The sequence below is a fragment of the Citrobacter sp. CK198 genome, assembly GCF_030333295.1.
Lineage (GTDB): Bacteria > Pseudomonadota > Gammaproteobacteria > Enterobacterales > Enterobacteriaceae > Citrobacter_B > Citrobacter_B koseri.
Genome location: NZ_JAOWGE010000030.1, coordinates 57672 through 173014, shown reverse-complemented (window position 1 = coordinate 173014; position 115343 = coordinate 57672). Strand labels below are relative to the sequence as shown.

The window sequence follows — 115343 nt, the reverse complement described above, 5'->3', positions numbered from 1 at the left end:
CGCCATAAATAGAAGAACAGCCGGTCGCATTGGCAATTAACATGCGGTCGCCATACAGCTGGGTCAGCAGCTTGATATACGGCGTTTCACCACAACCGGAGCAGGCGCCGGAGTATTCGAACAGCGGCGTGATCAGTTGAGAGGTGCGAATATCAATACGCTCCAGCTTGCTCTTGTCGATTTCCGGCAGATTGAGGAAGAAGTCATAATTCACTTTTTCTTCTTCGACATGTTCAAGGCGGGACATCATGTTGATGGCCTTGATTTCAGGGTTCTGGCGGTCTTTCGCCGGGCAAACTTCAACACACAGGTTACAACCCGTGCAGTCTTCCGGCGCCACCTGCAACACGTATTTCTGACCACGCATATCGCGTGATTTCACATCCAGCGAGTGCAGACTGGCCGGGGCGTTCTCCATTGCTTCCGGCGAAACCACTTTAGCGCGGATCGCCGAGTGCGGGCAGGCGGCGACACAGTGGTTACACTGGGTACACAGCTCTTCTTTCCAGATAGGGATCTCTTCGGCGATGTTGCGTTTTTCCCAACGGGTCGTCCCCATCGGCCAGGTGCCGTCTGGCGGCAACGCTGAAACGGGCAGGGCGTCACCAAGCCCGGCGAGCATGGCGGCTGTAACCGTTTTAACGAAATCGGGCGCTGCGTCAGACACCACCGGAGGACGATTTGCGCTGTGCGGGTCCACCGCCTGCAACGGAACTTCTGTTACCGATTCGCGCGCCAGCGCCAGCGCCTGCCAGTTACGCTCAACCAGCTCCTGGCCTTTACTGCTGTAGCTTTTCGCTATCGCTCCCTGTAATTCCGCCAGCGCGCTATCACCAGGCAGAATCTGCGTCAGGTGGAAGAAGGCCATCTGCATCACGGTATTAATACGTGCCGCCAGTCCGCATTCGCGGGCGATTTTAGCCGCGTTAATCACAAAGAACCGCGCTTTTTTCTGGTTCAGCACCGCCTGAACTTCCTGCGGCAGACGTGCCCAGACTTCATCTGCGTTGTACGGCGTATTGAGCAGGAAAATACCGCCTGGTTTCAGACGTTCCGCCATCTGATACTTATCAATAAACTGCAACTGGTGGCAGCCGACAAAATCAGCCTGCGCTACCAGGTAAGCGGAACGAATCGGCTGCTCGCTGACGCGCAGGTGAGAGACCGTCAGGCCGCCAGCTTTCTTCGAGTCATAGACGAAGTAACCCTGTGCATACCACGGCGTGGAGTTACCAATAATCTTGATGTTGTTTTTGGTTGCAGAAACGCTGCCGTCGCTGCCCAGACCGTAAAATAGTGCTTCCAGTTTCGCTGTACCGGGCAGGGTGTTTTCCGGCAGGGGCAGAGACAGATTAGTGACATCATCATAGATGCCAACCGTGAAGCGGGATTTGGGTCTGGCGCTCGCCAGTTCGTTGAAAACAGCCAGCACGCAATCGGGGCCAAACTCTTTTGAGGAGAGACCATAGCGCCCGCCGATCACCCGCGGTAAGGTTTCTCTCTCGCCGCTGTTGAATGCCTCCGCCAGCGCGGTCATCACATCCAGATACAGCGGTTCGGCCTGTGCGCCAGGCTCTTTGGTGCGATCCAGTACGGCGACGGTACGTACGGTTTCCGGCAGCGCCTGTAATAAATGTTTTGCTGAGAACGGACGGAACAGACGGACTTTCAGTACGCCCACTTTTTCGCCGCGCGCCAGCAGCTCGTCCACCACTTCCTCACAGGTGCCGATTGCGGAACCCATCAGAATAATGACGCGTTCCGCCTGCGGATGGCCATAGTATTCAAATGGCTTGTACTGGCGACCGGTGGCCCCGGCGAAATCATTCATTGCCTGTTCAACGTGGTCATAAACCGCGTTGTACCACGGGTTCGTGGCTTCACGGGACTGGAAGTAGGTATCCGGGTTGGCCGACGTGCCGCGAATCACCGGATGTTCAGGATTGAGCGCGCGGGAGCGGTGCGCGTCAATTTCAGCCTGCGGCATCAGTTTCAGAATGGTGTCATCCGCCAGCGGCACAATTTTATTGATTTCATGCGAGGTGCGGAAACCATCAAAGAAATGAATAAATGGCACGCGGCTTTTCAGCGTGGCAATCTGCGAAATGAGCGCGAAATCCTGCGCTTCCTGAACGCTACCGGCGCTCAGCATGGCGCAGCCTGTCTGGCGAACCGCCATCACATCAGAGTGATCGCCAAAAATAGACAAGGCATGAGTAGCAATGGTGCGTGCGGCGACGTGGAGTACAAACGGCGTGAGCTGTCCCGCCAGTTTGTACAACGTTGGGATCATCAGCAGCAGGCCCTGAGATGAGGTAAATGAGGTCGAGAGCGCCCCGGTCTGTAATGCCCCGTGAACGGTGGCGATGGCGCCGCCTTCCGACTGCATTTCTACGACGCGAGGGGTATCGCCCCAGACGTTCTTAAGCCCGTTTCCGGCCCAGGCATCCGCCTGCTCAGCCATTGTCGAACTGGGCGTAATTGGGTAGATGGCGATAACTTCGCTGGTACGGAATGCGACCGAAGCAACCGCGCCATTACCGTCAATAGTGATCATATGACACCCTTACATTGCACAAAAAGAGGGACTCGCGAAACATCGGCGGGCCCTGATAGTTATCTCTCTATTTTAGCAAACCCCGATCTCTACCATTTTCGCTTTTGTGTCCCTGGAATAGAGGGAATGAATGATTTGATCAAAGAGAGGGCAAAAAAATTGCTAAAAAATGTCAATGAACCGCATAAATGGGCAGTTTGCCTCTCGACGACGCAGGGCAGCCTGCCTATTATTTATGGCGGTGTCGTTTCGGCTAACGTTCAGAGGGGAGAGAGATGCGCTCAGCGTTTTTAGTGGGGTGTGCCGCGTTATTATTGTCGGCCTGTAGTAATGAGCCTGTTCAGCAGGCGACGGCAGCGCATGTTGCGCCGGGGTTAAAGGCGGCAATGTCCAGTTCCGGGGAAGCTAACTGCGCCATGATTGGCGGGTCGCTCTCTGTTGCCCGTCAGCTTGACGGATCGGCGATTGGCATGTGCGCATTACCCAACGGCAAACGCTGTAGTGAACAGTCGCTCGCCGCTGGAAGCTGCGGCAGCTATTAATGCACTAAATCAGCCAGTCGGAACATCAGCGTTTGTTCTGCGGTCGCCAGCGTCAACTGGTTAGCCGTTAAGTCGACCTGCGCGCCTTGTTTGAGCATCGCGCTAATGGTGTGATCCAGTTCATTTAACTGCGGGTCGGCGCACATCATACGCGTCATCGCCATTTCTTTGACTTTCAGCTCGCCATCAGACAGCTTGCCCTGGCCGCTGAAGCGGTTGCACATGCGGCCGGAAACCGTCATTTTTTCACCGAAGCTTAACTCCGGGGCGTTCTTACCCGCAGCGACTGGTTTTCCGTTTACACTCTCCAGAACAAAACGGTGATGCTGTAGCTGATCACAGTTAACGGAGACTTTTCCATTGCTGACGCAGCCTGCCATAAGCATGCTGAGTGCAACCAGTGCGACGATCTTCTTCATTAAAACTCTCTACATTTGCTGACGGGAAATCATTCATAATTGTAATGATATAGCCTGGTATATCATCGGGGATTATCTGAAAGTGCTCCCCTGAACGCAGGGGAGCAGAAGGGTCAGAACAGGGCGTTCGGGCAGGTTTCACCTTTTGAGAGCTGTTCCAGATTTTGCAGAGTGGTTTCCGAGATGCTGGTCAACGCTTCCGCAGTCAGGAAAGCCTGGTGCCCGGTGAATAGCACGTTATGGCAGGCAGACAGACGACGGAATACGTCATCCTGAATCACATCGTTGGACTTATCCTCAAAGAACAGATCGCGTTCGTTTTCATAGACGTCCATCCCCAGTGAACCAATCTTCTGGTTTTTCAGCGCTTCAATTGCCGCCTGCGAATCAATCAACGCCCCACGACTGGTGTTGATCACCATCACCCCATTTTTCATCTGATCGAACGCGGCATGATTAAGCAAATGGTAGTTTTCAGCTGTCAGCGGGCAATGCAGAGAAATGACATCAGACTCCGCAAACAGCGTCGGCAGATCGACATACTCCACGCCAAGCTCCAGCGCGGCGGCGCTTGGGTAAGGATCAAACGCCAGCAGTCGCATACCAAAACCTTTCAGAATACGCAGCGCGGCGACGCCGATCTTGCCCGTCCCGATCACGCCAGCCGTTTTACCGTGCATGGTAAAACCGGTCAGACCTTCCAGTGAAAAGTTTGCATCACGGGTACGTTGATAAGCGCGATGAATGCGACGGTTCAGCGTCATCATCATACCAATCGCATGTTCGGCGACGGCTTCAGGAGAATAGGCCGGGACGCGCACGACTTGCAGACCCAGCTCTTTTGCGGCGTCCAGATCGACGTTATTGAAGCCAGCGCAACGCAGCGCAATGTATTTTACGCCGTGCTTTTTCAGCTCTTCCAGAACCGGGCGACTGCCGTCGTCGTTAACGAAGATGCATACCGCCTCGCAACCGTTGGCGGTTTTTGCCGTTTTTTCAGTCAGCAGAAAGTCAAAAAATTCAAGTTCAAAACCAAAGGACTCGTTAACATGTTGCAGGTACTTCTTGTCGTACTGCTTTGTACTGTAAACAGCGAGTTTCATAAGACTTTCTCCAGCGATGGTGGAATAACATTGAATCAATTAAAATTATCTTACAAAATTTAAAAAATAATTGATAGGCGTGATCATGACATAATGAATAATTTTAGAACATCTCTTCTTAAGGCACCTATCATACTAAAATTAAACAACTTTCTTTAACACATATTTCCCTTCCGGTCATTCTGAACCCACGCCTTATCAGTGGGCCAGTTACTCTTCCACAGACTGACGTATCCTTTCTGTAGCGAATCAGTCTGACAGACGTTCGTAACGTCGAACAACCGACAGACATAACCTGCAAACCATCACTTTCATACGAAATCACCTATCGCTTCAATTGATTGACAAAAATTAATAATTGCTCCGCCCATCGCTCCATTCCATGATGAATTTCATGAACTTTTTCATTTGCTGTGATATTTATCACATTTCTGTAAATTTCACCAATTGTCCTGTCTGGTGTGACCAGCAGTAATTTCCCTTTTATTTTTTGCACTTATTTAAACAGGCGTTGATATGCTCCTGTTATCCCGTTTATCAAGGGATTGTCAAAGGATTCCAAATAAGCATAATTTAACCAAGAAATTAGTTTTGTTATTTTAACTGGAATCTTCGTGATTTTTATTAACACGTTCAATACAAACGAGAGTGGAGGGATGATATTGCCTTAACTTAATACATACTATTAACAACACAGCATGTTAAATCCTGTCTTATCCGGCGAAGTTAAGTTGGAGGTGTTATTATGACTGCGCGCAGTATCGTAGCGACTTTTTAATGGAATAAAAATGTACGCGATGAATCTGTCGATGAATAAGCCTGGTACAGTAAGCAAGATAACCTTATTGAATAAACCAATTTCAATAACTGAAAATGCCTGCTCTACATGTAGTCTACTGGAGCAGCTTCACAGGTATCCTTCAGCTACTGTCGTAATATATGGGCGGCCGTCTTTATTTTTGAGTTTCTGGCTGCATGTTCGGGAATGTTACCCGTGCGCAGCATTGATATTTAAGCATGGCTATTTTTTGCCTGTGGATGAGACCATTGCTGAGTTTTTTAACTACTTCACTATTGAAGGGAGAAGCGGTGTAAAACACCACGATAAAACAATACAGCGTGTAATTTATTTTCTTCCTCCTGTTTTACTAAGGAAAGAATCTGTTCAGGATACAGCATATCTTACGGATACAGTACCTTTACTTAATGAAATAACACATGCGCGACTTTCTTCCGGGAGGTTATCGAAGCTGTCTAAAAGTGTTCTTGCACTAATACTTTCTGGCTTCAGTCGAGAGATGATAGCAATTAATTTAAAAGTTGGAATCAGGCAGGTTTGGTTGATTGAAAATTTCCTACGCAAAAGATGGCGAATTCCAGATTGTTGTTCTCTGGTTGAGTCTGTTTATTTCTGCAATAGATAAAAATTGTTCTTAATTTTAATTTAAGGGTGTTTACATGCATAAGAATGTTATGGCCTCTATGCTAGGTGTGGTTTTGTTCGGTGCTCTAAGCAATATCAGTTGGGCAGCGGACCAGGGCAACGATCTCGACACACCAGTTACCAAAAAAGAACTATTTAAGCAACTGGCTGAATTAGCTCAAACCGTTTCTCAAAAAGGGGGCGTTTCTAAAGATGAGCTGACCAAATATATAGATAATCATGTAAAAGCTACAAATGACAGAACGAGAGAGTATATTAAAGCTACAGATAAAAGTACGAGAGAGTATGTTGATAATGCTATTAGTGCTCGGGATATCTTGCAGAGTGTTTATACTGATGTTTTAGCGGAGCATATTGATGCTCAAAATCGCTCGCTGGCTTCACAGCAGGACGCAATAAATACGGTGAAACAGGACGTGACCGTAAGCGTTGGAAAGGTTAATAAAGAACTGGATGAACAAAAGGATGTTCTGCGCGGCGAAATTGGCCAGGCCAAAGCTGATGCAATTGCACAGGCTGACAATAATGCGAAAGTCGTGCGTGGCGAGCTTAAGCAGCAGGGTGACTCCCTGCGTGGTGAAATCGGCAGCGCCAAAAGGGATGCCTACGCACGAGCCGACAGTAATGCAAAAGCCGTGCGTGGCGAGCTTAAGCAGCAGGGTGATTCCCTGCGCGGCGAAATCGGCAGTGTCAAAAGGGATGCTTACGCGCGTATAGACAACAATACGGAAGCTGTTCGTGGCGAGCTTTCTCAGACCAGCAAATATTTATCTGGAAAAATCAATGCTAACCAGTCTGCGGCCAGTAAGAATAGTCGCCGTTTAGATCTTCATGAATCCTGGCAAAAAATGGCGGCAGACAGAATGAATGGTCTGCAAAAACAGATATCTAACAACCGCAAAGAAATTCGTGAAAGTGCAGCTCAGAATGCGGCGCTTGCAGGTTTATTCCAGCCTTATAGCGTGGGTAAATTTAATGCTACTGCGGCATTGGGAGGATATTCAGATAAGCAGGCAGTAGCCGTTGGGATCGGCTACCGCTTTACAGACAATGTTGCAGGTAAAATGGCAGTTGCGGCCGGTGGAGACTCCGTTTCATGGAACACGGGTATTAGTCTGGAGTTCTGATTAAAGCTTACAGCAGGGGGTATTTTACTCCCTGCTCATGGAGCGATAATGAAAATTATCATCGCGACGCATGATTTTTATTTTCAGCAAGGCGCTGAAGTATTATTCAACTCGTGTGAGGCACTTGGCGTTGAACATTTTAACAGCAAAAAAGAAACGTATTTTATTATCTGTGATAATGAGTTCGCCGGACTCATGAGCGTACTTTTCTACGGGTATGATTTTTACCTTGCCTGCAAGTCAGAGCCTTGCAATATGAAGCATGGATCTTGTTTGAGTGATCAAGGTAAATCATTAACATATAATGAAAGAATTATCGCTTTCCTTTTATACTATAAACACTTTAGTGTAGAGCAAATCGCCAGGGTGAGAGGTCGAAGTAAGAAAACAGTATATTCGCATATTTACAATATCAAGAAAAAAATCGGCTTAAAAAATGGAATGCACCTGCCATTTAAAAATAACGGCATTGATCGGAGTGCTTTTTTTGAACTGATATTTCTCATCTGAGATAAAATCTGACTGGCATCTCATTATTATCTTCCTGGAGAATATGAATGAAGAATTTCATTAATCGATTTATTCGCTCAGATTACGACATCGTCATTCTTCGCCTGAGCGTTATCGGTGTATTTATGCTGTTTGGTACTTATAAATGGTTTGATTTTGAAGTTATGGCCCTGGAGCCTCTGATTTCATCAACATGGCTCAATATTCTGTATTTGATTTTTGGTGTCCACGGGGGAAGTTATTTCCTTGGCGTTATGGAAACCATTACATTTCTTGCGTTGATCATTGGCTTCGCCCGACCTGGTGTTGGCATATCTGGCGATCTCATTGTTATCACTACAGGAGTAACGACTCTGAGCCTGCTGCCACAACTGGGGAAAATTGACAGCTTCATTATCAAGGATGTTCTCTTGATTGGCGCTGGCGCAGTTTTGCTGAAATATGACCTTACCCGGTATCTGGCATTCAGGAATGGAACATACCGGGTATAAACGCTGCTACAGAATGGCAGGAATGTGAACCCTGGCAGAGGATCTGCAAATGGTCAGTCCTCTGCGCCTCTGTTTTCCGTAATAAATCAGGAGACTGAGTTAATTCAGTACAAAATGTTTGCCTGACTGCGGATGTGCGCCATCATGGTGAGATGGCAGAAGGATCGGATACTAACGCTCTGTTATATCATCAACTTTATCATTTCTAAGACGGCCTCAAAATTGTTGGGTCGCGGCAGAACATCTATCCTTAGTGAGGGCGATGCCTTCAACTGAGCGCCCAAACATGCCACAATACGAGCCTTACCGGCTTAATTTTTGCTAAATCAGGATATTAACTACCCATGAAGGGTAAATACAAAGCCGTTCTCGCGCTACTTTTATTATTGATCCTTATACCGTTAACGCTGCTCATGACGCTTGGCCTGTGGCTTCCTACGCTGGCGGGCATCTGGTTACCGGTTGGTACGCGTATCGCGCTGGATGAAAGCCCGAAACTTACGCGCCACGGCCTGCATATCCCGGAGCTGCGTTATCTGGTGAAGGACTGCCCGTTAGCACGCATGAGCGGCGCGGAACTCACCCATCCCAGCCGCTGGCAGCTGAATATCGGTACGCTTGAACTGGACTCCGCCTGTCTGGCAAAACTCCCTGAATCTGAACCATCGCCCGCAGCGCCGCGCACGCTCGCAGAATGGCAGTCTATGCTGCCTGATACCTGGGTTAATATCGACAGGCTTATTCTTTCTCTCTGGCAGGAATGGCAGGGGAAATTGTCGCTTTCGCTGACGCCAGCCCTCCAACAGATTCGTTATCAGGGCGAGAAGGTCAACTTTCAGGGGCGGCTGCACGGGCAAAACTTCACCGTCAGCCAACTGGAGGTGAGCGCCTTCGAAAATCAGCCCCCTGTAAAACTGGAAGGAGAATTTACGCTGCCTCTGGTGCCGGACGGGCTGCCGGTGAACGGACACGCCGTCGCAACGCTGAGCCTGCCGCAGGAACCGTCGCTGGTGGATGCGGAACTGGAGTGGCGGGACAACGCCGGACAGCTGATCGTCATGGCGCGCGGTAACCCGGAGCCGCTGCTCGATCTCCCCTGGCAGGTTACTCGCCAGCAACTTGCCATCAGCGATGGACGCTGGAACTGGCCGTATCAGGGCTTTCCGCTGAGCGGACGTCTGGGGATCAACATTAATAACTGGCAGGCAGGTCTTGAGAATGCGGTGATAAGCGGCCGGTTGAATGTTCTGACGCAAGGCGATGCGGGTAAAGGCAATGCGGTGCTGACGATTGGGCCAGGCAAGCTGAGTATGGATAACAGCGACATGCCCTTGCGTTTAACCGGTGAAGCAAAACAGGACGATCTGATTTTTTATGCGGTACTGCCGACACAGCTCACCGGCAGTCTGGCCGATCCACAACTGACCTTTGAACCCGGCGCGCTGTTGCGTTCTCGTGGCCGGGTGATCGACTCTCTGGATATTGACGAAATTCGCTGGCCGCTGGCTGGTGTAAAAGTCACCCAACGCGGAGTTGATGGCCGATTACAGGCAATTTTACGCGCGCACGAAAATAAGATGGGCGACTTTGTCCTGCATCTTGATGGGCTGGCGAATGATTTTCTTCCCGATGCAGGGCGCTGGCAGTGGCGTTACTGGGGCGAGGGCAGCTTCACCCCGATGAACGCCGGTTGGGATGTCGCCGGGAAAGGAGAATGGCACGATAACACCATCACGCTTACCGACCTGTCCACCGGGTTCGATCAACTGCAATACGGCACGATGACGGTGGCGTCTCCGCGCCTGGTGCTGGATAAACCGATCGTGTGGGTTCGTGATGCCGGGAACCCGACCTTCAGCGGCGCGTTATCGCTGGATGCGGGCAATACCGTGTTCACCGGCGGCAGCGTCTTACCGCCGTCAACGCTCAAATTCAGCGTTGAAGGAACGGACCCAACGGTATTCCAGTTCAAAGGCGACCTGCACGCCGGGGCGATTGGGCCAGTGCGGGTAAATGGGCGCTGGGACGGCATTCGTTTACGCGGGCAGGCCTGGTGGCCAAAACAGTCGGTTACGGTCTTCCAGCCCTTGCTGCCTCCTGACTGGAAAATGAATTTGCGCGCAGGCGAACTGTACGCGCAGGTGGCTTTTTCCGCCGCAGAGGATCAGGGGTTCGAAGCGGGTGGACACGGCGTACTGAAAGGCGGTAGCGCCTGGATGCCGGACAACCAAATCAACGGCGTCGATTTTGTGTTGCCGTTCCGTTTCAGTCAGGGTGCCTGGCAACTGGGGACGCGCGGGCCGGTGTCATTACGCATCGCAGAGGTGGTAAACCAGGTCACCGCGAAAAATATCACGGCCGATCTCCAGGGAAGCTATCCGTGGAGCGAAGAGAATCCTTTATTGCTGAGTGACGTGAGCGTGGATGTGCTGGGCGGCAAAATCATCATGAAACAGCTGCGTATGCCGCAGCACGATCCGGCACTGCTGCGGGTGCAAAATGTCTCTTCCAGCGAACTGATCAGCGCGGTGAATCCCAAACAATTTGCGATGTCCGGCCCGGTTAGCGGCGCGCTTCCGCTGTGGCTGAGCAATGAAAAATGGATCATTAAAGACGGCTGGTTAACCAATCCAGGCCCGATGACGCTGCGTATCGATAAAGATACCGCCGATGCGGTCGTCAAAGACAATATGGCGGCGGGCGCGGCAATCAACTGGTTACGCTATATGGAGATTGCCCGTTCGTGGACGAAGATTAATCTGGACAATCTGGGCGTGCTGACCATGCAGGCGACGGTCACGGGTAAAAGCCATGTGGACGGTAAAGTCGGCACGGTTAACCTGAACTATACCCATGAAGAAAATGTCTTTACGCTCTGGCGCAGTTTGCGTTTTGGCGACAACTTACAGGCATGGCTTGAACAAAACACCGCGTTGCCGGAAACCCGTTGCCCGGAAGGCAAGGAATGTGAGGAACAACAATGAAAACGATGATTGCCATGCTGGCGCTCTTCTTACTGGCTGGCTGTACGCCGCGTATTGAAGTTGCAGCGCCGAAGGAACCGATCACCATCAATATGAACGTCAAAATTGAGCATGAAATTCATATCAAGGTTGATAAGGACGTGGAAAGTTTATTGAAGTCACGCAGTGATTTGTTCTGAGGTCATGATGAAAAAACAGCTTAGAGCGACCGTTCTTATCCTGAGTTTATTGAGCTGCAACGCCATCGCGTTGACTCTGAGCGAAGCGAGAACGCAAGGGCGAGTGGGGGAAACGCTTAATGGTTATCTGGTGGCGCTGGCAACCGATCCAGAAACGCGCTCGCTCGTCAGCGAGATTAATAAAGAGCGTAGCGCCAGTTATCAACAGCTGGCGAAAAGCCATCAGATTCCGGTGGATGAGGTGGCGAAAATGGCCGGACAAAAGCTGGTCGACCGTGCAAAGCCGGGTGAGTATGTGCAGGGCATTAACGGTAAGTGGCTGAAAAAGTAACGTTGCCACACGTTGGTAATATCTGATTTTACCTTCAGTTGATGGAAAGCATTCGTCATGATGTGATTAATTAGTGCACTATGACAAAAGTTCATAGATTATCAGGGAATGATGATGACGCTTTATCAGATAAAGCCCGCTTTTCAGGCGCTTCTGCGCCCATTGATGTTCTGGTTGTACAAACACCATGCCACCGCTAATCACGTCACCCTTGCAGCGATGGCGCTTTCCCTGATCACCGGTGCGGTGTTAGTTTTCTTTCCTCATCCTGATTTATTTTTTCTGCTTCCTGTCGTGCTGTTTGTGCGTATGGCGCTTAATGCGTTGGACGGCATGCTGGCGCGAGAGTGCAATCAAAAATCACGTCCTGGCGCCATTCTCAATGAGACTGGGGATGTTCTCTCTGATGTCGCTCTCTACCTGCCTTTTATGCTGCTGCCATACAGTAATACGTTGCTGGTGCTGCTCATGTTGTTCTGTGCGGCAATGACCGAGTTTTGTGGTGTGCTGGCACAAACCATCAATGGCGTGCGCAGCTATGCCGGGCCGTTGGGGAAAAGCGACAGGGCGCTGGTGTTTGGTGCCTGGGGACTGGGGTTGGCGATCTGGCCAGAGCTTTTGCATTGGAATAACGCCGTGTGGGGCGTTGCAATCGTGTTGCTGCTGTGGACGGTCATCAACCGCTGCCGTAGTGCATTACATGACGAGGAGGCGAAATGATGTTGCTGGAGAAATCGCTCGCGGTCATTTTTGCGCTTTTGCTGGTGGCAACGGTAGTCAATGGATTACTGGTGCTGCTGCGTCCAGGGAAAGACTGGCAGGAACTGACGCTGCGCATTCGCACATGGTGGGTGATTATCGTGCTGTTTTCGCTGGCGATGCTCAGTCCGCAATGGCTGGCGCTGACATTTTTCGCACTGGTGAGCTTTATAGCGCTAAAAGAGTTTCTGACGCTGGCACCGTCGCGACAATCAGACCGTATGCCACTGCTGTGGATGTTTATTGCCATCCCCATCAATTACTGGCTGATTGGCATTGGCTGGTACGGCATGTTTGTGGTGTTTATTCCCGTTTATGTTTTTCTGTTCTTACCTGCGCGGATGGTCCTTACAGGCGATACGCAGGGCTTTTTACGTACCGCGTCTCAACTGCACTGGAGTTTGATGACGACAGTATTTGCCTTCAGCCATGTCGCCTTTTTACTGGTACTGCCTGCAGATGGTCTACAGACCGGCGCACTGTTGGTGCTGTTTCTGGTGGGGCTGACCGAATTCAACGACATTGCTCAATACCTGTGGGGGAAATCGCTCGGCCGTATCAGAGTCATTCCGAAGGTCAGTCCGAATAAGACCCTGGCAGGATTGCTGGGGGGCGTGGTAACGACGGCGGTGGCGGCAATGATTCTGGGGCCGCTGCTTACGCCGTTAAACTGGCCGATGGCGCTGTTGGCAGGTGTGATTATTGGCATAACTGGATTTTGCGGTGATGTGGTGATGTCCGCGATCAAACGCGATATCGGTGTTAAAGACAGCGGCACGCTGTTACCCGGACATGGAGGCATCCTTGATCGGCTCGATTCGCTGATCTTTACCGCGCCCGTCTTCTTTCATTTCATTCGTTACTTCTGCTACTAACCTATGATGACGCGTATCCTTCGTCCGTTGTTTGCGCTGTGCATCGTCTGGCCGATCATGTGGTTGTGGCTTGGTCTGCGTGTTAAATATCAAGAAAGATTGCCGAAAAGCGGCCCGGCGATTGTGGTGGCCAATCACAACAGTCACATGGATGTCTTCGCGCTACTTTCTCTTTTTCCACTCTGCCGTCAGGCTGAAGTGCATCCCGTCGCGGCGGCTGATTATTTCTTGCGTAATAAAATCATGGCGTGGTTTGCGCTCAATATTCTCAACATTATCCCCATTTCACGTAAAGGCGGAGAGGCTAACCCTCTGGCACTGTGCGAGCAGGCATTGCGTGAGGGAAAAACATTAATCCTTTTTCCAGAAGGCACGCGCGGCGAGGCAGGTAAGCTGTCGCCGCTGAAATCAGGGTTATGGCATTTGAGCCAAAGCATGCCGGAAGTCCCGATTATTCCTGTCTGGCTGCGGGGAACAGAGCGAGTGATGGCCAAGGGAAACCGTATTCCGCTTCCGCTGTTTATCGGCGTCACGGTAGGTAACGCACTGAGTTTTAATTCCGATAAAAACACGTTTATGGACGATCTGAAGTGCCAGTTGGTAGCGCTTTCGCAACAAACAACAGGAAGTCATTCCCATGATTAATACACGGGCGCCTGAAGAACGGCAATTTTTAACCAATGACAACGTTGAGCTGTTTTATCGCTACTGGCCCGCAACGTCGGCAGGGGCAACGCCGAAAGTGATTGTCCTGTTCCATCGCGGACATGAGCATTCTGGTCGTCTGCAACATATTATCGATGAACTGGCGATGCCGGATACGGCGTTCTACGCCTGGGATGCCCGTGGGCACGGGCGCTCGCCGGGCCCGCGCGGTTACAGTCCATCGCTGGCTCGTTCGGTTCTGGATGTGGATGAGTTTGTTCGTTTTGTTGCAACTGACAGTCAGGCCTCAATAGAGGATGTGGTGGTTGTGGCACAAAGCGTTGGTGCGGTGTTGGCGGCAACCTGGGTACATGACTACGCCCCGACCATCCGCGGTCTGGTGCTGGCATCACCGGCGTTTAAGGTCAAACTGTATGTGCCGTTTGCCCGCTCAGGGCTGGCGTTGATGCACCGACTGCGCGGGCTCTTTTTTGTTAACTCCTACGTGAAGGGCAAGTATCTGACCCACGACCCGGCGAGGGTGGCAAGTTTCAATCAGGATCCGCTGGTCACCCGTCCTATCGCGGTTAATATCCTGCTCGATCTCTACAAAACGGCAGAGAGAATTGTCAGCGATGCCAGCGCGATCACCTTGCCAGTGCAGATGTTGGTCTCCGGGGAGGATTACGTTGTTCACCGCCAGCCGCAGATCGATTTCTACCAGAGACTGCGCAACCCGCTAAAAGAAATTCATATTCTGCCGGGGTTTTATCACGATACGCTGGGTGAAAAAGAGAGGCATCTGGCGTTTGATAAAATGCGCGTGTTTATTGATACGCTCTATGCTCTGCCTCCTCAACGTTTTGACTATAGCGACGAAGACCGCTGGAGTCCGGGGGCGGATACCTGGCGAATGTTAAGCGGTGGGCCGGAACCTTATTCGCTAAATGACATCGCTTATCGTACCTTGCGCTATGGCATGAAGATGCTGGGGACGCAATCCACTGGAGTCCGTCTGGGATTTGAAACGGGGTTTGATTCTGGCAGTACGCTCGATTATGTCTATCGCAATCAACCGCAGGGTAGCAGCGCACTGGGGCGTCTGATTGACAAAAACTACCTCAATAGCGTGGGCTGGAAAGGGATCCGTCAGCGTAAAATCCATATGCAGATGTTGATTCAGCATGCGGTTGCCAAACTTGCTGAGCAGGGAACGACGGTGCGGGTGGTTGATGTTGCTGCTGGTCACGGGCGTTATGTACTTGATGCGCTGGAAAGTGAAACGGCAGTGGATGAAATTTTGCTACGAGACTACAGCGAATTAAATGTGGCGAGAGGCCAGGAAATGATAGCGTCTCGCGCAATGGCGGCACGTGCGCGTTTTGAAAGGGGGGATGCTTTTAACCGTGAAGAACTGGCTGCGCTGCTACCTCGACCGACGCTGGGAATTGTCTCAGGACTGTATGAATTGTTCCCGGAAAATACGCTGGTACGTAATTCTCTTGCCGGGCTGGCAGATGCCATTGAGCCGGGAGGTATTCTGATCTACACCGGTCAGCCCTGGCATCCACAGTTAAAAACCATCGCCTGGTCGTTGACCAGTCATAAGGATGGAAAAGCATGGGTGATGCGTGTGCGTACGCAAGGCGAAATGGATGCGCTGGTGTGGGAGGCCGGGTTCGATAAATGCGCTCAACTGATAGATGGGTGGGGAATTTTCACCGTTTCTATGGCGGTGCGTCGCGCATCATGACAACCCGACGTTCTGTTTACCGGCAAGGTATAGGCTGGTTACTGCTGCTTGCTCCGTTTTTCTTTTTAACCTACGGGCAGGTTAACCAGTTTACCGCCGGGCGAGATAACATTAGTAGTCTGGTTTTTGAGTGGGAGCGGCATATTCCTTTTGTGCCCCTGACTATTATTCCTTACTGGAGTCTGGATCTGCTGTACGGCCTGTCGCTATTCGTCTGTACAACGCTGAATGAACAGCGGCGACTGGTCTGCAAATTAGTGTTGGCTTCACTGATTGCCTGCATTGGCTTCTTGTTATTTCCGCTGCAATTTACCTTCACCAGACCGGAGATAACCGGTCCGGCCGGTTGGCTCTTTGGTCAGCTTGAACGGTTTGATTTACCGTACAATCAGTCGCCGTCGTTGCATATTATTTTGTGCTGGTTGCTGTGGCGGCACTTCCATCGTCATCTGAAGGGCAAATGGCAAGCATTGAACGGTGGTTGGTTTTTGCTGATTGCCGTATCGGTTCTGACTACCTGGCAGCACCATTTTATTGATGTTATCACCGGGCTGGCAGTGGGTATGGTTATCGACTGGTTGATTCCGGGACAGGGGCAATGGCGTTGGCGCATCGCCTCTGGTAAGCGTAAGATTCTGGCTACTCGCTATCTGTTTGGTGTACTGGCGTGTCTGGCTGGCACGTTTGTGACGCCCTGGTTGTGGTGGCCGACATTGGCGTTGCTGATTGTGGCGCTGGCTTATGGTGCGCTCGGCGTCGAGGCATTACAAAAAGACAGGACGGGGCGGTTAACGCCCGCCGCCTGGTGGCTGCTGTTTCCCTGGCGACTGGGGATGATGCTCTCTATGCACTGCTATACCCGCCGCTTACCGGCGGTCAGCCCTCTGGTCGATGGGCTGTTTTTAGGTGCGTATCCGTGCAGACCTGTGGAGCAACAGGCGGTACTGGATCTGACCGGTGAGTTTCCCCGCTCCCACGCTTCGCAAGACGTTGTCTATTGTTGCGTACCGATGCTGGATCTGGTTAAACCGGACTACGACACGCTTTATCAGGCAGTGGGTTCGCTGGAGCAATTGCGCATCACTCATGGCAGCGTCCTTATTCACTGCGCGCTGGGACTGTCACGCAGTGCATTGGTGGGGGCGGCATGGTTATTGTATCGCTATCCGGGGTTAGGTGTTGATGACGCAGTTGATCGACTACGAAAGACGCGACCGCAGGTTGTTTTTACATCTGAACATCTGGAGCTGTTAAAACAATGGAAAACAGAAGTGACAACATAACTAATAAGCATCTTCTACAGGCTCGCTTGTTGATGCAAACGCTTAATAGCTGGCGTTTCTTTTTGCTCTTCACTTTCCCACCGCTGGCCTGGGCTCTCCTGCTCTCACCACCGGGGATACTCCGCACAATGATCGCTATGATGAGCGGCATTGTCTGGTTTGGTTGCTGGCGACTGTGGCTTGATGCTCAGTATTTTTCTCTTATCAACGAAGAAAATAACGAGCAAGCTGGTGAAGTGCTTTGCTTTATCTGGCAGCGAGAAAAGCTACTGACGTTGACGCTTGCCGGGCGGCAGCAGGGGGCGTTAAAGCAGTGTCAGCGTACGTTGTACTGGGTTGCCATTCTGTGGCTGGGATGGTTGATGCTGTTGTTGTTCTATTGAGATATTGATTCTACGTATTTTCTGTTTTGTATGATAAAGCGCGATAATTTGCAGGGTAAGTTTCTATACTGTCTGCTCCGAAGCGATATTCAGCAAGAGGGGCAGTTATGGCAAGTCACGGTAATTCAGCGACGTTTTCTCTCGGTTCCCGGCAGGTAAAACGGCTGGGCTATGGGGCAATGCAACTGGCAGGACCTGGTGTATTTGGCCCGCCGAGAGATCGTCACGTCGCGCTGACGGTGCTTCGGGAGGCGATTTCGCTGGGTGTGAATCACATTGATACCAGCGATTTTTACGGCCCGCATGTTACGAACCAAATCATTCGAGAAGCGCTGCATCCGTATCCTGACGATCTGGCGATCGTCACCAAAATTGGCGCCCGTCGCGGGGAAGATGCGTCGTGGTTGCCCGCTTTCTCGCCTGCGGAACTGAAGCAAGCGGTTCACGATAATCTGCGTAATCTCGGACTTGATGTGCTGGATGTGGTCAACCTGCGCGTTATGTTCGGCGACGGTCATGGCCCGCATGAAGGATCTATCGAAGAGAGTTTTAGCGTGCTGGCTGAACTTCAGCAGCAGGGGCTGGTGAAGCATATCGGTCTGAGCAATGTCACCGCGAAACAGGTGGCTGAGGCGAGGAAGATTGCCGAAATTGTTTGCGTGCAGAATGAGTACAATATCGCCCATCGCCAGGATGACGCACTCATTGACGCGCTGGCGGGCGAGGGTATCGCTTATGTGCCGTTCTTCCCACTGGGCGGGTTTACGCCGTTGCAGTCATCAACGCTCTCCGACGTTGCCGCCAGCCTGAATGCGACGCCAATGCAGGTAGCGCTGGCATGGTTGCTGCAACGTTCAGCCAATATCCTGTTAATTCCGGGAACGTCGTCAGTGACGCATTTGCGTGAAAATATGGCGGCAGGGGATTTGCAACTTTCGGATGAGGTTCTTGCGGTGCTGAATGGCATGAATGCCTGATGGAGGTTATCCGGCCTGCGGGAGGATGACACCCCTTGCAGGCCGGATGAGGCAAATAAATCTTATGCAGCAACAACGCTGTCAATCGCCGCTTTGGCATCAGACTGCGCTTTGGCCGCGACTTCCGGGCCGTAAGCAATCCCTTCAGCAAACACGAAGTTCACGTCGGTGATACCAATAAAGCCCAGGAAGACTTTCAGGTACGGCGCGATCAGGTCTGTCGGCGTATCTTTGTGGATACCGCCACGGCTGGAGAGAATCACCGCACGTTTACCGGTCACCAGACCTTCCGGCCCTTTCTCGGTGTAACGGAAGGTGACGCCCGCGCGGGCAACCAGGTCAAAATAGTTTTTCAACTGAGTCGGGATGTTGAAGTTGTACATCGGCGCCGCAATGACGATCACATCGTGCGCTTGCAGTTCCGCGATCAGCTCGTCGGATAGCGACAGCGCATCCTGTTGACGAGGAGTCAGCGGAGCGTCGCTCGGGCGCAGGGCACCCACCAGTTCGCCATCCAGTACCGGAACAGGATTCGCGGCCAGGTCGCGCACGGTGATTGCATCCGCAGGATGCTTTTCGCGCCACTGTTCAACAAAATAATCAGACAACTGACCAGACTGAGAGTACCCTGCCAGAATACTGGATTTAAGAACTAATACTTTGCTCATGGGTGTTTCCTTTTATGTGTTTGAATGGGGTGAGCCCCGTTGCTTGTTGACACTCTATTCACAATCCTGTCGCAGAGATAGCGCAATATATCGAATCCTATGTTCGAAATTATTGAACAACACACGAAAAGCGCCGATGTGGTACTCTATACCAATCATTAAAAAGAGATTTTACCCGGCAGAGCACTGCCCTCTAATGCTATGACAGAACAACAGAAAATCACCTTCGCCGCACTTCAGCAACAGCTGGATACGCTGATGCTGCGTGACAGGCAGCGCTTTGCCCGCCGCCTGCATGGCGTGAAGAAGGTTAAAAAACCTGATGCACAACAGACCATTCTCCTGGAGATGGCGAAAGAGATTGAACAGGCAGCAGGTAAAATTGTGCTGCGCGAAGCCGCCAGACCGGAAATAACGTATCCAGAAAACCTGCCTGTCAGCCAGAAAAAACAAGCCATCCTGGAGGCCGTTCGCGACCACCAGGTGGTGATTGTGGCGGGGGAGACCGGCTCGGGTAAAACCACGCAGCTGCCGAAAATTTGTATGGAGCTGGGGCGCGGTATTAAAGGGCTGATCGGCCATACGCAGCCGCGTCGTCTGGCGGCGCGTACCGTTGCCAACCGTATTGCCGAAGAGTTGCAAACGGAACCGGGCGGCTGCATCGGTTATAAAGTCCGTTTCAGCGATCACGTCAGCGACAACACGATGGTCAAGCTGATGACGGACGGTATCCTGCTGGCGGAAATCCAGCAGGACAGGCTGCTGATGCAGTACGACACCATCATCATTGATGAAGCGCACGAGCGCAGCCTGAATATCGACTTTCTGCTTGGCTACCTGAAAGAGCTGTTGCCGCGTCGCCCGGATCTGAAAATCATCATCACCTCCGCGACCATCGACCCGGAGCGCTTCTCGCGTCATTTTAACAATGCGCCGATCATTGAAGTTTCCGGCAGAACGTACCCGGTTGAGGTGCGCTATCGTCCAATTGTCGAAGAAGCGGACGATACCGAGCGCGATCAGCTTCAGGCGATTTTTGACGCGGTGGATGAACTGGGGCGTGAAAGTCCCGGCGATATCCTGATCTTTATGAGCGGCGAGCGTGAAATCCGCGATACCGCCGATGCGCTCAATAAACTCAATTTGCGCCATACCGAAGTATTGCCGCTGTATGCACGCCTCTCTAACAGTGAGCAGAACCGCGTGTTCCAGTCGCACAGCGGACGTCGCATCGTGCTGGCGACTAACGTGGCGGAAACCTCGCTGACCGTACCGGGCATTAAGTACGTTATCGATCCCGGCACTGCGCGCATCAGTCGCTACAGCTACCGTACCAAAGTGCAGCGGCTGCCGATTGAACCGGTTTCACAGGCTTCCGCTAACCAGCGTAAAGGCCGCTGTGGACGTGTGTCGGAAGGGATCTGCATCCGTCTGTATTCGGAAGATGACTTCCTGTCGCGCCCGGAATTTACCGACCCGGAGATTCTGCGTACCAACCTGGCTTCGGTTATTTTGCAAATGACGGCGCTGGGGCTGGGCGATATCGCCGCATTCCCGTTTGTTGAAGCGCCGGATAAACGCAACATTCAGGACGGCGTGCGTCTGCTGGAAGAGCTTGGGGCGATTACGACCGATGAGCAGCAAACGGCTTATAAACTGACGCCTTCAGGACGCCAGTTGTCGCAGTTGCCGGTAGACCCGCGTCTGGCGCGGATGGTACTGGAAGCGCAGAAACACGGCTGCGTGCGTGAGGCGATGATCATCACCTCCGCGCTGTCTATTCAGGACCCGCGTGAGCGCCCGATGGATAAACAGCAGGCGTCCGATGAGAAACACCGTCGTTTCCACGATAAAGAGTCTGACTTCCTCGCCTTTGTGAATCTGTGGAATTACCTCGGCGAGCAGCAGAAAGCGCTGTCGTCGAACCAGTTCCGCCGCCTGTGCCGCACCGATTACCTGAACTATTTGCGCGTGCGCGAATGGCAGGATATCTACACCCAATTGCGCCAGGTGGTGAAAGAGCTGGGTATTCCGGTAAACAGCGAACCGGCGCAATACCGTGAAGTACATATCGCGCTGCTGACCGGGCTGCTGTCGCATATCGGGATGAAAGATGCCGACAAGCAGGAGTATACCGGCGCGCGCAACGCCCGTTTCTCCATCTTTCCGGGTTCCGGTTTGTTCAAGAAGCCGCCGAAGTGGGCGATGGTCGCAGAACTGGTGGAAACCAGCCGCCTGTGGGGGCGCATTGCGGCGCGCATCGATCCCGAGTGGGTGGAACCGGTTGCCCAGCATCTGATTAAGCGTTCTTACAGCGAACCGCACTGGGAACGGGCGCAGGGCGCGGTGATGGCGACGGAGAAAGTGACCGTGTACGGTCTGCCGATAGTGGCCGCGCGTAAGGTGAATTACAGCCAGATCGACCCGGCGTTGTGTCGCGAGTTGTTTATTCGTCATGCGCTGGTAGAGGGCGACTGGCAGACGCGCCACGCCTTCTTCCGCGACAACCTGAAACTGCGTGCGGAAGTGGAAGAGCTGGAGCACAAATCGCGCCGTCGCGACATTCTGGTCGATGATGAGACGCTGTTTGAGTTCTACGACCAGCGCATCAGTCATGACGTGATCTCCGCGCGCCACTTCGACAACTGGTGGAAAAAAGTCAGCCGTGAAACGCCGGATCTGCTCAACTTTGAAAAGAGTATGCTTATCAAAGAGGGCGCGGAAAAAATCAGTAAGCTGGATTACCCGAACTTCTGGCACCAGGGAAATCTTAAGCTGCGGCTGAGCTATCAGTTTGAACCGGGCGCCGACGCCGACGGCGTCACCGTCCATATCCCGCTTCCGTTGTTAAACCAGGTGGAAGAGTCCGGGTTTGAATGGCAAATTCCAGGTCTGCGCCGAGAGCTGGTGATTGCGCTGATTAAATCGCTGCCGAAACCGGTACGACGGAACTTTGTTCCGGCGCCGAACTATGCCGAAGCGTTTTTAGGTCGCGTAACACCGCTGGAGCTACCGTTGCTGGATGCGCTGGAGCGTGAATTGCGGCGGATGACCGGCGTGACGGTAGATCGCGAAGACTGGCACTGGGATCAGGTGCCCGATCATCTGAAGATCACCTTCCGCGTGGTGGATGACAAAAACAAGAAGTTGCAGGAAGGGCGAGCTTTGCAGGGGCTGAAAGAGGCGCTGAAAGGGAAAGTCCAGGAGACGCTCTCGGCGGTGGCTGATGACGGCATCGAGCAGAGTGGGCTGCACATCTGGAGTTTCGGTCAGCTGCCGGAAAGCTATGAGCAGAAACGCGGCAATTACAAAGTGAAGGCGTGGCCAGCGCTGGTAGACGAGCGTGATAGCGTCGCCATCAGGCTGTTCGACAATCCGCTGGAGCAGCAACAGGCAATGTGGTGCGGTTTACGCCGCTTACTGCTGCTGAATATTCCGTCGCCGATTAAGTATCTGCACGAAAAGCTGCCGAATAAAGCCAAGCTCGGTCTGTACTTCAACCCGTATGGCAAAGTGCTGGAGTTGATTGACGACTGCATCTCCTGCGGCGTGGACAAGCTGATCGACGCCAATGGCGGCCCGGTATGGACGGAAGAGGCTTTTGCCGCGCTGCATGAGAAGGTGCGTGCTGAGCTGAACGACACCGTTGTCGATATCGCGAAGCAGGTCGAGCAGATCCTGACCGCCGTGTTCACGATCAACAAACGTCTGAAAGGACGCGTGGATATGACGATGGCGCTGGGGCTGTCTGATATCAAAGCGCAAATGGGCGGGCTGGTGTATCGCGGTTTTGTCACCGGCAACGGCTTTAAGCGCCTCGGCGATACGCTGCGCTATTTGCAGGCGATTGAAAAACGGCTGGAGAAACTGGCGGTCGATCCGCACCGTGACAGGGCGCAGATGCTGAAAATCGAAAGCGTGCAGCAGGCCTGGCAGCAGTGGATTAACAAGCTGCCGCCAGCCCGCCGTGATGATGACGACGTCAAAGAAATCCGCTGGATGATTGAGGAGCTGCGCGTCAGCTACTTTGCACAACAGCTCGGCACGCCGTACCCGATCTCCGATAAGCGCATTTTACAGGCGATGGAGCAAATCAGCCTGTAGCTCCATGCTCAGCTCAGGCAGGAGATACCTTCGGGTATCTCCTGCGGGGCGGCGCGCTTTAGCCTGTCATAAAGCAGCGCAATGTCTTTTTCGAATGCCGTATCTTGCGGCCAGACCAGATAGTAGCCTTCTCCGGTTGCCACCGCTTCATTGAACGGAAGGGCGAGCAGACCGCTTTTTACCGCCTCCAGACTGAGCAGCAGATCGCCCACGGAGACGCCATGCCCTCTTATCGCCGCCTGATTTCCCTGTTCCAGCGTGTCGAACACTTTTCCCCGACGGGTATTCAGCCCGTTAAATTTACCGCTGCGTGCCAGCCATCGCGTCCAGTCGCGCCGGTCCGGCGAAGGATGAATAAGCTCGCAGTCGGCAATGTTTTCTCGTACCTGTTCAAGCAGCTCGGGGGCGCATATCGGGATCAGCCACTCTTTAAAAAGCAGCCTGCTTTGCGTGCCGGAACCAAAATGACCGTTGCCTAACAGGATGGCGCAGTGAAAGGGTTCGCGATTGAAATCCACCGTATCGGTGTCCATCCAGACGCTGGAAAGCTCCACGTTAAGCGAGGGCTCCTGCTGATGTACGCTGTTCAGCACGTCCAGCAACCAGCCCATTGTCAGGGTTGAAGGCGCCTTTAAGCGCAGACCGTGCTGCTGGTTGCGAAACGCGGAGCAGGCGTTTTCCAGCGTCCGAAAGCCTGCGGCCAGCTGCTCCGCCAGCGCGCGTCCCGCTTCCGTTACCTCAACCTGCGGGCCGTTGCGGTGAAACAGCGGGCAGTCAAACGTTGTCTCCAGAGTACGGATATGTCTGCTGATCGCGCCCGGAGTGACGTTCAGCGCGTCAGCGGCTTTGCTGAATGATCCGAGGCGGGCGGCGGCTTCAAAAGCGCGCAGGGCATACAGTGGCGGCAGAGTCATGGCGATACGCTATTGTGAGTTTTACTCACATTAAATAGCAGTTTTATTCGTTTTTCAAACGTCATCGCTCGCTGAATAATGCCGGGAGTTTCCGGGCCTGTGTGCGTTATGAAGGAGAAAAGGCGTTGATTAATCTGACATTGCTGAGTGCGTATAGTTTATCGGTTTTACTGTTGCTGGTCACGCCCGGCCCGGTGGTTGCGCTGGTAACCGGAACGGCGGCCCGGCACGGCGCGCGTAAAGCCTTTGCGACGGTGATCGGAACGAACAGCGCCTCTCTGGTGCTGATTATCCTGGCGGCGCTGATGCTGGCCGGGGTGGTGTCGATCTCCGGTTTGTTTCTGTCTTTGCTGGGGATCGCAGGGTCGTTGTATATCGGCTACGGCGCGTTAATCAGCCTGCGGGCGGGGAATCCGCAGGCAAATGCGCAAGAAAACACGGTCGCTGCGGGCGACGGCGGGGTGATCCGGGGATTTATTACCGGCATTTCAAATCCGAAAGACATCCTTTTCTTTGTCGCTTTCTTCCCTCAGTTTATTGCGGTGACGCAGAACTTCGCCGCCAGCATTATGACGCTGACGGTGGTGTGGATCATTTTTGATTTTGCTGTTTTATCGCTGTACATCCTGCTCATCAATAAATGGTTGTCACCGCATCACAGCAGGCGTATTGGGCTGGCGTCATCGCTGTTTTTGCTGGTGGTATCGCTGTCTGGCATGGTCTATAACGTCCGCGAAATCATTCACCACTTGCCGTACGGATGACGTCAGACTGACCAGCCGCCGCCCAGCGCTTTGTAGAGATCAATCTGTGCCAGCAGCAGATTGTTTTTCACCTGCACCACATTGGTTTGCACTGAGAACAGCGTGCGCTGGGCGTCCAGTACATCCAGATAAGACGAATAGCCATTGCGATAGCGATTCTGGGCGATGCGCAATGTTTCCTGCGCCACATCCTGCTGCGCCTGTAATTCACTGAGTTGTTCCTGATAGCGGGTGATGGCGTCGAGGCTATCGTTTACCTCTCTGAAGGCGTTACGCACGGTTTTTTCATAACTGTACAGCGCCTGATTACGCTGGGACTGGGAAATATCAACCTGCGCATTCAATGCCTGACGGTTAAGCAGAGGGGCGAGAATGCTGCCGCCGATACTCCATAAGCGGAGCGGGTCGTCAAGCAGACCGGGGAGCGAGCGATCCTGCACCGATCCGGTCGCCGTCAGGTTGATCGACGGCAGCAGGCTGGCGCGAGAGGCGGCAAGCGTCGCATCGGCCGCAATAAGCTGTCTCTCGGCCTGCACAACATCAGGACGGCGGTTGAGCAACGAAGAGGGCAACTGTGACGGCAACGTTAAGGGCGTCAGCGCATCAAAACGGTCGCTACGGGCCAGCCGCGTCGGGTTACTGCCCAGCAGAAGACTCAGCGCGTTTTCCTGTTGTGCGATCTGGTGCTCAAGCAGGGGAATTTGCGCGCGCGTCGAGCGAAGCTCAGAATCCGACTGCATCAATTCCAGGCGCGAGCTGTAGCCTGTTTCATATTGCCGTTTTGCCAGATTCCAGGCTTCTTCACGCGATTTCAGCGTCGATTTTGTCACGTTGAGCTGCTCATCCAGCGCCAGCAGCGTGACATAACCGGACGCAACGGACGAGGCAACGGTCAGATCGGCGGCGGCCGCCGCCGCTTTTTGCGCCGCCAGCGAGGCCTGCGCCGCACTGGCGGTGCTGCGATTAACGCCCCAGATATCGACATCGTAGCTTGCCGTCAGGCTGCCCTTATACAATGTGCTGTAGATCGGAAGTCCGGTTGCCGCAGACTGCGTTCGCGCCCGCGCTCCGCTAACGCCCGCATCCAGCGAGGGGAACAGGCTGCCTTCGGCGGCATAGACCCTGGCCTGGTATTCATTTACCCGTTCGCGGGCAATCAGCACGTCGCTGTTATTTTGCAGTGCCTGATCGACATAATGATTCAGATGACCGTCGTGAAAATTTCTCCACCATATCTGTTCTGTTGCGCTGGCGGGGCCGGTGGCGGTTCGCCAGGCGGCGGGGATTTGCAAAGACGGTTTTGCGGGTGCCACATCAACCGACTGACAGCCACTGAGCAGCAGGGCGAACAGCAAAGCGGCAACGGGACGGCGCGTCATTGTTTCGCCTCCCGGGTATCGATATGTACCTGCACCGACATACCTGGACGCAATCGCGCAATCTCCTCCGGTTTACCCAACACCTCTACCCGAACCGGAATACGCTGGGCGATTTTGACAAAGTTGCCGGTCGCGTTATCCGGCGTAATGGCGCTGAACTCCACGCCAGTTGCCGGAGAAATGCTCTCCACCCGGCCTTCATAAGCCCGATCATTCAGCGCATCGACGGTAAACCGTACCGGCTGACCCACGCGCAGCTCCGCCAGTTGCGTCTCTTTAATATTGGCGATAACCCAGTGCTGCGGCGGCACCAGCGTGGTGAGATGCGTTCCGGCGGTGACATACGCGCCGAGGCGGACGGCAATCTGCCCAAGCTGGCCATCGCGCGGCGCGACAATGCGGGTATTTTGCAGATCGATCTGCGCCAGCTCTAACGCTGCGCGGGCATTTTCAACGTCGGCTTCCAGCGCTCCCCGGTTGACGATCACCGTTTGTAAATCCTGTCGTGACATCTCCAGCGTGGCTTTCGCCTGGTCGATATCCGCGCTGCCTTGCGCGGCGCTGGCCAGCGCCGCATCGCGTTCACGAATCGACAGCGAACCGTCGGCGGTGAGATCTTTCACGCGTTTCAAATCTGCCTGGGTTTTCAAACTTTGCGCTTTGGCGTTCTTCAGTACCGCTTCATTGCGCGCAATCACGGCTTCGGCGCTTTTACGCTGTTGCAGGTTGTTATTTAACGCGGCGATTTTCATGGCCAACTGCGCTTCGCCCTGATGGACACGCTGGCGATAAATACGGTCGTCGATCTGCATCAGCAGTTCGCCTTTTTTCACCTGCACAAAGTCCTGCACATTCACCTGCGTGATATATCCATTCACCTGCGGGCTAATAAAGGTGGTTTGCCCACGCACATAGGCGTTATCCGTAAATTGCGTATGGCGGGTAAACGGCGGTAATTGCCAGGCGTAGAGGATCACCAGAACCCCGACGAGGCCAATGGCGGCAGCGGCAAAAATTGACACCACACGGAGATTGTTTCGGGTATTTGCCTGCTCTTTGGCGGCATCCTGCTGACTCATAGCGGCTCCTGAGGTAAAGCGATAAACATAATTTTCATCTGTTACTTGGTTCCGGTGGCTTTTTTCAGCGCCATCCGGGCGGTAATACGCAGTCGCAGCAAGCGCCATAAAATCCAGATTAGCGTAGCGGCGGCAATGCTGGCCGTCAGTAAATAAGTATCGTTATAGGCGAGGATATTTGCCTCAAGCGACGTAACGGTTTGTAGCTGGGCGATCGCCTGGGTGTTCAGCAATGCGCTGTCGCCAATCAGGCTTTTGTACATCTGGCTGTACATCTGTAGACGCTCATTCACCAGCGGATTTAGCGTGGTGAGCTGATCGGCCAGCAGGCTGGAGTGATATTTTTCACGCCAGGTCTGGAACGTGCCGAGAATAGCGGAGCCCAGCAGACCGCCGATGTTCTGACTCATCCCAAATAAGACGGAAAAACTGACCAGATTGCGCGGATCGGCGATGACGCCGCCGATACCCGCCAGCATTGCCGGGGCAAGGAAGAACGCGCTGCCAAAGCCGAGTAAGAATTGGCTGACCATTAACTGGTCGGGACGCGTCAGGTTTGTGGAGTGGCTGTCGAGCAGCGAGGCGACGATCATCAATGCCAGCGACGTAATCACGGGCCAGGCCAGCCGCGTCGGTTTAATCGTCAGGCAACTGGTGATGATGCCGCACACAATGCCAGCGAAAATTGACCAGGCCAGATGCGTCATTTGCTCATTCTGTAAGCCAGCGTATTGCAGCCAGCCAATTACGCCGGTGTTTTGCTCCGCCAGCACAATGCGGATCAGCAACATAATCAGCCCCAGGCGGAGAATACTGCCGCTGGAGAGCCAGCGCGTATTCAACAGCGGATTGCTGCGGTTATGCTCGAACACAATTGCGCTGATGATGAGTACCGTCGCCAGCGCCAGAGACCAGCCAATCCAGGGCGCTTCGAACCACCAGTCCAGTCGCCCCAGCGACAGCACGGCACAGACCAGCGCCATGCCGGGCGCGAGCAGAATAAAAGTAATAAAGTCTTTCTTTTCAAAAACCTTACGTCTGTCGCCGGGAGGCAGTTTTAAGGCGATGACGCAGCCCAGCGAAACCAGCGCCAGTCCCAGCTCAAAGAAGTACAGGCCGCGCCACTCATCCAGTTGCAGCAGTTCGGTAGAGAACAACCGGGCGAGGGGAATGGCCAGCGACGACCCGGTAATACCGATCGTTAACGCTTTCAGACGGTGTTTCGCAGGCCAGGCCTGTATCTGATAATAAATACCCAGCGAACTGAGCGCGGCGGCGACCATACCGTGCGCCGCGCGTACCATTAGCGCGGAACTCAGATCGTTGACGAAGAGGTGAAAAAAGGTGACCAGCACATACAGCACCAGAAAACCTTCGGTAAATGCCCGCAGACCAAACTGCTGGCGAAATTTCACCAGCAGCAGGTTAATTGAGACATTGGTCATGACATAAACGGCAGGCAGCCAGGCGATCTCCGTCGACCAGGCAGCAAAGGTGCCCTGTAAATTTTGCAGATTCGCGGTCACGACCGCGTTCCCGAGGGCGCCGGTCAGACACACCAGCAGGCCGACCACGCCGTAGGCGATGCGTTTCGGCGTGCTGTGAATGGGAGTCGAAGGTGAGCCTAACAGCGCGGGCTTTTCGTGAGGCTGCCACTCGCGAGGAGCATAAGGATCGCGTTGGGGCAGGCGCATAACGTCGTATACCTTTGTATTATTTGAATGGTTAGCGGGCTAATGATTCTACGTCTGACGTAAACCATAATTCAAGTGAATATGAAAATGCCTGGTAAATCAAATATTCATTGCCGTTAAGCCGGGATTTTCGTTCATTGAACGTTGTTTGACATCAACGCTTTATCTCACCCTCGCACCACAGGATAATCAGCGGATCGTCTTTCGGAGTGATCTGGTACTCACCAGAAGCCACTCCGGTACTCTGCAAGGAACACAGGAGGAAGAACCATGAGAATGAGACCGTTTCCGGCATTATCCAGTACAACGCTGGAAGCAGCGAACACGCTGGGGCATTGGCTGGCCCAAAATGACTTCTCTGGTGACGCGCCGTATCAGGCTGACTGCGTTGTGCTGGCGGGGAATGCCGTCATCCCGGCGATAGACGCCGCCTGCAACATAGCGAAAGCGCAGCAGATCCCGCTGTTGATCAGCGGCGGCATCGGCCATTCCACCACGTTTCTCTATGCCGCCATCGCCGGGCACCCGCGCTACAACACCATACGCACCACCGGGCGTACGGAAGCCAAAATCCTCGCGGATATCGCTCATCAGTTCTGGCAGATCCCGACGGAGAACATTTGGCCAGAAGACAAGTCAACAAACTGCGGTGAGAACGCGCAGTTTAGCTGCGCCCTGATTAGTCAGGTATCGGCGCCCATTAACACCGCCATTATCGTACAGGACCCGACAATGCAACGCCGGACGATGGCGACGTTCCGCCGCGTCACCTGCGACGATCCCGATTCGCCCCGCTGGTTGAGCTATCCTGGTATTGTCCCGACGCTGTGCCAGCACGATGACGGCGTGGATTTTGCCGGAGAACAGAAGGGGTTGTGGTCCGTGGATCGCTATCTCTCCCTGATTGCGGGAGAGCTTCCGCGCTTACGGGATGATGAAACCGGCTACGGGCCGCGTGGCCGCGACTTTATTGTGCACGTTGATATTCCCGCTGACGTTGAGGCGGCGTGGCAGACGCTGCAAAATGACGCTGACCTGATTGAGACCATGAACAGTCGTTCGTTGCGTTAATGTTACTTTCTTGCCCGTTTGCGGAAATTTACGCTCAAACGGGCAAACTCTCTCCCCGATATCGCCTCTCTGACAGAACCTTCCTGGCTGCTTTTATGAAGCACATCACAAAACCAGCACCGCAGACGACCCTGAGAACATGTGATTGTTATTACTTAACAATGATTTTACTTGTTAAGAACAATTCAATTACAGGAGCAGCGTATGTCCGCACCCGTACAACACCCGATGTATATCAATGGTCAATTTGTTAGCTGGCAGGGAGACGCATGGATTGATGTGGTGAATCCTGCCACCGAAGAACTGCTCTCCCGTATTCCTGATGGCGGCGCGCAAGAGGCGCGTCAGGCCATTGACGCCGCTGCGCGCGCTCAGCCGGAATGGGAGGCGCTGCCTGCGATTGAACGCGCGGGGTGGCTGAGAAAGATCGCGGCAGGGATTCGTGAGCGGGCAGAAGAGATCAGCGCGCTGATTGTCGCGGAAGGCGGAAAAATCCAGCAGCTGGCGCAGGTGGAAGTCGCGTTCACCGCCGACTACATCGAATATATGGCCGAGTGGGCGCGCCGTTATGAAGGCGAGATCCTGCAAAGCGACCGCCCCGGAGAAAATATTCTGGTCTTTAAACGCGCGCTGGGCGTCACCACCGGGATTCTGCCGTGGAACTTTCCGTTCTTTTTGATTGCCCGGAAGCTCGCTCCGGCGTTGTTGACCGGGAATACCATCGTCATTAAACCCAGCGAATTTACGCCAAACAATGCCATTGCTTTCGCGCAGATCGTGCATGACATCGGCTTACCGAAAGGCGTATTCAACCTGGTGCTGGGACGCGGTGAAACAGTTGGGCAGGAGCTGGCGGGGAACCCGAAAGTCGCGATGGTAAGCATGACCGGCAGCGTGGTCGCCGGCGAGAAAATTATGGCGGCGGCAGCGAAAAACATCACTAAAGTTTGCCTGGAACTGGGCGGGAAAGCCCCGGCAATCGTGATGGACGATGCGGATCTTGAACTGGCCGTGAAAGCGATTGTGGATTCCAGAGTGATCAACACCGGGCAGGTCTGTAACTGTGCTGAGCGCGTTTATGTGCAAAAAGGGATTTACGATCGCTTTGTGAATCGTCTGGGCGAGGCGATGAAAGCGGTTCAGTTTGGCGATCCGGCACAGCGTGATGACATCGCAATGGGGCCGCTGATTAACGCTGCCGCGCTGGAGCGGGTAGAGCAGAAAGTGGCGCGCGCCGTACAGGAGGGCGCTCGCGTGGCGTTGGGCGGCAAGGCCGTGGAGGGCAAAGGTTATTATTATCCACCGACGCTGCTGCTGGACGTTCGCCAGGAGATGACCATCATGCATGAGGAGACATTTGGCCCCGTGCTGCCGGTTGTGGCGTTTGATACGCTGGAAGAGGCGCTGGAGATGGCGAACGACAGCGATTACGGTCTGACATCGTCTGTATATACGCAAAACCTGAATGTTGCGATGAAGGCGATCGGCGGGCTGAAATTCGGCGAGACCTATATCAATCGCGAAAACTTTGAGGCGATGCAGGGATTCCATGCTGGCTGGCGCAAGTCAGGTATTGGCGGGGCGGATGGCAAACACGGTCTGAACGAGTATCTGCAAACGCAGGTGGTCTATTTGCAGTCCTGATGTAACAGGCCGGGGTTTTCCCCGGCCTGCTAATGGCGGTCACACTTTGGTCGCAATCCAGTTCATCATCAGTTCCGGCCAGACCGCGACCGGCAATCCCTGCGTATCACGAATGCCAAACCCGTGTTTTCCTCGCTCAAACAGATGCATTTCCACCGCTACGCCAGAACGGCGCAGCGCGTTAAAAAATACCAGGCTGTTTTCCACCTTTACCGCCGGATCGTCGATGGCATGCAGCAGAAATGTGGGCGGCGTAGCGGCATCCGCGCGTTCCTCAAGCGAGTAGTGGCGAATCTGTTCATCGTCAGGTTCCGCGCCCATCAGCTCAAGGCGTGAGCCGGGATGATAAATGTCGTCACGCATGGTGATGACCGGATAGACCAGCGCCATAAAAGCAGGGCGGGCGTTGATTTCATCCAGGCTGTCGATGGGGGGACAGGCGAGTTCAGCAAAGCGCGTCCCCAGACTGGCGGCGACATGCGCACCGGCAGAAAAACCCAGCACCCCGATGCGTTCCGGGTCGATCTTCCACACTTGCGCATTGGCGCGAAGATAGCGCATCGCGCGCTGCACATCCGCCAGCGGCGCGTTTGCCCCTTCATCATGGCCATCTCCGGGCATCCGGTAGGTCATCACGAACAGGGTATAACCACGCGCATTAAAAAAGGGCGCCAGCGCGCTGCCTTCTTTGTCCAGCACGACGCGCCGGTAGGAACCGCCTGGCGTCACGAGAAGCCCCACGCCGTTGGGTTTATCTGGCGCGTAAACGGTGATTTCAGGAGATCGGACGCCCGTGACGGCGCGATCGAAGATGGATGTACCGGTATGCCGCGGTTCTGGCGTAAAAACAGCATCGCTGTTTTTCGCTCCGGGTGCTTCGCCATCAGGCCAGAGGGTAAATGTGGCTGAGCGGGAGACGGCTTGCGCCATCATTTCTTCTAAGGTTTCGCGGCTGAATACGTCCATGACTGTGCTCACTCAGTGATAAACGTTATCTATAACACAGTTAATCCATTGAAAATCGGAAGGGATTCACATCGTTTTGAATGACCAGATAAATGGTGAAAACGGCGGAGGAACAATGCCTCCGCCAGAGGGTCAGAGTTTGGCGAATTTATCCAGCGTGCGAATAAGTTGGGTCACAAAACCGTACTCGTTATCGTACCAGGCGACGGTTTTCACTAGTTGCAGATCGCCCACTGTGCTGATTTCAGTTTGCGTGGCATCGAACACCGAACCGAAATGTGAGCCGATGATATCGGAAGAGACGATCTCTTCATCGGTATAGCCGAACGACGGATTATGGGTTGTTGCTTTCTTCAGCGCCGCGTTGATCTCTTCCGCAGTGACTTTTTTCTCCAGAATCGAGACCAGCTCGGTTACAGAGCCGGTTTTCACCGGAACGCGCTGAGCATGGCCTTTAAGTTTTCCGCTCAGTTCAGGAATCACCAGACCAATGGCTTTCGCCGCGCCGGTGGTGTGGGGGATGATGTTTTCCGCCGCCGCCCGCGAAGCGCGCAGATCCTTCCCGCGCGGCCCGTCGACCAGCGACTGGGTTCCGGTGTAGGCGTGAATTGTGGTCATGGTGCCAACCTGAATGCCAAAGTTGTCATTCAGCGCTTTCGCCATCGGCGCCAGGCAGTTAGTGGTGCAGGATGCGACAGAAACAATCTGGTCGCTGGCATCCAGCGTGTCGTCATTCACGTTGAAGACAATGGTTTTCATATCGCCAGCCGGGGCGGAAATCAGCACTTTTTTAGCGCCAGCGTCGAGGTGCGCTTTGGACTTCTCGGCTGAGGTATAGAAGCCGGTGCACTCGACAATGATCCCGGCGCCGGTGGTTTTCCACGGAATATTTTTAGCCTCTTTTTCTGCGTAAACCGCAATTTTTTTGCCGTCCACAATCAGCGCGTCTTCGGTGAAATCCACACTCCAGGGGAATACGCCGTAGTTTGAGTCATATTTCAACAGATACGCGAGGATTTTAGGGGAGGTCAGGTCATTGATGGCGACGACATCAATGTCGCTTTTCACTTCCAGCAGACGACGTAACACCAGACGACCGATACGACCAAAGCCGTTAATGCCAATTTTACTCATGGTTTTCTCCTGTCAGGATGCAACGGTACGACACATTTTTTCCCTACCAGGCATAGTCCAGTCAGGCGTCCAGGGCAATAACAGATTTTGCGGCTAAGCGTAACTGGTTGAAATTGGGTGAACAAAAGTTAATGAATTTTTAACAAAAGCTCGCTATGTTGACGCTTTATTTTTTTACTCAGGACGTGTTATGAGCAATAAGTACACAAGCCTGCAAATTGGCATCCACTGGCTGGTCTTTTTACTGGTTATTGTGACCTACTGTGCAATGGAGTTGAGGGGATTTGCGCCCCGCAGCTATCGTCCGTGGATCAATATGGTTCATGTCTCGTGCGGGATGACCATCCTGGTGTTGATGGTGACGCGCCTGCTGGTCAGACTGAAATACCCGGCGCCGCCCATTGTGCCAAAACCAAAGCCGATGGTGACCGGAATGGCGCATCTTGGGCATCTGGTGATCTATCTGCTGTTTATTGTCTTGCCGATTATTGGCCTGGTGATGATGTATAACCGGGGCAATCCCTGGGTTGCGTTCGGCCTGGTGATGCCGCATGCGTCAGACGCTAATTTTGAGGTGGTGGATATGCTGAAAACCTGGCATATCACGCTGGCGAAACTGGGGTATTTTGTCATTGGTTTGCATGCCGCCGCGGCGCTGATGCATCACTACGTCTGGAAAGACAATACGCTATTGCGCATGATGCCGCGCAAACGTTCCTGACTCTTCTCACCACCCCGCGTAATGCGGGGTTTCTTTTAGAAAACACCTGCGTGTAACCAGACCCGTGACGCAGGTGAAGGAAACGGGTCTACATCGGAAGCGGGCAGTATAGCCATTTGTCATACAAATTGCGAGATGCTGCTGTTGGTTTTACAGTCACATAACAAATCTGATAGTATACCCCCCTATAGTATGGAGGGCGTATGCCGCATTCACCTGAAGATAAAAAACGTATTCTCACTCGGGTTCGCCGTATCCGCGGGCAGGTTGACGCGCTGGAACGGGCGCTGGAGTCAGGAGAACCTTGCCTGGCGATCCTGCAACAGATTGCCGCCGTTCGCGGCGCATCTAACGGGCTGATGGGAGAGATGGTTGAGATTCACCTGAAAGATGAACTGGTCAGCGGTGACACCACGCCGGATCAACGCGCCGTGCGCATGGCTGAAATCGGCCACCTTCTGCGCGCTTATCTAAAATAAACAGATCACCTCACAATAATGGGAAGAGACAAATGAAATCACGTGCAGCAGTTGCATTTGGCCCCGGCCAGCCGTTAAAGATTGTTGAAATTGACGTCGCGCCGCCGCAAAAAGGTGAAGTGCTGGTTAAAATTACCCATACCGGCGTTTGCCATACGGATGCGTTTACGCTCTCCGGCGACGACCCGGAAGGCGTGTTCCCGGCGGTTCTGGGTCACGAAGGCGGTGGCGTGGTGGTTGACGTTGGCGAAGGCGTCACCAGTCTGAAGCCTGGCGATCATGTTATTCCGCTGTACACCGCAGAATGCGGCGAGTGTAAGTTCTGTAAATCCGGCAAAACCAACCTGTGTCAGGCGGTGCGCGCCACGCAGGGTAAAGGGTTGATGCCGGATGGCACCACCCGTTTTTCTTACAACGGCGAACCTGTCTATCACTATATGGGCACCAGCACATTCAGTGAATATACCGTTTGTGCTGAAATTTCCCTGGCGAAAGTCAATCCGCAGGCGCCGCTGGATAAAGTCTGTCTGCTGGGGTGCGGCGTCACCACAGGGATTGGCGCGGTACACAACACGGCAAAAGTAAAAGAAGGGGATAGCGTTGCGGTCTTTGGCCTGGGCGGTATCGGCCTGGCGGTGATTCAGGGAGCGGTGCAGGCGAAAGCCGGGCGTATTCTGGCGGTTGACACCAACCCGGAGAAATTCAAACTGGCGGAAGAAATGGGCGCGACCGATTTCATTAATCCGAATGACTATGACAAACCCATCCAGGATGTGATTGTTGAGCTGACCGATGGCGGCGTCGATTTCAGTTTTGAATGTATCGGTAACGTCAATGTGATGCGCGCAGCACTGGAGTGCTGCCACAAAGGCTGGGGCGAGAGCATCATCATCGGCGTGGCTGGCGCAGGCCAGGAAATTAAAACCCGTCCGTTCCAGCTTGTTACCGGGCGCGTCTGGCGCGGTTCCGCTTTTGGCGGTGTGAAAGGGCGTAGCCAACTGCCAGGCATGGTGGAAGAGGCGATGGCGGGGAAAATTCGTCTGGACCCGTTCATTACCCATCGCTTGCCGCTTGATCAAATCAACGATGCCTTTGATTTAATGCATCAGGGCAAGTCCATTCGTACCGTTATCCATTTCGGTGATAACTGATTCACATGCCAGCGGGTCTGCCGCTGGCACTTTCCTGAATTTTCAGGAATAAATGTTGTGAAAATGTGACAAACATTCCGATTTTCACCGTAAGCAAACTTCCTGGAATGCCGATGACTATCTAACGGGCGTGTTTTATACGCAATAACCTACAAGAGAGTCGACGGTCATGGACAACACATCAACGATGCAAGCACCGCATAAGCTGGGTTTTCTGCATCATATTCGGCTGGTTCCGCTGTTTTCCTCCATTCTCGGTGGCATCCTTCTTCTGTTCGCACTCAGTTCCGGGCTGGCGGGGTACTTCCTGCTACAGGCAGATCGTGACCAGCGGGATGTGACGGACGAAATTCAGGTGCGGATGGGCTTATCCAACAGTTCTAACCATCTGCGTACCGCGCGTATCAATATGATCCATGCAGGCGCGGCGAGCCGCATTGCTGAAATGGACGACATGAAAGCCAATATCGCTGAGGCGGAGAAGCGGATTAAGCAGTCGCAGGAAGGCTTTAACGTCTTTATGGCGCGGGCGGTAAAAACACCGGCGGACGAAGCGCTGGATGCGGAGCTGAATACCCGCTTCAAAGCCTATATTGATGGCCTGCAACCTATGTTGAAATACGCCAGAAACGGTATGTTCGAGGCGATTATCAACCATGAAAACGAACAGGCCAGACCGCTCGATACCGCGTATAACACCGTATTGCTCAAGGCGATTGAGCTACGCACGGCGCGCGCGAATCAGCTTAGCGACCAGGCGCATCAGCGCAGCCAACTGGGATTGATGTTCATGATTGGGGCGTTCGCGCTGGCGCTGGTGCTTACGCTACTGACGTTTATCGCGCTCCGCCGGACGGTAATCAACCCTCTGCAACGTGCTGCACAGCGTATTGAACAGATTGCCGCAGGCGATCTCACCATGCCGGATGACCCAACCGGACGCAGCGAAATCGGTCGCTTAAGCCGCCATCTCCAGAAGATGCAGTCCTCTCTGGGGCAAACGGTGGGAACGGTACGTCAGGGGGCGGAAGAGATTTATCGCGGCACCAGTGAGATTTCCGCCGGCAATACCGATTTGTCATCGCGTACGGAAGAGCAGGCCGCAGCAATTGAACAGACCGCAGCCAGCATGGAAGAGCTCACGGCCACGGTGAAACAAAATGCGGACAACGCGCACCATGCCAGCAAACTGGCGGAAGACGCCTCCGGCAAAGCCAGTCACGGCGGTCAGATGGTGTCTGGCGTCGTGAAAACAATGGGCAACATCTCCAATAGTTCGAAGAAAATTTCCGAGATCACGGCCGTCATCAACAGCATCGCTTTCCAGACCAATATCCTGGCGCTTAACGCGGCGGTCGAAGCGGCGCGAGCGGGTGAACAAGGGCGCGGCTTCGCCGTGGTCGCCAGTGAAGTGCGCACGCTGGCAAGCCGCAGTGCGCAGGCGGCGAAAGAAATTGAAGGGCTGATCAGCGAATCGGTCAGACTGATTGACCAGGGCTCCGGGGAAGTCGTCGCAGCAGGCAACACCATGAATGATATTGTCGATGCCGTGCGACGCGTAACGGACATTATGCTGGAGATCGCCGCAGCCTCTGATGAGCAGAGCCGTGGGATTGTGCAGGTGAGCCAGGCGATTTCCGAGATGGATAAAGTCACGCAGCAAAACGCCTCGCTGGTCGAAGAGGCCTCCGCCGCCGCCGCGTCTCTGGAAGAGCAGGCTGCTCGCTTAACCGAAGCGGTCGGGGCGTTTCGTTTGCAGGGGGGAAGTGCGATTAAACGCGCGCCGTCTGAGAACGTCGTCGCCAGTTCATCACCGCTGCCAGTAACAACCAGCGGTGATAACTGGGAAACGTTTTAAGCCTTAATATTGCCGGATAACGACGCTAACGCGTCTTATCCGGCATTTATTTGAGGGCGCATTCAGTGCGGCATGGATTTGCGGATAGCGGCGATCAGCGCCTGTGCGCCGGGAGAAAGCGGCGTGTCCACGCGGGTGAGGATGCCAATCGGTTCGCCAGCGCCCAGGGTGGGAATCGGCAGTGATACCAGCGTAGCCTGGCGCAGATCTTCTTTCACCGCGCCTGAAGGGACAAACCAGACGTAGTCATAATCAACGGTAAGCTGGCGAGACAGCGAGGCCGACAGCGTTTCGATGCAGCCAACGGGCATTTTGCAGCCCTGACTTTGTAGCAGACCTTCCGCATTCTGCCGGGGAGCGGTGCCTTTGGGCGACACGACCACTGGCCATTCCATCACACGGCTTAAGGTGACGGTTTCCTGTAATAGCGGGTGATTAGGGCGCACAACCAGCTTCAGCGACTCCAGAAACAGCAGCTCGTAATTCAGACCGCTCATCAATTCCGGGTCGGACATCCGGCCAATACCGAGGTCGATTTCCCCCGTTTTTAAGCCAGCGAGCAGCATCGGGTTATTCATGGTGGCGACCTGTAACGTCGTCTCTTTTTGCTGCTTATGGAACTGACCAATAACGGCCGGAAGGATACCCAACGCGGCGGTGGGCAATGCGCCAATGCGCACCACATCATTATTGAGGCTTTCTTTGCGATTCAACGCCTGGCCCGCGGTATTAAGCGCATCAAGCACTTTTACCGCATGGGTGAGGAACTGTTCGCCGGGCAGCGTTAACTGCGCGCCGAGGCGACCACGCTCAAAAAGGCGGGTTCCGGTCAGTTGCTCCAGCTCGTTAAGCGTTTTAGAGAGTGCAGGTTGACTCAGGTTAAGGGTTTCAGCCGCGCGCCCCAGTGTTCCTTGTTGGGCGACAGCTACAAAAGTATGAAGATGGCGCAAACGGATGCGCTGACTAAACAAGCTATTTTTTTCCATAAGCGATGTTAAAAACAGAGCGGTGCCGGTGACAAGTAAAGTTATTGGTTTTTGATAACCTGATAGCAAAATATTATTAACATCTAACTCATTTCCTTTACAAGAAGTTTGTTTTGCTTATGTTTTGTACGATTCACAGTGATGTGAGAATAATGACAATGCGTGGCGCAGAAAGCGACAGGTCATAACGTGAGTTCATACTTGAAAGAGACATCAAGCGGGTTCACAATCCAGTGCAGGGTGATGGCGTTCCACCTTATTCCAACCGCCTCGTTTCAGTAGGCTGATGACGCCTGATATGACTCTTTATCACCAGGAGCGTGTCGGGCTGGTCAATACTCTTCCGGTTCCTCATGCTTTTTCCAACAGGAAACAACAATGATATATGTAATTGGTCACCTCAATCCTGATAGCGATGCTATCTGTACGGCCATGATGACGGCGCGCTGGCTGACGTTGCGCGGGCAGGAGGCAGTGGCGTTCCGCACGGGGGAAGCCAACCGTGAGACGCAGTTTATTTTTGCGCAGGCGGGGTTGCCCATTCCTGAACGATTAAGCGTTCCGCTCACCGATCGGGACGTCTGGCTGGTTGATTTTACCGAACCAGCCCATGGGCCGGATTCTTTAGCGCAGAGTAACGTTGTTGGCATTATTGACCATCACCGCTTAGGCGGGTTGATCACCCGACTGCCGCCGGAAGTGTGGGTAAAACCTGTTGGCAGTAGCGCAACATTACTGTGGCAACTGATGACGGATGCCATTCGAAAACAGCTTTCACCCGCAGAAGCGACGTTATTACTGGGCGCCGTTCTGAGTGACACTGTCACGCTTCGTTCGCCGACAACGACCCCGGATGATCGCCTTGCGGTGGAATCGCTCAGCCAGCTCGCCGGTTTGTCTCTTGAACGCTTTAGCCGCGATCTTCTGTACGCGAAAACCAGCGTGGAAGGGATGAACGCCAGCCAGCTTCTTCAGAAGGACATGAAAACCTTTACTGTCCACGGGCAGCGGGTTTGCGTGGCGCAGCTTGAGCTGTATGCGATGGAGCAGGTTGATGCGATGATGGACGACCTGCGTGAGGAAATGGCGCGCTATGCCGCCGGGGCAGATGCGGCGCTGGTTGTTCTGATGCTCACGGATATCAATCTCGGTTATTCCCGCCTCTGGTTTGCCGGAGATGCCCAGCCGGACGTCCCGCACCCCTGCGAGGTGGAAGGGATGCTGAGCCGTAAGAAACAGATGCTCCCCTGGCTGGAACATCACCTGAATCCGCACAGGTGAGATCACACTTTGTAAATTCTTCCCACCAGAGTGAACGGCGTTTTCTACACTCCAGGTAATATTCACTGGAGGCATGACATTATGGCGAACACCATCGCGGCTGATGAGATTCGGGAACACTTTTCGCAGGCAATGTCAGCAATGTACCAGCAGGAAGTTCCACAGTATGGTACATTGCTGGAACTTGTCGCTGATGTGAATCTGACGGTACTGGAAAATAATCCTACGCTGCATGAAAAGCTGGCCAACGCGGATGAGCTGGCGCGGCTGAACGTTGAGCGGCATGGCGCGATTCGGGTGGGTACGGCGCAGGAGCTTTCCACCTTGCGCCGAATGTTTGCGATTATGGGGATGTATCCCGTCAGTTATTACGACCTTTCTCAGGCGGGCGTTCCCGTTCATTCCACCGCCTTTCGCCCCATTGACGATGCGTCGCTTTCCCGCAACCCGTTTCGCGTCTTCACCTCGCTATTACGGCTGGAGTTAATTGAGAACGCGGCGCTGCGCCAACGCGCGGCGGATATTCTGGCGAAGCGCGATATCTTTACGCCGCGCTGTCGCGAACTTCTGGACGTCTTTGATGCGCAGAGCAATTTTACCGGGGCGCAGGCGCGGGAGTTTGTGCAGGAGGCGCTGGAGACTTTCCGCTGGCACCGGCACGCCACGGTGGACAGGGAAACGTATCAGGCATTACATAATGAACACCGTCTGATTGCTGACGTGGTGTGTTTTCCGGGGTGCCACATTAACCACCTGACGCCGCGCACGCTGGATATCGACAAAGTGCAGTTGATGATGCCGGAATGCGGTATCGAACCCAAGATCCTGATTGAAGGGCCGCCGCGCCGTGAGGTACCGATTCTGTTACGCCAGACCAGTTTCAAGGCGCTGGAAGAGTCGGTGCTGTTTGCCGGTGAAACGGAGGGCAGCCATACGGCACGTTTTGGTGAGATTGAACAGCGCGGCGTGGCGCTGACGCCTGAAGGGCGGCGGTTGTACGATGCGTTACTGCATAAGGCGGGGACGGGCAAAGATAATCTTACGCATCAGCTGCATTTGCAGGCGGTCTTTAACGCTTTCCCGGACAGCGAATTTTTACTGCGCCAGCAGGGGCTCGCCTGGTTTCGCTACCGGTTAACGCCTGCCGGTGAATCGCACCGCCAGTCTATTCATCCGGGCGACGACCCACAGCCGCTGATTGAACGCGGTTGGGTGGTGGCACAACCCATTACCTATGAAGATTTTCTGCCGGTAAGCGCGGCCGGAATATTCCAGTCTAACCTGGGTAACGAAACCCAGGCGCGCAGCCACGGCAATGCCAGCCGCGACGCCTTTGAGCAGGCGTTAGGGTGCCCGGTATATGATGAGTTTGCGCTTTATCAGGCGGCGGAAGAACGCAGTAAACGGCGTTGCGGACTGCTCTGATCGCGGTATGCTGTCGGGATGTGAAGGAAAAGGAATGCGTCATGTTGAATCCCTCCATCCCGCTTGTCGAAACGCAACAGGGAAATGTCATGGGTGTCGTGCAAAACGACATCCACATCTGGCGCGGTATACCGTATGCCGCGCCGCCTACGGGTCAGCTCCGCTGGCGGGCGCCACAGCCTGTCGCACCCTGGCAGGGCGAACGCCCTGCGAATACATTTTCATGCGCCAGCTGGCAGGATATTGAATATTGTCGCGAGCTTGGCGGGGGCGATCCGGGGCGTTTTTCCGAGGATTGCTTGTATCTGAACATCTGGGCGCCCGCGATGCGCCCGCAGCCGTTGCCAGTTATGGTCTGGCTGCATGGCGGCGGCTACACCATCGGCGCGGGAGGATTACCGCCTTACGACGGTTGTGCGCTGGCGAAGCGCGATGTCGTGGTAGTCACACTCAATTATCGTCTTGGTCACCTGGGATTTTTTGCTCATCCGGCCCTTGATGACGAGGACGGCGAATGCGTACATAACTTCGCCTTGCTCGATCAGATCGCGGCGCTACGCTGGGTGCAGGACAATATTGCCGCTTTCGGCGGCGATGCGCAGAATGTGACGCTGTTCGGCGAGTCCGCTGGCGCGCGTAGCGTTCTGTCGCTGATGGCGTCCCCACGGGCACAGGGCCTGTTCCATAAAGCCATTATTCAGAGTGGTTATACGTTACCGGATACGCCGCGCGAGGTCGCGCTGCAAAAGGGTATCGAACTGGCGGCGCATTTTAATTTGCCGGACGCCACTGCTGAACAGTTGCGGGCGCTACCGGCGGAGGCATTCTGGCCGCTGGGCGCGCCGTTGAAAATCGCGCCGACGCCGATTTCCGGCGATGCGGTATTGCCACAGCCGATGATGGAGACCTTCTTTGCCGGAAAGCAGCACCCAATGCCGGTTCTGATTGGCTCCAACAGCGACGAAGCGAGCGTGATGGCGGTGTTTGGCGTTGATCTCGCCGGGCAGATCGCGAAATTGCGGCGCGAACGCCGACTGGGGTTAGGGCTGATCAAGCTGCTCTATCCCGGCGTGAAGGGTGATGAGGAACTGGGGCGTCAGGTCTGCCGCGATATGGCGTTCACCACGTTGGGCTATGTGGTGATGCAGGCGCAGCAGCGGGTAGGTGAACCGTGCTGGCGATACTGGTTTGACTATGTCGCGGAAACTGAACACACAACCTACGCCAACGGCGCCTGGCACGGAAATGAAGTGCCGTATGTCTTTGATACGCTGACGCTGGCGGAACCCGCGTGCAATTACGTGAATGACAACGATCTGGCGTTTGCCCGGCATATCGCCGATTACTGGGTTAATTTCGCCCGTCACGCCAGCCGGACCTGCGATGTTCTGCATGGTCCGGTGCGCTGGCCCGCCAGCGTTCAGGGGCGGGATCGCTTGTTACGCATCGGACTGAATAAATTTGCCGGTTTTAAAGTAGAGAACCGCTTTATGGGCGCGCGGATGGCGCTGTTCAAACGGGTGATGAAACATCACGTCAGTCTGGAATAATGGCGAGATGTTCGGCAGGTTGCGCTTTTCATAACCTGAAAGCGCGCCATCTGTATTTACACGGTATTCAGTCTGTTCTTATCGACATAAAATATTTTGGCTTTTGTACAGATTATCGACAGCCAACAATTGGATTATTAATGAATTTTGTCTAGAGTGAGCGGTCAGAAACGTTGTACTTCTTGCCGCTGATAGAGACCAGCGCGGGACCATTCACACGACCAGAAGGACTCACTTTCAGGTATGGATCGTAGACGATTTATTAAAGGTTCAATGGCAATGGCCGCCGTGTGCGGTACGAGCGGTATTGCTTCACTCTTTTCCCGCGCCGCTTTCGCGGCAGAGTCTGATATTGCAGATGGTCAAACCGTCCGTTTTGACTTTTCCGTTCTGCAATCAATGGCGAACGATTTAGCGCAAAAGCCGTGGGGCGGCGAACCCCGGGCGTTACCCAATACGCTGGCGAATCTGACGCCGCAGGCCTACAACAGCATTCAGTACGATGCGGCGCACTCTCTGTGGAACAACATCGAAGGCCGCAAGCTGGATGTGCAATTTTTCCACGTAGGAATGGGCTTCCGTCGTCGCGTGCGTATGTTCTCGCTTGATGCCAGCACGCATCAGGCGCGCGAAATTCATTTCCGCCCGGAACTGTTCAAATACAACGATGCCGGTGTCGATACCCGTCAACTGGAAGGGCAAACCGACCTTGGCTTCGCGGGCTTTCGTGCCTTTAAAGCGCCTGAACTGGCGCGTCGCGACATCGTCTCCTTCCTGGGGGCAAGCTACTTCCGCGCGGTGGATGACACTTATCAGTACGGGCTGTCCGCGCGAGGCCTGGCGATAGACACCTATACCGACAGCAAAGAAGAGTTCCCGGACTTCACCGCATTCTGGTTTGAGACGGCGAAACCGGGCGACACCACGTTTACCGTGTATGCGCTGCTGGATAGCCCAAGCGTCACTGGCGCCTATAAATTTGTGATCCACTGTGAAGAGAGTCAGGTGATCATGGATGTGGAAAACCACATTTATGCGCGTAAAGACATCAAGCAGCTGGGTATCGCGCCAATGACCAGCATGTTCAGCTGCGGCAACAATGAACGCCGGATGTGCGACACCATTCATCCGCAAATTCACGACTCTGACCGCCTGGCCATGTGGCTGGGCAATGGCGAATGGATCTGCCGTCCGCTGAATAACCCGCAGAAATTGCAGTTCAACGCCTATCTCGACAATAACCCGAAAGGGTTCGGCCTGCTGCAACTTGACCGTGACTTTTCCCACTATCAGGACATCATGGGCTGGTATAACAAACGCCCAAGCCTGTGGGTGGAGCCGCGTAACAAATGGGGGAAAGGGTCTATTGGCCTGATGGAAATCCCGACGACCGGTGAAACGCTCGATAACGTGGTGTGCTTCTGGCAGCCGGAAAAAGCGATCAAAGCGGGCGATGATCTGGCGTTCAAATACCGTCTTTACTGGAGCGCGCAACCGCCGGTTCGCTCGCCGTTGGCGCGCGTGATGGCGACCCGTACCGGTATGGGCGGTTTCCCCGAAGGGTGGGCGCCGGGTGAACACTACCCGGAAAAATGGGCGCGCCGCTTTGCCATTGATTTTGTCGGCGGCGATCTGAAAGCCGCTGCGCCGAAGGGGATCGAACCTGTCATTACGCTGTCTAACGGCGAAGCGAAACAGATTGAGATCCTCTACGTCGAACCGTTCGATGGTTATCGCATCCAGTTTGACTGGTATCCGACGTCAGATTCAACCGACCCGGTGGATATGCGTATGTTCCTGCGCTGCCAGGGGGACGCCATTAGCGAAACCTGGCTGTATCAGTATTTCCCGCCGGCGCCGGATAAGCGTCGCTACGTTGATGACCGCGTGATGCGGTAATCCGCTCTGCTGCCCCGAGCCGCCACACTGCTGGCGGCTCTTTTCTCCCGACGATTCCCGGCGCATTTTCTGCTCATTATTTAAACTCGATCCCGTTCGCATTATTCCTTATGTCAAATGCGTAAGCTGACGGTGTGTACTTCAGTACACGTTTTACAGCCACTAACAGGGAGTGCGTATGTTTCCAGAATACAGAGATCTGATTTCACGACTGAAAACCGAGAATCCTCGCTTTCTTTCCTTGTTCGAAAAACACAACACCCTTGATCATGAGATTGCCCGGCTGGAAGGTTCTGACGGCAGGGGATACAGTTTGGATATTGTTCGTCTGAAGAAAGAGAAACTCCATCTGAAGGAGGATCTGCTCAGAATATTGCAGAAAGAAAGTTTGAATGAGAGCTGATTCGTTGTAGGCACTGCGCAGTCTTTGTCCTGCTTAAAAGGGCTTCCTGACAGACAAGGAAGCCCTTCCTGTTTTCAGGTATGCGGGCAAGTCTGTGATAAGCTAATAAATCCTGCTGTTGTCACCGTAAAGGATGGAGAAATGGCTGAAGTCATCACGATCAGCGAAACACTGGAACTGCGAGCGGTGGAAGAGTGCCATGTTACGCCGTTACATCAACTGGTGCTTAAAAACAAAGACTGGCTACAGGCATCGCTAAACTGGCCGCAGTTTGTCGCCAGTGAAGACGATACGCGCAAAAATGTGCAGGGTAATATGATGTTGCACCAGCGAGGCTACGCCAAAATGTTCCTTATCTTTCAGGAAGAGGAGGTGGTGGGCGTCATCTCGTTTAATCTGATAGAGCCGTTGAATAAAACCGCCTATATCGGTTACTGGCTGGATGAATCTCACCAGCGGCAGGGCATTATGTCGCGCGCGCTTCAGGCGTTTATCGGCCATTATGCCGGGCGCGGCGAGCTTCGACGCTTTGTGATTAAATGTCGGGTTGCGAACCAGGCGAGCAACCAGGTGGCGCGCCGCAATGGTTTTGAACTGGAAGGATGCCTGAAACAAGCGGAGTTTCTCAACGGGGAGTATCACGACGTTAACCTGTACGCCCGCATTATCGAGAACGCCTCAGAGTAACCCTGCCAACGGTGTTCGTGTAATATGCTGTTCACCGTTAACCACTTTTGGGCCACGCAGATGGATGCTGTCGCCATCAAAGGTTTCGATCGTCGCCCGATCGGTGATTTCCACATGATGCTCAATCAGCACGTCCCCCAGAATGCGGGCATGGCCTTCGATCAGGATATGATCGTCAAGCAGGACAGGGCCGCCGCGTAGTTCGGCATGACCACCGACCAGAACGTGATGTTTCAATACGCAGTTACCTTCAACCGTCGCGTGCTCCGCCACCTGAGCACTGTAACGCAGCGTAGGGATGGCATCTTCCTCCGTTCCCGCAATAACGCGGGCGTGACCGTACACTTTGGCACAGTCGCAAAGCCAGACGTTATTCTCTTCATTACCTTCGACGATCGCGAAATCAAACACTTCCGCGCGGTGTTCAATAAACGCCTGGGTGACTATCGCATCGCCGTAGATTTGCGCCTGATGCACAATGCGCGAGCTGCTGACGGTGGCGCGATCGTAGATTTGCAGCGTCAGGTCGCTTTCCTGGGTTAGGCCTTTTGCGGCGATAATCTCCGAATGGTGCAGAATACGAGCGTCGCCAGACAGATGACATTCACCGCGAACGACCGAATTCTGCACGGTGACGTTGTTGCTTATCCGGGCGCCGTGACTGATCTCGGCCAGATCAATCCAGACGTTATCACTGATTTGCGCGCGATCTCTGATGATGCAGGCCTGGGTGATGCGGGCGTTGCCTGAAATCATCGCCCCGGCGAATGCGAGGGCATTCTCGTCGTAAATCCAGCAGTGTCCTTCTTGCGCCAGCACGCTTTCGTCGTCTACCCAGCCGCCAGCGGTTCCGGCTTTGACGTCGTTAAAGTCGGTAAGGGCAATGATCTGGCGCAGCAGGACGCTTTTTTTGTGGCCGTTATCCTGATAACTAAAGGCACGCGATTCTTCACTCAGGTGATATTTGCTCATGGGGAATTTCCCTTTGCTCGCTTAAGATAACCGTAGCAAATTTTTCAGCACTGGCTAAACAGGGCGAAATTCCATAAAATGCATTTAAAATATACTTTATAAATTAAACAAAATGAGTAAGAACAAGCAGAGCGACCGGGTGCTTAATCTTCCGGCTGGCTATTTTGGGATGGTACTGGGCACCATTGGCATGGGCTTCGCGTGGCGCTATGCCAGCCATATCTGGCCCGTCAGTCACTGGATTGGCGATGGCCTGGTGATCCTGGCAATGATCATCTGGAGCTTGCTGACGCTTGCCTTTCTTAACCGTCTGCTGCGTTTTCCGCAGAGCGTACTGGCGGAGGTACGGCATCCGGTAAAGAGCAGTTTTGTCAGCCTTTTTCCTGCGACCACGATGCTGGTGGCGATTGGTTTTGTCCCCTGGTGTCGTGGGTTAGCCGTGGGATTGTTCAGCATTGGCGTCGTGGTGCAACTGGCTTATGCCGCATGGCAAACGGCGGGACTCTGGCGCGGTTCGCATCCTGAAGAGGCGACAACGCCGGGGCTGTATCTGCCGACGGTAGCGAATAACTTTATTAGCGCGATGGCCTGCGGCGCGTTGGGTTACAACGACGCCGGGCTGGTCTTTTTAGGGGCTGGCGTATTCTCGTGGTTGAGTCTGGAACCCGTTATTTTGCAACGTTTGCGCAGTTCCGGTGAATTACCGGCGGTACTGCGCACATCGCTGGGCATTCAGTTGGCTCCGGCGTTAGTGGCCTGTAGCGCCTGGCTGAGCGTCAACGGCGGAGAAGGCGATACGCTGGCAAAAATGCTGTTTGGCTATGGCTTGCTGCAACTGCTTTTCATGCTGCGCCTGATGCCGTGGTATCTGTCGCAGCCGTTTAATGCCTCTTTCTGGAGCTTCTCGTTCGGCGTTTCAGCGCTGGCGACGACAGGGCTGCATTTAGGGCACGCCAGCGCGTCGGGATTTTTTCATACGCTGGCGATTCCGTTGTTTATTTTTACCAATTTTATCATAGCGTTATTGCTCGTACGCACGTTTGCGCTGCTGATGCAGGGGAAACTTCTCGTGCGCACAGAACGCGCCGCATTACTGAAATCTGAGGATAACTAATGACCCTTCGTGACGAAAATTACTTTACTGAAAAATACGATTTAACCCGTACGCACTCCGACGTCGTTGAGGCGGCAAAGGTGGTCGCGCCGGGTAAAACGTTGGATCTGGGCTGCGGAAATGGCCGTAATAGCCTCTATCTGGCGGCGAACGGCTATGACGTTACCGCCTGGGATAAGAATCCGATGAGCATCGCCAACGTTGAGCGCATCAAAGCGGCGGAAGGGCTGGAAAACCTGCAAGCAAAGGTGGTTGACCTTAACGCGTTAAGCTTCGAAGGCGACTACGATTTTATTCTCTCAACGGTCGTGATGATGTTCCTGGAAGCGAAAACCATTCCGGGGCTGATTGCCAATATGCAGCGCTGCACCAAACCGGGCGGGCATAACCTGATTGTGGCGGCAATGGATACGGAAGATTTCCCCTGTACCGTGGGTTTCCCGTTTGCGTTTAAAGAAGGGGAACTGCGCCGTTACTACGAAGGCTGGGAATTGCTGAAATACAACGAGGATGTGGGTGAACTTCACCGCACGGACGCCAACGGCAACCGCATCAAACTGCGTTTTGCGACGCTGCTGGCGCGTAAAAGCGCATAACGCAATTTTACGATAGCGTTGCAGGCCTGATACGGCCTGCAACTCGCCGTGTTGAATTTGTGCTGGCGATACCATTTATAGTCCATCCAGATTAGTTTCCTTTTGCTACTATTCCAATTGCATATCTGCAAAAACAAAAGGGATAGTTTCCATGCGTACTCATACTTTATTTAAAGTTGCAGTGCTTTCTGGCTTATTGGCTTTATCTGGCTGTGCGTCAAAAATCACTCAGCCGGATAAATATTCTGGGTTCTTAAAAGATTATTCAGGGCTGAAAGAAACAACCTCCGCAACGGGAAAACCGGTGCTCCGTTGGGTTGACTCCAGCTTTGATGAATCTAAATATGACAGCATCGTCTGGAACCCGATAACCTACTATCCGGTGCCAAAACCCACGACGCAGGTCGGGCAGCAGGTTCTGGATAAATTACGAAGCTATACCGATACCCAACTGAAAACGGCCATTGAGAAACGTAAACCTCTGGTGACGACCCCAGGGCCGCGTAGCCTGATTTTCCGCGGCGCGATAACCGGCGTTGATACCAGCAAAGAGGGGTTGCAATTCTATGAGGTGGTGCCGGTCGCCCTGGTGGTTGCGGGTACGCAGATGGCGACAGGCCATCGCACAATGGATACGCATCTTTACTTTGAAGGCGAGCTGATTGATGCCGCCACCAATAAACCGGTGGTGAAAGTGGTTCGTCAGGGCGAGGGTAAAGACCTGAGCAACGAAAATACGCCGATGGCGTTTGAAACGTTGAAAGAAGTGATTGATGACATGGCGACTGATGCCACCATGTTTGATGTCGGTAAAAAATAAGTTCACGCGCCATCTTCGGATGGCGCGTTTTTTTATGCCGCCCGGCGACGGTAAATTAACTTACTCATTAACGCCTCTGGACGCGTGAACATCACCAGATTGCCAACCAGAATCAGCACTAATCCAACAACGGCATTCATTTGCCAGACGTAACCTTCGTAGAGTGTGGATATTGTCAGCGCCACCAGAGGAAACAGCAGCGTACTGTAGGCCGCGTTGCCGGGGCCGATGCGTCCCACCAGAGTAAAATACGCGCCAAACGCGATAACGGAACCGAATATTGCCAGATACAGCAGGGCGCCGAGGTAGCTCAACGTCCATTGCGGCGTGAAGTTATCGCCGCGTATACAGGCAATGGCGGCGATCAGCAGCGTGCCGTACAGCATCGCCCAGCTGTTGGTGGTCATGACTTCCAGACCTTTTCTCTGATGGCGCATGCTGATCATATTGCCCAAAGAGAAGCCAAACGTTCCCAGCACGCTCAGACCAATCCCCAGTAACAGCGAGTGGTTCCAGCCGCTGTTGGCCAGATCCTGCCAGAACAGCGTGATAATGCCCGTTAATCCCAGACCGGCAGCGTAATAAAAGCGTAGCGGCGGTTTATGCCCGAAGAACACAAAGCTGTTAACCGCATTGAACAGTACGGCCATTGAGAAAATGACGGACTCCAGCCCCGTGTTGATCCAGGCGGCGGCGCTATAAAAACACCAGAAATTAAAGCAGAAGACGCATCCGCCCTGTAACAGGCAAAACAGGTGGTCGCGCCCGGATAATTTACGTAATTTCCCGCTCGCCAGCAGGATGAGCATCATTAACGCGCTGGCGACGGCAAACCGCCAGAAAATGGACACGGGCGCCGATACCGGGCCTTGTTGCAGATAAATCGCAATCCAGGTGGTTCCCCAAATGACAACCACCAGACAGTATAATAATGCGTTCATAACACTCTCTTCTTTATCTTTATTATCCGAAGAAGGAATGTGACATGTAAAAAATGCGCGCGCTTGCACCGGTTTGCGGATGACTTGCAAAATCTTGCGCTTTTTTGCCGCTGTCTGACCGGTGAGGGCTGGAAACGGATCGTGGCTGTTATAGACTGAGATTCTACTTATTACTGCTTTGTGATGTGATGGTATGTCTCAGTCTTATGATGCCTTTGAAAATTTACGCAAACATAATGCCGTGCTGCATGACTCGGTTGCGTTGCATTCGGGTGTCCAGCTGGCGGCATGGTCAAATAAACGTGACAACATTACGCAATATTGCGATCACCATACTCTCAGCCTGTATGTCGCTGACGGCTACGAGAGCTACCACAAAACGCCGGGCGGCTGGAAGAATGGCGGGGGGCCGGATCGCTTCTGTCTGATGCCAAAAGAGAGTGAGTCCGTCTGGGACATTCGCGACGACCTGTCGTTTGTCCATCTCTACTGTACAGATGCCCATCTGCGGGATGTTGGGGAAAAGGTCTGGGATAAAAGCCCGTACAGCTTTACCCTGGATGAGCGCACCTTTGGCAACGATCCGGGAATAACGGCGGTTTATCGCCAGTTCCTGCTGGGAAATGACTGGCAGCAACCGGCGAATCATATGACGCTCAGCGCCGCCTCGTCACTGCTGTTGACGCATCTGGTGCAGCATTACAGTAACGTGCAGTGGCGTCTCCCGACGGTTACTGGCGGGTTGGCGCCAGCCACGCTGCGCAATGTGCTGGCGTACATTGAAGCGCATCTTGCTGAGCCGCTGACGTTAAGCGATCTGGCGCGCGAGGCGGCATTGAGCGAATTTCATTTCGCCAGAATGTTTCGCCAGTCGATGAACATGGCGCCGCACCAGTACGTGATGCAGCGTCGTATGGCGCTGGCACAGCAATGGGTCTGCCATTCAACCCGTTCGCTGTCAGAGATCGCGATGGCCTGCGGATTCAGTTCAGCGAGCCATTTCAGCAATCGCTTTAAGCAGGTGACCGGTAAGACGCCGTCGCAGTTACGCGCGGCGAGCAAACGATAGCACCCCGTAGCAGACGCCTCCGACTACCAGTCCCCAAAACGCAGAGCCAATGCCCAGCAGCGTCAACCCGCTTGCGGTGACGAGAAAGGTCACGATCGCGGCATCACGCTCCGTTTCATTAAGCAATGCCTGGTACAGACTACCGCTGATTGTTCCCAGCAGCGCCAGCCCGGCCAGCATCTGAATCCAGCTTACGGGCAGAGCGGCCATCAGAGCGGTGACGGAACCGCCAAACAATCCCGCCAGCAGATAGAACCCGCCTGCGACAGCCGCAGCCAGCCAGCGACGCCCGGCGTCCGGGTGCGCTTCGGGACTCTGGCAAATGGCGGCGGTAATAGCGGCAATGCATATGGAGTAGACGCCAAAAGGAGATAAAACCAGCGCCAGCAGCCCTGTAAACACGATCAGCGGCGAAACCGGAAGGGAGTAACCGGAGGCTTTCATCGTGGCGATACCGGGCGCGTTTTGTGACGCCATTGTCACCAGAAATAGTGGAATGGCGACGCCGAGGCTATGAGCAAGCGAAAAATGGGGCGCGATAAACGCCGGTAGCACCGGGGAGAAGGTTATGCCAGACGTGACAATGTCACCTTTCATGCCTGCAACCAGAATACCGACAACCATTGCGGCGATAATCGCATAGCGCGGCACCAGCACTTTCAGCGCTAACCACGCCAACAGCATACTGCCGCACAGAAACAGCTCGCCATTCAGATGACCAAACGCCTGCAAACCAAAACGCAATAAAATACCGGCCAGCATCGCGGCAGCAAGAGAATGCGGAATCACCTGCATTAAGCGGGCAAACAACCCGGTTACGCCGCACAGAACGATTAACGCATTCGCGACAATAAATACGCCGATGGCCTCCGCCAGCGTGAGACCCTGCAAGCCGGTAACCAGTAACGCGGCGCCGGGCGTTGACCATGCCGTCAGTACCGGAGCACGATACCATAGGGTTAACGCCAGCGTACTGACGCCCATCGCGATGCCAAGCGCCGTCATCCATCCGGCAATTTGTCCGGTTGATGCGCCGGCGGCAATCGCGGCTTGCCAGATGATTGCCGCTGAGCTTGCATAGCCGACCAGGACCGCAACGAAACCAGACAACACGGTTGGCAGAGGAAGTGAAAATGACCGCATGATTGCCCCTTGTGCGTTATAACGGTCACAAACTGTAGCATTGTGCGCTATAGCGCACAAGTGATAGACTGCGGCTTTACCGGGGGAGAAAAATGGACAACCTGACCCATTATCTGGCGACGACGCTGAAGGCGCTGCGCCAACAGCGAGAATGGAGTCTGTCGCGTCTGGCGGAAGCGACAGGGGTTTCAAAAGCAATGCTCGGCCAGATAGAGCGCAACGAATCCAGCCCGACGGTATCGACATTATGGAAGATTGCCACCGGTTTGAATGTCCCGTTTTCAACGTTTATCTCCCCGCCGGAAGCGGAGGATCTCCCGACCTTCGACCCGCAGCAGCAGGCAATGGTGATCACGCCGCTGTTTCCGTGGGACCCGCAGCTCCGTTTTGACCATTTTTCAATATTGATGGCCCCGGGCGCGCTTAGCGAATCGACGCCGCATGAGGCAGGCGTCATCGAACATGTGGTGGTGATTCAGGGAACGCTGGATATGTGTATTGCCGGGGAGTGGCGCACGCTCAAATCCGGCGAAGGCGTGCGTTTTGCGGGCGATGCCGCCCATGCGTATCGCAATAGCAGCGACCAGACGGTTCACTTTCACTCCTTGATCCATTACCCACATAGTTAGACGGGAAAAGTATTCCGAAACGTCGCGCTTCTGACTACAATAGCCGCCATTTTGCTGTTATTGGATGATATTAACCGTATGCGCCAGCAACCTCATCACCTTGAACTGTTAAGTCCGGCACGCGATACCGCCATTGCTCGTGAAGCGATCTTACATGGCGCCGATGCTGTTTACATCGGCGGGCCGGGCTTCGGCGCGCGGCATAATGCCAGTAACAGCCTGAAAGATATCGCGGAACTGGTGCCTTTTGCGCATCGCTATGGCGCGAAGATCTTTGTGACGTTAAACACCATTCTGCATGATGATGAGCTTGAGCCCGCGCAACGGCTGATTACCGATCTGTACCAGACCGGCGTCGATGCGCTGATTGTGCAGGATATGGGCATCCTGGAACTGGACATTCCCCCCATTGAACTGCATGCCAGTACGCAGTGTGATATCCGCAGCGTTGAAAAGGCGAAATTCCTTGCCGACGTCGGTTTCACCCAGATTGTGCTGGCGCGCGAACTGAGTCTGAGCCAGATCCAGGCGATTCATCAGGCCACCGACGCCACTATTGAGTTTTTCATCCACGGCGCGCTGTGCGTGGCTTATTCCGGGCAGTGCTATATCTCTCATGCGCAGACCGGTCGCAGCGCTAACCGTGGCGACTGCTCCCAGGCCTGTCGCCTGCCGTACACCTTAAAAGACGATCAGGGGCGGGTGGTCTCGTACGAAAAACACCTGTTATCGATGAAAGATAATGACCAGACGGCCAATCTGGGCGCGTTGATCGATGCCGGCGTGCGTTCCTTCAAAATTGAAGGGCGCTACAAAGACATGAGCTATGTGAAGAACATCACGGCGCACTATCGCCAGATGCTGGATGCGATTATCGAGGAGCGTGGCGACCTGGCGCGGGCTTCCGCCGGTCGTACTGAGCACTTTTTTATTCCTTCTACGGATAAAACCTTCCATCGCGGCAGTACCGACTATTTTGTTAACGCCCGTAAAGGGGATATCGGCGCGTTCGATTCGCCAAAATTTATCGGTTTACCGGTAGGCGAAGTCGTCAAAGTGGCAAAAGATCACCTGGACGTTGAGGTGACGGAACCGTTATCCAACGGCGATGGCCTGAATGTGCTGATCAAACGTGAAGTGGTGGGGTTTCGCGCCAATACGGTGGAAAAGACGGGACAGAACCGTTATCGCGTCTGGCCGAATGAAATGCCGCCCGACCTGCATAAAGTGCGCCCGCATCATCCGCTGAACCGTAATCTCGACCACAACTGGCAGCAGGCGTTAACCAAAACCTCCAGCGAACGCCGGGTGGCGGTGGATATCGCGTTAGGCGGCTGGCAGGAACAGCTAATTCTGACGCTGACCAGCGAAGAGGGCGTGAGCGTCACCCATACGCTGGAGGGACAGTTTGACGAGGCGAACAACGCCGAAAAAGCGTTGAACAACCTGAAAGAAGGCGTGGCGAAGCTGGGACAGACGATGTACTACGCACGTAGCGTTGAGGTGAATCTCCCCGGCGCACTGTTCGTGCCGAACAGTTTACTCAACCAGTTCCGTCGCGAAGCGGCAGAAATGCTGGATGCGGCGCGTCTGGCGAACTATCAACGCGGCAGCCGTAAGCCGGTGGCGCAACCAGCCCCGGTTTACCCGGAAACGCATTTGAGCTTCCTGGCTAACGTCTACAATCACAAAGCGCGCGCGTTTTATCATCGCTACGGCGTTCAACTGATCGACGCGGCGTATGAGGCGCACCAGGAGAAGGGCGATGTGCCGGTGATGATCACCAAACATTGTTTGCGCTTTGCCTTTAACCTGTGCCCGAAACAGGCGAAAGGGAATATCAAAAGCTGGAAAGCAACGCCGATGCAACTGGTACACGGCGACGAAGTATTGACGCTGAAGTTTGATTGCCGTCCGTGCGAAATGCACGTTATCGGCAAGATCAAAAATCATATTCTGAAAATGCCCTTGCCCGGCAGCGTTGTCGCCTCCGTAAGCCCGGAAGATCTGATGAAAACGCTGCCAAAACGTAAAAGCTAAGTCAGCGGCTGGCCGGGAACGCTGAGCGTCACCCGGCCACGCCTGATGTACCTTAAAACCCCTCTCACCATAATTAACCTTCCCGCAAAACTGGAACCAGCTTTCCGGTTTTTGAGTGTTAATCAGCCAAAAGCCATTTCGGGGTGTATAACATTCAAAAAAAGAGAAAAGGTAAACAAAAATGTTTACCTTATGGTTATAATACATGGCAGGGAGGCGCGGTGAAGCAGAGCGAATTCAGACGCTGGCTTGAATCTCAGGGAGTCGATGTAACAAATGGAACGAATCATTTGAAGTTGAGATATCACGACAAACGAAGCGTCATGCCCAGACATCCTGGTGATGAAATTAAAGACACCCTGCGTAAAGCAATACTAAAGCAGCTTGGTTTGAATTAATCATCAGATATATAAGGTTGATCACATGAGAGCGTTACCAGAAATTATGCGTTATCCCGTCAATCTCATTCCCGCAGAAGAAGGGGGTTATGTTGTGTCGTTCCCGGACATTCCAGAGGCGTTAACACAAGGTGACACCCGCCATGAGTCTCTCGAAGCCGCGCAGGGCGCATTAGTCACCGCCTTTGAATTTTATTTTGAAGATAACCAGCCAATTCCTTTACCTTCAATGGTTGATGAAGCTGATGATTATGTGGAGATTCCTCTAAGCATTGCGTCTAAAGTCCTTTTGTTGAATGCGTTCCTTGAATCAAAAATCACGCAGCAGGAGCTGGCGAGGCGCATTGGCAGACCCAAGCAGGAAATTACCCGACTATTCGACTTGAAACACGCAACGAAAATCGATGCTGTACAGATTGCGGCCAGAGCATTGGGTAAAGAGTTATCGCTGACTATGCTTTAGCTTTTCCGGTTGTTCCAGCAGGCATTACATATTGTGTGAAATAAAAAAACGATGAAGAAATATCAGCGACTGGCGGAACAAATTTGCGATCAAATCGCCTCCGGCGTGTGGCAGCCTGGCGATCGATTACCCTCCTTGCGTGAGCAGGTGGTCAGCAGCGGCATGAGTTTTATGACCGTAGGACACGCGTATCAGTTGCTGGAAAGCCAGGGGCGCATTATTGCGCGTCCGCAGTCGGGTTATTACGTGGCGGCGCGCCCGGTGCGCCAGCCTGCGATGCCGCCCGTGCAGGTAATGCGCGATGAAGCCGTTGATATTAATACCTATATTTTCGAAATGTTGCAGGCTAGCCGGGATGCGTCGGTGATGCCGTTCGCCTCTGCCTTTCCAGACCCGCGTCTGTTTCCGTTGCAGCAGCTTAACCGTTCCCTGGCGCAGGTCAGTAAAACCGCCACGGCCATGAGCGTGATTGAGAACCTGCCGCCGGGGAACAGCGAGCTGCGCCATGCCATCGCCCGACGCTATGCGCAGCAGGGAATTACCGTCTCTCCTGATGAAATCGTCATTACCGCCGGGGCGCTGGAAGCCCTGAACCTCAGCCTTCAGGCGGTTACCGAACCGGGCGACTGGGTTATTGTGGAGAATCCCTGCTTTTATGGCGCGTTACAGGCGCTGGAGCGACTCCGCCTGAAAGCGCTTTCTGTCGCCACGGATGTAAAAGAGGGGATCGATTTAGCGGCGCTGGAACAGGCATTACAGGAGTATCCGGTGAAGGCGTGCTGGCTGATGACCAATAGCCAAAACCCGCTCGGCTTCACCCTTAGCCCGGAGAAAAAAGCGCGGCTGGTCGCGTTACTGGATCAGTACAACGTCGTGCTGATTGAAGATGACGTGTACAGCGAGCTCTATTTTGGCCGCGACAAACCGCTACCTGCCAAAGCCTGGGATCGCCACGACAAAATATTGCATTGCTCGTCATTCTCGAAATGTCTGGTTCCCGGTTTTCGTATCGGTTGGGTTGCAGCGGGAAAGTACGCCAGACAAATTCAGCGGCTACAACTGATGAGTACGCTATCCACCAGTTCACCGATGCAGCTTGCTCTGGTCGATTATCTTTCGACACGCCGCTATGACGCGCATTTGCGTCGTCTGCGCCGCCAGCTGGCAGAGCGAAAACAGCAGGCCTGGCAAACGCTGCTGCGCCATCTGCCCGCTGAGGTGAAGATTCACCACAATGACAGCGGCTATTTTCTCTGGCTGGAACTGCCCGAATCTCTTGATGCCGGGGAACTCAGTGCGCAGGCTCTGGCGCATCAGATCAGTATCGCCCCCGGTAAAATGTTTTCGACCTCTGATACCTGGTCGCATTTTTTCCGGTTTAATACCGCATGGGGGTGGGGAGAAAGAGAGGAGCAGGCGGTATATCAACTGGGGAAACTTATTCGCGATATGCTGAAATAAAATACGCGTTGCCATCTTTTGGTTTTAGCCAAAATAGAGAAAGCGTATCGATTATCAGGGCAGAACGTTATTTATCGCTGACTCGCCATAGGAAATATCAATACCCCCCGTCTTTTCCATCCTCAGCCTAACTCCTTGTCTATACTCCGAAAGATGGAACATGCGCGCCGCGTGGAGCGGCGTAATGCGCGTCAGCTCACAACCTGATTAAATTTCCTTATCCCAACAGGTGCGCGGCAGACGCGCCGACTATTTTTAGGAAAGGACATATATTTACGGCAAGGCTGCCGCTCAATATTTTGCGACAGGAGCAAGATGTATGCCACATCAATTACTGATTAACGGCGAGCTGGTCAGCGGTGAAGGTGAAAAACAGCCCGTCTACAACCCGGCGACGGGCGAGGTGATTCTGGAGATTGCAGAGGCGTCGCCCGCACAGGTAGATGCCGCCGTTCGCGCCGCAGACCGGGCATTCGCGGAATGGGGGCAAACCACGCCAAAAGCCAGAGCGGAGCTGCTGTTAACACTGGCGGACGTGATTGAGGAAAATGCGCAGACATTCGCCGAACTGGAGTCGCAAAATTGCGGGAAGCCGCTGCATTGCGCGCTCAATGATGAGATCCCGGCGATTGTCGATGTATTTCGCTTCTTTGCCGGCGCCGCACGCTGTCTGAACGGCCTGGCGGCGGGGGAGTATCTGGAAGGGCATACCTCGATGATCCGCCGCGATCCGGTTGGGGTCGTCGCCTCGATCGCGCCGTGGAACTATCCGCTGATGATGGCGGCCTGGAAACTGGCGCCAGCGCTGGCGGCGGGTAACTGTGTGGTGATAAAACCGTCTGAAATCACGCCGCTGACGGCATTGAAGCTGGCGGAGTTTGCGAAGGATATTTTCCCGCCAGGCGTGCTTAACGTGCTGTTCGGGCGGGGCAAGACGGTCGGCGATCCGCTCACCGGGCATGAAAAAGTACGGATGGTCTCCCTGACCGGCTCGATTGCGACGGGCGAGCACATTATTCAACATACCGCGCCCTCCATTAAGCGCACGCACATGGAATTAGGCGGTAAGGCTCCGGTGATTGTCTTTGATGATGCCGATCTGGATGCCGTTGTCGAAGGTGTGCGAACGTTCGGTTTCTACAATGCCGGGCAGGATTGTACGGCGGCCTGTCGTATCTATGCGCAAAAAGGGATCTATGACGCGTTGGTTGAGAAACTCGGCGCGGCGGTCGCCAGCCTGAAAACCGGTTCGCCAAACGACGAATCGACTGAGCTTGGGCCGCTCAGCTCGCAAGCGCACCTTGAGCGAGTGACAAAAGCGGTGGAAGAGGCGAAAGCGCTCGGACATATCAACGTGGTGACCGGCGGCCAGAAACTGGACGGCGCAGGATACTATTTTGCGCCAACGCTGCTGGCCGGCGCAAAACAGGAGGACGCCATCGTGCAGCAAGAAGTGTTCGGCCCGGTTGTCAGCATGACGGTGTTTGATGATGAAGAGCAGGTGCTGGCGTGGGCAAATGATACTCAGTACGGGCTGGCATCATCCGTCTGGACGAAAGATGTAGGGCGGGCGCATCGCCTGAGCGCGCGATTGCAGTATGGCTGCACCTGGGTTAATACGCATTTCATGCTGGTGAGCGAGATGCCGCACGGTGGGCAAAAACGCTCGGGCTACGGCAAGGATATGTCACTTTATGGGCTGGAAGACTATACGGTTATCCGCCACATAATGGTTAAACATTAAGGATAATTTACCGTTCCGGCGCGGCATGGGAAGATCGTAAATCGATGGCAGAGAGAAGGAACGCTCTCTGCCAGTATGCGCAGCAAGCACTCAGTACATCAGGCAAACCAGCCGAATCTCAATGAGATAAGGCCAAAAAGTCCAATAGCAGCAAAGACATTTATCAGCACCACGGTTTTACTGGAAACATTCATTTTTGCCACCTTTCGTTATGACCCCTTTGTGTATAGTACGGGTTCAGGCAATCCGCAATAAGACAAAATATGAACATGGTGAATGGTGCCGCTATTTCAGCGTTTTGCTGAATAGTACGGATAAAACTTGATGTACGTCAAAAAAAAGAGCATATTGCGCGCGTTTTTCCCCTCTGGTTCGGATGCCCGAAATGTCGCTCTACCAAAAAATGTTGGTTTTTTACGCAGTGATGGCGGCGATTGCCTGCCTGATTACCTGGTTTCTTTCCCACGATAAAAAACGTATCCGCTTTCTGAGCGCCGTTCTCGTGGGCGCAACCTGGCCGATGAGTCTGCCCGTCGCATTGTTATTTTCGTTGTTTTGATGAGATGAAGATGGCCGGATGGCGGCGCGAGCGCCTTATCCGGCTTACGATGTTGCGTAGCGCCATCAGGCATTGAGCATGAGCAGCGCCATCAGCCGTTTTTTGTCGGCGTCGGACACATCCTGCGGATGCTGATACCCCTTATTTTCATTTGCCCGGGTATAGAGCGCGACCAGCCAGTCATACACATAGCGACTGGCGGCATGTACCGGCTGTTCATCCAGTTGGGTGAGCCGGGCCATCGGTTGCAGGCGAGGCGCGCTGAAGATCGCCGATCCTTTCTGGAACCGGCTGGCGGGTCGGGCGTCCTCCGCCACATTTTCGTAGCCAAGCCAGGCGATAAAGTTACCGATCCCGGCATGCAGCTGCGCGCCGCAAACCTCTTCACGCTGCATAATCTGCTGTAACTGCTGAGGCACATTAAGCCGATAGCTGGCGGTAATCAGAATATCCACGACCAGCCTGAGCGTATGCGACTCCAGACCTAAACGACGGGCGTTGCTCTCATTTCGGCTCCACTGGCGCACATGGTTAATCCACATTTTGTGGGCCAGATACCCTGTTTCTTTGTTTTCTGCCGGGCGGGGAGCGTCTGGCTCATCCGCAAACAGATCGATCTCTTCATTAAACAGGCCGCTGACCTGCTCCTCGCGCGGCTGCTGGATACGCAAAAGCGACTCAAAATGGTGTATCGGCGGCAGAAGCCCGTCGAGCAACTCGCCATGCCGGGCGGCCTGCCCCTGAAGCTGGCGAATAACGGATTCCGTCGCCTTACTGCCGCTGTCTTTTGGGGTGATATGGCTCAACAGCAGGTCATGAAGCCGTTGTTGATGCTGCTCACACAGGGAGGCCAGCCGCGCCTGGCGCTGTAACGGCGATGTCGCCTGTGACAGCCATTCCACCAGACGCTGCAAGCTGTGTTTATCCAGCGCCTGAAGGGTGCCCCAGTGAAGGCCGGGTTTCCCCATTAACTGCTGCACGGCTTCATCAAGATTCTGCTGCGTTGTGAAACGCGCATCCTGCGGCGTAATGGCCCAGACCACGCCCGGTAGCGCGGCGTCGCGCAGCGGTTGTGTATCGTTCACCCAGCCCAGCAGCGTGCGGGCGGCAGCGGGCGTTTGCGACCGGGCGGAGGTGGCATTGCAAATGACCAGCACATCGGGCTGCAAATGTTGGCGATAATGTTCCAGCATCCAGCCGAGTTTTGCCCGCCAGAGTGGATGCGGGTGCGCATCCGGCGCCAGCGGAATATCCAGCAGATCGACATTATCCAGCGCCGTGTTTTCAACGCTAAGCACCAGTTCACGCGTCAGCAAAGCCAGTGAATCCAGAGAGAGGCTCACCGCATTGAGTAACTGATGGTGCTCGACAGGATGTACAACGACGTCGCTCTGCGCGTCGTTGCCGGATAACGCGCCCTGGGTCAGAAAACTTTCTGCCGGAAGGCCAAAATGATCGACCAGCAGACTCAACGGCGCCGCTAACTCTTGCGCATGGCCGGTCTGTTGCAGCGTACGCGCCAGCGTTAGCCACTGTTGCGTTAATTCAGGCTGTTCGCCCCAGAGTAATGCCCAGGCGCTGGCGCGGGTCGTCAGATCCACCGAGGGCAGCAGGGAGGCGAACTGATGCCAGAGCGCATCGTCGATTTGCTGTTGCCCGACAGGAACGCAGGCGCGCCAGAAACGGGCAATGGCGGCGACGTCCTCTGCGGTCACGCCCTGAACCGGCTGACGCTGACGCAGCGCCTGCCACTTTTCTAACCGCGTCTCAATAATGGATTTTTCGACCTGCCGGTTATCGGGTGAGGCGCTGGCCCAGGCGATAAACAGTTGTACCAGTTCAGCTTCACTGATGAGCCGCAGACGCAGCGGCCATTCGCTATCAACCGCCGCGCTTTCATCCTGCGTAAAACGGATCGCCATATTGGCTGGCGCATGGCCTGGGTTGATATGGGTAAAATAGTCAAAGCAGCGATCCGGCGTGGCGATGTTCAGTTTTCCCTCGCCGTTACCGCACAGCGCGCCAAGCAGATGCGCTTTTGAGGATTGTGAATGGCCATACAGACCGATGCTGCCTCTTGCCTGTTGCGCGGCGTTCAGCGCCGATTCACCGGCGGCGGCGAGTGTGAGCTGCGCCAGCAGGGCGTCTGCTTCATCATCCAGGCGTACTGCGTGCTGACGTGTATGGTTAACCCACGCAATGGCGGCCTGTGTGGTGTTTAACGTCTTGCTCATTTCAGGTACACGCTCCCGCTGTCGATCCAGTAGTGGCTGCCGCTATGACGACGGTCGGCCAGGGTATTCAGTTTTAAGGTCAGGGCATTCGCGGCGACGGGCGTTCCATCCTGTAGCCAGGCGTCACTCAGCACAAACGATTCCGGCCCCGTCTCTTTGTTCCCGCCGCGCAGTTGCAGCCGGACATTGAGAACGCCATCACCGGCGATGGTTTTCGCCAGCTCTGCTGAGTTAATGCTCAGGGTATAGAGTGGGGTCGCAGGCCAGCGGCTGTTCGCCAGTTGGCGGAAACCGAGCGTCACATTGCCGCGAAGCGGGAAGTGCAGACGGGTATCCAGCTTCGCGCCGGGTTTATCGAGGTCGATCTCCTGATACCAGACGTTTTCATCACGCAAGGTATTGACCGTGTTATCCAGAACGCCGAGATAGCGTACGGTGGAATAGGCGCCGATATCGGCGGCTTTAAAGTTAAAGCGCGGCAGCCGTAAATCCAGCGCCAGGCTACACAGCATCGCCCCCACGGCGGCGGTTGATTTCGGGTTGCCAATCCGCCCCTGTTGGCTGAAGGGATACCATTCATGGACGCGATACTTGTCCATCCAGACGATGCGGTTAACGGGAACCGGCTGTAAATGGCGGATCAGCGCCTGCACGCCGGGCAGACAGGTTGGTCTGCCCGTCACCAGCAGAATGTCGCAGCGGTAATGAGAAATCGCTTCGCAAACGGCATGCAGCGGCGAGGTCAGGGTAAACTGACCGGCCAGTAGTGCCTCCTGTAAGTGGCTGAACTGCACCTGCAACGGCACGCTCAGCAGATCGAACGCCGGTGAGCCTGAAGGCAGCGCATGGTCGATCGCCTGCTGGATGTAATTCATCACGTTGCGCGTAGGGCGTTGAGTCAGCAGTTCGCCGAAGGTCGCGTGTAGACCCGCGAGCGAATCGTTAACATCGCTCTGTTCCCAGGCGGCCAGTACGGCGTGCCCCAGCGGCATAAACAGCTGTAGCGCCGTTTGTTGACGCAAAATCGCCTGTGTATCAATGCGGCCTGAATCTCCAAACAGCGTTGCCAGCAGGGCGGCGGCATCCGTCACGCCGGCCTGCTGTAAGCGGGTTTGCAGCGCAGGCAATATGCATTTCTGGATGACGTCCAGCAGCATGTCATCGCCCGCGACTTTAAACCCTTCACGGAACAGTAAGTGCGGGGTGATCTTGACGTTCGCGCCGACGCCGTCATCAAGCTGGTAGTGGACGACCGCCATATCCGTCGTGCCGCCGCCAATGTCGATAGACGCCACGCGTAGCGCCCGACCTTTGGTTTCGCCCGGTTCCGGCAAACGGTCCGGGCGAGCCAGGGCGTTGAAGAACGTCTCCGTGCGCCCGGCGTAATGGGAAATCGCTTCGTTATACAGCCATACCAGCTGTCCGCAGCTGGCTTCATCCCATTCCATCTGAATGTCCGGCACCGGAACAACGCTCTTTTCCTGCTGTTTACGGGAGGAAAAATCCTCATCCTGCGGATGCCAGCCCATCGCTTTCCATACCAGTGCGATGGCTTCGAACATACGCTGGCGGAAAATTTCGCGTTCCTGTTTCGGCATTGCCGATGGCAGGGTCAGAATCAGCGTGCGCAACTGACGCGGCGACGCCGGAAAACCGAGGCGTAACCGCGTCGCCACGCTGTTCATTTGCCCCAGCGCCTGCGACAGAATTTCGCACAGCATGTGCGTCATCAGCGTGCTGCGGCTGTACTGCGGCGAAAAGACCGGCAACCGGTCATCGGGCGGCAGGCTGAATAACGGTTGTCCGTCGTCATTCATCAGATTCATCAGCGGGAAGGCGGTGGCGAGCGGTTCTCGCTGCGTTTTGCTGTTCATCTGGCTGAAGCGCCAGTCCTGTAAAACCGGGGTTTCGTCCCACAAATAACGACGCGGGCTGGAGATCCCGCTGCTGCCTTCCGTTCCCAGACGCTGCATAGCCAGTTTGCGGGCTTCGTCGCCCACGCGCACAATCGATGGCCAGATAAAGGCGTCGTCGCGGCCGCTTTCAACCGAAAAATGCTGTTTGCCGAAACGCGCTTCAGAGAACTCCAGTCGGCTGGTGAACAGCGGATCGTTAAGACATTGCGGCTCACTTAAAGAGCGTACCTGTAATTCCGCCGTCTGGCGTAAACCGTCATTGGCGTCGCCGTGATCTTCAATCAATACGCCGCAGGTATGGGTATTGCCGACGTCCAGAATCAGATCCACCGGAATCGCAGGCGTGCTGAGCGTGTGGGTGACCAGCTTCACTTCCGGCACGGAAAGCTGTTCCCCCAGTAACGTCATCAGATTCAACCAGTGCGCCTGGTACTCAAAGTTACGCAGCGCCTGCTGAATCTCCTGCTCGGAGCGGTTCTCCTCCTGGGCGACGTGGTGAAGGAAGGATTCGCGCAGCCAGCCGTCAATCCACGTCTGGTCAAGAAAATCGGCAATTTCATCATCGCGCCAGGCCAGCGCGAACCGCGTGCCATTGAGCAGGTCGTTTTCGTTAGGCGCCAGCGCCGCCGGCGCGTTCTCGCTTAACTGGCTGTCCAGCGCCACGGTAATGCGGTGCGTATGGCCCGCGCTGTCGGGTTCAGGCAGCTTACGCACCTGTACGCGCGCCCAGTTGTCGGGGCCTTCCACAAACGTACGGGGAGGGTTAAAGCGCAGGAAAGGGAGCGGCAACCAGACGCCATCCAGCACATCCAGCGAATAATGCAACATCTGGGTGCTTTCCGGTTTGACCACTTCAGCTTGACCCCCCGTGCGCCCCGGTACCGTATAGCGCCCGTTGGTCAGATCAAAGTCGAGCCGGAGCAGGGGGCCGTTCGCCGTTTTACGCACGAAACGACCAAGATGGGCAGACTCCTGCGGCGTCAGGCCGAAGTCGAGGAATTGTACGCCGCTGTTTGCGATGAGCGTTACGCTCTGTTTGTAATCACACAGATTCACCAACATAAAATCAGGCACCTATCTTTTTGATCGTCAACGGGACTTCCGCATGGGCGTCATAACGCGCTGAGCAAGCCGCAACGTCATTCGTGCTGGCTTTACAGGTGATTTCCGGCATCGGGTAGCGCGAACCATCGGTGCAACGTGCGTGACCACGGCTCTTGATCATCAGCTCTCCGGTCTGATGCAGGCCGGAGAAAATGTCCGCCCGGCAGACGATGTTGTCGCCGTGTACCACCCGGGCGGTGCCTTTGTTGTTCTGGATCTGGTAACGCAGCGAAGGCGCTTTTCCGCTGACCGGATCTTTAACGTCAATCAGTACGCGCCAGTTTCCATTCAAAAAGCGCGTGACTCCCGCTTTCATCTGACCGGCATCCATCACCAGCGCATCTTTGGGGATGGCGGCGATCACCACCGGTTCATCTGCGGGCTTCGCTTTTTTCACTGGCGGAATCACTTCCGCCTGATGCAGCGGCAGTTGGGCAATCATCTTCGGCAACGGTTTACTGTCCACTTTCGCGGCGACAACCGGCGTACTGACCGTCGTGGCTTCGGCGACGGGGGCAGACGGTTTCCATAACAGCGGCGCCGCAACGGCGGCAACAATCACGGCGGCAACCGGCAGACTCCATAGCGGCAGACGCGAAGAGGGCTTCACGGGAGCGGTTGGAGATGGCGAAGGCGCTTGCGGTTCGCTGACAACAACAGGGGCGACCGGTTCAGGTTCGGGTTCCTGGGGGCGTTCAATCATCACCGGCGTCAGTAATGGCTCATCGGAACGGGCAAACGTCACCTCTGGCAACGGCTCATCTTCCACCTCCTGCTCGGGTTCAGCGGCAGGCGGCAGGACGGGCGGAACATCAATGGCGCGCAGGCAGTCAAGTACGTCCTCACGGGTGTTTTCATTAAGATTCACAAACCCCCAGAAGGTGATGACCGGTTTGCCATCAACCAGAAAAACGTGGTTTTCCCCAGGGAACTGAACCGCTTTTTCCAGCAGGGAACCGAACAGCTGCAACGAAGTTTTCCCGGATTGCAGACTTTTGCGGCTCAGCGCCGCCGCGTTTTCCAGCGTGCTGCTCAGGTAGCGCAGCGCCCGAAATCGCGCTTCTTCCTCCGCGACCTTCCATGCGATGGCTTTTCCCTCGACCGGGGAATACCAGTCGACGCGATCGCCGCTGTCATTAATTTGCGGGATCGCCAGACAATCCACCATTGCCTGCTGTTTACGCAGACGAAGCGTTTCACGAATTTGCAATGCGGAATCAAATACGGCCTGACCGCCGCCGCCCACGGCCTGATAGTCGTCCAGATTGCCGCTACGTAAGAGAGTTTTTGCCACGTTGTTGTCCCTTAGACTTCTTCACGCATCTACTTTACGGATTACAAAGACAAGCAAACGGCGGAAGAGAGGCAAAAAGGGGCTAATTTTCATGGCATAGCGCCGGGGGAAAAATCTTGACGTTTTCAAAAAGACTTAAGGGAAATTATTTCACGCCGCAGGACGCATTCATTAGCGAAAAATACCATAACGGAATAACCTGAGAGTGATTCGTTATTTGTCAGCTTTTGTAAGCTATGCTCATATGACTCTCTTTATAATCAAATGAAAAGGCTTATAACGATGTCCACAGGGAAAACGTTGCTCGCGCTGGCGCTCAGCGCACTTTTACCGGCAGGGGCGGCATTTGCGGCCAATACCGATACCATCATCTACTGTTCTGAAGCCTCACCCGAATCGTTTAACCCGCAAATCGCCAGCTCCGGCCCGTCATTCGTGGCCAGTTCGCAGGTGTTGTACAACCGACTGATCAATTTCGATCCGGTAAAAAATACGCCGGTGCCGTCGCTGGCGACCGACTGGACGATTTCCCCGGACGGGAAAACATACACGTTTACGCTGCGTCAGGGTGTGAAATTCAACAGCAATAAATTCTTTAAACCGACGCGCGATTTTAATGCCGATGACGTTATTTTCTCGGTGCTGCGCCAGAAGGATGCAGATCATCCGTACCATAATGTGTCGCAGGGCAGCTACGAATACTTCAATGATGTCGGCCTCGATAAGTTGATTAAAGAGGTGAAAAAGGTCGACGATTATCACGTCCAGTTTGTGCTGAACGAACCCAATGCGGCATTCCTCGCTGACTGGGGCATGGATTTCGCCTCCATTCTCTCCGCAGAGTATGCCGATGCGATGCTGAAAAAAGGCACACCGGAAAACGTCGATAACTGGCCTGTCGGCACTGGCCCTTACGTACTGCAACACTACAAGCAGGATTCACAGATTCGCTACCTGGCGAACCCGAACTACTGGGATGGCGAAGTGCCGACCAGACATCTTATTTTCTCGATTACGCCTAACGCCCAGACGCGCCTGGCAAAACTGCAAACCAACGAGTGCCAGATTATTCCGGCGCCATCACCCGTACAGTTTGACGAGATTAAAAAGAATAATGCGTTAACGCTGCATTCGGTCGATGCGCTGAACGTCGGCTATCTGGCCTTTAATACCGAGAAAAAACCGTTTGATAACGTACTGGTGCGCCAGGCGTTAAATTACGCCACTGATAAAAAAGCCATTATCAACGCGGTGTTCCTCGGTTCCGGTACGGTGGCGAAATCGCCCATTCCGCCAAATATGATGGGCTTTAATAACAACCTGAAGGATTACGACTACGATCCGCAAAAAGCCAAAGATTTGCTGAAGCAGGCGGGGCTGGAGAAGGGGTTTGAGGCAACGCTCTGGTCGATGCCGGTGCAACGCCCTTATAACCCCAATTCCCGGCGCATTGCGGAGATGATCCAGAGCGACTGGGCAAAAGTCGGCGTGACGGCGAAAATCGTCTCTTACGAATGGGGAGAGTATCTGTCCGGGATGCGTAAAGGCGAGCACGATACCGCGCTGTTCGGCTGGATGTCTGACAATGGCGATCCAGATAACTTTGCCGATGTGCTGCTGGGCTGCAACAGCATAAAAACCGGCTCAAATGCCGCGCGCTGGTGCGATAAAGGGTATGATGATCTCGTCCAGAAAGCGAAACGGGTGAGCAAGCCGGAAGAACGTGCGCAGCTCTACCAGCAGGCGCAGGACATTTTCTATCAGAAAGCGCCGTGGATCGCGCTGGCAAACGGCAAAACGTTCTACGCCACACGCAGCAACGTAACCGGATACAGCGTAAGCCTGATGGGCAGTGATTTTTCAAAAGCTAAATTGAATTGATGGTTTAAGGAGAGTTTATGTCGCACCTGGAAGAGGTCACTGCGCGCGTAGATGCCGCTATCGAAGAGAGCGTCATTACCCATATGAACGAACTGCTGATCGCGCTGAGCGATGATGCCGAACTGAGCCGGGAAGATCGTTACACCCAGCAACAGCGGCTACGGACGGCGATTGCGCATCACGGTCGTCAGTACAAGGAAGATATGGAAGCGCGTCGCGAACAGCTTACCAAAGGTGGTAGCATTCTCTGACGTTGATAAGCACGGCCTGTGAGGGATGTACAGGCCGGATAAAGCGTTTACGCCGCGACGCCGCCATCCAGCGAAGCGGCAGTTAAAACTGGCGTCTGGCGACCAGCCACGCGCCGATCACCAACAACACCGCGCCGCAAACCGGGCCTGCCAGCGCACGTAACGGCACGCCATGACTTCTCAAAATGTCCAATACCAGGCCGCCAATAAGCTGACTGGCAACCAGAACCGCGATAGTCGTCGCCGCGCCAACGTACTGATACCCGCTAATACTGGCGAAAACAAAAAACGATCCGAGCAAGCCGGGAATCAACGTCCACCAGCGCACGCTGGAAACCAGCTCGCTAAACCCCGCCGCGCCTTGTTTAAACCACAAAATGCTGACAAACAGGACAATCCCGACCAGCGAGTTCAGCAGCATGGCGATGAGAATCGTTGACGAGTTCTGTGTAATGCGCACCATAAGCGTGTTTTGCACAACCAGCCCAATACCGGCGGCAATCAGAAAGGCGAGGGTCAGCGTCTGGTTCATCCGCGCGCATCCGGGTCGCGGCGATCGTCAAGCTGAAGCTGCATAAACGTCAGATCCAGCCAGCGGCCGAATTTGGTGCCAACCTGCGGCATTTGGGCGGTAATGCGGAACCCCAGCGTTTCGTGCAGATGCAGCGATGCCTGGTTTTGCGACTCGATTCCGGCGACCATCACATGCTTGCCACATGCGCGCGCTTCCTCGATCAGACGGCTGAGAAGCGCCCGTCCGAGGCCTTTCCCCTGATGATCCGGGTGGACATATACGGAATGTTCGACCGTATGGCGGAAACCGTCAAAGTTACGCCAGTCGCCAAAGGAGGCGTACCCGGTGACGACGCCATTCTCTTCACTGACCAGAACCGGATAGCCTGATAGCTGACGCGCATCAAACCATGCGATGCGGTTATCCACATCGACCGTTTGATCGTTCCAGATTGCCGCCGTGTGCAATACCGCGTGATTGTAGATTTCGGCGATGGCGGCGCAGTCTTCTTTGCCAGCAAATCGAATAGACATGTTGAACCTCAGTTGTTGTTCACTATAGTATTACGATATGAATACTATCGAAGACAGCATAAATCAACGGATCAGTGCAAGAATTCGCATTGAGCGTGAATCGCGGGGCTGGTCGCTGACGGAGCTTGCCGAGCGGGCAGGCGTATCGCGCGCCATGATCCACAAAATCGAACGCGGAGAGAGCAGCCCGACGGCCACGCTGCTGGGGCGGCTTTCCGGGGCGTTTGGCATCAGCATGTCGACGCTGATCGCGCGTGCAGAAATGCAGGAGGGCAAGCTGCTGCGTTTTGCCGATCAACCCGTCTGGCACGACCCGCAGACGCACTATCTGCGCCGCCACGTCTCACCGCGCAGCGACCTGCCCATCGATCTCGTACAAATCTCGCTTCCGGCGGGGAGTGACGTACCGATGCCTGCGGCATCCTACGCGCAGGCAAGACAGCTTATCTGGCTACAGCAGGGAGAGCTGGTCTTTGTCGAAGGCGGGGTTCGCCATGAGATGAAAGCGGGCGACTGCCTGGAGCTGGGGCCGCCAAACGACTGCCGTTTTATCAATGAGACGCAGGAAACATGCGTTTACCTGGTTGTGCGCTTAAACCACGCGGGTAATTAATGTTCGGCTACTATTGAGGGATTCATGCCACAAGCAGAGGAGAACATCATGGGCCAACAAGCATACCGTAATCGTCGTTGGGTTCTGGCTTCGCGTCCGCATGGCGCGCCGGTTGAGAGCAACTTCCGCATGGAAGAGGACGACGTGGCGACGCCCGGTGAAGGGCAAGTGCTGTTACGTACAATTTTCCTGTCCCTCGATCCCTACATGCGCGGAAGAATGAGCGACGAACCGTCCTACTCACCGCCAGTGGAGATCGACGGTGTGATGGTTGGCGGAACGGTCAGCCGGGTCGTGGAGTCCAGCCACCCTGATTACCATCCGGGAGAATGGGTATTAAGTTACAGCGGCTGGCAGGATTATGATATTTCCGACGGGAAAGGGCTGGTGAAACTCGGTGACAACCCTGAGCATCCATCATGGGCGTTGGGTGTGCTGGGGATGCCAGGCTTTACCGCCTATATGGGACTGCTGGATATCGGCCAGCCCAAAGCAGGGGAAACGCTGGTCGTTGCGGCCGCCACCGGGCCGGTCGGCGCAACCGTCGGGCAAATCGGCAAACTGAAAGGCTGTCATGTGGTGGGTGTCGCAGGCGGCGCAGAAAAATGCCGCTACGCGACCGAGACTCTCGGTTTTGACATATGCCTCGATCACCACGCGGCGGATTTTGCGGAACAACTGGCGAAAGCCTGCCCGCAGGGAATTGATGTGTATTATGAAAATGTCGGCGGTAAGGTGTTTGATGCGGTTCTGCCGCTGTTGAATACTTCGGCACGTATCCCGTTGTGTGGTCTGGTGAGCGGGTATAACGCCACAAAACTCCCCGACGGACCTGACCGGCTGCCACTATTAATGGCGACGCTGTTAAAAAAACGCATCCGCCTGCAAGGGTTTATTATTGGTCAGGACTACGGGCACCGGATTCATGAGTTTCAGCAGGAGATGGGGCGCTGGGTCAAAGAAGGGAAGATCCACTACCGCGAACAGATCACCGACGGACTGGAAAAAGCGCCGGGGGCGTTTATCGGTCTGCTGACCGGGAAGAACTTCGGCAAGGTCGTGATTCGCCTGGCGGATGATGCCTGAGAATTGACGCTGAATGACATTAAAAAATAGCGGGGCGATTCCCCGCTATTTTTTTAGCTCTGGCGCTTACTCAAAACGCCATGCCAGATTGACGCCAACGCCGTAGTTTCTCCCCGGCGCCGGTTCGTAATAGCGTCCGTTTGATTCGTTGACGATCACCGAACCGACATACTCTTTATCAAACAGGTTATCGACCCGGCCAAACACATCGACCGTTAAGTTGCTGTAGTTAAACTTATACCCGGTGTTCAGGCCAACCACGGTATACGAGGGCGCTTTTGCCGTGTTTTGATCGTCTGCCATGATGTCCCCCATATAGCGGGCATCGGTGCCAGCATACCAGCCTTCATCCGGTACATATCCCAACGAGGCGAACCCCATATTACGTGCAATGCCCGGCATGCGGTTACCGTTGCAATCGCCACTTTTGCAGACGTTGCTGCGGTAGGTCGCATCCAGCCAGGTCCAGGAGGCGTTTACCCGCCAGTTACCGGCGAAACGCTGATCCCATGATAATTCCGCGCCCTGGCGACGGGTTTTACCGGCGTTTTTATATGTGGTGCGCCCACCGCCGCTGGTGGCGACGACAATTTCATCATCCGTATCCGTCTGGAAGAGCGCCGCCGTCAGTAAACCATCGCCAATACGCGTTTTACTGCCAATTTCCACCGTGTCATTGGTGGCGGGTTTCAGGCCAAAGTTCAGGCCGCTTTGTCCGTCCGGGCGATAGGAGAGTTCATTGATGGTCGGCGTTTCAAAACCGCGCCCTGCGGCCAGATAAACGTTCCATGCATCGGTGAACACATACTTGAGCGCCCCGGCAGGGAGCCATTGATGGTAGCTGGCCTCGCCGCTGTCATCTCTGTTTCCAGGCGTAACGTAATGATCGTTAGAGTCAAACCAGACTGAGCTGTACCGCACGCCGGCATCAAGCGAAAGTTTTTCGGTCAGTTGCCACTGCGTTTGCAGGTAGGGATCGGCGTTCCACATCAGGTTGCGCTCATTACGACGCAAATCGCCTTTCACGCCAAACTGCGGCACGCCGTTATTCAGGCGGTAGTTCTCGTAACCCTTGCGATTTTCGCTCATATTTTCATAGTTCAGGCCGGTGGTGAACGTCACAGGTACGCCCAGCTCGCCCCGGTGCGTCCAGCGGGTGTCGATACCCTGATAATGACGCTGAAGCACGATTACGCCGCCTGCATGCGCGGGGTTATCCCGCTGCGGCGCCATCGGTATGGACTGGTATTGTGTGGTTTCACGTTCACCGGCATACATCATCACGCTCAGATCGTCGTGCTCGCTGAGCTGACGCTCATAGCGCAGGCCTGCCTGAGTCTGCTTGATGGTTTTTCGCGTGTTGAACTGTTCGGCACGCGGCGACTGCTGCGGGTTGGCTTTCCATTCGGATTCGGTCAGGCCGCCGGGGTCGTTCGCGTGAATGTCTACGCTATTGAAAATCAGGCTTAACTTACTGGCATCGTCCAGACGCACCCCCAGTTTGGCGTTAGCCAGATTCTTTTGCGCGCTGCTGCGATCGCGAAAACCGTGGGTGGTGAATCGGGTCGTGGAGACGGTGTAATCCACGTCACCCGCCTGCGTTCCGTCACCCATCGCCCCCGTGGCTTTCATGCCATAGCGCCAGCTCCCGAAACTGCCGTAATAGCTGCTGGCTTCAATCGTCGGCGGCTGGCGTCCGGTTTCCGTCGTCACGTTCATCACGCCGCCGGAAGAGTTGCCGTACAGCGCGGAGAAGGGGCCGCGCAGCACTTCCACATTCTGGACGCTGCTCAGATCGATATTGGACGTCTGCCCTTGTCCGTCCGGCATGGTGGCCGGGATGCCGTCAACATACAGACGAATACCGCGAATGCCGTATGCAGAACGGGAGCCAAAGCCGCGAATTGACAACTGTAAATCCTGTGCATAGTTCTGACGGTTTTGCACCTGCAAACCGGGCACGCCGTTTAAGGATTCAGACAGATTAATACGCGGCGTCGCCAGTCGCATATCTTCCCCTTCAACCACGGTGACGGCGGCGGGCGTGTCCAGTTCAGACACCGTTTGCGGCGTCGCGCTAACAATCATCGTTTGTTCATCTTCAGCCGTGGCCGCCTGGCTCACCGGCGAGAAAACGAAAGGGAATAAAAGGGCGGGAAATGCGGCCTGACGAGCGGTAATGATCTTCATGAAAAAAAACCAATCACGAGTAAACGTGCCAAATGAAATTTGATGAATACTTTAATTACTTTGTAAATATATGAAAAATTTAATAGCACGATGCGTTAATGGAACATGAAAAAATTAAAGAAATTGTAGACTGCCTGCAAAGAAACGCTCCACTTTGCACTAAATAATGATTACTATTCGCATCTACGTACAGCGAGTGGGACACGGATTCACTCGCCGAAGCCATGTGAAGCAGCTACAAACGTGTTTATCAAAGGGAGTCGTCATGCATTTACGTCATCTGTTTTCGCCGCGCCTGCGTGGTTCTTTACTGTTAGGTTCACTGCTGGTCGCGTCTTCATTTAGCACGCAGGCGGCAGAAGAAATGCTGCGTAAAGCCGTCGGCAAGGGCGCTTATGAAATGGCCTATAGCCAGCAGGAAAATGCGCTGTGGCTGGCTACTTCGCAAAGCCGCAAAACGGACAAAGGCGGGGTGGTTTATCGCCTCGACCCGGTTACCCTTGAGGTGACGCAGGCCATCCATAACGATCTCAAACCGTTTGGCGCGACCATCAACAACGCGACGCAAACGCTGTGGTTTGGTAACACCGTAAACAGCGCGCTGACGGCAATCGATGCCAAAACAGGTGATGTAAAAGGGCGTCTGGTGCTGGATGAGCGCAAGCGTTCCGAAGATGTCCGTCCGCTGCAACCACGCGAACTGGTCAGCGATGATGCGACCAACACCGTATATATCAGCGGTATCGGTAAAGAGAGCGTGATTTGGGTGGTTGACGGTGAAAAAATCGCCCTGAAAACGACCATCCAGAATACCGGTAAAATGAGCACGGGTCTGGCCATTGACAGTAAAGCGAAGCGTCTTTACACCACTAACGCAGACGGCGAGTTCATCACCATCGATACTGCGGACAACAAGATCCTGAGCCGCAAGACATTGCTGGATGACGGGAAAGAGCACTTCTTTATCAACCTGAGCCTCGACACCGCAGGCCATCGCGCTTTTATCACCGATTCCAAAACGGCTGAAGTTCTGGTGGTGGATACCCGTAATGGCAATGTGCTGGCAAAAGTAGCCGCGCCGGAATCACTGGCCGTGCTGTTCAACCCGACCCGCAACGAAGCCTATGTGACGCACCGCCAGGCCGGTAAAGTGAGCGTGATTGACGCGAAAAGCTATAAGGTCGTGAAAACTTACGACACGCCGACATTCCCGAATAGCCTGGCGCTGTCTGCGGACGGGCAAACGCTGTTCGTGAGCGTGAAGCAAAAATCAACCCGTGAGCAGGAAGCCACTCAGCCAGATGATGTTATCCGCATCGCGCTGTAACGGTTAAATAACGCTGTAAGCATTAAGTAAAAAGGAGGGACAAGTCCCTCCTTTTTACTGCGTAACAACATCCCGATAAACGTCACGCCACCGGGCTGCCAGTGTTAACTCGCCGTCTCTTCTCGTAATACCATGTCCTGCTTACTCTCTTCCTGCGGCACAACCGGCGCGGTGCGGTGAATTTCCGCCACGCGGTTGCGCACGCCAAACCAGCCAGCGACCAGCAGAATGGCAATCAGCGGAAGTGAAGCGATGGTATAGGTGCCGTTAGGGTAATCAAACGCCATCAGTACCAGAACGCTTAGCAGGAACAGCAGGGTGAGCCAGGAGGTAAACGGCGCGCCCGGTAACTTAAAGCTGACGTCTGCCGCTTTGCCTTCTTTAATCGCCTTACGCAAACGCATCTGGCACACCACGATGAAGCCCCAGGAGGCGATAATACCCAGCGATGCGAAGTTAAGGACAATTTCGAAAACCTGAGAAGGCACCAGATAGTTGAGCAACACCCCGATGACATACACGCCCAGCGTCGCCAGAATGCCGGCGTACGGCACCTGCTGACGGCTCATTTTCGCCATAAATTTCGGCGCGGAACCGCCCATCGACATCGAACGTAAAATACGGCCGGTGCAGTACAGACCTGAATTCAGACTGGAGAGGGCCGCCGTCAGCACCACAATGTTCATGATGCTGCCGATGTAAGGCACGCCCAGTTTTGAGAAGAAGGTCACGAAGGGGCTCTGACCGGCCTGATACGCGTTCCACGGCAGCAGCAACACCAGCAGGACAACGGAACCAACATAGAACAGACCAATACGCCAGATCACGCTGTTGATCGCTTTTGGCACCATCGTTTGCGGATCTTTGCACTCTCCGGCCGCCGTACCAACAAGCTCAATCGACGCGAAGGCGAAGACAACGCCCTGAACCAGCACCAGAGCAGGCAACAGGCCATGCGGGAAGAAACCGCCGTTATCGGTGATCAGATGGAAGCCTGTTGTGTTGCCATCCAGCGGTTTGCCGCTTCCTAAAAAGATTGTGCCGACAACCAGAAACAGGACAATCGCCAGCACTTTTACCAGCGCGAACCAGAACTCCATCTCGGCGAACCACTTCACGCCAATCATGTTCATTGTGCCCACGATCGCCAGCGCGCCCAGGGCAAACACCCATTGCGGAACGTCACCGAATGCGCCCCAGTAGTGCATATACAGCGCTACTGCGGTGATATCGACGATCCCGGTCATCGCCCAGTTGATGAAGTACATCCAGCCTGCGACGTATGCCGCTTTCTCGCCTAAAAATTCACGGGCGTAGGAGACGAAGCTGCCACTGGAAGGGCGATGCAAAACCAGCTCGCCAAGCGCGCGAAGAATAAAGAATGAGAAAATACCGCATACCAGATAAACCAGCGCCAGGGCAGGGCCAGCCATTTGCAGTCGTGCGCCAGCCCCTAAAAACAATCCGGTGCCAATTGCGCCGCCAATGGCAATCATTTGTACCTGTCGGTTGCCCATCGCCTTGTGATAACCCTCTTCATGGGCGTTCAACCAGCGTCGTTTCGCGGCATGTTGTTCAAGCGCGTTTGTATTGTGTGTTTTCATTGTGTTACCTGTTGACCTGTCGGACAGAAGAGATACTTTTTGTGCCGCACCTTTTGCTAACCAAACGATTGCCTGGCTAACGCTGAAACGGTTTTTCCCATCATTCTGTGGTAGGGATAAAACCATCGGCGGAGCATCCTACCTGCAATTGTTAAACGACGCAAAACATACCCGGAAGCACAGCGTTAAGATGTCGTGCTTTTACGTGTGGTCAGCTCAGCCGCGCTGTGGTCACGATTCAGCCAGTAGCACGGTGAATCAACTACACTTAGCGTTTTACACGTTGTGGAGGCCGCATGATCAAAGTTTATGGCGTACCCGGCTGGGGCTCGGCAATTAGCGAAGTCATGCTGACTCTGGCGGAGATTCCGTATCAATTTATCGATGTGAAGGGGTTTGATGCCGAGGGGCCGCAGCGGGATCTGCTTCAGAAGCTCAACCCGCTGTGCCAGATTCCAACGCTGGCGCTGGAAAACGGAGAAATCATGACGGAGAGCGCCGCCATTGCGCTGATGATCCTCGATCGCCGTCCCGATCTCGCGCCGCCGGTCGGACACGCAGAGCGTCAGCAGTTCCAGCGTTTGCTAATCTGGCTGGTAGCGAACGTTTATCCCACATTCACGTATGCTGATTACCCTGAACGCTGGGTGCAAAATGCCCCGGAGCAGTTGAAGAAAAGCTGCCTTGAATACCGTAAGGCGCTGTATATGTGGCTCAACGATCGGCTGATAGCGGAACCCTACGCCTTTGGCGGACAGCTAACGCTGCTGGACTGTTATCTGTGCGTGATGCGCACCTGGGGGCCGGGCCATGACTGGTTTCAGGACAACGCCCCGAACATTAGCGCGATTGCCGATGCGGTCTGCCAGCATCCACCGCTCCAGACGGTGCTGAAAAATAACGACATCATTTAGCACGGGCGGCGCCGATGATGGCCGTCAGCGCGCATTAACGGACACACCGTTCGCCGTTCCTGTGATAACGTGATATTCACTCAGACAATAAAAGAACAGGAACCTGCTATGCCGCACATTGATATTAAGTGTTTTCCTCGCGAACTGAATGACGAAGAGAAGGCCGCCCTGGCTGCGGAGATTACCGACGTCATTATTCGCCATCTGCAAAGTAAAGACAGCTCGGTAAGCATTGCGCTCAGTCAGGTTCAGCCGGATGCCTGGAAAACCGTCTGGGACGCGGAAATCGCCCCGCAGATGGACTCGCTGATTAAAAAGCCTGGCTACAGCATGTAACGACTTCAGCGCACCCAACGATTCCGTCCGGCCTCTTTGGCCCGGTACAGCGCGGCATCGGCATCCGCTATCGTCTGTTCAGCGGTTTTTCCTTTCGCTGAGCAGGCGATACCCTGACTTACCGTGACAGTGTCACTTACCGTTGACGCCGGGTGGGGGATCGCCGCCGCTTCCAGCGCTTTTTGTATTCTCGCCGCCACGCGCTCTGCATCTTGCAACGTCGCGTCAAACAAAATAACAGCGAACTCTTCGCCGCCATAGCGGGCGACCACATCTTCCGGGCTGCGCACCGACTGAGCGAGTATATCCGCGACCTGACTCAGGCAGGCATCACCGGCCGGGTGCCCGTAGGCGTCGTTATAGCGTTTAAAAAAATCGACATCGAGCATGATCAGCGCAAACGCATTTTGCTGCGCCATTGCGTTATGCAGCAGTTTTTCCATTGCGCGCCGGTTTGCCGTACCGGTGAGCGGGTCGCGATGCGCAAGGTTATCCAGGCGCGAAATAAGCAGGTTGTTGTGTTGATTTTGTCGCCAGGCTTCATCAAACCAGCGAATCAGCATAAAACGGCCGCCCAGCAAAATAAGCGAGAAAATGCCCCAGATCACCGCGAAATGAATATTCACTTTCTGATTCAAAACAACGCTGGCGACGGGGACGGTCAGCCATAGCGGGAGCAGAAAAGCGAGTACGCTCGGCGTATGAAAATAGAGTGCGATCACGGCGCTGAGTAATAACACCGCACAGAGAGGATAGGCGAACGTTAATTGCCAGTGGCTGATGAAATAATAACTGCACCAGGACCAGAACAGGCTAAGGGTGATTAATAATCCCTGCGTCAGCCAGGATTGCCGCCGGGAGGTAATCAACAGCAGGGCACAGACCAGCATAATGCCGATAACGGCGTCATCAATAGTGCGGACAATACGCATCTCTGCCAGATAGCGCGCGTGGGTATCGTGGAATAACGCGTCACGAAAAAAGATCATCAGCGCAAAACTGATATTCACAAAAGCAAACCACGGCAGGCTGAGAGCCATTCCTCGTCTCACCATATCCTCGCGAGTGGTCCAGATGGTATGTTTCGCTTTTCTGTTATCCTGAGCCATAGCGTTATCTGAAAAGTGGATGATAAACGGGGACGCCGGGGGGCATTTCGCCTTCAGCCCGCGGTAATTTTTTTGCCCGAGGTAACGAAGGTTCCCGCACCTAAATGATGCAGGGTATTCAGTTTATCGTCATCAAACTGCCAGCGGCCTTCAATAAAAACACGTTCATCCGCCGCCGCCGAAACCACTTCGCCAAAAAGCGTGTCATATTTTTCCTGTGCCGACGTTGCGGGCAGCAGTCGGCATTCCATCCAGGCGAGGCATTTCTCTTCGATCATGGGTAAACCGAGCACCGGGCCTTTTATCACCGGGATGCCATAGCAGTTGAATTTATCTTCTTCGCGGCCAGAGACGCTGCCTACCGCATACGTCCAGTTCGTTGCCGCTACGCCGGGAATCACGATGCCAAACATACCGCTGCGCTCTATAAGCTCGCGCGACCAGGTGGTTTTATCCAGCACAATGGCAAGACGGGGAGGCTCAAACTCGACGGGCATAGACCACGCCGCCGCCATAACATTCCGCCGCTCCGTGCGATCGTCCCGGCTGGTGATCAGAACCGTCGGGCCGTGATTTAACAGACGGCTGGCATGATGTAGCTCTACAGGACGAAAACGACTCATAGGTATGCCTCGTTCAGGGGGATTATCGTCTTATCGTAACGACACTATTGAAAATAGTGGCTAAAGGATACATGTGCAACGCACGTTATTGTACGTAATACCGCCAAAAATCAATCATACTCCAGGTTGAGAACCGCATCCGTGACATATTACGTCAGGCGGCGGGGTAACAGATTGCCGCTATCAGCGTAGAATCAGCTTTTTGCGTGAACCCCTACAGACAGGAATGCCTTATGACGTCTTTTTTGACCGCCTATTTTGCCCGCATAAATTGGTCGGGCGCTGCCGAAGCTAATCTTGACACTTTACGAGCGCTGCATTTGCAGCATAACAGCACCATTCCGTTTGAAAACCTGGATGTCTTACTGCCGCGCGAAATTCAGCTCGACGATTTGTCGCTGGAAGAAAAATTGCTGACCGCCCGTCGCGGCGGCTATTGCTTCGAACAAAATGGGCTGTTTGAACGTGCTTTACGGGAGACAGGCTTTACCGTGCGCAGCCTGCTGGGGCGCGTCGTACTGACAAACCCGACCAGCTTGCCGCCACGCACGCACCGGCTGTTACTGGTCGAACTGCAAGGCGAACCGTGGATTGCAGACGTCGGATTTGGCGGGCAGACATTGACCGCGCCCATCCGTTTGCAGGCAGAATGTGAACAACAGACGCCGCATAGCAAATACCGTTTGCGACAAGAGGGGAATAACTGGATTTTGCAGTTCCGCCATCACGATCACTGGCAGTCGATGTATTGCTTCGATCTGGGAGTTCAGCAGCAGAGCGATTACGTGATGGGCAACTTCTGGTCAGCGCACTGGCCGCAGTCGCATTTTCGCCATCACCTGTTGATGTGCCGCCATTTACCGGATGGCGGTAAACTGACGTTGACCAATTTCCATTTCACCCATTATCAGGAAGGCCATGCGATAGAACAGCGTAATGTGCCGGATGTGGCGTCTCTTTACGCGCTATTGCAGGAGCAGTTTGGGCTGGGGATCGATGATGCGAAGCACGGGTTTACCGAGGCGGAATTAGCGGCCGTCATGGCGGCGTTTGATACCCACCCGGAGGCAGGGAAATAACGTTTTGCGCCGGATGGCGGCTTACGCCTGATCCGGCCTACAGGGAGTATTTTGTAGGCCCGGTAAGCGTCGCGCCACCGGGCATGGAGTCAGGTCAGCGACGTGAGCGGACAATCTGGTAGCGGCGGGTGAAATACTCAAACGGCGCGCTCCAGACATGCACCAGACGCGTGAACGGGAAAATCAGGAAGATGGTCATTCCCAACACCAGATGCGCGCGGAAAATTGGCGCCACGCCGTCCAGATGCGCCGAAGCGCCGCCCTGGAACGTCACAACCGCCTGCGCCCAACCGACCAGTTTCAGCATCTCGCTTCCGTCCGGGTGTTGCGCGGAGAACGGTATTGTCGTCAGCCCGAGGATGCACTGGATCAGCAGGATACAGAGGATCAAAATATCCGCCGTGGATGAGCTGGCGCGCACGCGCTGATTAAACAGACGCCGAATCAGCAGACCTGCGCCGCCGACCAGCGTCAGCACACCGCAGACCCCGCCAAGAATCATCGCCATTTGCTGTTTCACCGCAATGGGCAGGAACCAGGCGTACATCCAGTGGGGCGTTAGCATACCGAACAGATGGCCGAAGAAGATCCCCAGGATGCCGATATGGAACAGGTTTGACCATAGCACCATACCGCGTTTGTCCAGCATCTGGCTGGACGAGGCGCGCCAGGTGTACTGTCCGTAGTCATAGCGCAACCAACTGCCGAGAATAAACACCGTGCCGCAGAGGTAGGGGTAGATGTCGTAAAAAAAGACGTTCAGGTACTGTATCATTTCGGGCCTCCCGCGCTGACGTCGACATACTGTGGCGCCACGTCCTGGCTAAAGCGTCGTTGATAGTGTTGTAACGGAGAACTGTCACAGGCGGTGGCGTTATCTTCGATAAACTTCACCTGTTCCTCTTCCCAGACGGCATCCAGCGCCTGACGCGTATCGTCACGCGCCTCGCCGCCGATCTGCTGCGTGACACTGTCACTGGAAAGTGGGCTACCCGCCAGCGATAGCAGGGCGTCAAACAGCTGATACCAAGGCGTTTCCCGTTGTTTTAAACGCCCGCCCAGCAGCGCGAGGATCGGCGCGATGTTCTGCAATCCCTCCCGCGCTTCTGCTTCCGGCAGCACGCTCAAATACTCCAGATAGAGCGGCAGATGGTCGGGTAACTCGCGGCAGTCGAGTTGCAGTCCCACCTTTTCATACTGGGCCAGCAGATCGACCATCGCCTGGCCCCGATCGCGCGATTCCGCATGAACGTGTTCAAACAGCAACAGCGACGTCGCGCGCCCACGATCAAAGACTTCGCACCACTGCGCCTGTTTATCCAGCAGCGGAGCGTTTAACAGCTCAGTGGTGAAGTCGGTGAGCATTGGCGCGTCATGGCGAATAAGCGCGATGGCGTCGTCACGGCACTCCCACAACAGCTCATCCGGGTACTCCATCAGCAAGCCGATAATCTTGAGGATCTGCATTATTCGCCCTCCGCCTTATCGCGTACTTCGGTGATGTTGATGGCGTCAATGCGGCTGCTGTTAAACAAGTTAAATTTGGTGTCGGAACCGTGGCAGCCATCGCCGAAGGTGAAGCCGCAGCCGTTACGCTCAGGGAAGGCGTCACGCGCCATTTCGCGGTGACTGGTTGGGATCACGAAACGGTCTTCGTAGTTGGCGATCGCCAGGTAGCGATACATCTCTTCCACCTGTTCCACACTTAAGCCGACTTCCTCAATAGCGCGGGTGTCCGTAACGCCTTCCACCGTCTGCGAACGCATATAGTGGCGCATCGCCATCATCCGTTTCAGGGCGCGCAGCACCGGGCCGGTATCGCCTGCGCTCAGCATATTGGCAAGGTACTGCACCGGAATACGCAGGCTTTCGATCGCCGGAAGCACACCTTCGGTTTGCGGCAGGCCGCCAGCATCGGCATAAGACTGAATTGGCGACAGCGGCGGCACGTACCAGACCATCGGCAGGGTGCGGTATTCCGGGTGTAACGGCAGCGCCAGCTTCCAGTCCATCGCCATTTTGTAGACCGGGGAACGCTGAGCGGCCTCAATCACGTTTTGCGGAATACCCTGTTTCAGCGCTTCTTCAATCACCGCCGGATCGTTCGGGTCAAGGAACACGTCGCACTGACGCTCATAGAGATCGGTTTCGTGTTCGGTGCTGGCCGCTTCTTCAATGCGGTCCGCGTCATACAGCAACACGCCGAGATAGCGAATACGGCCAACACAGGTTTCCGAGCAGACGGTCGGCTGACCGGATTCGATACGCGGATAACAGAAAATGCATTTTTCTGATTTGCCGCTTTTCCAGTTGAAGTAGATTTTTTTGTACGGACAACCGCTGATGCACAGACGCCAGCCGCGACATTTGTCCTGGTCGATCAGCACAATGCCATCTTCTTCACGCTTATAAATCGCGCCGCTCGGGCAGGTCGCCACACAGCTTGGGTTCAGGCAGTGCTCGCACAGACGCGGCAGATACATCATGAAGGTGTTTTCGAACTGGCCGTACATCTCCTTTTGCATCTTCTCGAAGTTACGATCGCGGGCACGTTTTGAAAATTCGCCGCCGAGCAATTCTTCCCAGTTTGGCCCCCAGACAATTTTGTCCATCCTTTTGCCGTCAATCAGCGAACGCGGGCGGGCGGTGGGCTGGTTTTTGCTCTCCGGCGCGCTGTGCAGATGCTGATAATCGTAGGTAAACGGTTCGTAGTAATCATCGATTTGCGGGATCACCGGGTTGGCGAAAATTTTGGTGATAACGCCCATCTTGCCGCCCAGACGCGGTCTTATCTTGCCGTTGACATCGCGAACCCAGCCGCCTTGCCACTCTTCCTGATCTTCCCAGTTTTTCGGGTAGCCGATACCGGGTTTTGTCTCAACGTTGTTAAACCACGCGTACTCCATACCTTCACGCCCGGTCCAGACGTTTTTACAGGTGACGGAGCAGGTGTGGCAGCCGATGCACTTATCAAGGTTGAGAACCATGCCTACCTGTGAGCGTATTTTCATTTTTTCGCCTCCTGTACCTGATCCCGACCTTCATCATCCAGCCAGTTAATATTTTTCATTTTTCTAATCATGATGAACTCGTCGCGGTTCGATCCGACCGTACCGTAGTAGTTAAAGCTGTAGGCCAGCTGCGCATAGCCGCCGATCATATGAGTCGGTTTCGGGCAGACGCGCGTAACGGAGTTGTGGATCCCGCCGCGCATTCCTGTGACTTCAGAACCCGGGATATTCATGATGCGTTCCTGAGCGTGGTACATCATGGTCATACCCGGCGGCACGCGCTGGCTGACCACCGCACGCGCGGTGAGGGCGCCGTTGGCGTTGAAGGCCTCGATCCAGTCGTTATCCTCAATGCCCAGCTCACGGGCATCAGTTTCACTGATCCAGACAATCGGCCCGCCGCGCGACAGCGTCAGCATGAGCAGGTTTTCGCTATAGGTGGAGTGAATTCCCCATTTCTGGTGCGGCGTGAGGAAGTTCAGCGCTTTTTCCGGGAAACCGTTCGGCGGGATTTCGCGCATTTCGCTGACGCTACGAGTGTCAATCGGCGGACGGTAGGCCACCAGACTTTCCCCGAAGGCGCGCATCCAGGCGTGATCCTGATAGAGCTGCTGACGACCGGACAGCGTGCGCCACGGGATCAGCTCATGGACGTTGGTGTACCCGGCATTGTAAGAGACATGCTCGCTTTCAAGACCGGACCAGGTCGGGCTGGAGATAATTTTGCGCGGCTGGGCCTGAATATCCCGGAAGCGGATTTTCTCGTCTTCTTTGTTCAGCGCCAGATGAGTATGATCGCGCCCGGTAATCGCGCCCAGCGCTTCCCAGGCTTTGACTGCCACCTGGCCGTTGGTTTCCGGTGCCAGCGCAAGAATGACCTCAGAGGCGTCCAGCGCGGTGTCAATCAGCGGGCGACCTTTCGCCGGGCCTTCGCGTTTGGTGTAATTGAGTTTACCGAGGAAATCGACTTCGTTTTCCGTATTCCAGGAAATGCCTTTCCCGCCGTTGCCCAGCGTATCCATCAACGGGCCGAGGGAGGTGAACCGCTCATACGTCGCCGGATAGTCGCGTTCCACCACCGCGATGTTCGGCGCGGTTTTACCGGGGATCAGATCGCATTCGCCTTTGCGCCAGTCGAGAATATCAAACGGCTGCGCCAGCTCCGCCGGGGAGTCATGCTGTAGCGGTTGCAGCACCACATCGGTTTCTTTGCCAAGATGCCCCACGCAGACGTCGGAGAACACTTTGGCGATCCCTTTGTAGATTTCCCAGTCGCTTTTCGATTCCCACGCCGGGTCAACGGCAGCAGACAGCGGATGAATAAACGGATGCATATCCGAGGTATTCATGTCGTCTTTTTCATACCAGGTGGCGGTCGGCAGCACAATATCCGAGAACAGGCAGGTGCTGGACATACGGAAATCCAGCGTCACCAGCAGGTCGAGCTTGCCTTCAATGGCGGCCGTTTGCCACTCCACATCTTCCGGTTTGACGCCGTCACTGGACCCCAGCGCCTCTCCCTGAATGCCGCTTTCAGTGCCCAGCAGGTATTTGAGCATGTATTCATGCCCCTTGCCGGATGAACCCAGCAAATTCGAGCGCCAGACGAAGAGGTTGCGCGGGTGGTTTTTACCGCTGTCCGGCTGCTCGCAGGCAAAACGAATATCTCCCGACTTCAGCGCCTGTACGGTGTAATCGGCAGGGGATAATCCGGCCTGTTCCGCTTTGCTTTTCAGCGTGAGCGGGTTGAGATTGAGCTGAGGCGCGGAGGGCAGCCAGCCCATACGTTCAGCTCGTACGTTGAAATCAATTAAATGGCCGGTAAAGCGTGAGGAATCAGCCAGCGGCGACAGCAGTTCCTGCGCGGTTAGTTTTTCATAACGCCACTGGCTGGCGTGATTATAGAAAAACGACGTGCTGTTCATCTGACGCGGCGGGCGGTTCCAGTCCAGCGCAAATGCCAGCGGCAGCCAGCCGGTTTGCGGGCGTAACTTTTCCTGCCCCACGTAGTGCGCCCAGCCGCCGCCGCTTTGTCCCACGCAGCCGCAGAACACGAGGATGTTAATCATCCCGCGATAGTTCATATCCATGTGATACCAGTGGTTCACACCGGCACCGAGGATGATCATGGAACGGCCATGCGTTTTATGCGCGGTATCGGCAAATTCCCGGGCGATCGTTTCGATGTGACGACGCGGTACGCCGGTAATCTGTTCGCCCCAGGCGGGAGTGTAGGCCTTAATTTCCGCGTAATCTTTGGCGCTGTGATCGTCATCCAGACCACGGTCCAGGCCATAATTCGCCAGCACCAGGTCGTAGACGCTGACGACCGGGCAGAGGCTGCCATCGGCTAGGGTAAGACGCTTCACCGGCAACTGGCGCACCAGAACCGGTTCTTGCTTCACGCTGCGAAAATGCGGGTTCTCATTACCGCCAAAGTAAGGGAACGCCACGCCAGCGACATCATCATGCTGGCCCAGCAAGGAGAGGGTCAGTTCCGTTTCGTTGCCTGCCGCCAGCGGCTCAAGATTCCACTTGCCTTTCTCGCCCCAGCGAAAGCCGATGGAGCCGTTCGGCACCACCAGTTCACCCGCGCGGTTATAAGCGACGGTTTTCCATTCCGGGTTATTGGTTTCACCCAGCCCGTCGACCAGATCGGACGCCCGCATCATGCGGCCCGGCACATAGCTGCCGTCTTCGCGCGCTTCAAGCATGACCAGCATCGGCATGTCGGTATAGCGGCGACAGTAATTCAGGAAATAGTCGCTGGGGTTATCGAGATGAAACTCTTTGAGGATGACGTGGCCCATCGCCATCGCCAGCGCGCTGTCAGTACCTTGCTTCGGCGCCAGCCACTGGTCGCACAGCTTGGCGACTTCTGAGTAGTCCGGCGTAATGGCAATCGTCTTGGTGCCTTTGTAACGCACTTCTGTGAAGAAGTGTGCGTCCGGCGTGCGCGTTTGCGGCACGTTAGAGCCCCAGGCGATGATATAGCTGGAGTTGTACCAGTCTGCGGATTCCGGGACATCGGTTTGCTCGCCCCACGTCATTGGCGATGCGGGCGGCAGATCGCAGTACCAGTCATAGAAACTCAGGCAGGTTCCGCCGAGCAACGAGAGATAACGGGTTCCGGCGGCGTAGGAGACCATCGACATCGCCGGAATCGGCGAGAACCCGGCGACACGGTCAGGCCCATAGTTTTTGACGGTCCAGACGTTAGCCGCCGCGATCAGCTGATTAAGTTCTTTCCAGTTAGAACGAATAAACCCACCGCGTCCGCGCACCTGCTTGTAGCTTTGGCACTTTTGCGGATCGTTCATGATCGATTCCCACGCCAGTACCGGATCAGGCTGGCGGGAAAGGGCGTCACGCCACAGTTCAATCAGGCGTTTACGCACCAGCGGATACTTCAGGCGGTTAGCGCTATACAGATACCAGGAATAACTGGCGCCGCGTGGGCAGCCGCGCGGTTCATGATTAGGCAGATCCGGGCGAGTTCGGGGGTAGTCCGTCTGCTGCGTTTCCCAGGTCACCAGACCATTTTTAACGTAGATTTTCCAGCTACAGGAGCCGGTGCAGTTCACGCCATGCGTGGAGCGCACGATTTTATCGAACTGCCAGCGCTGACGATAACTGTCCTCCCAGTCCCGGTTGGTGTGCATCACCTGCCCGTGACCGTCCGCAAAAGTGTCGCCTTTTTGCTTAAAATAGCGAAAGCGATCCAACAGTTTACTCATGACATTTCTCCTGCTCCATAATGTGTCAGGCGGTCTTGTAGGCCGGATAAGGCGCTGCGCGATTGCCTGATGGCGACGCCCGGCGTCTTATCCGGCCTACGTCCGAACCTGTGATGAATATGTTTTATTTTTTTGTTGCTGCCGGTTTACGGCGACCATAAACCAGCCAGGTCACCAGTACGCAAACGATGTAAAACACCAGAAAGATTTTCATTGCGCCAACCGGCGAGCCGGTCAACGCCAGAGAAGAACCAAAAGCTTTAGGGATAAAGAAACCGCCGACTGCGCCAATCGCAGAGATAAAACCGAGGGCGGCAGCCGTATCGGTCACGGCTTCACGCTGGGCCTGCGTATCTGAGCCGCCGCGCAGTTTCACTCTGTAGATCGTGATCTGGCGGAAAATGACCGCAATCATCTGGAAGGTCGAGCCGCTTCCCAGGCCCGCCGTCAGGAAAAGCCCCATAAACACCAGATAGAAGGCGATAAAACTTCCTGAGCCGGAGCCCGGTAATGTCAGAAACAGCAGGGCGGTAAACAGCGCCATGAAAACGAAGTTAATCAGCGTGACGCGAACGCCGCCGAACTTGTCAGAAATAACGCCGCCCGCAGAACGCGCAAGCGCGCCGATAAACGGGCCAAAGAAGGCCAGTTGCAGAATATTGACGTCGGGAAACTGGGTTTTCGCCAGCATGGCGAATCCTGCGGAGAAACCGATAAAAGAACCGAAGGTGGCGAGATAGAGCAGGCTGAGCAGCCAAAGGTGAAAGCGTTTCAGCACCGGCAGTTGAGACGCGACAGAGGCTTTCGAACTGGCGATATCATTCATCCCGGTCCAGGCTGCGAGGGTCGCGATAAGCAATAACGGCACCCAGATCCACGCGGCGTTCGTCAGCGAAAGCAGCGAGCCATCGGGCTGCGGCACACCTTGTACGCCCAGAAAAGTGAACATGGGCAGGAAAATCACCAGCGGGGCGACAAGTTGCATCACGCTGACGCCAAGGTTGCCTAAACCGCCGTTCACGCCGAGGGCGCTACCTTGCTTTGCTTTCGGGAAGAAAAAACTGATGTTGCCCATGCTGGAGGCAAAGTTAGCGCCAGCAAAACCGCACAGCAGCGCAATGATAATAAATACTCCAAAAGGGGTGGATGTGTTTTGCACCGCAAAACCGAGCCAGATACAGGGAATAATCAGAATAACTGTGCTAAAAATCGTCCAGCGACGCCCGCCAAATATAGGTACCATAAAGGAGTAGGGCACGCGTAATATAGCCCCGGACAGCGAAGGTAAAGCGGTTAATAAAAAGAGCTGGTCAGTGGTGAAATTAAAACCAATTTTATTCAAATTAACGGCGACGGCGCTAAATAACATCCAGACGCAGAATGCGAGCAATAAACAAGCCACTGATATCCAAAGATTTCTTCGGGCAATGTGTTTACCTTTGTTTTCCCAGAAAGCGGGTTGTTCTGGCCTCCAGTCACTCAAAAGATAACGATTATTTTTCTCATTTTGTAGCGCCATATTGCCCTCACACGCACACGTCGTTCATGAAAAAAAAGAAATAAGTCCAGGAAGGGCGCGCGAGCCCTTTTTAGAATTTATTGAAGACTTTTAAGAATATTGATTGAAAGGATAGATAAAAAAGCGAGACCACGAGGAGTGAAGGGCGGTTAATAAGTTGCTTAAGTGTTACCAAATGTAAACACAAAAGATGCATTGTTAACTGGCGTATAACATCAGCGAAATAACTCCAGTGTAATCATGCGGTCCAGATGCTGCTGGTAGGCAGGATCGGTCATTTCAGGCATACCGAGGGCGTACATGCCGTCCAGCCCGCAGGCTAATGCGATTAATCGCCAGGCGACATCAGCGGCGGCTGAGGCCAATGAAAATTCTCCTGCCTCCTGACCGCCTTCAATGATGGCGGTCGTTTCTTCATGCCACATTTGCATGGTCAGCAGGTAGGCGCTTTTAATTTCCGGGTCGTTATCCGCCAGGATCTGCGCTTCCCGCCAGAGTTTAATGTAGGGCTCTAATCCACCATCGTCACTCCCCAGCATGGCGTGCAGCCGCATGCGCCAGGTGCAGTGCTCGGGCACCAGGCTGGCATCCAGCAAGGTGCGAATCAGACGAACGAATACCTGAGATTTAAGCTCGCCCGAACTGCTGAAATGGTGGTGGAGTTGCCCGGTCGCGACGCCGGCTTCCTGCGCGATTCGCCTTACCGTCATGCCGCTCAATCCCTCTTCCAGCGCGACGCGCATTGCCGCTTGCAGGATCACCTCACGGCGCTCATCCCGATTCAGATAACTCATGGCTTTCTCCCATTTTCGCAGTTGGCGCAGTGTAACAAAAAGCTGGACATGCGTTCAACTTTCCGTAGGATCGCGAGAGTTGAACATGTGTTCAGTTTTTGCTTTCAAAGGACGTTTTATGTTTCGTCAGTGGTTAACGTTAATGATTATTGTACTGGTCTACATCCCTGTTGCGATTGATGCAACGGTGCTGCACGTTGCCGCACCCACGCTGAGCATGACGTTGGGCGCCAGTGGCAACGAGCTGTTGTGGATCATTGATATTTATTCTCTGGTGATGGCAGGGATGGTGTTGCCGATGGGCGCACTGGGCGATCGAATCGGCTTTAAACGCCTGCTGTTGCTGGGGGGAGGCTTATTCGGTCTTGCGTCGCTGGCGGCAGCGTTCGCCCACAGCGCCAGTTGGCTGATTGCTACCCGCGCGATTCTGGCTATTGGCGCGGCGATGATTGTTCCGGCGACGCTGGCCGGTATCCGCGCCACGTTTTCTGAGGCCCGTCACCGTAATATGGCGCTTGGCGTCTGGGCGGCCGTAGGGTCGGGCGGCGCCGCGTTCGGCCCGCTGGTCGGCGGTATGTTACTGGAGCACTTTTACTGGGGATCGGTCTTCCTGATCAATGTGCCCATTGTCCTGGTGGTGATGGCGTTAACGGCGCGCTTTGTGCCTCGCCAGTCCGGTCGCCGCGATCAGCCATTGAACTTTAGCCATGCGGTCATGCTGATTATCGCCATCCTGCTGCTGGTATACAGCGCGAAAACCGCGCTGAAAGGGCAACTGACCAGCGGCGTTATCGCCCTGACGCTGATGATCGGCGCGCTGTTGTTGGGCATATTTATCCGCACGCAGCTCGCCGCAGCGCGCCCGATGATCGATATGCGTCTGTTTACGCATCGCATCATTCTGAGCGGCGTTGTGATGGCGATGACGGCGATGATCACGCTGGTCGGCTTCGAGTTGCTAATGGCGCAGGAGCTTCAGTTTGTTCATGGCTTAACGCCGTATGAAGCAGGACTGTTTATGCTGCCGGTGATGCTCGCAAGTGGATTCAGCGGCCCCCTTGCCGGGATGCTGGTTTCACGACTGGGATTGCGAACAGTGGCGACTGGCGGCATGGCGCTAAGCGCGCTGAGCTTTTATGGTCTGGCAATGACGGATTTCAGCACGCAGCAATGGCAGGCCTGGTGCCTGATGGCGCTGCTGGGTTTTAGCGCCGCCAGCGCGTTGCTCGCCTCTACTGCCGCCATTATGGCCGCTGCGCCCGCAGAAAAAGCGGCGGCGGCCGGGGCGATAGAAACCATGGCCTATGAACTGGGCGCCGGGCTTGGCATTGCGATCTTTGGCTTGTTGTTAAGCCGCAGCTTTTCCGCATCTATCCTGCTTCCTTCCGGCCTGAACGCAGAGGAAATCGAACGCGCATCGTCGTCAATGGGAGAAGCGGTGCAGCTGGCGGATACGCTCTCGCCTTCACTTGGTGAGGCGATACTGGACGCCGCCAGACAGGCGTTTACCTGGTCGCACAGCGTGGCGCTGAGCAGTGCCGGAAGCATGTTAATTCTGTTAGCAGTAGGGATGTGGTTTAGTCTGGCAAAAGTAAAACGCGGCTAACCTAATGTGCTAATTGACAGGGGTAATCCATCGCTTCGATCTCTTTACCGCTCAGGCGAGCGTATTGCCCCGTCAACCGCCAGAACGCAGGTTGCGTTTCGGTATAGATTTCGGCTGCCAGGATCAGACGACGCCGTTCATCTTCGGTTAATTCCAACAGCGTCCAGGGCATAAAATAGCGGTCGCTTTCCGTCAGCCGGAACCACAGCGGACACCCACAACCTGAACAGAAGTAGCGTTCGCCACGCAAAGAAGAAGAGAAGTGAGAGGGCTCTGGTGAATGGGGAGCCATAAGCGGACGACCGCAGGCTTCCAGGTACATCGCAATACCACCAGACCATTTTTGACACAGCGTGCAGTGACAGGCATAAACATCGAGCATTTCAACGTCAACGGTAAAATGACTCTGCCCACAGAGGCAACGTCCTGTGAACGTTTGCACGGCATACTCCTTATGACCGGATCAACATCTGGAGAAAAGCCAGCCCATCATGGGCTGGCTTATGTTCAAATCAGGAAAGATTAGAACTGGTAGGTCAGACCAACAGCAACGATGTTGTCAGTGCTAACGCCAGCTGCTTCGGTGAAGCGGCTGTCGTCAACCAGGTTGATTTTGTAATCAACGTAGGTAGACATGTTTTTGTTGAAGTAGTAGGTCGCGCCCACATCGATGTACTCAACCAGATCCTGGTCGCCCCAGCTACCGATATCTTTACCTTTGGATTTCAGGTAAGCGATGGACGGACGCAGACCGAAGTCGAACTGGTACTGAGCAACAGCTTCGAAGTTCTGCGCTTTGTTCGCAATGTGATCGCTGCCGTAAGCAGTCATATTGCGGGTTTCAGAGTAGGTGGTCGCCAGGTAGATGTTGTTCGCATCGTATTTCAGACCAGCAGCCCAAACCTCTGCGTTTTTACCGCCTGCGTTCAGTTCGTTCGCAGCAGAATTCACCTGCGCGTCAGTACGGTCAGATTTTGCATAAGATGCACCCACGCCGAAACCGTCGAACTCATAGGTAGAGGAGATACCGAAACCGTCGCCATTCGCTTTAGTGATGTCAGCGCCGTAGATTTTATCGCTGTTACTACGTTCGTTTTTACCCTGATACTGAGCAGCGAAGTTCAGACCTTCAACCAGACCGAAGAAGTCGGTGTTACGGTAGGTTGCAACGCCGGTAGTACGGCCAGTCATGAACACATCGCTCTGGGTCCAGGTATCGCCACCGAACTCAGGCAGAACGTCAGTCCATGCGCCGATGTCGTAAACGACGCCGTAGTTACGGCCGTAGTCCAGAGAACCGAACTGATCAAATTTCAGACCAGCGAACGCCAGACGCGTTTTGTTGCCTTTGGTGCCGTTGGACTCGTCGTTGTTGCCTTTGAATTCATATTCCCACTGGCCGAAACCGGTCAGTTGGTCGTTGATCTGAGTTTCGCCTTTGAAGCCCAGACGCGCATACGTTTTATCGCCATCATCACCCTTGTCGTCAGAGAAATAATGAAGAGCGGTTACTTTACCGTACAGGTCCAGTTTGTTGCCGTCTTTGTTATATACCTCAGCTGCGTTTACCGCACCTGCTGCCAACAGGGTAGTCACTGCCACTGCAACTAATTTAAGTTTCATTTTAATTAATCCTTATAATTTTCTTAGCGTGTTTCCTAAACCATTTCTAAACGAGGCCGCTTGTCAATGGCAGACTATTTTTAATAGACGTCGTGGTACTAATTCAATAATAAGTTTCATAAGATTACAAATTATTTGAAGTTGTGTGATCCAGATCTACATAATAGATCTCATGGTATTAATTTTAGATGGGTACATCCTGAGATAATATATTTTCAAAAGGAATTGTTTTGCGGGTGATGGTTTTATTGTCTCTAGTCACGCTTGCTGACTATATACGAAAATACAGTTACAAATGAACATAAAATGCTTTATTTTATCAATTGAACATCATAATTTTAACAAAAACAAAACAAGTGATGAAGTATTATACACTCCGTTCGCCATTCATCAGCAACAACAAATTTTCATTTAAATAACTATATGGCAAGAAGCCAGAAAAAAAGCAAATAAGAATTTTCGAAGAAATAATGCCGGTCGCAATATTTATTTAACCGAAATTAATACAGCAGGAAGAGAGTCGGGGCAGCCACAGAACTCGAAAGATAATCCGCCCCGATCACTGGCTTCAGGCGCGACGCGTCGCTAACCAACAAAGCAGGGAACCCGCACACACCATAACTGCACCTTGCCAGAATGAAAATGACAGCGGCGCGCTTAACAGGACAGCGGCCAGCGCAGATGACAGTACCGGTGTAAAATAGGACCCCACAGCCATAATCGTGACGTTGCCATGCAAAATACCCACGTTCCATGCTGCATAAGCAAATCCTAACGTCAGGGCAGCAGAAAACAGTTTGATAACGACAGGCGTGCTAAAAATCATCTCCGGCTGCGGCGTCAGAAAATAATGTACCCATAAACTTGCAGCAGTGAGGAGGACAAATATCGTAATGCCATTAAACCCTCTGGCATATTTGTTAGTGACGGTACAGTAGGTTGCCCAGATAAACGCGCCGAGAAAAGCGAGAAAATAGCTTAATGGGCTGGTTGCAATATTGCTGATAATTTCATCGACATGGAGTCCATGTTCACCGCCTAAAACCCAACAGACGCCGGTTAACGCGACAATTAATCCAGGAACAACCAGCCAGGTTGTTTTTTGTCCATTGAACAAAATAGCAAAAAGAATCGTCAGGCTGGGCCATAAATAGTTGACCATGCCGACTTCAATCGCCTGGTGACGCGTTGCTGCATATCCCAGCGAGAGCGCCAGACATATTTCATAACTGACAAACAGTACGCTGCCAGCGATTAAATAACGAACAGGAAAACGACGAATATTGGGGAACCCAACGGTAAAGATGAGCAATAATCCGCTTAGCGAATAAATAGCGGCGGCGCCGCCAACAGGCCCAAGTCCTTCACTTACCCCACGAATAAGCCCGACCATCGTGCTCCAGAGTACGATGGCAATAAGTCCAATTAACGTTGCTTTTTGTGTCGTCATTCTCTCCGTTTATCCCCATTCCTGGTCAAAAAAATATCGCTGAAATTTATAGCACTTTTACACCTTCCCGCGCTAATTCATTGTCTTTCTGATACTCCTTTGGTGGTATATAAACTCGACAAAAAGAACTATTTAGTAGCGGAACCGATTCGTTATTGATTTGACGCAAAAAAGTTATGGATATTGCTGTTAGTTTCCTCGCGAAGTTACATCCCTGGAAAAAAGAGGAAAGCAATGGACGTCAGCCGCAGACAATTTTTTAAAATCTGCGCGGGCGGTATGGCGGGAACAACAGTCGCTGCTCTGGGTTTTGCACCCAAAATGGCACTGGCTCAAGCGCGAAATTATAAGCTGTTACGCGCTAAAGAGATCCGAAACACCTGCACATACTGTTCCGTAGGTTGCGGGCTATTAATGTATAGCCTGGGCGATGGAGCAAAAAACGCAAAAGAAGCAATTTATCACATCGAAGGGGACCCGGATCATCCGGTCAGCCGTGGCGCATTGTGTCCGAAGGGCGCAGGTTTGCTGGACTATGTACACAGTGAAAACCGCTTGCGTTACCCGGAGTATCGCGCGCCCGGTTCAGATAAATGGCAACGCATTAGCTGGGATGACGCGTTCACCCGCATCGCAAAGCTGATGAAAGCCGACCGTGACGCCAACTTTATTGAAAAGAACGAACAGGGCGTAACGGTAAACCGCTGGCTTTCCACGGGGATGCTTTGCGCCTCCGCCGCCAGTAACGAAACAGGCATGTTGACGCAGAAGTTCGCGCGTTCCCTCGGCATGCTGGCAGTAGACAACCAGGCACGCGTCTGACACGGACCAACGGTAGCAAGTCTTGCTCCAACATTTGGTCGCGGTGCGATGACCAACCACTGGGTTGATATCAAAAACGCCAACGTCGTTATGGTGATGGGCGGTAACGCCGCTGAAGCACATCCGGTGGGATTCCGCTGGGCGATAGAAGCGAAAAACAACAACGACGCCACGCTGATTGTCGTCGATCCACGTTTTACACGTACAGCCTCGGTCGCGGATATTTACGCGCCTATTCGTTCCGGTACAGACATTACCTTCCTGTCCGGCGTACTGCTGTATCTGATTGAAAACAATAAAATCAATGCCGAATACGTTAAGCATTACACCAACGCCAGCCTGCTGGTGCGGGACGATTTTGCTTTCGATGATGGTCTGTTTAGCGGCTACGACGCCAAAAAACGCCAGTATGACAAGTCATCCTGGAACTATCAGTTCGACGAAAACGGCTATGCAAAACGTGATGAGACGCTGAGCCATCCGCGCTGCGTATGGAATCTGCTGAAACAACACGTTTCCCGCTATACGCCAGATGTTGTCGAAAACATCTGCGGTACGCCAAAAGCCGATTTCCTGAAAGTGTGTGAGGTGCTGGCCTCCACCAGCGCCGCCGATCGTACTACTACCTTCCTGTACGCGCTGGGCTGGACGCAACATACCGTTGGCGCGCAGAACATCCGTACGATGGCGATGATCCAGTTGCTGCTCGGCAACATGGGGATGGCAGGCGGTGGCGTCAACGCCTTACGCGGCCACTCTAACATCCAGGGGTTAACGGATTTAGGTCTGCTTTCCACCAGCCTGAGCGGTTATCTGACCCTGCCGTCTGAGAAGCAGGCGGATCTGCAAACCTATCTGAGCGCAAACACGCCGAAAGCCACGCTGGCTGACCAGGTGAACTACTGGGGCAACTATCCGAAGTTCTTCGTCAGTCTGATGAAATCGTTCTACGGCGATGCGGCGCAGAAAGAGAATGACTGGGGCTTTGAATGGCTGCCGAAGTGGGATCAGGCCTACGACGTCATTAAATACTTCAACATGATGGATAGCGGTAAAGTGACCGGCTACATCTGTCAGGGCTTTAACCCGGTTGCGTCCTTCCCGGACAAAAACAAAGTGGTGCAGTCGCTGAGCAAGCTGAAGTACATGGTGGTCATTGATCCGCTGGTGACGGAAACCTCCACGTTCTGGCAGAACCACGGCGAGTCTAACGACGTCGATCCGACGTCGATCCAGACTGAAGTCTTCCGTCTGCCGTCAACCTGTTTTGCCGAAGAAGATGGCTCTATCGCCAACTCTGGCCGCTGGTTGCAGTGGCACTGGAAAGGTCAGGATGCGCCGGGCGAAGCCCGCAACGACGGCCAAATTCTGGCCGGTATTTACCACCGTCTGCGTGAGATGTATCGCAGCGAAGGGGGTAAAGGCGTTGAACCGCTACTGAAGATGAGCTGGGACTACAAACAGCCGGATCATCCTGAGTCTGAAGAGATTGCGAAAGAGAACAACGGCTACGCGCTGGAAGATCTCTATGACGCCAACGGCGTCCTGCTGGTGAAGAAAGGCCAGTTGCTGAGCAGTTTTGCCCAGTTACGCGATGACGGAACGACGTCGTCCTCCTGCTGGATTTATACCGGCAGCTGGACCGAGCAGGGCAACCAGATGGCTAACCGTGACAACGCCGACCCGTCAGGTCTCGGCAATACGTTGGGTTGGGCATGGGCATGGCCGCTGAACCGCCGCGTACTGTATAACCGCGCCTCGGCAGATCCGCAGGGTAAACCGTGGGATCCGAAACGGATGCTGATTCAGTGGAACGGGTCGAAGTGGACGGGGAACGATATCCCGGACTTCAACACCGCCGTACCGGGTAGCGCAACCGGGCCGTTTATCATGCAGCCGGAAGGGCTGGGACGTCTGTTCGCCATCGATAAGCTGGCGGAAGGGCCGTTCCCGGAACACTACGAGCCGATGGAAACGCCGCTGGGTACCAACCCGCTGCACCCGAACGTGATCTCCAGCCCGGTCGTTCGTCTGTACGAAGAAGATGCGCGGCGTATGGGCAAGAAAGATCAGTTCCCGTATGTCGGTACAACCTATCGTCTGACCGAACATTTCCACACCTGGACCAAGCACGCATTGCTGAATGCGATTGCTCAGCCAGAGCAGTTTGTGGAAATCAGCGAAAACCTGGCGGCCTCGAAAGGGATTGCCAACGGCGACGCAGTGAAAGTCAGCAGCAAACGTGGATTCATCCGGGCGGTTGCCGTGGTGACCCGACGTCTGCAAACGCTGAACGTCAATGGTCAGCAGGTTGAAACCGTGGGTATTCCGCTGCACTGGGGCTTTGAAGGGGTTGCGCGGAAAGGCTATATCGCGAACACCCTGACGCCAAATGTCGGTGATTCCAACTCGCAAACGCCGGAATATAAAGCGTTTTTAGTTAACATCGAGAAGGCGTAAGGGAGGCGAACATATGTCTTTGGAAACGCAGGACATCATCAAACGGTCTGCAACAAACCCGATCACGCCGCCTCCCCAGGCGCGTGATTATAAAGCGGAAGTCGCAAAACTGATCGACGTCTCCTCCTGCGTAGGCTGTAAAGCCTGCCAGGTGGCTTGTTCCGAGTGGAATGACATTCGTGACGAGGTGGGTCATTGCGTCGGGGTGTATGACAACCCGGCCGATCTTAGCGCGAAATCCTGGACGGTGATGCGTTTTAGCGAAACCGAACAGAACGGCAAGCTGGAATGGCTGATTCGTAAAGACGGCTGTATGCACTGTGAAGATCCGGGCTGCCTGAAGGCATGCCCGTCTGCCGGCGCGATCATCCAGTACGCTAACGGGATTGTTGATTTCCAGTCCGAACATTGTATTGGCTGCGGCTACTGCATCGCCGGGTGTCCATTTAATGTTCCGCGCCTCAATAAAGAGGACAACCGCGTCTATAAATGTACGCTGTGTGTGGATCGCGTCAGTATCGGTCAGGAACCGGCTTGCGTGAAAACTTGCCCAACCGGGGCAATCCATTTCGGCACCAAGAAAGAGATGCTGGAGATGGGGGAGCAGCGCGTGGAGAAACTCAAAGCGCGCGGTTTCGAACATGCCGGTGTTTACAACCCACAAGGTGTGGGCGGTACGCACGTCATGTACGTTCTGCATCACGCGAACCAGCCGGAGCTGTATCACGGCTTACCGAAAGATCCACAGATCGATACCTCTATCAACTTGTGGAAAGGGGCGCTGAAACCTCTGGCTGCCGCCGGGTTTATCGCCACCTTCGCCGGGCTTATCTATCACTACATTGGTATTGGCCCGAACAAGGAAGTGGACGATGAAGAGGAGGACCATCATGAGTAAGTCGAAAATGATTGTGCGCACGAAATTTATCGATCGCGCCTGTCACTGGACGGTGGTGATTTGCTTCTTCCTGGTGTCGCTGTCGGGAATTGCGTTTTTCTTCCCGACGCTGCAATGGCTGACGCAAACCTTCGGGACGCCGCAGATGGGGCGTATTTTGCACCCGTTCTTCGGCGTAGCGATTTTTGTCGCACTGATGTTCATGTTTGTGCGCTTTGTACACCACAACATCCCGGACAAGAAAGATCTTCCGTGGCTGAAAAATATTGTGGAAGTTCTGAAGGGCAATGAACACAAAGTCGCCGATGTCGGTAAGTACAATGCCGGGCAGAAAATGATGTTCTGGTCGATCATGAGCATGATTTTCGTGCTGCTGGTGACGGGCGTGATTATCTGGCGTCCGTACTTCGCGCAGTTCTTCCCGATGCAGGTCGTGCGTTACAGCCTGCTGATCCATGCGGCGGCAGGCATCATCCTGATGCACGCCATCCTCATCCATATGTATATGGCATTCTGGGTGAAAGGATCGATTAAAGGGATGATCGAAGGTAAGGTGAGTCGTCGCTGGGCGAAGAAACACCACCCGCGCTGGTATCGCGACGTCGAGAAGGTCGAAGCGAAAAAGGAAAGCAAAGAGGGATTACAATAACCCACTTTCAAAAGACAAAAGCGCTACGTCTGTAGCGCTTTTTTTTTGCCAACAGAATGCCGGATGGCGCTGCGCTTATCCGGCCGACAACCGTATAAAACGCAGGCCCGGTAAGCGTAGCGCCACCGGGCAAACACTCAGATAGAGGTACGGCGGTAATCGCGGTATTCCGCTTGCCAGAAATTCTCGTCGATGGCTTGCTGTAGCGCTTCTGCGGACGTTTTTACCGCCACGCCCTGTTGCTGCGCCATTTTACCCACGGCAAAGGCAATCGCTCGCGACACGGTCTGAATATCTTTCAGCTCCGGCAATACCAGACCTTCGCCGTTGAGCACCAGCGGAGAGTATTTCGCCAGCGTTTCGCTTGCCGACATCAGCATTTCGTCAGTAATACGCGACGCGCCGGACGCAATCACGCCCAGGCCGATCCCCGGGAAGATGTAGGCGTTATTACATTGCGCAATAGGGTAAATTTTATCTTTCCAGGCCACCGGCGCGAAAGGACTGCCGGTCGCGACCAGCGCATTGCCTTCAGTCCAGGCGATGATGTCCTGAGGCGTGGCTTCAACGCGGGACGTCGGGTTAGACAGCGGCATCACGATCGGACGTGGGCAGTGCTTGTGCATCTCGCGAATAATCTCTTCAGTAAAGAGCCCGGTTTGCCCCGACACGCCAATCAGAATGTCCGGCTTCACGTTGCGCACGACATCAAGCAGGGAGAGCACTTCGCTTTCGCTGTCCCAGTGTTGCAGGTTCTCGCGTTTTTGCACCAGCTTCGTCTGGAATGAGAGCAGGTTAGGCATCTGATCCGTCAACAGACCAAAGCGATCCACCATAAACACTTTCTGGCGAGCGGCTTCTTCGCTGAGTCCTTCGCGTTGGGTTTGCGCGATGATCTGTTCAGCAATCCCGCAACCGGCAGAACCTGCGCCAAGGAAGACGATTTTCTGCTCGCTCAACTGGCTGCCCGCCGCACGGCTGGCGGCAATCAGAGTACCGACGGTCACGGCTGCCGTTCCCTGAATATCATCGTTGAAAGAGCAGATTTCATCGCGATAGCGATTAAGCAGCGGCATCGCGTTTTTCTGCGCAAAATCTTCGAATTGCAGCAAGACGTCCGGCCAGCGCTGTTTCACCGCCTGAATAAACTCATCGACGAATTCATAGTATTCGTCATCGGTGATACGCGGGTTACGCCAGCCCATATAGAGCGGATCGTTCAGCAACTGCTGATTGTTGGTGCCGACGTCCAGCACCACCGGCAGGGTATAGGCCGGGCTGATGCCGCCACAGGCGGTGTACAGCGACAGTTTACCGATTGGAATCCCCATTCCGCCAATGCCCTGGTCGCCAAGACCGAGGATGCGTTCCCCGTCCGTCACCACAATCACTTTGATATTGTGGTTAGGCACGTTTTGCAGGATATCGTCCATGTTGTGGCGGTTCTGATAAGAGATGAACACGCCGCGCGCGCGACGGTAGATCTCAGAGAAGCGCTCACAGGCGGCGCCCACCGTTGGGGTATAGATAACCGGCATCATCTCATCGAGATGGTTTTGCACCAGTCGGTAGAACAGGGTTTCGTTGGTATCCTGAATGTTGCGCAGATAGATATGTTTATCGATTTCCGTTTTGAATCCCTGATACTGGATCCAGGCGCGCTCCGCCTGTTCTTCAATCGATTCGACCACTTCCGGCAGTAACCCCAGCAGGTTGAAGTTACGGCGTTCTTCTATACTGAAAGCGCTTCCTTTATTCAGGAGAGGAAATTCCAGCAGCACAGGGCCAGCGTAAGGAATATAAAGGGAACGCTGTTTCTTGATTTTGGTTTCCATGTCACTCACTCTTTTTCGAATATCCGTTCCTGGTGCTGTTTTATGGGCGTACTTAGGTTTTCACCAGGGCGTCGGGCAAAGAGTATAAAGCATTGTGAATGAATCCAGGCTTTTGTAAGCAAAAACACCATTGCGGTTGCAATGGTGTTTATCGTCATATCAGAACGGGGCGCTTACTTTTGGCTGTCAGCGTGACGTTTTCTGCCAGTAGGGTTGTTGACCACGCTGACTTTGTCGCCTTCGGTCACGAGCTTGCGTTGGTTGGAAATTTTATGGTCCAGTCCAAGAATATGACGGGCCTGACGGTTCGATTTCATTTTAACTCCTCAATCCTGTTGCTAGTTTTAAGGACAAATTCGCAATTGCGAAAGAAACGTAACCCCTTAGGTTGCTGGTACAGCATAGCAGGTTTTCCCGGGAAGGCGACCGAACGCGTGTAACAGAGTTGGTCTATACTTTCTGTTTTGAGCCAACAGGAGAGCAAGAATGACAATCCATAAGAAAGGTCAGGCACACTGGGAAGGCGATATTAAAGGTGGAAAAGGTACGGTATCGACCGAAAGCGGCGTGTTGAATCAACAACCCTATGGCTTTAATACACGCTTTGAAGGCGTAAAAGGAACCAACCCGGAAGAGTTGATCGGCGCAGCCCACGCGGCCTGTTTCTCGATGGCGCTTTCGCTGATGCTGGGCGAGGCGGGTTTTACCCCATCGTCAATCGACACGACAGCCGATGTCTCGCTGGATAAAGTCGCCGCGGGTTTTGCGATCACGAAAATTGCGTTGCACAGTAAAGTTGCCGTACCTGGCATTGATGCGTCCACCTTTGACGGCATTATTCAGAAAGCAAAAGCCGGATGCCCGGTTTCGCAGGTGCTGAAAGCGGAAATCACGCTGGATTATCAGTTGACGTCATAACGGCATCAATCTCGACGGCCCGGTGATTGAGCGTCGGGTCGGCCCCACAACACCCTGTAGGCCCGGTAAGCGACAGCGCCACCGGGCGATTGCCTGGCTCTTACTCCACCGCTCGCCAGCAGCGAACGTCGCTCTCCGATCCCCGCGTCAATAATGCCTGCGGTTTTTCACAGCCACGGGTTGCCAGCGGACAGCGATCGCGAAAATAACACCCTTGCGGCAGGTGGCGGTTCCCCGGTAATTCCGTTTTGCGCAGCACCAGATCTTCTGCCAGCGGCGCCCCCGTTTTCGGAACGGAATCCAGCAACAGCCGGGTATAGGGATGCGCAGGCGTGGTTAACACCTGTTGCGCGTCGCCCAGTTCAACAATTTGCCCGAGATACATCACCGCCACCCGATCGCTCATGTACCGCACAACCGACACGTTGTGTGAAATCAGCACATACGTCAGTTTACGGCGCGTCTGTAGCGCAACCAGCAGATTCAGGATCTGCGCCTGCACGGAGATATCCAGCGCGGAAGTCGGTTCATCAAGCACGATAACGTCCGGCTCTGACGATAAGGCGCGGGCGATGGCGATGCGCTGGCGTTGTCCGCCGGAAAACGCATGGGGAAGCCTGTCGAGGTACTCAGGCCGGATGCCAACCTGTAAGGCCAGTTCTTCCGCCAGCGTCCGCCGTTCACGTTCGCTGTTATGCTTCTGGAGCCAGACGGGCTCGGTGATAATCCGCCAGACGGGTAATCGGGGATCCAGCGAAGAGAGCGGGTCCTGAAAGACCATCTGCATCCCGCTGTTGGCGCCGGTGCGCGCAACGCCAGGCCGCGAGCACTCGCCGTGGCTGGGTTTTAACATTCCCATCAGCAGTTGCGCCAGCGTACTTTTCCCGCAGCCGGATTCCCCCACGATGCCGAGCGTTTCTCCCTGGCGAATCTGCAAATCCATACCGTTCAGGGCATGTACGCGTTCCGTCACCCGGCCCAACCAGTTTTTACGGGCGGGGAAGGTGATATGGACATCCCGTAACGAGAGCAATATGTCAGACATGCGTCATCTCCTGTTGTGGATACCAGCAGGCGGATTGTTGTTCAGGTTCGCCATGATTCTCCAACTCCGGGACAGCCTCGCACAGCGTCCCGGCGGCAAAACAGCGTTCGCGGAAGGCGCATCCGGTTGGCAGGCAGGTCAGGTTAGGCACCGTCCCTGGAATCGCGGGCAACGGCGCGCGAGGTTCGCCGTGCTCCGGCGCGCATTTCAACAAACCAATGGAATAGGGATGCGTGGGGCGGCGAATAACCGTCTGCGTGGGGCCGCTCTCAATCACGCTTCCGGCGTACATGACATACAGCCGATCGCACAACTGCGATACCACCGCCATGTCATGGCTGATAAACAGCACCGCAGTACCGCTGGCTCGCGCTTTTAGTTTCAGCAAACGCAGAACCTGTAGCTGCACCGTGACGTCCAGCGCGGTAGTGGGTTCGTCGGCAATAATCAGCTCCGGCTCGCAGGAGAATGCCAGTGCAATCATCACCCGCTGGCGCATCCCGCCGGAAAGCTCAAACGGAAATCGCGCCATAACCTGCGCCGCATCGGGAATTTGCATCTCTTCCAGCAGGGCGATGGCTTTCTCCCGCGCCGCCTGGCGGCTCACCGCCTGATGATGGCGAATGACTTCCACCATTTGTTGCCCAATGCGCCGGGTGGGATTCAGCGCCGTCATTGGCTCCTGGAAGATCATCGACACGCGCGCGCCGCGCCATTTACGCATCTGCTTTTCGCTGGCATTCAGCACGTCCTCGCCCAGCAGCGATACGCGGCCCTGATGAATGTGATAGCTGCCTTCCGGCAGCAGCCGCATTGCCAGCATGGCGGTGACGGATTTACCTGACCCGGACTCGCCGACCACGCCGACGATTTCGCCCCGGTCGATACGCAACGATACGTGGTTAAGGGCGTGAACATCGGCTTTGTAACTCGGAAAGCTCAGGTGTAAATCCTCAATTTCCAGCACGGGTTGGGTCATGACTGTTTTCCTCCGGCTTTAGGGTCAAGTAGATCGCGAATACCATCGCCAAACAGGTTAAACCCGACAGCGGTAATCAGGATCGCCGCCCCAGGAAAGGCGCAATACCACCACTGGTCGAGGACATAGTTACGACCAATAGCCACCATTGCGCCCCATTCAGCGGAGGGCTGTTGTGCGCCAAGGCCAATAAAGCCCAGCGTGGCGGCCATCAGGATCGCACTGCCAATATCCAGCGACGCCTGCACGATAAGCGGCGGCAGCGAATTACGTAAGATATGCCAGCTGATAAGGTGCCAGCGGGAAGCGCCATACGTTCGGGCAGCCTGTACATAGGTAAACTGGCGCACGACCAGCGTTTGCCCTCGCGCCAGGCGCACATAAAAAGGAATACGGACAATGGCGATCGCCATCATGGCGTTAAACAGGCTCGGCCCCAGCGCGGCGGCCAGCGCCATCGTCAGCACCAGCGAAGGAATCGACAGCATAATATCCATCAGACGCATAATAATGGCGTCGGCGCGCCCGCCCATGACGCCGGAAAGACAGCCAAGCAAGGAGCCGATTCCACCGGCAATCCCCACGACGACCAGCCCGGCGACAATGGATTGCTGGCTGCCGACCAGTACGCGGCTGAACAGATCGCGTCCCACTTCGTCAGTGCCGAACCAGTGCGTCGCAGAGGGCGCAAGCAGGCGTGCGGTCAAATCAATGGCATTGGGATCGTAAGGCGTTATCCAGGGCGACAGCACCATCAGTAGCAACATCAGGATGATAATCACGCCGCCGGTCAGCGTCAGCGGGCTGCTTTTCATCAGCCAGAAGAGTTTTGCCCAGTCGATCCGGCGGCGGGCGGTCTGCGACGGGGCGGGCGTCTCTTGCGTTAACATCATTCAGCACCTCCGCGACCGATTCGGGGATCGATCCACAAATAGAGTAAATCGACGACCAGGTTTACCAGCACATAAGCCAAAGAGACCACTACGGCGAATCCCATCACCGCCGGAAAATCCAGCGCCTGAATAGAGGTGACCACCCACGCCCCCATTCCCGGCCAGGCAAAGACCGTCTCGGTAAGCACGGCGCCATACAGCAAATCTCCCAGCGCCAGCCCCAGAACGGTAATCGACGGAATCAGGGCGTTAGGCAAGGCATAGCAGAGCACGATGTACCAGCCAGGCAGACCGCTGGCACGCGCGGTGCGAATGTAGTCCTCACTGAGTTGTTCCAGCATGGCGGAACGAATCTGACGGGCGACAATTCCCAGGTGGACAAACGCCAGGGTCAGCGCCGGTAAAATAAGGTGTTGTAACGCGTTGAAAAAGACCTCGCCATTCCCCTCCAGCAGCGCGTCAATCAGGTAGAACCCGGTGACGTGGGCGGGCGGGTCCAGCCAGTCATCAAGCCTTCCGCCGCCGGGCAGAATTTGCAGATGCCCGTAAAACAGAACAATAACGCCCAGCCCCAGCCAGAACGCCGGGGTGGAAATGCCGGTTATCGCCATCAGCCGCACCAGATGGTCCAGCCAGCGGTTTCGCCATACGGCGGATAAAATCCCCAGCGGAATCCCGATCACCAACGCCAGCAGCAGGGAACAGAAGGCCAGTTCAAGCGTGGCGGGGAAAAACACGCGCAACTCTTCCATTACCGGGCGGCCAGTGCGTATAGACGTGCCCAGATCACCGTGAAAAACGTCGCTGACATAGCGAAAAAATTGCACATACAGCGGCTGATCCAGCCCCAGCTGCTGGCGAATGTTTTCGACAATCTCATCGCTGGCGCGATCGCCGGCCAGCAGTCGCGCAGGGTCGCCAGGAATCAGGTGAGAAATAATAAACGTAATTACGCAAACACCGGCGACCACCAGAATAAGTCCCCAGCATCGCTGGCGTAAAATGCTCCAGAACGTCATAGGCTTCCCCTTGCGGAGCCATAACGGCCCCGCATCAACGTGGCTTATTTACTCATGGCGCCAATGTTAAAGACCTGTTCCAGCATGGGGTTGAAGACAAAGCCTTTGACCTCTTTGTTCATCGCCAGCTGGTAGTTTTTCTGGAAGAGATAGACGTAGGCGGCCTCATCAATCACGATGGTTTGCGCCTGCTGGTAATCCTTCGTTCTGGCCGCCTGATCGGTGGTGGTCAGCGCGCTGCGCAGAAGTTTATCGACCCCGGCGTTTTCATAAAACGAACGGTTACCCGGCAGGCCTTTCTTATCAGACTCAAACCAGTAGTTCATGAACATGTACGGGTCGGCGAAGTCCGGGCTCCAGTTGCCGATGGCAATGTCGTAATCACCTTTGCCGATCCGGTCACGCATGGTGGCATTCGCCAGTTTTTCCAGCTTCACCTTAATGCCCAGCTTGCTGAGACTGGCCTGCGTGGAAAGCGCAATCGGCTCCCAGTTCGGATCGTTATCAGAGTAGAGGAAGCTCAGGCCATCGGGCTTGGTCGCGACTTGCTCCCAGGCGGCTTTAGCTTTCGCTTCATCAAAACTGTACTGCATTGCCTTCGCGTCATAGCCCCACATACCTTCAGGAATCGGGCCGCGCATCTGCTTGCCGTTACCGCTGAGGATACCCGTCACCATGCCCTGATAGTCCGTTGACCATGAAATGGCCCGGCGCAAATCCACCTGATTCAGCGGCGCTTTACTGTTGTTCAGATAGAGATAAGTCACGCGCAGCGAAGGGTAATCCGCCACGTTGACTTTCCCTTCCTGTTTTAACGCGTTGAGCTGGTCTACCGGGAGAGCATCGGCAATGTCGATGTCTCCCCGCGACAATTGCAGGCGGCGGGAAGCGCTCTCACCAATAATTTTTACCGACACGCGCTTAAAGGCAGGTTTGGCTCCCGCATAATGCGGATTCGGCACCAGAATCAGCTGCTGTCCTTTCTGCCAGCTTTTCAGCATAAACGGGCCGGAACCTGCGGTGTTCTGCGCCAGAAAACCGCGCGCATCATCTGCGGCATGTTCTTTCAGAACCGCCGGGTTAATAATGGAGGCGCCGTCATTCGCCAGCGTGTACAGGAAGGGCGCAAACGGCTGGCTCAGCGTAAATTTCACCGTATAGTCATCGACGGCTTCGACTTTCAAATCTTTTGGAAAGGCTTCTGCCGGGCCTTGCCCAATTTTCAGCAGACGCGCAAAAGATTGTTGCACCGCATCTGCCGTAACGGGCGAGCCATCAGCGAATCGGGCATCTTTATTAAGGGTAAACGTCCACTCTTTCTGATCGTCAGAGGCCTTCCAGTCGCTCGCCAGATCGCCTTCAACCTCCGTGGAACCTTTACCTCCCTCGGTTTTGTACTGCACAAGGCGTTGATAAGACGGGTAGGTCACCGTCCAGTCGTTGTTATCAATAGTGACGGCAGGATCAAGCGTTTGCGGATCGGCCGCTTTACCAATCACCAGCATATCTTTGGGTACAGCCGCCTGAGCGGCGGGCAGGGCAACAGCCAGTGCCACGGCAATCAGGGCGGGACGAAACAGCGAAGTTAAAGTGTGTGTTGTCTTCATGACCGTGCTCCATCATTTACAGGGAGGGTTGTGTTGTTGTGCGTGATGCCGGGAAACAGGCAATGCAGTCGTCGAGCAAGGGGTAGCTGGCCGCGTCCGGCAATTCGAAATGCCACCATTCACTGCTGATGCCGACAAAACCACCGCCAAACATAATGGCGTTCAATAACAATCGATTACGTTGCGCTGCGGGTGGAACAGAAGGGTGATACGAGTGCGAGCGATCGTGCATTTCATCAAAACCGGCCCCCATATCAAGCACGTTGCCATGCTCATCCATCAGAGTGACGTCAATTGCCGTACCACGGCTATGGTTTGAACCGATGGCCACATCCACCACGTATTGCGGATCGGGACAGACATGCCACAGAACCGACTGCGCCTGCTGGGGACGATAGGCGTCGTATACCACCAGAGACAGCCCTGCCAGCTGCGCGATGCTGATACTTTTCGCCAGCGCGGTGACGGCATCCGTATGCAACAGGCAACGGGCCTCCCGGTAAATGGGCGCGCCGGTGAGGTTATCGGCGGTGGCGTATTTGAGATCGATATGCAGCGAGGGGAAAATCACTGACAGATCGACCAGTTCAGGGGTTTCTGACATAGCACGTTTCCTGTTTATTGTTCGAATTGACCAAACTCTTGTTGCAGCTGGCGATTGGTTCGCAGCCGTTCAGCAAGCGTATCGCCCAGTTGATCTACCACGCCTGACAGCAATAAGTTGAACAGGCAGCTCACGGGGGCGAGCGAATCCCAGAAGTGCCCGGTGTCGGTTTTTACCTGCAATAAGTCGATGGCGTAGTCTCTGGCCCACGGACACCAGACATCAGTGATTAACGCCAGCGGAATGCGCCGCTCGCTGGCAACGCGACAATACTGACGGGCAGCGGCGGAATAGGCGCGGGTATCCGTGATCACCACATATGGCCGTGCGAACCCGGAATTCAGCGACTCAACCCAGCTCCCGGATAGCCCTTCGGAATAACTGACTTTGGGCCGCAGGTATTCCAGATGGCTGAAAAAGGCGTTAGCAATGCCGCGCGTGGACTGAATCCCCAGAACATACACGGCCTCCGCATGCGCCAGTTGCTGAGCGATGCGCAAGAACGTTTCACTTTGCGCCAGCTGATAGACGTGGGTGATGGCATCAATTTCCAGCGACAGCGACTGACGCGCTCTGTCGGGCAGCCGCTGCTGCTGTTGCCAGGAGTCAAGGCGTTCATTCATCCCCCAGGGCTGATAGGGCACGGATGGCAGTTCCCGCAGGCTGGCCTTGGCGTCCTCAAGATTACGAAAACCAAGCTTCCGTAAATAACGTCCCACCGTGATGCCGCTGGTGCCTGTCGCTCTGGCGATACCGTCTGCCGTTTCAAACGGTATCTGCGCCGCGTGCGCTAACAGCCAGCCTGCAACGCGCTTTTCGCTGGGCGTATGCTGGCTAAAACTCTTCTCAATTCGGGCAAATAACTCAGGTTTTGATGTCATTACCGTCTCGCTGTTAGTGAGCTGTCAGAGAGCGTTCCGCTGTTACTGAATTAACAATGCAGGACGCATGCCAACCTGGAAACCACGGCATCGCCGTCTTTTTTGTTAAATTAAGGTGATATTTAATTAACGAATGATCAACATTTGTGCAGATTAGTTCACTTTTGGTGCAGCGATCGTCAGAGAGGGCATGAATGTGTCGAATCCGTCGCAGGGATCACATTGTGATGCCAGAAATTGCAGGGTCAAAAATGGCAAACGCCAACGTGGATAGCAGAGAAATATAAAAGCGCGAGACACATTATTTATCGGCGGAAAGAACGGTGTATTATTTTTTTAGATTTAATAAATATTCATCAGGCAAGTAATCTGTTCATTTTACGCATTAAAATACAACGCGATATTAATTATTCTTTTATAACAGACAGGTTTGTAGCAACGTATGAAGGCAGGCGAAGCGTAAAACCCCCTGACTTATGAAGTGCGGCACAACCAGGAGAACACAAGGCCTGGCGCGTAAGTGATTAAAACAACGCATTAAAAATAATATTCAAAATAAGCTTGTCACGCTATTTAAATCAGGTGAAAGTGCAGGATTTTGTTATTAGTGACAACGTCACATTTAAGAGCGTGTTAATATTTCTTAACGAACCATAAAACCGCATAAAGATATAAATTTGTGTGCCGATACTGAATAAAAGAGAGTCGTTTACATAAGGGGTTTGTATGGTCTGGTATCCATCACGCATTTCCACCCGTCTGACGATAGGGGGGATTGCGCTGCTTGCAGTGACCACGCTGGTTATTGTTGCCATTATGCTCTGGCGCGGTCAGCCGCGCGTTGTTGAGATCAACTCCGCCCTGATAGAGGAGACAGGGCAAGGACTGACTCGCCAGTTAGGTACTGTTTTATCGCGTATTGAAGGTGAAACGGTAAGCCTGTCGCGCCTTGCCGAAGTGCTGCCAAACGACGAATCGCTATACCAGCATGTCGTTCCGCATCTTATTGGCGAACAGAATGATTCTATCATTACCGGCGGCGGCATCTGGCCGGAGCCGGATGCCTTTACGCCCGGCATTGAACGACGCAGTTTCTTCTGGGCGCGTGATGCAGAAGGGAAATTGATCTTTTCCGACGACTACAACGTCGCCGGAGGAAGCGGTTATCATAACGAAAGCTGGTACCTCCAGGCGAAAGGGCACTCACAGAACAGTTGCGTCTGGTCTGATGTTTACCAAGATACGATTTCCGGGGTTAACATGGTGACCTGTAGCATTCCTTATCAACTGGCAGGGAAATTTGCCGGCGTCGCCACAACTGATATCCGGCTGGATAACGTCGCCACCTTTATGCAACAGCAGGGGAACAGCACAGGCGGTTATGCCTTTGTGGTGGATAAACAGGGGCAAATCCTCTATTTCCCGCAGGCCGATCACGCGCAGTTTAAAACGTTTACTGACCTGGTCAAAGCCTCTGACTGGCTCGCCCCGGTAGCCGGGTCGCTGAAAACGCTGAATGCCTCGGCCGATGTCGCCACCATTCCCCTTGAACACGACGGCATACTGGACGGGCCTTCCCGGGTGATGCTTTTCCCGATGGCGGATACCGGGTGGATCGTTGGGCTGGTGACGCCTGAAGAACGCGTTGTCGGACTGGCAAAAGTGATGATGAAGGATGTACTGGAAGTGCTGATTCCGATCATGGCCATTCTGCTGGTGGGTTCCTGGCTGGTGGTGCGCCGTCTTATCTCTCGTCTGGACGATACGCGTCGCGCGCTGGATGATATCGCCCAGGGCGAAGGCGACCTGACTCGCCGCCTAGACGTCCGGGGTAAAGATGAGATTTCCGATATTGCTCAGGCCTTTAACCTCTTTGTGGACAAAATATCCGCGATCCTGATTACCGTTCGCAGCAGTAGCGTGGTGGTTGCGAATAACGCCGTCAGTCTGGCTGACAGTAATATGGAGTTATCCTCCCGCGTAACGCAGCAGGCTGCCGCGCTGGAGGAAAGCGCGTCGGCGATGGAGCAATTAAATGCGACCGTTCATCAAAATACCGGGAATACACAGTTAGCCGATGAGCTTTCCGAAAACACGGCGCAAACGGCTAACCGCTGTGGCGATGTCATGCAGGGCGTGATTTCCACGATGGATAACGTCAGCGCGTCGTCCGGCAGGATGGTGGAAATTGTCGCCGTTATCGACAGCATCGCGTTTCAGACCAACATTCTCGCGCTGAATGCGGCGGTGGAAGCCGCACGAGCGGGTGATGCCGGTCGCGGATTTGCCGTCGTCGCCTCTGAAGTGCGTACGCTGGCACAGCGCAGCGCCACCGCCGCGCAGGAAATCAAGGCGTTAATCGATGAGTCGGTTTCACACGTAGACAGCAGCAGTCAGCAGATCCATAACGCCGGGGATCGTCTTGGCGAGTTGGTCGGCAACGTGCGTCAGGTCAGACAATTGATGGGTGAAATTCGCGTGGCGGGTGAAGAACAGCGTAAAGGTGTCTCTGAGGTCACGCTGGCAGTAACCGAAATGGACAGTACGGTTCAGCAGAACGCGTCGCTGATTGATGATGCCGCTGCGCGAACCCAGGTCCTGAAAGAGGAGGCTGAACAACTGGCGCTGCTGGTCTCTTCATTCAGATTGCCTGAACCCACTGCGGCATAATTTTCTCTCTCCCTCACAGAACGTCTGCAAATTGCAGACGTTCTGCTTGTGTCAGTCAGATAACTAAATCCATTATTTAGTGTTTTATCTCCATGAATAGCCAATAACTCCATTATATAGTGGTTTATGCTTTTTGCCTTCGCTGCACATTAACTCTATAATATTGTGTATTACGTCAGAAATATTGCGATAAGGGACACTATGATGGATTTAACCCTTAGTTCTCCAGCCGAGATTGTTACGCTACTCTGCGACCGATTACGCAAAGAACGCCTGGCAAAACAGATGACTCAGGCTGACGTGGCCGCCCGGGCGGGAGTTGGCGTCAATACGGTTTCAAACCTTGAAGCAGGCAAAAATGTGGGCTTCGAGAATCTGGTCAGAGTGGCGGTGGTATTAGGTTATGGCGACGCGTTGAAAGCGCTGTTCAAGCCCCAAATTGATAGCCTGGATGATATCTTACGTTATGAGAAGAGCGCGACGCGTCAGCGGGTGAAGAGGAAAAATAGCGATGCCTGAGCAGATAGACGTCTTCTATGAAGGATGGGGGGAACGATGGCTCTGGGGCAAGCTGGTCTCATCAACGGCATTGACCGGTCGGCCAGTCATCGCCTTTGAATACAGTGACGAGGCCGTTCGCAAAGGTTTTGAGCTGTCCCGCTTAACATTACCGCTTGAGGGGCCGCGATTACGCAGGGACTTTCCGGCTCATCAATTACATCTTCCGGGGCCGGTTTACGACGCTCTGCCTGATGGCTGGGGAATGCTGCTGATGGATCGCTTATTCAAACGCAGAGGACTCAATGCCGCCCGAATTGGCCCCCTGGAGCGGCTCACCTGGGTAGGCGGCAACGCAATGGGGGCAATGACATTCCAGCCGGTACAGGCAGAGGCAGAACTTACCTCGCAAGAAGAGATCCCGCTGGTGCAGCTGGCCGCAGAGGTGCAGGAGGTTCTGAGCGGAGAAGGCGGGGAGTTCCTGCAAAAATTATTGCAGATGGGCGGTTCACCGCAGGGGGCACGGCCAAAAGCATTACTCTACCGTGACACTGTCACGTCAAAATTCACAACCTCGCCGTTAGCCGGCGCGGAAAGCTGGCTGGTCAAATTCCCGGCCAGACAGGAACATGCCGAGGTCTGCGCCATTGAAGCCGTCTATTCAGCGTGTCTGCGCAAATGCGGCATCCAGACGCCTGACGTTACGTATTTCGCCTTGCCGGAAGGGCAAGCGGCATTCGCCACCCGCCGTTTTGATCGTGAACAAGGGATGCGCGTGCCCATGCAAAGTCTGGCCGCCTTCACTGGCGCGAATTACCAGACGCCTGGTTCGCTCGACTACCGAAGTTTTTTACGTGCGACGCAAATATGCACCAACGATATTCGGGAAAAAGCGCTTGCCTTCGAGCGAGTGGTCTTTAATGTCGTGTTCAACAACCGGGACGATCATCCTAAGAACTTCGCTTATCTGATGTCCGCAGATGGACAATGGACCCTGGCGCCCGCCTATGATGTGACCTATTGCGATGGGCCTGGCGGCTATCATCAGATGGATGCGATGGGTGAAGCTCTGGATATTGAAAGAAAGCATCTTCAGGCGCTGGGCGAACAGGAAGCCGAATTGCCAGCCCCCAGAGTCGCGGAGATCATCGCGACTATTTGCGACGTTGCGGCGACGTTCAGCGCAATTGCTACCGACCTCTACCCGGGGCAAATCACGAGCGACACGCTGAACTATATCCAAAAGCAAATTGATGGGAATATCAGCCGCCTGAAGGGATGACGGCTGAGTCAGTCTCACGGAACAAGAGGGTGTGGGGAGGTTAGCTTCCCCACCGGCTTTTCAGATAGTTCACCGCTTGCTGGGTTTGCGGTCGATCAAGATAACTTTCTCTGAACAGGATTGTGCCTTTGATTTGTGAGACGGATTCATTCAGATCCAGTTGCTTCTTAAGCTCCGGGACGCCGCCATTAATCATCCAGTCCGGCTCATTCTTTGACGGTTCGCCGACTTTATACAACGCCACGCCAATATAGAGATGGGTATTCGTGGGTTTCACCACATCCGCCCACCATTTCGCCAGCACATCATAACGTGCCGCGTCACGCGCAAAGGGCCAGTAGAGCTGCGGCGCAATGTAATCCAGTAATCCCAGTTGCACCCAGCGGCGAGTATCGGCATAGGATTCATCATACGCCGCCGCGCCCCTCGTATCCGAACCTGCCGGATCATGCGAGCGGTTACGCCATACGCCAGCGGGGCTGACGCCAAATTCAACATCCGGTTTCAGGTTTTTGACCGTGCGGGACACCTGCTCAATCAGCAGTTGCGTATTGTGTCGCCGCCAGTCCGCTTTTGAGGCAAACGCCTGACCATATCGGGCAAAGGTCGAATTGTCGTTAAGCGTGGAGCCAGGCGTTTCGGTATAGAAATAGTCATCAAACTGTACGCCATCGATGGGATAACGTGTGACCACTTCCGCCACGATGCTGGTGATCCAGTCCCGGACGTCAGGAATGCCGGGATCAAGAACAAAACGGTCTCCAGAGATGCGCACCCAGTCGCGATGCAGCACAAACACGCTCGCCGGATTTGACGTCACCGTCGCGTTTAACTGCGCCACCGTTGCCGGTTTGGTGTTTACCGATACGCGGTAGGGGTTAAACCAGGCGTGTACTTTCATTCCCCGCTTATGCGCTTCATCAAGCATAAACTGTAGCGGATCGTAGCCCGGATCTTCACCAATCTTTCCGGTCAGCATATCTGACCACGGTAAAATTTTTGACGGCCAGAGCGCCGTTCCATCCGGCTTGACCTGGAAAAACACGGTATTGATTCCCAGACTTTTTAGCTTATCCAGCTTTTCGATCAACGCGTTCTGTTGTTGACGCACCCGAACCGCCGCATTACTCGTATTCACGGAACTGACCGGAGGCCAGTCAAGGCGCGAAACGGTTGCCAGCCAGATACCACGAACCGGCTGCTGATTTTTCTGGGATGGGGCTGGCGTCGCGGAAGAAGGGGGCGTAACCAGAGAAACGGGAGGTTTTGAGGCGCAACTGGCAAGTAAAAACGCGGTGGCGACAAGCGTAGCCCGTTTTTTTACTTTGCTGACAAGACGAGCGTGACGAGAGCTGATGATCATATTTGCCAATTTTCCGTTTGGTTAATCCAAAAAATCTTACACGAGATCTGGCTAATTACAGAGTTCATTGCTACGTTTTTTACAGGAGATGGCATTCCTCCTCATAACCGCCCTCTGGCTGATGATGCCTGCACATTCTGGACGTTGCCCCGCGTGGACAAGTCAACGTGTATTGTGTAGGAGTCATTATGCGCCGTACCTCAACAACATCGCTGCAATTTATTACCGTTTTGTATGCCTCTGGTCGTCGTCATACACCCCCTTCGGGCGATCGTGCTCCTGCATATTTTGTCGATCTGAATCTTGATAAAATCGTCGATCGCATTGTTCAGGGACGGGAAGAGTACGGCATCAGCGCTTTCTTTTATTCACCACTTGAATGTCTGGAGGATATCCTCTATCGA

Annotated in this window: 100 protein-coding genes and 2 riboswitches (2 of these 102 cut by a window edge); of the genes, 57 read left to right on the top strand and 43 right to left on the bottom strand. The window is 54.3% G+C overall.

Annotated elements, in window-relative coordinates:
• Positions 1–2557 carry the 5' portion of a pyruvate:ferredoxin (flavodoxin) oxidoreductase gene (gene nifJ, locus OGY62_RS09675; RefSeq protein WP_286459674.1) on the bottom strand. The gene continues 968 nt to the left of window position 1, outside the view, so only the first 2557 of its 3525 coding nucleotides appear in the window; it begins with the start codon at positions 2555–2557; its stop codon lies off the left edge, out of view.
• Between the two features lie 275 nt (positions 2558–2832).
• Here nifJ and OGY62_RS09670 point away from each other — a divergent pair, with 275 nt between their 5' ends.
• A complete protein-coding gene (locus OGY62_RS09670; protein WP_286450691.1) occupies positions 2833–3099 on the top strand; it encodes a putative hemolysin in 267 nt (88 codons plus the stop codon).
• On the opposite strand, the gene hslJ is transcribed toward OGY62_RS09670, so the two are convergent.
• Together hslJ and ldhA are read right to left on the bottom strand one after the other, a co-directional pair.
• Complete coding sequence (gene hslJ / locus OGY62_RS09665) at positions 3096–3518, bottom strand: heat shock protein HslJ (protein ID WP_286459672.1); 423 nt, start codon at positions 3516–3518, stop codon at positions 3096–3098. The genes OGY62_RS09670 and hslJ overlap by 4 nt on opposite strands.
• Positions 3519–3631: 113 nt before the next feature.
• Positions 3632–4621, bottom strand: coding sequence for a D-lactate dehydrogenase (gene ldhA / locus OGY62_RS09660; RefSeq protein ID WP_012132304.1), 990 nt, complete (start codon positions 4619–4621; stop codon positions 3632–3634).
• 788 nt (positions 4622–5409) lie between these two features.
• Here ldhA and OGY62_RS09655 point away from each other — a divergent pair.
• The 14 genes from OGY62_RS09655 to OGY62_RS09590 all read left to right on the top strand — a co-directional run bounded on the left by OGY62_RS09655 (position 5410) and on the right by OGY62_RS09590 (position 18362).
• Positions 5410–6045 carry a hypothetical protein gene (locus tag OGY62_RS09655; protein WP_123907487.1) on the top strand — a complete coding sequence of 212 codons (636 nt, stop codon included), beginning with the start codon at positions 5410–5412 and terminating at the stop codon, positions 6043–6045.
• A 34-nt stretch (positions 6046–6079) separates the two neighbouring features.
• Positions 6080–7192 carry a YadA-like family protein gene (locus OGY62_RS09650; RefSeq protein WP_275155306.1) on the top strand — a complete coding sequence of 371 codons (1113 nt, stop codon included), beginning with the start codon at positions 6080–6082 and terminating at the stop codon, positions 7190–7192.
• A gap of 48 nt (positions 7193–7240) precedes the next feature.
• The gene (locus OGY62_RS09645; RefSeq protein WP_286459670.1) at positions 7241–7702 is read left to right on the top strand and encodes a helix-turn-helix transcriptional regulator; all 462 of its coding nucleotides are present in this window, start codon (positions 7241–7243) and stop codon (positions 7700–7702) included.
• Between the two features lie 47 nt (positions 7703–7749).
• On the top strand, positions 7750–8193 hold the full coding sequence (locus OGY62_RS09640; RefSeq protein WP_012132309.1) for a DUF417 family protein: 444 nt from the start codon (positions 7750–7752) through the stop codon (positions 8191–8193).
• Between the two features lie 344 nt (positions 8194–8537).
• Positions 8538–11177 carry a YdbH family protein gene (locus OGY62_RS09635; RefSeq protein ID WP_286459668.1) on the top strand — a complete coding sequence of 880 codons (2640 nt, stop codon included), beginning with the start codon at positions 8538–8540 and terminating at the stop codon, positions 11175–11177.
• The gene (locus OGY62_RS09630) at positions 11174–11356 is read left to right on the top strand and encodes a YnbE family lipoprotein (RefSeq protein ID WP_012132311.1); all 183 of its coding nucleotides are present in this window, start codon (positions 11174–11176) and stop codon (positions 11354–11356) included. The genes OGY62_RS09635 and OGY62_RS09630 overlap by 4 nt, the downstream gene beginning before the upstream one ends.
• Positions 11357–11363: 7 nt before the next feature.
• Positions 11364–11687, top strand: coding sequence for a YdbL family probable chaperone protein (locus OGY62_RS09625; RefSeq protein WP_024130313.1), 324 nt, complete (start codon positions 11364–11366; stop codon positions 11685–11687).
• Between the two features lie 114 nt (positions 11688–11801).
• Positions 11802–12407: a CDP-alcohol phosphatidyltransferase family protein gene (locus OGY62_RS09620; RefSeq protein ID WP_047463591.1), complete on the top strand. Its 606-nt coding sequence runs from the start codon at positions 11802–11804 to the stop codon at positions 12405–12407.
• Positions 12404–13321: a phosphatidate cytidylyltransferase gene (locus tag OGY62_RS09615; RefSeq protein ID WP_047463593.1), complete on the top strand. Its 918-nt coding sequence runs from the start codon at positions 12404–12406 to the stop codon at positions 13319–13321. The genes OGY62_RS09620 and OGY62_RS09615 overlap by 4 nt, the downstream gene beginning before the upstream one ends.
• A 6-nt stretch (positions 13322–13327) precedes the next feature.
• Positions 13328–13966, top strand: a complete 639-nt coding sequence (locus OGY62_RS09610; protein WP_047464081.1) for a lysophospholipid acyltransferase family protein — start codon at positions 13328–13330, stop codon at positions 13964–13966.
• Positions 13959–15719 carry a bifunctional alpha/beta hydrolase/class I SAM-dependent methyltransferase gene (locus tag OGY62_RS09605; protein WP_275155302.1) on the top strand — a complete coding sequence of 587 codons (1761 nt, stop codon included), beginning with the start codon at positions 13959–13961 and terminating at the stop codon, positions 15717–15719. The genes OGY62_RS09610 and OGY62_RS09605 overlap by 8 nt, the downstream gene beginning before the upstream one ends.
• The gene (locus OGY62_RS09600; protein ID WP_047463597.1) at positions 15716–17002 is read left to right on the top strand and encodes a phosphatase PAP2/dual specificity phosphatase family protein; all 1287 of its coding nucleotides are present in this window, start codon (positions 15716–15718) and stop codon (positions 17000–17002) included. The genes OGY62_RS09605 and OGY62_RS09600 overlap by 4 nt, the downstream gene beginning before the upstream one ends.
• A gap of 32 nt (positions 17003–17034) precedes the next feature.
• Positions 17035–17385 (top strand): hypothetical protein, encoded by a 351-nt coding sequence (locus OGY62_RS09595; RefSeq protein ID WP_309300384.1) that lies wholly within the window; start codon positions 17035–17037, stop codon positions 17383–17385.
• Positions 17386–17492: 107 nt separating this feature from the next.
• Complete coding sequence (locus OGY62_RS09590) at positions 17493–18362, top strand: aldo/keto reductase family oxidoreductase (protein WP_012132313.1); 870 nt, start codon at positions 17493–17495, stop codon at positions 18360–18362.
• A 62-nt stretch (positions 18363–18424) separates the two neighbouring features.
• Here OGY62_RS09590 and azoR read toward each other — a convergent pair whose 3' ends face one another.
• Positions 18425–19030 (bottom strand): FMN-dependent NADH-azoreductase, encoded by a 606-nt coding sequence (azoR, locus tag OGY62_RS09585; RefSeq protein WP_049011899.1) that lies wholly within the window; start codon positions 19028–19030, stop codon positions 18425–18427.
• A 201-nt stretch (positions 19031–19231) separates the two neighbouring features.
• Between azoR and hrpA the strand changes: the two genes are divergently transcribed.
• Positions 19232–23134, top strand: coding sequence for an ATP-dependent RNA helicase HrpA (gene hrpA / locus OGY62_RS09580; protein WP_286459664.1), 3903 nt, complete (start codon positions 19232–19234; stop codon positions 23132–23134).
• 8 nt (positions 23135–23142) lie between these two features.
• Here the strand turns inward: hrpA and OGY62_RS09575 are convergent, their stop codons facing one another.
• Entirely contained in the window at positions 23143–24048 is a 906-nt protein-coding gene (locus OGY62_RS09575) for a LysR family transcriptional regulator (RefSeq protein WP_110494241.1), read from the bottom strand.
• A 128-nt stretch (positions 24049–24176) separates the two neighbouring features.
• Between OGY62_RS09575 and OGY62_RS09570 the strand changes: the two genes are divergently transcribed.
• On the top strand, positions 24177–24812 hold the full coding sequence (locus OGY62_RS09570) for a LysE family translocator (protein ID WP_071259026.1): 636 nt from the start codon (positions 24177–24179) through the stop codon (positions 24810–24812).
• 2 nt (positions 24813–24814) lie between these two features.
• Here the strand turns inward: OGY62_RS09570 and OGY62_RS09565 are convergent, their stop codons facing one another.
• The 3 genes from OGY62_RS09565 to OGY62_RS09555 are packed head-to-tail and all read right to left on the bottom strand — an operon-like array spanning position 24815 to position 28964.
• Complete coding sequence (locus OGY62_RS09565; RefSeq protein WP_286459663.1) at positions 24815–26191, bottom strand: efflux transporter outer membrane subunit; 1377 nt, start codon at positions 26189–26191, stop codon at positions 24815–24817.
• The gene (locus OGY62_RS09560) at positions 26188–27270 is read right to left on the bottom strand and encodes an HlyD family secretion protein (protein ID WP_104868631.1); all 1083 of its coding nucleotides are present in this window, start codon (positions 27268–27270) and stop codon (positions 26188–26190) included. The genes OGY62_RS09565 and OGY62_RS09560 overlap by 4 nt, the downstream gene beginning before the upstream one ends.
• A 41-nt stretch (positions 27271–27311) precedes the next feature.
• Complete coding sequence (locus OGY62_RS09555) at positions 27312–28964, bottom strand: MFS transporter (RefSeq protein ID WP_049011895.1); 1653 nt, start codon at positions 28962–28964, stop codon at positions 27312–27314.
• 270 nt (positions 28965–29234) lie between these two features.
• Between OGY62_RS09555 and OGY62_RS09550 the strand changes: the two genes are divergently transcribed.
• Positions 29235–30035, top strand: coding sequence for a YdcF family protein (locus tag OGY62_RS09550; RefSeq protein ID WP_114847884.1), 801 nt, complete (start codon positions 29235–29237; stop codon positions 30033–30035).
• 204 nt (positions 30036–30239) lie between these two features.
• Positions 30240–31679 carry an aldehyde dehydrogenase gene (aldA, locus tag OGY62_RS09545; RefSeq protein WP_047463614.1) on the top strand — a complete coding sequence of 480 codons (1440 nt, stop codon included), beginning with the start codon at positions 30240–30242 and terminating at the stop codon, positions 31677–31679.
• A 39-nt stretch (positions 31680–31718) separates the two neighbouring features.
• On the opposite strand, the gene OGY62_RS09540 is transcribed toward aldA, so the two are convergent.
• Complete coding sequence (locus OGY62_RS09540) at positions 31719–32645, bottom strand: alpha/beta hydrolase (RefSeq protein WP_286459662.1); 927 nt, start codon at positions 32643–32645, stop codon at positions 31719–31721.
• A 132-nt stretch (positions 32646–32777) separates the two neighbouring features.
• Entirely contained in the window at positions 32778–33779 is a 1002-nt protein-coding gene (gene gap, locus OGY62_RS09535; protein ID WP_047463617.1) for a type I glyceraldehyde-3-phosphate dehydrogenase, read from the bottom strand.
• A gap of 190 nt (positions 33780–33969) precedes the next feature.
• On the opposite strand from gap, the gene cybB reads away from it, so the two are divergent.
• From cybB to OGY62_RS09515, 4 genes are all read left to right on the top strand, one after another.
• Positions 33970–34500, top strand: coding sequence for a cytochrome b561 (cybB, locus tag OGY62_RS09530; protein ID WP_012132327.1), 531 nt, complete (start codon positions 33970–33972; stop codon positions 34498–34500).
• Positions 34501–34703: 203 nt separating this feature from the next.
• The gene (locus tag OGY62_RS09525) at positions 34704–34979 is read left to right on the top strand and encodes a metal/formaldehyde-sensitive transcriptional repressor (RefSeq protein WP_012132328.1); all 276 of its coding nucleotides are present in this window, start codon (positions 34704–34706) and stop codon (positions 34977–34979) included.
• A 32-nt stretch (positions 34980–35011) separates the two neighbouring features.
• Positions 35012–36130 carry an S-(hydroxymethyl)glutathione dehydrogenase/class III alcohol dehydrogenase gene (locus tag OGY62_RS09520; protein ID WP_012132329.1) on the top strand — a complete coding sequence of 373 codons (1119 nt, stop codon included), beginning with the start codon at positions 35012–35014 and terminating at the stop codon, positions 36128–36130.
• A 169-nt stretch (positions 36131–36299) separates the two neighbouring features.
• Positions 36300–37988, top strand: a complete 1689-nt coding sequence (locus tag OGY62_RS09515; RefSeq protein ID WP_233593956.1) for a methyl-accepting chemotaxis protein — start codon at positions 36300–36302, stop codon at positions 37986–37988.
• Between the two features lie 62 nt (positions 37989–38050).
• On the opposite strand, the gene OGY62_RS09510 is transcribed toward OGY62_RS09515, so the two are convergent.
• A complete protein-coding gene (locus OGY62_RS09510) occupies positions 38051–38974 on the bottom strand; it encodes a LysR substrate-binding domain-containing protein (protein ID WP_012132331.1) in 924 nt (307 codons plus the stop codon).
• 230 nt (positions 38975–39204) lie between these two features.
• Positions 39205–39277, top strand: a riboswitch (Fluoride riboswitch).
• A gap of 75 nt (positions 39278–39352) precedes the next feature.
• On the opposite strand from OGY62_RS09510, the gene OGY62_RS09505 reads away from it, so the two are divergent.
• The 6 genes from OGY62_RS09505 to rimL all read left to right on the top strand — a co-directional run bounded on the left by OGY62_RS09505 (position 39353) and on the right by rimL (position 46219).
• The gene (locus OGY62_RS09505) at positions 39353–40255 is read left to right on the top strand and encodes a DHHA2 domain-containing protein (protein WP_286459659.1); all 903 of its coding nucleotides are present in this window, start codon (positions 39353–39355) and stop codon (positions 40253–40255) included.
• A gap of 81 nt (positions 40256–40336) precedes the next feature.
• Positions 40337–41680 (top strand): 2-oxoadipate dioxygenase/decarboxylase HglS, encoded by a 1344-nt coding sequence (hglS, locus tag OGY62_RS09500; RefSeq protein ID WP_199972081.1) that lies wholly within the window; start codon positions 40337–40339, stop codon positions 41678–41680.
• Between the two features lie 41 nt (positions 41681–41721).
• Complete coding sequence (locus OGY62_RS09495; protein ID WP_286459655.1) at positions 41722–43230, top strand: carboxylesterase/lipase family protein; 1509 nt, start codon at positions 41722–41724, stop codon at positions 43228–43230.
• A gap of 243 nt (positions 43231–43473) precedes the next feature.
• On the top strand, positions 43474–45129 hold the full coding sequence (locus tag OGY62_RS09490; protein WP_024130319.1) for a glucan biosynthesis protein D: 1656 nt from the start codon (positions 43474–43476) through the stop codon (positions 45127–45129).
• A 178-nt stretch (positions 45130–45307) separates the two neighbouring features.
• Positions 45308–45532: an HP1242/YdcH family protein gene (locus OGY62_RS09485; protein ID WP_012132337.1), complete on the top strand. Its 225-nt coding sequence runs from the start codon at positions 45308–45310 to the stop codon at positions 45530–45532.
• A 141-nt stretch (positions 45533–45673) separates the two neighbouring features.
• Positions 45674–46219, top strand: a complete 546-nt coding sequence (rimL, locus tag OGY62_RS09480; RefSeq protein WP_012132338.1) for a 50S ribosomal protein L7/L12-serine acetyltransferase — start codon at positions 45674–45676, stop codon at positions 46217–46219.
• Here the strand turns inward: rimL and ydcK are convergent.
• Positions 46211–47191, bottom strand: a complete 981-nt coding sequence (gene ydcK / locus OGY62_RS09475; protein WP_286459652.1) for a YdcK family protein — start codon at positions 47189–47191, stop codon at positions 46211–46213. The two genes, rimL and ydcK, sit on opposite strands and share 9 nt — an antisense overlap.
• Before the next feature lie 112 nt (positions 47192–47303).
• Here ydcK and tehA point away from each other — a divergent pair, with 112 nt between their 5' ends.
• From tehA to OGY62_RS09460, 3 genes are all read left to right on the top strand, one after another.
• Positions 47304–48305, top strand: coding sequence for a dicarboxylate transporter/tellurite-resistance protein TehA (tehA, locus tag OGY62_RS09470; protein WP_058669188.1), 1002 nt, complete (start codon positions 47304–47306; stop codon positions 48303–48305).
• Positions 48305–48901: a tellurite resistance methyltransferase TehB gene (gene tehB, locus OGY62_RS09465; RefSeq protein ID WP_012132341.1), complete on the top strand. Its 597-nt coding sequence runs from the start codon at positions 48305–48307 to the stop codon at positions 48899–48901. Before tehA ends, tehB begins: the two co-directional genes overlap by 1 nt.
• A 151-nt stretch (positions 48902–49052) precedes the next feature.
• Positions 49053–49721 carry a DUF3313 domain-containing protein gene (locus tag OGY62_RS09460; protein WP_047463635.1) on the top strand — a complete coding sequence of 223 codons (669 nt, stop codon included), beginning with the start codon at positions 49053–49055 and terminating at the stop codon, positions 49719–49721.
• 32 nt (positions 49722–49753) lie between these two features.
• On the opposite strand, the gene OGY62_RS09455 is transcribed toward OGY62_RS09460, so the two are convergent.
• A complete protein-coding gene (locus OGY62_RS09455; RefSeq protein ID WP_200073724.1) occupies positions 49754–50662 on the bottom strand; it encodes a DMT family transporter in 909 nt (302 codons plus the stop codon).
• A gap of 193 nt (positions 50663–50855) precedes the next feature.
• On the opposite strand from OGY62_RS09455, the gene OGY62_RS09450 reads away from it, so the two are divergent.
• Entirely contained in the window at positions 50856–51731 is an 876-nt protein-coding gene (locus OGY62_RS09450) for an AraC family transcriptional regulator (RefSeq protein ID WP_012132344.1), read from the top strand.
• Here the strand turns inward: OGY62_RS09450 and OGY62_RS09445 are convergent.
• A complete protein-coding gene (locus OGY62_RS09445; protein WP_147294128.1) occupies positions 51708–52874 on the bottom strand; it encodes a benzoate/H(+) symporter BenE family transporter in 1167 nt (388 codons plus the stop codon). The two genes, OGY62_RS09450 and OGY62_RS09445, sit on opposite strands and share 24 nt — an antisense overlap.
• Before the next feature lie 92 nt (positions 52875–52966).
• Here OGY62_RS09445 and OGY62_RS09440 point away from each other — a divergent pair, with 92 nt between their 5' ends.
• From OGY62_RS09440 to patD, 6 genes are all read left to right on the top strand, one after another.
• Positions 52967–53503 (top strand): helix-turn-helix domain-containing protein, encoded by a 537-nt coding sequence (locus OGY62_RS09440; protein ID WP_058669186.1) that lies wholly within the window; start codon positions 52967–52969, stop codon positions 53501–53503.
• A 78-nt stretch (positions 53504–53581) separates the two neighbouring features.
• The gene (locus OGY62_RS09435) at positions 53582–55543 is read left to right on the top strand and encodes a peptidase U32 family protein (RefSeq protein ID WP_134769406.1); all 1962 of its coding nucleotides are present in this window, start codon (positions 53582–53584) and stop codon (positions 55541–55543) included.
• A 221-nt stretch (positions 55544–55764) separates the two neighbouring features.
• Positions 55765–55941 (top strand): type II toxin-antitoxin system HicA family toxin, encoded by a 177-nt coding sequence (locus tag OGY62_RS09430; RefSeq protein ID WP_071818852.1) that lies wholly within the window; start codon positions 55765–55767, stop codon positions 55939–55941.
• A gap of 46 nt (positions 55942–55987) precedes the next feature.
• On the top strand, positions 55988–56404 hold the full coding sequence (locus tag OGY62_RS09425) for a type II toxin-antitoxin system HicB family antitoxin (protein WP_125337124.1): 417 nt from the start codon (positions 55988–55990) through the stop codon (positions 56402–56404).
• A gap of 51 nt (positions 56405–56455) precedes the next feature.
• The gene (locus OGY62_RS09420) at positions 56456–57865 is read left to right on the top strand and encodes an aminotransferase-like domain-containing protein (RefSeq protein WP_286459647.1); all 1410 of its coding nucleotides are present in this window, start codon (positions 56456–56458) and stop codon (positions 57863–57865) included.
• Positions 57866–58184: 319 nt separating this feature from the next.
• Positions 58185–59609 (top strand): aminobutyraldehyde dehydrogenase, encoded by a 1425-nt coding sequence (patD, locus tag OGY62_RS09415; RefSeq protein ID WP_286459645.1) that lies wholly within the window; start codon positions 58185–58187, stop codon positions 59607–59609.
• Positions 59610–59707: 98 nt separating this feature from the next.
• Here the strand turns inward: patD and yncL are convergent, their stop codons facing one another.
• Entirely contained in the window at positions 59708–59803 is a 96-nt protein-coding gene (gene yncL, locus OGY62_RS09410) for a stress response membrane protein YncL (RefSeq protein ID WP_071818853.1), read from the bottom strand.
• 191 nt (positions 59804–59994) lie between these two features.
• On the opposite strand from yncL, the gene OGY62_RS09405 reads away from it, so the two are divergent.
• Entirely contained in the window at positions 59995–60168 is a 174-nt protein-coding gene (locus OGY62_RS09405) for a GhoT/OrtT family toxin (RefSeq protein ID WP_047464087.1), read from the top strand.
• Positions 60169–60233: 65 nt separating this feature from the next.
• On the opposite strand, the gene OGY62_RS09400 is transcribed toward OGY62_RS09405, so the two are convergent.
• Genes OGY62_RS09400 through OGY62_RS09390 form a run of 3 tightly spaced genes read right to left on the bottom strand, consistent with a single transcriptional unit; the run spans position 60234 to position 66716 of the window.
• A complete protein-coding gene (locus tag OGY62_RS09400) occupies positions 60234–62402 on the bottom strand; it encodes a virulence factor SrfC family protein (RefSeq protein WP_286459643.1) in 2169 nt (722 codons plus the stop codon).
• The gene (locus tag OGY62_RS09395) at positions 62399–65380 is read right to left on the bottom strand and encodes a virulence factor SrfB (RefSeq protein WP_286459642.1); all 2982 of its coding nucleotides are present in this window, start codon (positions 65378–65380) and stop codon (positions 62399–62401) included. Before OGY62_RS09395 ends, OGY62_RS09400 begins: the two co-directional genes overlap by 4 nt.
• 4 nt (positions 65381–65384) lie before the next feature.
• A complete protein-coding gene (locus tag OGY62_RS09390; protein WP_286459640.1) occupies positions 65385–66716 on the bottom strand; it encodes an SrfA family protein in 1332 nt (443 codons plus the stop codon).
• Between the two features lie 282 nt (positions 66717–66998).
• On the opposite strand from OGY62_RS09390, the gene OGY62_RS09385 reads away from it, so the two are divergent.
• Entirely contained in the window at positions 66999–68597 is a 1599-nt protein-coding gene (locus tag OGY62_RS09385) for an ABC transporter substrate-binding protein (protein ID WP_110494251.1), read from the top strand.
• A 17-nt stretch (positions 68598–68614) separates the two neighbouring features.
• Positions 68615–68848 (top strand): YdcY family protein, encoded by a 234-nt coding sequence (locus OGY62_RS09380; protein ID WP_012132361.1) that lies wholly within the window; start codon positions 68615–68617, stop codon positions 68846–68848.
• Between the two features lie 82 nt (positions 68849–68930).
• Here the strand turns inward: OGY62_RS09380 and OGY62_RS09375 are convergent, their stop codons facing one another.
• Positions 68931–69380 carry a DMT family transporter gene (locus tag OGY62_RS09375; RefSeq protein WP_104868649.1) on the bottom strand — a complete coding sequence of 150 codons (450 nt, stop codon included), beginning with the start codon at positions 69378–69380 and terminating at the stop codon, positions 68931–68933.
• Entirely contained in the window at positions 69377–69895 is a 519-nt protein-coding gene (locus OGY62_RS09370) for a GNAT family N-acetyltransferase (protein WP_049008494.1), read from the bottom strand. Before OGY62_RS09370 ends, OGY62_RS09375 begins: the two co-directional genes overlap by 4 nt.
• 37 nt (positions 69896–69932) lie before the next feature.
• On the opposite strand from OGY62_RS09370, the gene OGY62_RS09365 reads away from it, so the two are divergent.
• Together OGY62_RS09365 and curA are read left to right on the top strand one after the other, a co-directional pair.
• Entirely contained in the window at positions 69933–70508 is a 576-nt protein-coding gene (locus OGY62_RS09365) for a helix-turn-helix domain-containing protein (RefSeq protein ID WP_115181623.1), read from the top strand.
• A gap of 48 nt (positions 70509–70556) precedes the next feature.
• Positions 70557–71594 (top strand): NADPH-dependent curcumin/dihydrocurcumin reductase, encoded by a 1038-nt coding sequence (curA, locus tag OGY62_RS09360; protein ID WP_200023401.1) that lies wholly within the window; start codon positions 70557–70559, stop codon positions 71592–71594.
• Positions 71595–71660: 66 nt separating this feature from the next.
• Here the strand turns inward: curA and pqqU are convergent, their stop codons facing one another.
• A complete protein-coding gene (gene pqqU / locus OGY62_RS09355) occupies positions 71661–73784 on the bottom strand; it encodes a TonB-dependent receptor PqqU (RefSeq protein WP_286459637.1) in 2124 nt (707 codons plus the stop codon).
• Between the two features lie 265 nt (positions 73785–74049).
• Here pqqU and yncE point away from each other — a divergent pair, with 265 nt between their 5' ends.
• Positions 74050–75111, top strand: a complete 1062-nt coding sequence (yncE, locus tag OGY62_RS09350; protein ID WP_286449536.1) for a 7-bladed beta-propeller protein YncE — start codon at positions 74050–74052, stop codon at positions 75109–75111.
• 104 nt (positions 75112–75215) lie between these two features.
• Here yncE and ansP read toward each other — a convergent pair whose 3' ends face one another.
• Positions 75216–76715: an L-asparagine permease gene (gene ansP / locus OGY62_RS09345; RefSeq protein WP_024130324.1), complete on the bottom strand. Its 1500-nt coding sequence runs from the start codon at positions 76713–76715 to the stop codon at positions 75216–75218.
• A 296-nt stretch (positions 76716–77011) separates the two neighbouring features.
• Here ansP and OGY62_RS09340 point away from each other — a divergent pair, with 296 nt between their 5' ends.
• Together OGY62_RS09340 and pptA are read left to right on the top strand one after the other, a co-directional pair.
• A complete protein-coding gene (locus tag OGY62_RS09340; protein ID WP_049009879.1) occupies positions 77012–77629 on the top strand; it encodes a glutathione S-transferase family protein in 618 nt (205 codons plus the stop codon).
• A 108-nt stretch (positions 77630–77737) separates the two neighbouring features.
• A complete protein-coding gene (gene pptA / locus OGY62_RS09335; RefSeq protein ID WP_049009881.1) occupies positions 77738–77965 on the top strand; it encodes a tautomerase PptA in 228 nt (75 codons plus the stop codon).
• A gap of 5 nt (positions 77966–77970) precedes the next feature.
• Here pptA and OGY62_RS09330 read toward each other — a convergent pair whose 3' ends face one another.
• Positions 77971–79020, bottom strand: a complete 1050-nt coding sequence (locus tag OGY62_RS09330; protein WP_286459996.1) for a GGDEF domain-containing protein — start codon at positions 79018–79020, stop codon at positions 77971–77973.
• A gap of 107 nt (positions 79021–79127) precedes the next feature.
• Positions 79128–79697, bottom strand: a complete 570-nt coding sequence (locus tag OGY62_RS09325; RefSeq protein WP_024130325.1) for a flavin reductase family protein — start codon at positions 79695–79697, stop codon at positions 79128–79130.
• A 233-nt stretch (positions 79698–79930) separates the two neighbouring features.
• Here OGY62_RS09325 and nhoA point away from each other — a divergent pair, with 233 nt between their 5' ends.
• Positions 79931–80776, top strand: a complete 846-nt coding sequence (nhoA, locus tag OGY62_RS09320) for an N-hydroxyarylamine O-acetyltransferase (protein WP_286459636.1) — start codon at positions 79931–79933, stop codon at positions 80774–80776.
• A gap of 94 nt (positions 80777–80870) precedes the next feature.
• Here nhoA and narI read toward each other — a convergent pair whose 3' ends face one another.
• From narI to OGY62_RS09290, 6 genes are all read right to left on the bottom strand, one after another.
• Entirely contained in the window at positions 80871–81551 is a 681-nt protein-coding gene (gene narI / locus OGY62_RS09315) for a respiratory nitrate reductase subunit gamma (RefSeq protein ID WP_012132374.1), read from the bottom strand.
• Positions 81548–82243 carry a nitrate reductase molybdenum cofactor assembly chaperone gene (gene narW, locus OGY62_RS09310; RefSeq protein WP_012132375.1) on the bottom strand — a complete coding sequence of 232 codons (696 nt, stop codon included), beginning with the start codon at positions 82241–82243 and terminating at the stop codon, positions 81548–81550. The genes narI and narW overlap by 4 nt, the downstream gene beginning before the upstream one ends.
• Positions 82243–83787: a nitrate reductase subunit beta gene (gene narH / locus OGY62_RS09305; protein WP_012132376.1), complete on the bottom strand. Its 1545-nt coding sequence runs from the start codon at positions 83785–83787 to the stop codon at positions 82243–82245. The genes narW and narH overlap by 1 nt, the downstream gene beginning before the upstream one ends.
• Entirely contained in the window at positions 83784–87524 is a 3741-nt protein-coding gene (locus OGY62_RS09300; protein WP_058669180.1) for a nitrate reductase subunit alpha, read from the bottom strand. The genes narH and OGY62_RS09300 overlap by 4 nt, the downstream gene beginning before the upstream one ends.
• A gap of 124 nt (positions 87525–87648) precedes the next feature.
• Positions 87649–89043: a NarK family nitrate/nitrite MFS transporter gene (locus tag OGY62_RS09295; protein WP_286459635.1), complete on the bottom strand. Its 1395-nt coding sequence runs from the start codon at positions 89041–89043 to the stop codon at positions 87649–87651.
• 215 nt (positions 89044–89258) lie between these two features.
• Positions 89259–89837, bottom strand: a complete 579-nt coding sequence (locus tag OGY62_RS09290; protein ID WP_058669179.1) for a TetR family transcriptional regulator — start codon at positions 89835–89837, stop codon at positions 89259–89261.
• Between the two features lie 118 nt (positions 89838–89955).
• Between OGY62_RS09290 and OGY62_RS09285 the strand changes: the two genes are divergently transcribed.
• Positions 89956–91443: an MFS transporter gene (locus OGY62_RS09285; RefSeq protein ID WP_286459634.1), complete on the top strand. Its 1488-nt coding sequence runs from the start codon at positions 89956–89958 to the stop codon at positions 91441–91443.
• A 1-nt stretch (position 91444) separates the two neighbouring features.
• On the opposite strand, the gene OGY62_RS09280 is transcribed toward OGY62_RS09285, so the two are convergent.
• The 3 genes from OGY62_RS09280 to yddG all read right to left on the bottom strand — a co-directional run bounded on the left by OGY62_RS09280 (position 91445) and on the right by yddG (position 94516).
• Positions 91445–91885, bottom strand: coding sequence for a GFA family protein (locus tag OGY62_RS09280; RefSeq protein ID WP_024130326.1), 441 nt, complete (start codon positions 91883–91885; stop codon positions 91445–91447).
• 80 nt (positions 91886–91965) lie between these two features.
• The gene (ompC, locus tag OGY62_RS09275; RefSeq protein WP_047463657.1) at positions 91966–93066 is read right to left on the bottom strand and encodes a porin OmpC; all 1101 of its coding nucleotides are present in this window, start codon (positions 93064–93066) and stop codon (positions 91966–91968) included.
• Between the two features lie 568 nt (positions 93067–93634).
• Positions 93635–94516 carry an aromatic amino acid efflux DMT transporter YddG gene (yddG, locus tag OGY62_RS09270; RefSeq protein WP_104868662.1) on the bottom strand — a complete coding sequence of 294 codons (882 nt, stop codon included), beginning with the start codon at positions 94514–94516 and terminating at the stop codon, positions 93635–93637.
• A 234-nt stretch (positions 94517–94750) separates the two neighbouring features.
• Between yddG and fdnG the strand changes: the two genes are divergently transcribed.
• From fdnG to fdnI, 3 genes are read left to right on the top strand one after another with little or no spacing between them, the layout of a single operon-like run.
• Positions 94751–97798 carry a formate dehydrogenase-N subunit alpha gene (gene fdnG / locus OGY62_RS09265; protein WP_286459632.1) on the top strand — a complete coding sequence of 1016 codons (3048 nt, stop codon included), beginning with the start codon at positions 94751–94753 and terminating at the stop codon, positions 97796–97798.
• A 13-nt stretch (positions 97799–97811) separates the two neighbouring features.
• Positions 97812–98696, top strand: a complete 885-nt coding sequence (fdxH, locus tag OGY62_RS09260) for a formate dehydrogenase subunit beta (RefSeq protein ID WP_012132387.1) — start codon at positions 97812–97814, stop codon at positions 98694–98696.
• A complete protein-coding gene (gene fdnI / locus OGY62_RS09255; RefSeq protein WP_012132388.1) occupies positions 98689–99345 on the top strand; it encodes a formate dehydrogenase-N subunit gamma in 657 nt (218 codons plus the stop codon). The genes fdxH and fdnI overlap by 8 nt, the downstream gene beginning before the upstream one ends.
• 137 nt (positions 99346–99482) lie before the next feature.
• On the opposite strand, the gene maeA is transcribed toward fdnI, so the two are convergent.
• Together maeA and sra are read right to left on the bottom strand one after the other, a co-directional pair.
• The gene (maeA, locus tag OGY62_RS09250; RefSeq protein ID WP_012132390.1) at positions 99483–101180 is read right to left on the bottom strand and encodes a malate dehydrogenase; all 1698 of its coding nucleotides are present in this window, start codon (positions 101178–101180) and stop codon (positions 99483–99485) included.
• 173 nt (positions 101181–101353) lie between these two features.
• Entirely contained in the window at positions 101354–101497 is a 144-nt protein-coding gene (gene sra / locus OGY62_RS09245) for a stationary-phase-induced ribosome-associated protein (protein ID WP_024130331.1), read from the bottom strand.
• A 169-nt stretch (positions 101498–101666) separates the two neighbouring features.
• Here sra and osmC point away from each other — a divergent pair, with 169 nt between their 5' ends.
• Positions 101667–102098 (top strand): peroxiredoxin OsmC, encoded by a 432-nt coding sequence (gene osmC, locus OGY62_RS09240; protein ID WP_200030259.1) that lies wholly within the window; start codon positions 101667–101669, stop codon positions 102096–102098.
• A gap of 100 nt (positions 102099–102198) precedes the next feature.
• Here the strand turns inward: osmC and OGY62_RS09235 are convergent, their stop codons facing one another.
• From OGY62_RS09235 to OGY62_RS09205, 7 genes are read right to left on the bottom strand one after another with little or no spacing between them, the layout of a single operon-like run.
• Positions 102199–103143, bottom strand: coding sequence for an oligopeptide/dipeptide ABC transporter ATP-binding protein (locus tag OGY62_RS09235; protein ID WP_047463662.1), 945 nt, complete (start codon positions 103141–103143; stop codon positions 102199–102201).
• Complete coding sequence (locus OGY62_RS09230; protein ID WP_286459629.1) at positions 103136–104122, bottom strand: ABC transporter ATP-binding protein; 987 nt, start codon at positions 104120–104122, stop codon at positions 103136–103138. The genes OGY62_RS09235 and OGY62_RS09230 overlap by 8 nt, the downstream gene beginning before the upstream one ends.
• A complete protein-coding gene (gene ddpC, locus OGY62_RS09225; protein ID WP_012132395.1) occupies positions 104119–105015 on the bottom strand; it encodes a D,D-dipeptide ABC transporter permease in 897 nt (298 codons plus the stop codon). The genes OGY62_RS09230 and ddpC overlap by 4 nt, the downstream gene beginning before the upstream one ends.
• Positions 105012–106034, bottom strand: a complete 1023-nt coding sequence (locus tag OGY62_RS09220) for an ABC transporter permease (protein ID WP_012132396.1) — start codon at positions 106032–106034, stop codon at positions 105012–105014. Before OGY62_RS09220 ends, ddpC begins: the two co-directional genes overlap by 4 nt.
• 44 nt (positions 106035–106078) lie before the next feature.
• The gene (locus tag OGY62_RS09215; RefSeq protein ID WP_071258326.1) at positions 106079–107641 is read right to left on the bottom strand and encodes an ABC transporter substrate-binding protein; all 1563 of its coding nucleotides are present in this window, start codon (positions 107639–107641) and stop codon (positions 106079–106081) included.
• A gap of 16 nt (positions 107642–107657) precedes the next feature.
• Positions 107658–108245, bottom strand: coding sequence for a D-alanyl-D-alanine dipeptidase (gene ddpX, locus OGY62_RS09210; protein WP_049011702.1), 588 nt, complete (start codon positions 108243–108245; stop codon positions 107658–107660).
• A 14-nt stretch (positions 108246–108259) separates the two neighbouring features.
• Positions 108260–109126 (bottom strand): MurR/RpiR family transcriptional regulator, encoded by an 867-nt coding sequence (locus OGY62_RS09205; RefSeq protein ID WP_012132399.1) that lies wholly within the window; start codon positions 109124–109126, stop codon positions 108260–108262.
• Between the two features lie 726 nt (positions 109127–109852).
• Here OGY62_RS09205 and OGY62_RS09200 point away from each other — a divergent pair.
• The 3 genes from OGY62_RS09200 (at position 109853) to OGY62_RS09190 (ending at position 113576) form a co-directional block, all read left to right on the top strand.
• Entirely contained in the window at positions 109853–111796 is a 1944-nt protein-coding gene (locus OGY62_RS09200) for a methyl-accepting chemotaxis protein (protein WP_047463670.1), read from the top strand.
• 204 nt (positions 111797–112000) lie between these two features.
• Positions 112001–112315, top strand: a complete 315-nt coding sequence (locus OGY62_RS09195) for a helix-turn-helix domain-containing protein (protein ID WP_286459993.1) — start codon at positions 112001–112003, stop codon at positions 112313–112315.
• Entirely contained in the window at positions 112308–113576 is a 1269-nt protein-coding gene (locus tag OGY62_RS09190) for a type II toxin-antitoxin system HipA family toxin (protein WP_286459627.1), read from the top strand. The genes OGY62_RS09195 and OGY62_RS09190 overlap by 8 nt, the downstream gene beginning before the upstream one ends.
• A 40-nt stretch (positions 113577–113616) precedes the next feature.
• On the opposite strand, the gene OGY62_RS09185 is transcribed toward OGY62_RS09190, so the two are convergent.
• Positions 113617–114939, bottom strand: a complete 1323-nt coding sequence (locus tag OGY62_RS09185; protein ID WP_049011696.1) for a glycoside hydrolase family 10-like protein — start codon at positions 114937–114939, stop codon at positions 113617–113619.
• Positions 114940–115014: 75 nt separating this feature from the next.
• Positions 115015–115077: riboswitch (Fluoride riboswitch) on the top strand.
• Between the two features lie 50 nt (positions 115078–115127).
• Here OGY62_RS09185 and OGY62_RS09180 point away from each other — a divergent pair.
• Positions 115128–115343, top strand: the beginning of a protein-coding gene (locus tag OGY62_RS09180; RefSeq protein ID WP_286459626.1) for a MutS-related protein. 1344 nt of this gene lie beyond the right edge of the window; the window shows 216 of its 1560 coding nt (coding positions 1–216); the start codon lies at positions 115128–115130; the stop codon falls past the right edge of the window.

Coding starts and splice junctions, on each gene's coding strand:
- gap (WP_047463617.1), bottom strand. CDS start 33,779: ATGAGTAAAATTGGCATTAACGGCTTTGGTCGTATCGGTCGTCTGGTG.
- cybB (WP_012132327.1), top strand. CDS start 33,970: ATGAGCAATAAGTACACAAGCCTGCAAATTGGCATCCACTGGCTGGTC.
- OGY62_RS09670 (WP_286450691.1), top strand. CDS start 2,833: ATGCGCTCAGCGTTTTTAGTGGGGTGTGCCGCGTTATTATTGTCGGCC.
- OGY62_RS09525 (WP_012132328.1), top strand. CDS start 34,704: ATGCCGCATTCACCTGAAGATAAAAAACGTATTCTCACTCGGGTTCGC.
- fdnI (WP_012132388.1), top strand. CDS start 98,689: ATGAGTAAGTCGAAAATGATTGTGCGCACGAAATTTATCGATCGCGCC.
- OGY62_RS09370 (WP_049008494.1), bottom strand. CDS start 69,895: ATGTCTATTCGATTTGCTGGCAAAGAAGACTGCGCCGCCATCGCCGAA.
- narH (WP_012132376.1), bottom strand. CDS start 83,787: ATGAAAATACGCTCACAGGTAGGCATGGTTCTCAACCTTGATAAGTGC.
- narW (WP_012132375.1), bottom strand. CDS start 82,243: ATGCAGATCCTCAAGATTATCGGCTTGCTGATGGAGTACCCGGATGAG.
- OGY62_RS09375 (WP_104868649.1), bottom strand. CDS start 69,380: ATGAACCAGACGCTGACCCTCGCCTTTCTGATTGCCGCCGGTATTGGG.
- OGY62_RS09215 (WP_071258326.1), bottom strand. CDS start 107,641: ATGAAGACAACACACACTTTAACTTCGCTGTTTCGTCCCGCCCTGATT.
- aldA (WP_047463614.1), top strand. CDS start 30,240: ATGTCCGCACCCGTACAACACCCGATGTATATCAATGGTCAATTTGTT.
- OGY62_RS09285 (WP_286459634.1), top strand. CDS start 89,956: ATGTTTCGTCAGTGGTTAACGTTAATGATTATTGTACTGGTCTACATC.
- OGY62_RS09620 (WP_047463591.1), top strand. CDS start 11,802: ATGACGCTTTATCAGATAAAGCCCGCTTTTCAGGCGCTTCTGCGCCCA.
- OGY62_RS09340 (WP_049009879.1), top strand. CDS start 77,012: ATGATCAAAGTTTATGGCGTACCCGGCTGGGGCTCGGCAATTAGCGAA.
- patD (WP_286459645.1), top strand. CDS start 58,185: ATGCCACATCAATTACTGATTAACGGCGAGCTGGTCAGCGGTGAAGGT.
- OGY62_RS09405 (WP_047464087.1), top strand. CDS start 59,995: ATGTCGCTCTACCAAAAAATGTTGGTTTTTTACGCAGTGATGGCGGCG.
- OGY62_RS09425 (WP_125337124.1), top strand. CDS start 55,988: ATGCGTTATCCCGTCAATCTCATTCCCGCAGAAGAAGGGGGTTATGTT.
- OGY62_RS09655 (WP_123907487.1), top strand. CDS start 5,410: ATGTACGCGATGAATCTGTCGATGAATAAGCCTGGTACAGTAAGCAAG.
- curA (WP_200023401.1), top strand. CDS start 70,557: ATGGGCCAACAAGCATACCGTAATCGTCGTTGGGTTCTGGCTTCGCGT.
- OGY62_RS09625 (WP_024130313.1), top strand. CDS start 11,364: ATGAAAAAACAGCTTAGAGCGACCGTTCTTATCCTGAGTTTATTGAGC.
- OGY62_RS09420 (WP_286459647.1), top strand. CDS start 56,456: ATGAAGAAATATCAGCGACTGGCGGAACAAATTTGCGATCAAATCGCC.
- OGY62_RS09300 (WP_058669180.1), bottom strand. CDS start 87,524: ATGAGTAAACTGTTGGATCGCTTTCGCTATTTTAAGCAAAAAGGCGAC.
- fdxH (WP_012132387.1), top strand. CDS start 97,812: ATGTCTTTGGAAACGCAGGACATCATCAAACGGTCTGCAACAAACCCG.
- OGY62_RS09555 (WP_049011895.1), bottom strand. CDS start 28,964: ATGCGCCTGCCCCAACGCGATCCTTATGCTCCTCGCGAGTGGCAGCCT.
- OGY62_RS09485 (WP_012132337.1), top strand. CDS start 45,308: ATGTTTCCAGAATACAGAGATCTGATTTCACGACTGAAAACCGAGAAT.
- ldhA (WP_012132304.1), bottom strand. CDS start 4,621: ATGAAACTCGCTGTTTACAGTACAAAGCAGTACGACAAGAAGTACCTG.
- OGY62_RS09220 (WP_012132396.1), bottom strand. CDS start 106,034: ATGACGTTCTGGAGCATTTTACGCCAGCGATGCTGGGGACTTATTCTG.
- OGY62_RS09550 (WP_114847884.1), top strand. CDS start 29,235: ATGAGAATGAGACCGTTTCCGGCATTATCCAGTACAACGCTGGAAGCA.
- OGY62_RS09615 (WP_047463593.1), top strand. CDS start 12,404: ATGATGTTGCTGGAGAAATCGCTCGCGGTCATTTTTGCGCTTTTGCTG.
- OGY62_RS09435 (WP_134769406.1), top strand. CDS start 53,582: ATGCGCCAGCAACCTCATCACCTTGAACTGTTAAGTCCGGCACGCGAT.
- hglS (WP_199972081.1), top strand. CDS start 40,337: ATGGCGAACACCATCGCGGCTGATGAGATTCGGGAACACTTTTCGCAG.
- ddpX (WP_049011702.1), bottom strand. CDS start 108,245: ATGTCAGAAACCCCTGAACTGGTCGATCTGTCAGTGATTTTCCCCTCG.
- OGY62_RS09505 (WP_286459659.1), top strand. CDS start 39,353: ATGATATATGTAATTGGTCACCTCAATCCTGATAGCGATGCTATCTGT.
- yddG (WP_104868662.1), bottom strand. CDS start 94,516: ATGACGACACAAAAAGCAACGTTAATTGGACTTATTGCCATCGTACTC.
- nhoA (WP_286459636.1), top strand. CDS start 79,931: ATGACGTCTTTTTTGACCGCCTATTTTGCCCGCATAAATTGGTCGGGC.
- OGY62_RS09515 (WP_233593956.1), top strand. CDS start 36,300: ATGGACAACACATCAACGATGCAAGCACCGCATAAGCTGGGTTTTCTG.
- OGY62_RS09560 (WP_104868631.1), bottom strand. CDS start 27,270: ATGAGTCAGCAGGATGCCGCCAAAGAGCAGGCAAATACCCGAAACAAT.
- sra (WP_024130331.1), bottom strand. CDS start 101,497: ATGAAATCGAACCGTCAGGCCCGTCATATTCTTGGACTGGACCATAAA.
- azoR (WP_049011899.1), bottom strand. CDS start 19,030: ATGAGCAAAGTATTAGTTCTTAAATCCAGTATTCTGGCAGGGTACTCT.
- OGY62_RS09200 (WP_047463670.1), top strand. CDS start 109,853: ATGGTCTGGTATCCATCACGCATTTCCACCCGTCTGACGATAGGGGGG.
- OGY62_RS09460 (WP_047463635.1), top strand. CDS start 49,053: ATGCGTACTCATACTTTATTTAAAGTTGCAGTGCTTTCTGGCTTATTG.
- osmC (WP_200030259.1), top strand. CDS start 101,667: ATGACAATCCATAAGAAAGGTCAGGCACACTGGGAAGGCGATATTAAA.
- ansP (WP_024130324.1), bottom strand. CDS start 76,715: ATGAAAACACACAATACAAACGCGCTTGAACAACATGCCGCGAAACGA.
- OGY62_RS09490 (WP_024130319.1), top strand. CDS start 43,474: ATGGATCGTAGACGATTTATTAAAGGTTCAATGGCAATGGCCGCCGTG.
- OGY62_RS09445 (WP_147294128.1), bottom strand. CDS start 52,874: ATGCGGTCATTTTCACTTCCTCTGCCAACCGTGTTGTCTGGTTTCGTT.
- OGY62_RS09205 (WP_012132399.1), bottom strand. CDS start 109,126: ATGACATCAAAACCTGAGTTATTTGCCCGAATTGAGAAGAGTTTTAGC.
- OGY62_RS09230 (WP_286459629.1), bottom strand. CDS start 104,122: ATGACCCAACCCGTGCTGGAAATTGAGGATTTACACCTGAGCTTTCCG.
- OGY62_RS09450 (WP_012132344.1), top strand. CDS start 50,856: ATGTCTCAGTCTTATGATGCCTTTGAAAATTTACGCAAACATAATGCC.
- OGY62_RS09630 (WP_012132311.1), top strand. CDS start 11,174: ATGAAAACGATGATTGCCATGCTGGCGCTCTTCTTACTGGCTGGCTGT.
- OGY62_RS09395 (WP_286459642.1), bottom strand. CDS start 65,380: ATGTTGGTGAATCTGTGTGATTACAAACAGAGCGTAACGCTCATCGCA.
- OGY62_RS09640 (WP_012132309.1), top strand. CDS start 7,750: ATGAAGAATTTCATTAATCGATTTATTCGCTCAGATTACGACATCGTC.
- OGY62_RS09635 (WP_286459668.1), top strand. CDS start 8,538: ATGAAGGGTAAATACAAAGCCGTTCTCGCGCTACTTTTATTATTGATC.
- yncE (WP_286449536.1), top strand. CDS start 74,050: ATGCATTTACGTCATCTGTTTTCGCCGCGCCTGCGTGGTTCTTTACTG.
- OGY62_RS09595 (WP_309300384.1), top strand. CDS start 17,035: ATGCAAACGCTTAATAGCTGGCGTTTCTTTTTGCTCTTCACTTTCCCA.
- OGY62_RS09650 (WP_275155306.1), top strand. CDS start 6,080: ATGCATAAGAATGTTATGGCCTCTATGCTAGGTGTGGTTTTGTTCGGT.
- OGY62_RS09235 (WP_047463662.1), bottom strand. CDS start 103,143: ATGTCTGACATATTGCTCTCGTTACGGGATGTCCATATCACCTTCCCC.
- OGY62_RS09575 (WP_110494241.1), bottom strand. CDS start 24,048: ATGACTCTGCCGCCACTGTATGCCCTGCGCGCTTTTGAAGCCGCCGCC.
- OGY62_RS09495 (WP_286459655.1), top strand. CDS start 41,722: ATGTTGAATCCCTCCATCCCGCTTGTCGAAACGCAACAGGGAAATGTC.
- OGY62_RS09380 (WP_012132361.1), top strand. CDS start 68,615: ATGTCGCACCTGGAAGAGGTCACTGCGCGCGTAGATGCCGCTATCGAA.
- OGY62_RS09605 (WP_275155302.1), top strand. CDS start 13,959: ATGATTAATACACGGGCGCCTGAAGAACGGCAATTTTTAACCAATGAC.
- OGY62_RS09540 (WP_286459662.1), bottom strand. CDS start 32,645: ATGGACGTATTCAGCCGCGAAACCTTAGAAGAAATGATGGCGCAAGCC.
- OGY62_RS09610 (WP_047464081.1), top strand. CDS start 13,328: ATGACGCGTATCCTTCGTCCGTTGTTTGCGCTGTGCATCGTCTGGCCG.
- hrpA (WP_286459664.1), top strand. CDS start 19,232: ATGACAGAACAACAGAAAATCACCTTCGCCGCACTTCAGCAACAGCTG.
- OGY62_RS09455 (WP_200073724.1), bottom strand. CDS start 50,662: ATGAACGCATTATTATACTGTCTGGTGGTTGTCATTTGGGGAACCACC.
- OGY62_RS09600 (WP_047463597.1), top strand. CDS start 15,716: ATGACAACCCGACGTTCTGTTTACCGGCAAGGTATAGGCTGGTTACTG.
- OGY62_RS09645 (WP_286459670.1), top strand. CDS start 7,241: ATGAAAATTATCATCGCGACGCATGATTTTTATTTTCAGCAAGGCGCT.
- yncL (WP_071818853.1), bottom strand. CDS start 59,803: ATGAATGTTTCCAGTAAAACCGTGGTGCTGATAAATGTCTTTGCTGCT.
- OGY62_RS09385 (WP_110494251.1), top strand. CDS start 66,999: ATGTCCACAGGGAAAACGTTGCTCGCGCTGGCGCTCAGCGCACTTTTA.
- OGY62_RS09295 (WP_286459635.1), bottom strand. CDS start 89,043: ATGGCGCTACAAAATGAGAAAAATAATCGTTATCTTTTGAGTGACTGG.
- OGY62_RS09330 (WP_286459996.1), bottom strand. CDS start 79,020: ATGGTGAGACGAGGAATGGCTCTCAGCCTGCCGTGGTTTGCTTTTGTG.
- rimL (WP_012132338.1), top strand. CDS start 45,674: ATGGCTGAAGTCATCACGATCAGCGAAACACTGGAACTGCGAGCGGTG.
- pqqU (WP_286459637.1), bottom strand. CDS start 73,784: ATGAAGATCATTACCGCTCGTCAGGCCGCATTTCCCGCCCTTTTATTC.
- OGY62_RS09185 (WP_049011696.1), bottom strand. CDS start 114,939: ATGATCATCAGCTCTCGTCACGCTCGTCTTGTCAGCAAAGTAAAAAAA.
- ydcK (WP_286459652.1), bottom strand. CDS start 47,191: ATGAGCAAATATCACCTGAGTGAAGAATCGCGTGCCTTTAGTTATCAG.
- OGY62_RS09290 (WP_058669179.1), bottom strand. CDS start 89,837: ATGAGTTATCTGAATCGGGATGAGCGCCGTGAGGTGATCCTGCAAGCG.
- ddpC (WP_012132395.1), bottom strand. CDS start 105,015: ATGATGTTAACGCAAGAGACGCCCGCCCCGTCGCAGACCGCCCGCCGC.
- OGY62_RS09565 (WP_286459663.1), bottom strand. CDS start 26,191: ATGACGCGCCGTCCCGTTGCCGCTTTGCTGTTCGCCCTGCTGCTCAGT.
- OGY62_RS09365 (WP_115181623.1), top strand. CDS start 69,933: ATGAATACTATCGAAGACAGCATAAATCAACGGATCAGTGCAAGAATT.
- OGY62_RS09190 (WP_286459627.1), top strand. CDS start 112,308: ATGCCTGAGCAGATAGACGTCTTCTATGAAGGATGGGGGGAACGATGG.
- tehB (WP_012132341.1), top strand. CDS start 48,305: ATGACCCTTCGTGACGAAAATTACTTTACTGAAAAATACGATTTAACC.
- OGY62_RS09195 (WP_286459993.1), top strand. CDS start 112,001: ATGGATTTAACCCTTAGTTCTCCAGCCGAGATTGTTACGCTACTCTGC.
- OGY62_RS09325 (WP_024130325.1), bottom strand. CDS start 79,697: ATGAGTCGTTTTCGTCCTGTAGAGCTACATCATGCCAGCCGTCTGTTA.
- ompC (WP_047463657.1), bottom strand. CDS start 93,066: ATGAAACTTAAATTAGTTGCAGTGGCAGTGACTACCCTGTTGGCAGCA.
- pptA (WP_049009881.1), top strand. CDS start 77,738: ATGCCGCACATTGATATTAAGTGTTTTCCTCGCGAACTGAATGACGAA.
- OGY62_RS09510 (WP_012132331.1), bottom strand. CDS start 38,974: ATGGAAAAAAATAGCTTGTTTAGTCAGCGCATCCGTTTGCGCCATCTT.
- OGY62_RS09590 (WP_012132313.1), top strand. CDS start 17,493: ATGGCAAGTCACGGTAATTCAGCGACGTTTTCTCTCGGTTCCCGGCAG.
- maeA (WP_012132390.1), bottom strand. CDS start 101,180: ATGGAAACCAAAATCAAGAAACAGCGTTCCCTTTATATTCCTTACGCT.
- OGY62_RS09400 (WP_286459643.1), bottom strand. CDS start 62,402: ATGAGCAAGACGTTAAACACCACACAGGCCGCCATTGCGTGGGTTAAC.
- hslJ (WP_286459672.1), bottom strand. CDS start 3,518: ATGAAGAAGATCGTCGCACTGGTTGCACTCAGCATGCTTATGGCAGGC.
- OGY62_RS09520 (WP_012132329.1), top strand. CDS start 35,012: ATGAAATCACGTGCAGCAGTTGCATTTGGCCCCGGCCAGCCGTTAAAG.
- tehA (WP_058669188.1), top strand. CDS start 47,304: ATGAGTAAGAACAAGCAGAGCGACCGGGTGCTTAATCTTCCGGCTGGC.
- OGY62_RS09440 (WP_058669186.1), top strand. CDS start 52,967: ATGGACAACCTGACCCATTATCTGGCGACGACGCTGAAGGCGCTGCGC.
- narI (WP_012132374.1), bottom strand. CDS start 81,551: ATGATACAGTACCTGAACGTCTTTTTTTACGACATCTACCCCTACCTC.